This is a genomic window from Streptomyces sp. LUP47B (genome assembly GCF_001746295.1).
Taxonomy (GTDB): Bacteria; Actinomycetota; Actinomycetes; order Streptomycetales; family Streptomycetaceae; genus Streptomyces.
On record NZ_MJAH01000018.1, the window covers coordinates 57672 to 171172 of the forward strand.

The 113501-nt window shown below is 70.8% G+C and carries 114 protein-coding genes and 1 pseudogene; 72 read left to right on the forward strand and 43 right to left on the reverse strand.

All coding sequences use genetic code 11. The features are described 5' to 3' along the window. Positions 1 to 177: 177 nt before the first annotated feature. From BFN33_RS39945 to BFN33_RS39985, 9 genes are all read right to left on the reverse strand, one after another. Positions 178 to 378, reverse strand: coding sequence for a hypothetical protein (locus tag BFN33_RS39945; protein ID WP_069765115.1), 201 nt, complete (start codon positions 376 to 378; stop codon positions 178 to 180). Positions 379 to 397: 19 nt separating this feature from the next. Beyond that, the gene (locus BFN33_RS39950) at positions 398 to 1210 is read right to left on the reverse strand and encodes an NAD(P)-dependent oxidoreductase (RefSeq protein ID WP_176742594.1); all 813 of its coding nucleotides are present in this window, start codon (positions 1208 to 1210) and stop codon (positions 398 to 400) included. After that, complete coding sequence (locus BFN33_RS39955) at positions 1207 to 1863, reverse strand: DoxX family protein (RefSeq protein ID WP_079141273.1); 657 nt, start codon at positions 1861 to 1863, stop codon at positions 1207 to 1209. Before BFN33_RS39955 ends, BFN33_RS39950 begins: the two co-directional genes overlap by 4 nt. After that, positions 1860 to 2768 carry an alpha/beta hydrolase gene (locus tag BFN33_RS39960; RefSeq protein WP_069765116.1) on the reverse strand — a complete coding sequence of 303 codons (909 nt, stop codon included), beginning with the start codon at positions 2766 to 2768 and terminating at the stop codon, positions 1860 to 1862. The genes BFN33_RS39955 and BFN33_RS39960 overlap by 4 nt, the downstream gene beginning before the upstream one ends. Then, positions 2765 to 4447 carry an OB-fold domain-containing protein gene (locus tag BFN33_RS39965; RefSeq protein ID WP_069765117.1) on the reverse strand — a complete coding sequence of 561 codons (1683 nt, stop codon included), beginning with the start codon at positions 4445 to 4447 and terminating at the stop codon, positions 2765 to 2767. Before BFN33_RS39965 ends, BFN33_RS39960 begins: the two co-directional genes overlap by 4 nt. Before the next feature lie 5 nt (positions 4448 to 4452). Further along, positions 4453 to 5811, reverse strand: a complete 1359-nt coding sequence (locus BFN33_RS39970; RefSeq protein ID WP_069765118.1) for a cytochrome P450 — start codon at positions 5809 to 5811, stop codon at positions 4453 to 4455. Continuing rightward, positions 5808 to 6008: a ferredoxin gene (locus BFN33_RS39975; protein WP_069765119.1), complete on the reverse strand. Its 201-nt coding sequence runs from the start codon at positions 6006 to 6008 to the stop codon at positions 5808 to 5810. Before BFN33_RS39975 ends, BFN33_RS39970 begins: the two co-directional genes overlap by 4 nt. A 61-nt stretch (positions 6009 to 6069) precedes the next feature. Continuing rightward, positions 6070 to 6930, reverse strand: a complete 861-nt coding sequence (locus BFN33_RS39980) for a mycofactocin-coupled SDR family oxidoreductase (RefSeq protein ID WP_069765120.1) — start codon at positions 6928 to 6930, stop codon at positions 6070 to 6072. A 97-nt stretch (positions 6931 to 7027) separates the two neighbouring features. Continuing rightward, a complete protein-coding gene (locus BFN33_RS39985; RefSeq protein WP_069765121.1) occupies positions 7028 to 7561 on the reverse strand; it encodes an NAD(P)-binding domain-containing protein in 534 nt (177 codons plus the stop codon). A gap of 209 nt (positions 7562 to 7770) precedes the next feature. On the opposite strand from BFN33_RS39985, the gene BFN33_RS39990 reads away from it, so the two are divergent. From BFN33_RS39990 to BFN33_RS40045, 12 genes are all read left to right on the forward strand, one after another. Beyond that, a complete protein-coding gene (locus tag BFN33_RS39990; protein ID WP_218109068.1) occupies positions 7771 to 8532 on the forward strand; it encodes an SDR family NAD(P)-dependent oxidoreductase in 762 nt (253 codons plus the stop codon). Position 8533: 1 nt separating this feature from the next. After that, positions 8534 to 9985: an aldehyde dehydrogenase gene (locus BFN33_RS39995; protein ID WP_069765123.1), complete on the forward strand. Its 1452-nt coding sequence runs from the start codon at positions 8534 to 8536 to the stop codon at positions 9983 to 9985. 29 nt (positions 9986 to 10014) lie between these two features. Continuing rightward, positions 10015 to 10443, forward strand: a complete 429-nt coding sequence (locus tag BFN33_RS40000) for a carboxymuconolactone decarboxylase family protein (protein WP_069765221.1) — start codon at positions 10015 to 10017, stop codon at positions 10441 to 10443. Then, positions 10440 to 11339, forward strand: coding sequence for an NAD(P)-dependent oxidoreductase (locus tag BFN33_RS40005; RefSeq protein WP_069765124.1), 900 nt, complete (start codon positions 10440 to 10442; stop codon positions 11337 to 11339). Before BFN33_RS40000 ends, BFN33_RS40005 begins: the two co-directional genes overlap by 4 nt. Positions 11340 to 11428: 89 nt before the next feature. Next, positions 11429 to 12640 (forward strand): CaiB/BaiF CoA-transferase family protein, encoded by a 1212-nt coding sequence (locus BFN33_RS40010; protein WP_069765222.1) that lies wholly within the window; start codon positions 11429 to 11431, stop codon positions 12638 to 12640. Between the two features lie 101 nt (positions 12641 to 12741). Continuing rightward, positions 12742 to 14019 carry an aromatic ring-hydroxylating dioxygenase subunit alpha gene (locus tag BFN33_RS40015; RefSeq protein ID WP_069765125.1) on the forward strand — a complete coding sequence of 426 codons (1278 nt, stop codon included), beginning with the start codon at positions 12742 to 12744 and terminating at the stop codon, positions 14017 to 14019. Between the two features lie 33 nt (positions 14020 to 14052). Continuing rightward, positions 14053 to 14391 (forward strand): hypothetical protein, encoded by a 339-nt coding sequence (locus tag BFN33_RS40020; RefSeq protein WP_069765126.1) that lies wholly within the window; start codon positions 14053 to 14055, stop codon positions 14389 to 14391. A gap of 2 nt (positions 14392 to 14393) precedes the next feature. After that, on the forward strand, positions 14394 to 15638 hold the full coding sequence (locus tag BFN33_RS40025) for an amidohydrolase family protein (RefSeq protein WP_069765127.1): 1245 nt from the start codon (positions 14394 to 14396) through the stop codon (positions 15636 to 15638). A gap of 119 nt (positions 15639 to 15757) precedes the next feature. After that, a complete protein-coding gene (locus BFN33_RS40030) occupies positions 15758 to 16642 on the forward strand; it encodes a TetR/AcrR family transcriptional regulator (protein WP_069765128.1) in 885 nt (294 codons plus the stop codon). Between the two features lie 212 nt (positions 16643 to 16854). Continuing rightward, the gene (locus BFN33_RS40035; RefSeq protein ID WP_256123001.1) at positions 16855 to 18171 is read left to right on the forward strand and encodes a cytochrome P450; all 1317 of its coding nucleotides are present in this window, start codon (positions 16855 to 16857) and stop codon (positions 18169 to 18171) included. Further along, complete coding sequence (locus tag BFN33_RS40040) at positions 18168 to 18356, forward strand: ferredoxin (protein ID WP_069765130.1); 189 nt, start codon at positions 18168 to 18170, stop codon at positions 18354 to 18356. Before BFN33_RS40035 ends, BFN33_RS40040 begins: the two co-directional genes overlap by 4 nt. A gap of 49 nt (positions 18357 to 18405) precedes the next feature. Beyond that, a complete protein-coding gene (locus tag BFN33_RS40045; RefSeq protein ID WP_069765131.1) occupies positions 18406 to 18717 on the forward strand; it encodes a DUF1330 domain-containing protein in 312 nt (103 codons plus the stop codon). 60 nt (positions 18718 to 18777) lie between these two features. On the opposite strand, the gene BFN33_RS40050 is transcribed toward BFN33_RS40045, so the two are convergent. Next, on the reverse strand, positions 18778 to 19521 hold the full coding sequence (locus BFN33_RS40050; RefSeq protein ID WP_069765132.1) for an enoyl-CoA hydratase/isomerase family protein: 744 nt from the start codon (positions 19519 to 19521) through the stop codon (positions 18778 to 18780). A 204-nt stretch (positions 19522 to 19725) separates the two neighbouring features. On the opposite strand from BFN33_RS40050, the gene BFN33_RS40055 reads away from it, so the two are divergent. The 7 genes from BFN33_RS40055 to BFN33_RS40085 all read left to right on the forward strand — a co-directional run bounded on the left by BFN33_RS40055 (position 19726) and on the right by BFN33_RS40085 (position 27383). Next, positions 19726 to 21321, forward strand: a complete 1596-nt coding sequence (locus BFN33_RS40055; protein ID WP_069765133.1) for an AMP-binding protein — start codon at positions 19726 to 19728, stop codon at positions 21319 to 21321. A gap of 38 nt (positions 21322 to 21359) precedes the next feature. Next, complete coding sequence (locus tag BFN33_RS40060) at positions 21360 to 22541, forward strand: amidohydrolase family protein (RefSeq protein ID WP_069765134.1); 1182 nt, start codon at positions 21360 to 21362, stop codon at positions 22539 to 22541. Then, a complete protein-coding gene (locus tag BFN33_RS40065) occupies positions 22538 to 24016 on the forward strand; it encodes a FadD3 family acyl-CoA ligase (RefSeq protein WP_069765135.1) in 1479 nt (492 codons plus the stop codon). The genes BFN33_RS40060 and BFN33_RS40065 overlap by 4 nt, the downstream gene beginning before the upstream one ends. Further along, a complete protein-coding gene (locus tag BFN33_RS40070) occupies positions 24013 to 24282 on the forward strand; it encodes a chorismate mutase (RefSeq protein WP_069765136.1) in 270 nt (89 codons plus the stop codon). The genes BFN33_RS40065 and BFN33_RS40070 overlap by 4 nt, the downstream gene beginning before the upstream one ends. Continuing rightward, positions 24282 to 25448 carry an acyl-CoA dehydrogenase family protein gene (locus BFN33_RS40075; RefSeq protein ID WP_069765137.1) on the forward strand — a complete coding sequence of 389 codons (1167 nt, stop codon included), beginning with the start codon at positions 24282 to 24284 and terminating at the stop codon, positions 25446 to 25448. Before BFN33_RS40070 ends, BFN33_RS40075 begins: the two co-directional genes overlap by 1 nt. A gap of 104 nt (positions 25449 to 25552) precedes the next feature. Continuing rightward, on the forward strand, positions 25553 to 25879 hold the full coding sequence (locus BFN33_RS40080) for a PaaI family thioesterase (RefSeq protein WP_069765138.1): 327 nt from the start codon (positions 25553 to 25555) through the stop codon (positions 25877 to 25879). Positions 25880 to 26162: 283 nt separating this feature from the next. Further along, the gene (locus tag BFN33_RS40085) at positions 26163 to 27383 is read left to right on the forward strand and encodes an RNA-guided endonuclease TnpB family protein (protein WP_069765139.1); all 1221 of its coding nucleotides are present in this window, start codon (positions 26163 to 26165) and stop codon (positions 27381 to 27383) included. Positions 27384 to 27418: 35 nt separating this feature from the next. Here the strand turns inward: BFN33_RS40085 and BFN33_RS40090 are convergent, their stop codons facing one another. Next, entirely contained in the window at positions 27419 to 28456 is a 1038-nt protein-coding gene (locus tag BFN33_RS40090) for a ferredoxin--NADP reductase (protein WP_069765140.1), read from the reverse strand. A gap of 76 nt (positions 28457 to 28532) precedes the next feature. Here BFN33_RS40090 and BFN33_RS40095 point away from each other — a divergent pair, with 76 nt between their 5' ends. The 4 genes from BFN33_RS40095 to BFN33_RS40110 are packed head-to-tail and all read left to right on the forward strand — an operon-like array spanning position 28533 to position 32757. After that, a complete protein-coding gene (locus BFN33_RS40095; RefSeq protein ID WP_069765141.1) occupies positions 28533 to 29957 on the forward strand; it encodes a class I adenylate-forming enzyme family protein in 1425 nt (474 codons plus the stop codon). Further along, a complete protein-coding gene (locus tag BFN33_RS40100) occupies positions 29935 to 30840 on the forward strand; it encodes an acyl-CoA dehydrogenase family protein (RefSeq protein ID WP_069765142.1) in 906 nt (301 codons plus the stop codon). Before BFN33_RS40095 ends, BFN33_RS40100 begins: the two co-directional genes overlap by 23 nt. Beyond that, positions 30827 to 31924, forward strand: a complete 1098-nt coding sequence (locus tag BFN33_RS40105; RefSeq protein WP_069765143.1) for an acyl-CoA dehydrogenase family protein — start codon at positions 30827 to 30829, stop codon at positions 31922 to 31924. The genes BFN33_RS40100 and BFN33_RS40105 overlap by 14 nt, the downstream gene beginning before the upstream one ends. 53 nt (positions 31925 to 31977) lie before the next feature. Further along, the gene (locus BFN33_RS40110) at positions 31978 to 32757 is read left to right on the forward strand and encodes an enoyl-CoA hydratase/isomerase family protein (protein ID WP_218109069.1); all 780 of its coding nucleotides are present in this window, start codon (positions 31978 to 31980) and stop codon (positions 32755 to 32757) included. Positions 32758 to 33115: 358 nt separating this feature from the next. Here the strand turns inward: BFN33_RS40110 and mftD are convergent, their stop codons facing one another. The 6 genes from mftD to mftA are packed head-to-tail and all read right to left on the reverse strand — an operon-like array spanning position 33116 to position 37553. Next, positions 33116 to 34306, reverse strand: a complete 1191-nt coding sequence (gene mftD, locus BFN33_RS40115; protein ID WP_069765144.1) for a pre-mycofactocin synthase MftD — start codon at positions 34304 to 34306, stop codon at positions 33116 to 33118. A 53-nt stretch (positions 34307 to 34359) separates the two neighbouring features. Next, a complete protein-coding gene (locus BFN33_RS40120; protein ID WP_069765145.1) occupies positions 34360 to 35184 on the reverse strand; it encodes a mycofactocin-coupled SDR family oxidoreductase in 825 nt (274 codons plus the stop codon). Continuing rightward, positions 35181 to 35891 carry a mycofactocin biosynthesis peptidyl-dipeptidase MftE gene (gene mftE, locus BFN33_RS40125; protein ID WP_069765146.1) on the reverse strand — a complete coding sequence of 237 codons (711 nt, stop codon included), beginning with the start codon at positions 35889 to 35891 and terminating at the stop codon, positions 35181 to 35183. The genes BFN33_RS40120 and mftE overlap by 4 nt, the downstream gene beginning before the upstream one ends. A gap of 3 nt (positions 35892 to 35894) precedes the next feature. Beyond that, positions 35895 to 37097: a mycofactocin radical SAM maturase gene (gene mftC, locus BFN33_RS40130; RefSeq protein ID WP_069765147.1), complete on the reverse strand. Its 1203-nt coding sequence runs from the start codon at positions 37095 to 37097 to the stop codon at positions 35895 to 35897. Beyond that, positions 37094 to 37414, reverse strand: a complete 321-nt coding sequence (gene mftB / locus BFN33_RS40135) for a mycofactocin biosynthesis chaperone MftB (RefSeq protein ID WP_069765148.1) — start codon at positions 37412 to 37414, stop codon at positions 37094 to 37096. The genes mftC and mftB overlap by 4 nt, the downstream gene beginning before the upstream one ends. Continuing rightward, positions 37404 to 37553 (reverse strand): mycofactocin precursor MftA, encoded by a 150-nt coding sequence (mftA, locus tag BFN33_RS40140; RefSeq protein WP_069765149.1) that lies wholly within the window; start codon positions 37551 to 37553, stop codon positions 37404 to 37406. The genes mftB and mftA overlap by 11 nt, the downstream gene beginning before the upstream one ends. A gap of 93 nt (positions 37554 to 37646) precedes the next feature. On the opposite strand from mftA, the gene mftR reads away from it, so the two are divergent. Continuing rightward, positions 37647 to 38291 (forward strand): mycofactocin system transcriptional regulator, encoded by a 645-nt coding sequence (gene mftR / locus BFN33_RS40145; protein ID WP_069765150.1) that lies wholly within the window; start codon positions 37647 to 37649, stop codon positions 38289 to 38291. Between the two features lie 48 nt (positions 38292 to 38339). Here the strand turns inward: mftR and BFN33_RS40150 are convergent, their stop codons facing one another. After that, positions 38340 to 39107 carry an SDR family oxidoreductase gene (locus BFN33_RS40150; protein ID WP_069765151.1) on the reverse strand — a complete coding sequence of 256 codons (768 nt, stop codon included), beginning with the start codon at positions 39105 to 39107 and terminating at the stop codon, positions 38340 to 38342. A gap of 54 nt (positions 39108 to 39161) precedes the next feature. Between BFN33_RS40150 and BFN33_RS40155 the strand changes: the two genes are divergently transcribed. After that, positions 39162 to 40682 carry a class I adenylate-forming enzyme family protein gene (locus BFN33_RS40155; protein WP_176742595.1) on the forward strand — a complete coding sequence of 507 codons (1521 nt, stop codon included), beginning with the start codon at positions 39162 to 39164 and terminating at the stop codon, positions 40680 to 40682. Beyond that, on the forward strand, positions 40675 to 41814 hold the full coding sequence (locus tag BFN33_RS40160) for a thiolase family protein (RefSeq protein WP_069765152.1): 1140 nt from the start codon (positions 40675 to 40677) through the stop codon (positions 41812 to 41814). Before BFN33_RS40155 ends, BFN33_RS40160 begins: the two co-directional genes overlap by 8 nt. A 355-nt stretch (positions 41815 to 42169) precedes the next feature. Here BFN33_RS40160 and BFN33_RS40165 read toward each other — a convergent pair whose 3' ends face one another. After that, positions 42170 to 42964 carry an SDR family NAD(P)-dependent oxidoreductase gene (locus BFN33_RS40165; protein WP_069765153.1) on the reverse strand — a complete coding sequence of 265 codons (795 nt, stop codon included), beginning with the start codon at positions 42962 to 42964 and terminating at the stop codon, positions 42170 to 42172. Positions 42965 to 43057: 93 nt separating this feature from the next. Here BFN33_RS40165 and BFN33_RS40170 point away from each other — a divergent pair, with 93 nt between their 5' ends. The 4 genes from BFN33_RS40170 (at position 43058) to BFN33_RS40185 (ending at position 47010) form a co-directional block, all read left to right on the forward strand. Beyond that, positions 43058 to 43696, forward strand: coding sequence for a TetR/AcrR family transcriptional regulator (locus tag BFN33_RS40170; protein WP_069765154.1), 639 nt, complete (start codon positions 43058 to 43060; stop codon positions 43694 to 43696). Positions 43697 to 43811: 115 nt separating this feature from the next. Further along, entirely contained in the window at positions 43812 to 45140 is a 1329-nt protein-coding gene (locus BFN33_RS40175) for an acyl-CoA dehydrogenase family protein (protein ID WP_069765155.1), read from the forward strand. Then, complete coding sequence (locus BFN33_RS40180; protein WP_069765156.1) at positions 45137 to 46171, forward strand: phosphotransferase family protein; 1035 nt, start codon at positions 45137 to 45139, stop codon at positions 46169 to 46171. The genes BFN33_RS40175 and BFN33_RS40180 overlap by 4 nt, the downstream gene beginning before the upstream one ends. Positions 46172 to 46182: 11 nt before the next feature. Next, on the forward strand, positions 46183 to 47010 hold the full coding sequence (locus BFN33_RS40185) for an SDR family NAD(P)-dependent oxidoreductase (protein WP_069765157.1): 828 nt from the start codon (positions 46183 to 46185) through the stop codon (positions 47008 to 47010). 180 nt (positions 47011 to 47190) lie between these two features. On the opposite strand, the gene BFN33_RS40190 is transcribed toward BFN33_RS40185, so the two are convergent. Together BFN33_RS40190 and BFN33_RS40195 are read right to left on the reverse strand one after the other, a co-directional pair. Then, complete coding sequence (locus BFN33_RS40190; protein ID WP_069765158.1) at positions 47191 to 48003, reverse strand: acyl-CoA thioesterase II; 813 nt, start codon at positions 48001 to 48003, stop codon at positions 47191 to 47193. Between the two features lie 67 nt (positions 48004 to 48070). Then, positions 48071 to 48766 carry a TetR/AcrR family transcriptional regulator gene (locus BFN33_RS40195; protein ID WP_069765159.1) on the reverse strand — a complete coding sequence of 232 codons (696 nt, stop codon included), beginning with the start codon at positions 48764 to 48766 and terminating at the stop codon, positions 48071 to 48073. A 129-nt stretch (positions 48767 to 48895) separates the two neighbouring features. Here BFN33_RS40195 and BFN33_RS40200 point away from each other — a divergent pair, with 129 nt between their 5' ends. From BFN33_RS40200 to BFN33_RS40230, 7 genes are read left to right on the forward strand one after another with little or no spacing between them, the layout of a single operon-like run. Continuing rightward, complete coding sequence (locus BFN33_RS40200) at positions 48896 to 49930, forward strand: acyl-CoA dehydrogenase family protein (protein ID WP_069765160.1); 1035 nt, start codon at positions 48896 to 48898, stop codon at positions 49928 to 49930. Further along, complete coding sequence (locus BFN33_RS40205; RefSeq protein WP_069765161.1) at positions 49921 to 51102, forward strand: acyl-CoA dehydrogenase family protein; 1182 nt, start codon at positions 49921 to 49923, stop codon at positions 51100 to 51102. The genes BFN33_RS40200 and BFN33_RS40205 overlap by 10 nt, the downstream gene beginning before the upstream one ends. 11 nt (positions 51103 to 51113) lie before the next feature. Continuing rightward, positions 51114 to 51896, forward strand: coding sequence for an enoyl-CoA hydratase (locus BFN33_RS40210; protein ID WP_069765162.1), 783 nt, complete (start codon positions 51114 to 51116; stop codon positions 51894 to 51896). A gap of 42 nt (positions 51897 to 51938) precedes the next feature. After that, entirely contained in the window at positions 51939 to 52547 is a 609-nt protein-coding gene (locus BFN33_RS40215) for a carboxymuconolactone decarboxylase family protein (RefSeq protein WP_069765163.1), read from the forward strand. Continuing rightward, the gene (locus tag BFN33_RS40220) at positions 52544 to 53380 is read left to right on the forward strand and encodes a TauD/TfdA family dioxygenase (RefSeq protein ID WP_069765164.1); all 837 of its coding nucleotides are present in this window, start codon (positions 52544 to 52546) and stop codon (positions 53378 to 53380) included. Before BFN33_RS40215 ends, BFN33_RS40220 begins: the two co-directional genes overlap by 4 nt. Next, positions 53377 to 53961 (forward strand): nuclear transport factor 2 family protein, encoded by a 585-nt coding sequence (locus BFN33_RS40225; RefSeq protein WP_069765165.1) that lies wholly within the window; start codon positions 53377 to 53379, stop codon positions 53959 to 53961. The genes BFN33_RS40220 and BFN33_RS40225 overlap by 4 nt, the downstream gene beginning before the upstream one ends. 13 nt (positions 53962 to 53974) lie before the next feature. Continuing rightward, positions 53975 to 54904, forward strand: coding sequence for a TIGR03564 family F420-dependent LLM class oxidoreductase (locus tag BFN33_RS40230; protein WP_069765166.1), 930 nt, complete (start codon positions 53975 to 53977; stop codon positions 54902 to 54904). Positions 54905 to 54924: 20 nt separating this feature from the next. Here BFN33_RS40230 and BFN33_RS40235 read toward each other — a convergent pair whose 3' ends face one another. Then, entirely contained in the window at positions 54925 to 55989 is a 1065-nt protein-coding gene (locus BFN33_RS40235; RefSeq protein WP_069765167.1) for a dihydrodipicolinate reductase, read from the reverse strand. A 217-nt stretch (positions 55990 to 56206) separates the two neighbouring features. On the opposite strand from BFN33_RS40235, the gene BFN33_RS40240 reads away from it, so the two are divergent. The 5 genes from BFN33_RS40240 (at position 56207) to BFN33_RS54850 (ending at position 61779) form a co-directional block, all read left to right on the forward strand. Continuing rightward, on the forward strand, positions 56207 to 57592 hold the full coding sequence (locus BFN33_RS40240; protein WP_069765168.1) for an ABC transporter substrate-binding protein: 1386 nt from the start codon (positions 56207 to 56209) through the stop codon (positions 57590 to 57592). Positions 57593 to 57755: 163 nt separating this feature from the next. Continuing rightward, positions 57756 to 59873 (forward strand): ABC transporter permease, encoded by a 2118-nt coding sequence (locus BFN33_RS40245; RefSeq protein WP_069765169.1) that lies wholly within the window; start codon positions 57756 to 57758, stop codon positions 59871 to 59873. Continuing rightward, the gene (locus tag BFN33_RS40250) at positions 59851 to 60561 is read left to right on the forward strand and encodes an ABC transporter ATP-binding protein (RefSeq protein WP_069765170.1); all 711 of its coding nucleotides are present in this window, start codon (positions 59851 to 59853) and stop codon (positions 60559 to 60561) included. The genes BFN33_RS40245 and BFN33_RS40250 overlap by 23 nt, the downstream gene beginning before the upstream one ends. A gap of 4 nt (positions 60562 to 60565) precedes the next feature. Next, the gene (locus tag BFN33_RS40255) at positions 60566 to 61315 is read left to right on the forward strand and encodes an ABC transporter ATP-binding protein (protein WP_069765171.1); all 750 of its coding nucleotides are present in this window, start codon (positions 60566 to 60568) and stop codon (positions 61313 to 61315) included. Then, positions 61312 to 61779, forward strand: coding sequence for a hypothetical protein (locus BFN33_RS54850; protein ID WP_069765172.1), 468 nt, complete (start codon positions 61312 to 61314; stop codon positions 61777 to 61779). Before BFN33_RS40255 ends, BFN33_RS54850 begins: the two co-directional genes overlap by 4 nt. A gap of 47 nt (positions 61780 to 61826) precedes the next feature. On the opposite strand, the pseudogene BFN33_RS54855 reads toward BFN33_RS54850, so the two are convergent. The 3 genes and pseudogenes from BFN33_RS54855 to BFN33_RS40270 all read right to left on the reverse strand — a co-directional run. Continuing rightward, positions 61827 to 61949 (reverse strand): annotated as a pseudogene (locus BFN33_RS54855) (SDR family oxidoreductase); the annotation flags it as partial. Next, positions 61940 to 62182 carry a hypothetical protein gene (locus BFN33_RS54860; RefSeq protein ID WP_069765173.1) on the reverse strand — a complete coding sequence of 81 codons (243 nt, stop codon included), beginning with the start codon at positions 62180 to 62182 and terminating at the stop codon, positions 61940 to 61942. The gene BFN33_RS54860 and the pseudogene BFN33_RS54855, both read right to left, overlap by 10 nt. Positions 62183 to 62320: 138 nt before the next feature. Beyond that, entirely contained in the window at positions 62321 to 62926 is a 606-nt protein-coding gene (locus tag BFN33_RS40270; RefSeq protein WP_256123002.1) for a TetR/AcrR family transcriptional regulator, read from the reverse strand. Between the two features lie 152 nt (positions 62927 to 63078). Here BFN33_RS40270 and BFN33_RS40275 point away from each other — a divergent pair, with 152 nt between their 5' ends. From BFN33_RS40275 to BFN33_RS40305, 7 genes are all read left to right on the forward strand, one after another. Continuing rightward, positions 63079 to 65427: a xanthine dehydrogenase family protein molybdopterin-binding subunit gene (locus BFN33_RS40275; protein WP_069765175.1), complete on the forward strand. Its 2349-nt coding sequence runs from the start codon at positions 63079 to 63081 to the stop codon at positions 65425 to 65427. After that, positions 65424 to 66302, forward strand: coding sequence for a xanthine dehydrogenase family protein subunit M (locus tag BFN33_RS40280; protein WP_069765176.1), 879 nt, complete (start codon positions 65424 to 65426; stop codon positions 66300 to 66302). The genes BFN33_RS40275 and BFN33_RS40280 overlap by 4 nt, the downstream gene beginning before the upstream one ends. Continuing rightward, positions 66295 to 66777 carry a (2Fe-2S)-binding protein gene (locus BFN33_RS40285; RefSeq protein WP_069765177.1) on the forward strand — a complete coding sequence of 161 codons (483 nt, stop codon included), beginning with the start codon at positions 66295 to 66297 and terminating at the stop codon, positions 66775 to 66777. Before BFN33_RS40280 ends, BFN33_RS40285 begins: the two co-directional genes overlap by 8 nt. 16 nt (positions 66778 to 66793) lie before the next feature. Continuing rightward, on the forward strand, positions 66794 to 67411 hold the full coding sequence (locus BFN33_RS40290; RefSeq protein ID WP_069765178.1) for an SRPBCC family protein: 618 nt from the start codon (positions 66794 to 66796) through the stop codon (positions 67409 to 67411). Between the two features lie 62 nt (positions 67412 to 67473). Then, positions 67474 to 68310, forward strand: coding sequence for a mycofactocin-coupled SDR family oxidoreductase (locus tag BFN33_RS40295; RefSeq protein WP_069765179.1), 837 nt, complete (start codon positions 67474 to 67476; stop codon positions 68308 to 68310). Further along, complete coding sequence (locus BFN33_RS40300) at positions 68307 to 69509, forward strand: cytochrome P450 (protein ID WP_069765180.1); 1203 nt, start codon at positions 68307 to 68309, stop codon at positions 69507 to 69509. Before BFN33_RS40295 ends, BFN33_RS40300 begins: the two co-directional genes overlap by 4 nt. Before the next feature lie 33 nt (positions 69510 to 69542). Beyond that, positions 69543 to 69779 (forward strand): ferredoxin, encoded by a 237-nt coding sequence (locus tag BFN33_RS40305; protein WP_069765181.1) that lies wholly within the window; start codon positions 69543 to 69545, stop codon positions 69777 to 69779. Positions 69780 to 69917: 138 nt separating this feature from the next. Here BFN33_RS40305 and BFN33_RS40310 read toward each other — a convergent pair whose 3' ends face one another. The 8 genes from BFN33_RS40310 to BFN33_RS55290 all read right to left on the reverse strand — a co-directional run bounded on the left by BFN33_RS40310 (position 69918) and on the right by BFN33_RS55290 (position 77874). After that, the gene (locus BFN33_RS40310) at positions 69918 to 70103 is read right to left on the reverse strand and encodes a DUF1963 domain-containing protein (protein WP_069765182.1); all 186 of its coding nucleotides are present in this window, start codon (positions 70101 to 70103) and stop codon (positions 69918 to 69920) included. Positions 70104 to 70612: 509 nt separating this feature from the next. Continuing rightward, positions 70613 to 72091 carry a mycofactocin biosynthesis glycosyltransferase MftF gene (gene mftF / locus BFN33_RS40315; protein ID WP_079141277.1) on the reverse strand — a complete coding sequence of 493 codons (1479 nt, stop codon included), beginning with the start codon at positions 72089 to 72091 and terminating at the stop codon, positions 70613 to 70615. Positions 72092 to 72094: 3 nt separating this feature from the next. Continuing rightward, the gene (locus BFN33_RS40320) at positions 72095 to 73213 is read right to left on the reverse strand and encodes an XdhC family protein (protein WP_069765183.1); all 1119 of its coding nucleotides are present in this window, start codon (positions 73211 to 73213) and stop codon (positions 72095 to 72097) included. A gap of 12 nt (positions 73214 to 73225) precedes the next feature. After that, positions 73226 to 74029, reverse strand: a complete 804-nt coding sequence (locus BFN33_RS40325; protein WP_079141278.1) for a carboxymuconolactone decarboxylase family protein — start codon at positions 74027 to 74029, stop codon at positions 73226 to 73228. Positions 74030 to 74046: 17 nt separating this feature from the next. Beyond that, positions 74047 to 75510, reverse strand: coding sequence for an aldehyde dehydrogenase (locus BFN33_RS40330; RefSeq protein WP_069765184.1), 1464 nt, complete (start codon positions 75508 to 75510; stop codon positions 74047 to 74049). Between the two features lie 55 nt (positions 75511 to 75565). After that, the gene (locus tag BFN33_RS40335; protein WP_069765185.1) at positions 75566 to 76351 is read right to left on the reverse strand and encodes an SDR family oxidoreductase; all 786 of its coding nucleotides are present in this window, start codon (positions 76349 to 76351) and stop codon (positions 75566 to 75568) included. After that, positions 76348 to 77151 carry an SDR family oxidoreductase gene (locus BFN33_RS40340; RefSeq protein WP_069765186.1) on the reverse strand — a complete coding sequence of 268 codons (804 nt, stop codon included), beginning with the start codon at positions 77149 to 77151 and terminating at the stop codon, positions 76348 to 76350. Before BFN33_RS40340 ends, BFN33_RS40335 begins: the two co-directional genes overlap by 4 nt. 57 nt (positions 77152 to 77208) lie before the next feature. Then, a complete protein-coding gene (locus BFN33_RS55290) occupies positions 77209 to 77874 on the reverse strand; it encodes a TetR/AcrR family transcriptional regulator (RefSeq protein ID WP_069765187.1) in 666 nt (221 codons plus the stop codon). A gap of 159 nt (positions 77875 to 78033) precedes the next feature. On the opposite strand from BFN33_RS55290, the gene BFN33_RS53470 reads away from it, so the two are divergent. Then, entirely contained in the window at positions 78034 to 78195 is a 162-nt protein-coding gene (locus tag BFN33_RS53470; RefSeq protein ID WP_176742596.1) for a hypothetical protein, read from the forward strand. Positions 78196 to 78273: 78 nt separating this feature from the next. Here the strand turns inward: BFN33_RS53470 and BFN33_RS40350 are convergent, their stop codons facing one another. Genes BFN33_RS40350 through BFN33_RS40360 form a run of 3 tightly spaced genes read right to left on the reverse strand, consistent with a single transcriptional unit; the run spans position 78274 to position 80682 of the window. Beyond that, the gene (locus tag BFN33_RS40350) at positions 78274 to 79080 is read right to left on the reverse strand and encodes an acyl-CoA dehydrogenase family protein (RefSeq protein ID WP_069765188.1); all 807 of its coding nucleotides are present in this window, start codon (positions 79078 to 79080) and stop codon (positions 78274 to 78276) included. 7 nt (positions 79081 to 79087) lie between these two features. Continuing rightward, a complete protein-coding gene (locus BFN33_RS40355) occupies positions 79088 to 80260 on the reverse strand; it encodes an acyl-CoA dehydrogenase family protein (RefSeq protein WP_256123003.1) in 1173 nt (390 codons plus the stop codon). After that, entirely contained in the window at positions 80257 to 80682 is a 426-nt protein-coding gene (locus BFN33_RS40360) for a nuclear transport factor 2 family protein (protein ID WP_256123004.1), read from the reverse strand. Before BFN33_RS40360 ends, BFN33_RS40355 begins: the two co-directional genes overlap by 4 nt. A 232-nt stretch (positions 80683 to 80914) precedes the next feature. Between BFN33_RS40360 and BFN33_RS40365 the strand changes: the two genes are divergently transcribed. From BFN33_RS40365 to BFN33_RS40400, 8 genes are all read left to right on the forward strand, one after another. Then, positions 80915 to 81241: a hypothetical protein gene (locus BFN33_RS40365; RefSeq protein ID WP_069765189.1), complete on the forward strand. Its 327-nt coding sequence runs from the start codon at positions 80915 to 80917 to the stop codon at positions 81239 to 81241. A gap of 54 nt (positions 81242 to 81295) precedes the next feature. Then, entirely contained in the window at positions 81296 to 82594 is a 1299-nt protein-coding gene (locus tag BFN33_RS40370) for an amidohydrolase family protein (RefSeq protein ID WP_069765190.1), read from the forward strand. Between the two features lie 85 nt (positions 82595 to 82679). After that, on the forward strand, positions 82680 to 83447 hold the full coding sequence (locus tag BFN33_RS40375; protein WP_069765191.1) for an SDR family NAD(P)-dependent oxidoreductase: 768 nt from the start codon (positions 82680 to 82682) through the stop codon (positions 83445 to 83447). Then, positions 83447 to 84742 (forward strand): CaiB/BaiF CoA-transferase family protein, encoded by a 1296-nt coding sequence (locus BFN33_RS40380; protein WP_069765192.1) that lies wholly within the window; start codon positions 83447 to 83449, stop codon positions 84740 to 84742. The genes BFN33_RS40375 and BFN33_RS40380 overlap by 1 nt, the downstream gene beginning before the upstream one ends. After that, positions 84739 to 85602 (forward strand): enoyl-CoA hydratase/isomerase family protein, encoded by an 864-nt coding sequence (locus tag BFN33_RS40385; RefSeq protein WP_069765193.1) that lies wholly within the window; start codon positions 84739 to 84741, stop codon positions 85600 to 85602. Before BFN33_RS40380 ends, BFN33_RS40385 begins: the two co-directional genes overlap by 4 nt. Then, entirely contained in the window at positions 85595 to 86743 is a 1149-nt protein-coding gene (locus BFN33_RS40390; protein ID WP_069765194.1) for a thiolase family protein, read from the forward strand. Before BFN33_RS40385 ends, BFN33_RS40390 begins: the two co-directional genes overlap by 8 nt. Before the next feature lie 14 nt (positions 86744 to 86757). Further along, a complete protein-coding gene (locus BFN33_RS40395) occupies positions 86758 to 87906 on the forward strand; it encodes an acyl-CoA dehydrogenase family protein (RefSeq protein WP_069765195.1) in 1149 nt (382 codons plus the stop codon). Then, positions 87903 to 89318, forward strand: a complete 1416-nt coding sequence (locus tag BFN33_RS40400) for a CoA transferase (RefSeq protein WP_069765196.1) — start codon at positions 87903 to 87905, stop codon at positions 89316 to 89318. Before BFN33_RS40395 ends, BFN33_RS40400 begins: the two co-directional genes overlap by 4 nt. Positions 89319 to 89338: 20 nt before the next feature. Here the strand turns inward: BFN33_RS40400 and BFN33_RS40405 are convergent, their stop codons facing one another. Both BFN33_RS40405 and BFN33_RS40410 read right to left on the reverse strand, forming a co-directional pair. Continuing rightward, positions 89339 to 90754, reverse strand: a complete 1416-nt coding sequence (locus BFN33_RS40405) for an amidohydrolase family protein (RefSeq protein ID WP_069765228.1) — start codon at positions 90752 to 90754, stop codon at positions 89339 to 89341. Further along, positions 90747 to 91886 carry an enoyl-CoA hydratase/isomerase family protein gene (locus BFN33_RS40410; RefSeq protein WP_069765197.1) on the reverse strand — a complete coding sequence of 380 codons (1140 nt, stop codon included), beginning with the start codon at positions 91884 to 91886 and terminating at the stop codon, positions 90747 to 90749. The genes BFN33_RS40405 and BFN33_RS40410 overlap by 8 nt, the downstream gene beginning before the upstream one ends. Before the next feature lie 105 nt (positions 91887 to 91991). Here BFN33_RS40410 and BFN33_RS40415 point away from each other — a divergent pair, with 105 nt between their 5' ends. From BFN33_RS40415 to BFN33_RS40425, 3 genes are all read left to right on the forward strand, one after another. After that, positions 91992 to 93593 (forward strand): methylmalonyl-CoA mutase family protein, encoded by a 1602-nt coding sequence (locus tag BFN33_RS40415; protein WP_256123005.1) that lies wholly within the window; start codon positions 91992 to 91994, stop codon positions 93591 to 93593. Next, entirely contained in the window at positions 93593 to 94048 is a 456-nt protein-coding gene (locus BFN33_RS40420) for a cobalamin B12-binding domain-containing protein (protein ID WP_069765199.1), read from the forward strand. The genes BFN33_RS40415 and BFN33_RS40420 overlap by 1 nt, the downstream gene beginning before the upstream one ends. A gap of 62 nt (positions 94049 to 94110) precedes the next feature. Beyond that, positions 94111 to 95067, forward strand: a complete 957-nt coding sequence (locus BFN33_RS40425) for an LLM class F420-dependent oxidoreductase (RefSeq protein WP_069765200.1) — start codon at positions 94111 to 94113, stop codon at positions 95065 to 95067. 195 nt (positions 95068 to 95262) lie between these two features. Here BFN33_RS40425 and BFN33_RS40430 read toward each other — a convergent pair whose 3' ends face one another. Further along, positions 95263 to 95475, reverse strand: a complete 213-nt coding sequence (locus BFN33_RS40430; RefSeq protein WP_069765201.1) for an anti-sigma factor domain-containing protein — start codon at positions 95473 to 95475, stop codon at positions 95263 to 95265. Between the two features lie 36 nt (positions 95476 to 95511). Further along, positions 95512 to 96645, reverse strand: a complete 1134-nt coding sequence (locus BFN33_RS40435; RefSeq protein ID WP_069765202.1) for a glutathione-independent formaldehyde dehydrogenase — start codon at positions 96643 to 96645, stop codon at positions 95512 to 95514. Positions 96646 to 96807: 162 nt separating this feature from the next. Between BFN33_RS40435 and BFN33_RS54870 the strand changes: the two genes are divergently transcribed. Beyond that, the gene (locus BFN33_RS54870; protein WP_079072041.1) at positions 96808 to 96999 is read left to right on the forward strand and encodes a hypothetical protein; all 192 of its coding nucleotides are present in this window, start codon (positions 96808 to 96810) and stop codon (positions 96997 to 96999) included. Between the two features lie 194 nt (positions 97000 to 97193). Here BFN33_RS54870 and BFN33_RS40440 read toward each other — a convergent pair whose 3' ends face one another. Next, positions 97194 to 98162: an alpha/beta hydrolase gene (locus BFN33_RS40440; protein WP_069765203.1), complete on the reverse strand. Its 969-nt coding sequence runs from the start codon at positions 98160 to 98162 to the stop codon at positions 97194 to 97196. A 102-nt stretch (positions 98163 to 98264) separates the two neighbouring features. Continuing rightward, positions 98265 to 98582, reverse strand: a complete 318-nt coding sequence (locus BFN33_RS40445; protein ID WP_069765204.1) for a putative quinol monooxygenase — start codon at positions 98580 to 98582, stop codon at positions 98265 to 98267. A 145-nt stretch (positions 98583 to 98727) separates the two neighbouring features. Here BFN33_RS40445 and BFN33_RS40450 point away from each other — a divergent pair, with 145 nt between their 5' ends. The 9 genes from BFN33_RS40450 to pstB all read left to right on the forward strand — a co-directional run bounded on the left by BFN33_RS40450 (position 98728) and on the right by pstB (position 111748). Next, the gene (locus BFN33_RS40450; RefSeq protein WP_069765205.1) at positions 98728 to 99633 is read left to right on the forward strand and encodes an AraC family transcriptional regulator; all 906 of its coding nucleotides are present in this window, start codon (positions 98728 to 98730) and stop codon (positions 99631 to 99633) included. 158 nt (positions 99634 to 99791) lie between these two features. Then, complete coding sequence (locus BFN33_RS40455) at positions 99792 to 100541, forward strand: SDR family oxidoreductase (protein ID WP_069765206.1); 750 nt, start codon at positions 99792 to 99794, stop codon at positions 100539 to 100541. 479 nt (positions 100542 to 101020) lie between these two features. Then, positions 101021 to 101962, forward strand: coding sequence for a phosphate ABC transporter permease subunit PstC (gene pstC / locus BFN33_RS40460; RefSeq protein WP_088245491.1), 942 nt, complete (start codon positions 101021 to 101023; stop codon positions 101960 to 101962). Between the two features lies 1 nt (position 101963). Then, positions 101964 to 103469, forward strand: coding sequence for a phosphate ABC transporter permease PstA (gene pstA, locus BFN33_RS40465; RefSeq protein WP_079141279.1), 1506 nt, complete (start codon positions 101964 to 101966; stop codon positions 103467 to 103469). Continuing rightward, positions 103469 to 105151: a phosphate ABC transporter substrate-binding protein PstS gene (locus tag BFN33_RS55295; RefSeq protein ID WP_079141280.1), complete on the forward strand. Its 1683-nt coding sequence runs from the start codon at positions 103469 to 103471 to the stop codon at positions 105149 to 105151. The genes pstA and BFN33_RS55295 overlap by 1 nt, the downstream gene beginning before the upstream one ends. Beyond that, positions 105148 to 107772, forward strand: coding sequence for a hypothetical protein (locus BFN33_RS40475; protein WP_069765209.1), 2625 nt, complete (start codon positions 105148 to 105150; stop codon positions 107770 to 107772). Before BFN33_RS55295 ends, BFN33_RS40475 begins: the two co-directional genes overlap by 4 nt. Before the next feature lie 134 nt (positions 107773 to 107906). Continuing rightward, a complete protein-coding gene (locus tag BFN33_RS40480) occupies positions 107907 to 109892 on the forward strand; it encodes an Ig-like domain repeat protein (RefSeq protein WP_069765210.1) in 1986 nt (661 codons plus the stop codon). Between the two features lie 90 nt (positions 109893 to 109982). Then, on the forward strand, positions 109983 to 110873 hold the full coding sequence (locus BFN33_RS40485; RefSeq protein WP_079141281.1) for a sortase: 891 nt from the start codon (positions 109983 to 109985) through the stop codon (positions 110871 to 110873). 110 nt (positions 110874 to 110983) lie between these two features. Beyond that, positions 110984 to 111748 carry a phosphate ABC transporter ATP-binding protein PstB gene (pstB, locus tag BFN33_RS40490; protein WP_088245492.1) on the forward strand — a complete coding sequence of 255 codons (765 nt, stop codon included), beginning with the start codon at positions 110984 to 110986 and terminating at the stop codon, positions 111746 to 111748. A 209-nt stretch (positions 111749 to 111957) separates the two neighbouring features. On the opposite strand, the gene BFN33_RS40495 is transcribed toward pstB, so the two are convergent. Further along, entirely contained in the window at positions 111958 to 112392 is a 435-nt protein-coding gene (locus BFN33_RS40495; RefSeq protein ID WP_069765211.1) for a nuclear transport factor 2 family protein, read from the reverse strand. A gap of 180 nt (positions 112393 to 112572) precedes the next feature. Here BFN33_RS40495 and BFN33_RS40500 point away from each other — a divergent pair, with 180 nt between their 5' ends. After that, the gene (locus BFN33_RS40500; protein ID WP_069765212.1) at positions 112573 to 113472 is read left to right on the forward strand and encodes a helix-turn-helix transcriptional regulator; all 900 of its coding nucleotides are present in this window, start codon (positions 112573 to 112575) and stop codon (positions 113470 to 113472) included. The last annotated feature ends 29 nt before the right edge of the window (positions 113473 to 113501 follow it).

Consider the following 113501-nt stretch of genomic DNA (forward strand, 5'->3'; position numbering starts at 1 on the left):
GTTCCGCTCAGGAGCGGCTCCACGCTCCCGCCGGTCCTCGCGCCGGGCCGCCTCCGGTGAAGGGGCGGTGGCGGCGAGGCGTACGAGATCCTTGGCGGCGGCAAGTCCGTGGACGGAGCCTTCGGCGATCACACATCGGTACCCGTGCGCCCAGAAGGGCCCTGCCTTGTACGGGAATCACGCCTTGGCGCAGCTGCGGACAGGAAAGCCGTGCGGCTGTGGACGCCACGATGACGTCGCAGTTGAGAGGAGTTCGAGACCGCTGCCCGAGATGATGCCCGTCGCGGTTCCGACCGCCGGCAACGGCGTACGGCCCGCGAGCAGTCGGAGATACGCGGCCGTCCGGGCGTCGTCGCGGTCGGCCTCGGTTTCGTGCATGACGTACCGTCTTTCGATGTCAACGAGGATGTTCCATGCGGCCCAAGGCGTCGTCTGCGGCCGTGAGCGTGGCGCTTTCGACTCGCCCGACGAGCTGTGCCAGGAGCCGGACGTCCTTGCGCAGCAACGGGCCGGCGCGGCCCGCCAGCGCCGTCAGGGTGCCGCCCGCCGCGGCCACCCGCCCCAGCGCGAAGCTCGCGCCGCTGCCATGGCCGAGCACCTCCGCGAGTCGACCCGCGTCCAGGCCCAGCTCGTTCCCGAGCGCGAGCGTGTCGGCGGCCGTGGCCAAGTGCGCCGTGAACAGTGCGTTGTTGAGCAGTTTCGCCGTCTGTCCCGAACCCAGCGGACCGACATGGACCACCGGATCGCCGAACGTCTCGAACACCGGGCGGCAGAACGCGAACGTCGGATTCTGCCCGCCCACCATGACGAGGAGCCTGCCTGCCTCGGCGGCCGGTCCGCCACCGCTGACCGGTGCGTCGATCACCTCGACACCGTGCGTACGCGCCTGTTCCGCCAGGCGGCGGCAGGTGTCGGGATGCACCGTGCTGTGCACCGCGATCACCCCGCCCTTGCGGAGTCCGGCCAGTACCCCGTGCTCGCCGAGGACCACGTGCTCCACGTCGGCGTCGTCGACGACGCACACGCACACCAGGTCGCAGTCGGCGGCGAGTTCGACGGGCGATGCGGCCCTCTTCGCCGGGGTGTCCCCGAACGGTGCGAGCGTCGCCGAGCGGCGCGCCCACAACGTCGTGGGATAACCGGCGTCGATGATGCGGCGGGCCATGGGGGCGCCCTGACTGCCCAGACCGATGAATCCGACGTGCGTCACGATGGTTGCTGCCCTTCGTCCGGTGACTCTTGCGGTGTCTCGACCCGGTTCGCTGCAGGGGACTTGGCGGGCGGCGTATCGGGTGTCTCGGCGGGAGTCACATGGGGTGTCTCGGCGCGTGGCCCGTTCGGTGCCTCGCCGGCTGTCGCCTCCGGCAGCTGTGCGCCCGGCCGCCAGAAGGCCGCGAGCAGCCCCGCCGTCCCCGCCGCTCCGACCCCCGCCGCGAGCCCCCCGCCCGCCCAGCCGTCGATGTCGATCCCGGCCGCGGCGTCCAGCGACACGTCTCCGGGACCGAGCATCGCCAGCGCCACGCAGGCCACGGCGAGCACGAGTACATACTCGTATCCGTCCTTGAACACGAAGAAGCCGTTGCGGCGGTGCGCGAGCAACCCGGCGACGAGCATCACCGAGATCACGGCCGCGCCGGCCAGCGGCGTGAGCAACCCGAGCACGAGCAGGGCCCCTGCGCCCACCTCGGTGACCACGCTCAGCCAGGCCTGCAACCGCCCGTGCCGCAGCCCGAGCCCGGTGAACCAGCGGGCCGTCCCGGCGATCCTCCCGCCGCCCCGCCAGTGGTTGAGGCCATGGACGATCATCGTCACGCCGAGGACCGCCCGCAGCAACAGCACCGCCGTCGACTCGGCCCCGGTCATCGCCGTCCTTCTTCCGACTCGCGCAGCACCGCGCACTCCTCCGCGAACGACAACACCCGCAGGTGGTAGGCGCGAGCGGTGAGCCCAAGGCTCAAGTTGTGGCCCGCACCCGTCTGTTCGTGCCCGCGGGCGCGAGGCGAACCGGTGAACAGGTCCGCGAGGCGGTCGAGTTCGGCGGGCCCCGAGCGCCACACCGTCTCGTGATCACCGAGGCTCACCTGGACCGGCACCCCGACCAGGGCAGCCAGCTGAGGGAACTCGTCCACCCAGTGGCGCGCTTCCGCCTCGTACAGCGGAGACGGTCCCGCGATCGCCGCGTCGTCATACACCTCGGGGGCGTACAGTCGGCTGGGACCCCACAGCACCTCGCGCAACCCGCGCGGGCGCAGAGGCCGTCCGTAGGCGTCGCGCTCGGCCGTGTCGAGCGTGTCGATGGCGGACCGGTTGTGTTCGAGGCCGGTACCCGCGATCTCCAGGCCGATGAGGTCACGGCCGCGCTCGTCCGCGGCCATCCGCATGGCCAGTTCGCAGCCGGCCGAGTGTGCGAGCAGGAAGACTCCGGCGCCGCCGGGCCGGTGCGCGAGGAGCGCATCGAGGGCCGCGAAGCCCAGGTCCACGCGGAGCGCCGGATCGCGGACCTTGTCGGCGTACGCCTCCGAAGCTCCGTATCCGGGCCGGTCGAGCGCGATGACCGTGAACCCGAGCGCGGCGCCCAGGCGCAGCAAGGACAGGTCGGGACGGCCGGGGCAGTCGAAGTACGTCGCGGTGGTGCCGCCGCCGTGCAGGGCGAGCACCACGGCACGCGGCCGGGGCACCTCGCACACCAGCGCCGACAGGGGGATGCCGTCGGCGTCGACGACGTCCCCGTGAGGCTGCGCGGGGGACTCGGTGTCGCAAGGGGTCACGTGTCCGTCCTCAACAGGAGTACGCCGCTGGGGGTGAGGCCACCCGAACTCACCACGGCCACCCGGGCGTTCGCGATCTGCCGTGCTCCGCCGTCGCCGCGCAGCTGGGTGACCGCCTCGTGGACGAGGCCCATGCCGTGGGTGCGGCCGTGCGAAAGCTGGCCGCCGTGCGTGTTGAGCGGCAGGATCCCGTCGCGGGCGATGTTCTTGCCGCCGTCGAGGAAATCCTTCGCCTCGCCGATGCCGCAGAAACCGAGAGCCTCGATCCAGGACAGGCAGTTGAAGGTGAAGCCGTCGTAGAGCAGCGCCACGTCGACGTCCTCGGGACGCAGGTCCGTACGGGTCCACAGATGGGCCGCCTGGCCCAGGACCTGCGGCTCGTGGGTGGAGGTGGACTGGTCCCAGTCGAGGCGCTCGACGATCTGCGTACCGACCGCCTCGACGAGGACGGGCGGCTTGCGTAGCTCGCGGGCCGCGTCGACGGCGGAGACCACGACGGCGACCGCGCCGTCGCACGGCACGTCGCAGTCGTAGAGACCGAACGGGCTGGTGACGGGACGGGCGGTGAGGTAGTCGTCCATGGACATCGGTTCGCGGTACACCGCCGCAGGGTTGAGCGCGGCGTTCGCGCGCTGGTTGAGGGCGATCCAGCCGAGCGTTTCCCGGGTCGTGCCGTAACGGTGCATATGGCGCTGGGCGTTCTGCGCGAGCAGGTGCGCGGCGGAGGTGGCACCGAACGGCATCCGCCACGCGGCCGTTCCCTCCACCCTGGCGGGAAGCGCCGCCGTGAGACGGCCCTGGCGCACGAGTGCGCCGTGCGTGGCCTCCCACACCGTACGGAAACACAGCACATGCCGGGCGAGCCCGCCCGCCACCGCCAGCATCGCCGCGATCAGCGAACCGCCCGGGCCGAAGGTCTCACCACCGCCGTTGTGCCAGGTGGGGCGGATCCGAAGCGCCGATTCGAGGGCTGTCGTCCCGCCCTCCCCGAAGCCGCCAAACGGGCCGGCGCCAGGGTAGGTGGCGAGCCCGTCGATGTCGTCGAACGTCAACCCGGCGTCCGCGACCGCCTGTTCGCAGGCCTCGACGGTCAGGGCCAGCGGCGGCACCATGAGGCGGCGCCCGATCCGCGAGGCGCCGGCCCCGGTGAGCGCCGCCTGTTCCTCGAACTTGCCCACGGTCCGGACCGGAGGCCGGATGAGCCGGGCGATCTCGGCGGGGCCCGTCTCGTCGGCAGGCAGTTCGGTGGGCTCGCCCTGCTCCGGGACGGGCCGGAACAGCGGCAGCCACACATCCTCGACCTGCTCGAAGACGACCTCCATCCGCATCCCGAGCCTCAGGTCCTGCGGATCGCACTGGACCGCGTTCGTGGTCAGACGGACCCGCGGGTCCTCCTCGATCGCCACCTGCGCCACGACGTACGGGGCGGGCAGGCCCGGCAGGCCGAAGCGCTGGTTGACGGTGAAGCCGACCAGTGTGCCGTACCCCGAGACCGCCGTGACGCGGGTGTCATGACTGCGGCAGTACGAGCACACCGGCTGAGGCGGATGGACGAGTGCGGCACACGCCCCGCACTCCTGGAAGCGCAGCCGCCCGTCCGCTCCGGACGTCCAGAAGAACGCGGAGTCGTCGGTGAGTGAGGGCAGCGGACGCACGCCCGCGCCGTTCTCCTCGGGCACGGTCCTCAACCGCCCAGTTCCGCACGGGAATTGCGTCCGGTGACCGGCTCCGCGAGCCGCTGCTCGTCGCACGCCTTCTGCAGCCGTTCCAGTGTCTCGTCGAGCCCCGGACCGAGCCGCTCGCCCGGTGCGAAGGTGGCGGGCAGATGCCGCATCCCGTTGATGACCCCGATCGTCTCGTAGTGCACGGTGCCGTCCGGGTCGCATACGTAGTCGGGCATGCGGTCGAGCACGGCGAGCAGCATCCGCTTGAACACCGTCCGTGCCACGTTCGATCCGATGCAGCGGTGGATCCCGAGTCCGAAGCTGTTGTGCCGGTTGTGCTTGCGGGCCAGGTCGATGTGGTGCGGGTCGGGGAACTGGGCCGGGTCGCGGTTGGCCATCGACCAGGACAGCCACACCCGGTCGCTCTCCTTGAACTCGGTGCCCGCGAGCGCACAGTCCTGCGAGACGGTGCGGCCGTCCCCGACCGCCGGTGTGAAGAAGCGCAGGAATTCCTCGGTCGCCGGGTCGAGCAGCGTCGCGCGCTCGGCGCTGAGCCGCTCGCGTTCCTTCGGGTTCTGTGACAGCCACTCCAGCGCGTGGGCGGTCAGTGCGGTCGTCGTGTCGAAGCCGCCGCCGATCAACAGCGCGACCACCCCGATGAGTTCCATCTCGTCCGGCTTCTTGCCGTTGATCTCCGCCTTCACCAGGGCGTCGATCAGGCCCGGTCGCGGCTGCTCGCGTACGGACGCGATCTGCTGCGCGATGTCCCGCATCATCGCCATGTGCAGTTCGATGACCCGCGGCATGTCCGGGGAGTCGGGCGGCGTGTAGACGCCGGCGTGGGCGGGCTCGTTGTAGATGGTCCAGTGTTTGAGCGGAATGCCCAGCATGGCCAGCGTGAGCACCGCCGGCACGACGTTGGCCAGGTCGTCGATCAGGTCGATTCGGCCCTGCTCGATCTGCTCGTCCAGGCAGGCGCGCACCACCTCGTCGAGGAAGGGGATCCAGCGCTGGACGGCGGCGGGGGAGAGGTACGGGTTGAGGGCCTGGCGGTAGTGGCGCTGCTCGGGCGGGTCCATCTCCAGGAAGCCGCCGCGAAAGCCCCGGGCGCGCGTCGGGGCGGGAATGCTGATGCCCTGGTAGCCGGTGCCGTCGCCCGTGACGTCATGGTCGTTGGAGAGATACTCGGCCGCCCGTGCGAACTCGAACAGTTCGTTGTTGCCGCTGACCACCCAGTGCCCGCCGTGGGTGTCGGACCAGGCCACCGGACAGCGGCTCTGCATCTCCTCGGTGATCGCCTCGAACCGCTCGCGGTAGCTCGGGGCGTGGCGGTCGAAGGCGTAGACGGGCTTCTTGCGTTCCTCGCGTTCCTCGCTCATCGGTCTCCCCATACCGTGATGGCGCGCTCGGGGCAGGAGTGCGCGGCCTCGCTCGCCGGCTCCTCCTGGTCGGCCGGTACGTCCTCGTGGACGGCCGACGAGTGGCCGTCCACCTCATCGAGCCGGAACACCTTGGGCGCGACCATGGCGCACAGGGTGTGGCCCTGGCAGCGCTCGGGATCCACGCGCACCTTCACGGCCTCTCTCCTTTCGTACGGGTACATGGGAGTCGTACGGGTGCGGGGCGGGCCCGGGGGTTCAGCGGCGCCAGTCGTGCCACTTGAGGTAGCCGCCGGCGTCCACGCGCAGCTGCGTGCCGGTGATGTAGCGCGCCTCGTCGGAGGCGAGGAACAGCACCGCGTTGCTGATGTCGAGCGGCTCCACGTACGGGACGGGCATCGCCTGCTGCACCGCGAAGGAGGGCTCGGCGTCCGCCCGCGTGGGGTTCTCCAGATCCGGGCGGAACGAGCGGTACATGGGCTCGCTCTGCAGCATCGGAGTGTCGCAGTTCGTCGGGTGGACCACATTGGCCCGCTGCTTCAAGGGGGCCAGGTTGCGGGCGAGTTCGTGGATGTACTCCGACAGCGCCCGCTTGGCGAACGCGTAGCCGGCGCCGCCCGGATTCGATCCCGGCTCGGCGACGATGCCGTGGTCCATCAGGGCCGCGGTCGAGCCGGTGGCGATGACGGAGGCGCCCTCGCGCAGCTGGGGCAGGGCGGCCTGGATGGCGTTGATCGTGCCGATGAGGTCGACGTCGACGGCGTCGCACCAGGCTTGGAGCTTCGGCTCCCCGCGCAGCGGCGCGATACCGGCCTGGGCGACCACGATGTCGAGTCCGCCCAACTCGGCCACCCCGCGCTGCACGGCCTCGCGCATGTCGGCCATGCTGCGCACGTCCGACTGGAGCGCGACGACCCGGCGGCCCTGCGCCTCGACCAGGCGCACGGTCTCCTTGAGGTCGTCGGGCGCGGCCATCTTGTAGCCGACGGTCTCGTAGTCGCGGCACAGGTCCACCGCGATGATGTCGGCGCCCTCTTCGGCGAGCCGCACGGCGTGGCTGCGGCCCTGGCCGCGGGCCGCTCCGGTGATGAACGCGACCTTGCCCTCAACACGTCCCATGAGCGGTGTCCCTTTGGTGTCGTAGTGACTGCTTGCTGTGAGTCGTACGGATGGCCACGTCCAACAGGCCCGGATCGTTGCCGAACGCCAGTGCCGTTTAGTCCACCCCGAGCCGTACGGTCTCGGCGAGCGGGCCCAACTGGGCAGCGGACAGCGCGTTGTCGAGCGGACCCACGTGAAGCACCGGATCCGTGTATGCCTCCAGCGCGGGCAGTGCGTGGCCTACGGTGCCGTCCGCGCCGCCGGAGAAGAGCGTGCGGCATCCCGCCGCGATGTCGTGCGTGCTGCCGCTCAGGGGGGTCCACCACCCTGGCACCTTGGGCGGCGATCGCCTCGACCGTGGCGGGACTGCCCGCGGTGTGCACGACGACCGCGTCGGCGCCAGGGCGTCGAGCAGGGGCGTCGCGAGGCACACTTCGCGGACCTGATCGTCACTGAACACGCACGCCAGGACCGCTTCGGAGTTCTCGGCGGCCTCTCGGATGCCGCTTGGGACTCCGGGTGCGGCCCGGGCGATGCGGCTGCGCTCCGCAGGCGTGCGCCCCAGTGCCCTCACCTCGTGCCCGGTCGCCGTGAGGGGCTGCACCATCGGCAGCCCCACGCGTCCGGCACCGATGAATCCCAGGCGCACAAGAATCTCCCTTCCGGTGACGAGAATCGTAATCTCGCCGCTTGTCGACGCGGAACCCCTCGGTCATCGGATTCTTCACTGGACTCTGCGGTTGGGTTGTTTCGGGTGATCGGAGTCATTGCTGCCGACCCCAGAGAATCGTATTCTCGCAACGAGGAAGCGTTCGTACCGCCTGAGGGTCGACGCCCACGACACACCAAGGAGCCCGCGTGCACGCAGCAACTCGACACAAGGTGGCGGTCGTTACGGGCGCCGCCTCGGGGATCGGCCTGGCCGTCGCCCAGCGCCTCGCCCGCGACGGGGCTGCCGTGGCCCTGCTCGACCTCGACGCCGAAGCGGTCGAAGCGGCTGCGGCCAAGGTGCGCGCCGACGGCGGAACGGCGCTCGCGGTACGGGTGGACGTAGCCGTCCGTGCAAGCATCGACGCCGCGTACGCGCAGGTCCGCGAACAGCTCGGCCCGATCGCGATCCTCGTCAACTCGGCCGGGATCGACGGCTTCAAGCGGTTCCTGAACATCACCGCCGAGCAGTGGGAACGGATCCTCGCGGTCAACCTCACCGGCACCTTCCACTGCTGCCAGGCTGCGGTTCCCGACATGCTCGACGCCGGCTGGGGCCGGATCGTGAACATCTCCTCCTCCAGCGCCCAGGGCGGCCAGCCGCTCATGACCCACTACGTGGCGTCGAAGGCCGGCGTCATCGGCTTCACCAAGGCCCTCGCGCTCGAACTCGGCCCCGAGGGCATCACCGTCAACACCATCCCGCCCGGCTTCATCGACACCCCGATGTCGCGGCGCAGTGAGGAGAAGGGGCTGCTCGGCGACACCATCGAGAGCCACGCGGCCCGCACCCCGGTGCGACGTGCGGGTCTGCCCGAGGACATCGCGGCGGCCTGCGCGTACCTGGTGAGCGAGGAGGCGGGGTACGTCACCGGTCAGGTCATAGGCGTCAACGGCGGGCGGAACACCTGACATGAGTGCATCCGCGCCCCCGCGGGCGACGGTCCGTCACGACCACTGGATCGACGGGAAACCGCGCGGACCCTCCAGCGGCAGATACCTGCCGACACTCCGGCCGGCCACCCGCGAGCCGGGTGACGAGGTCGCGGCCGGCGGCCCCGACGACGTGGACCGCGCCGTGGCCGCGGCCCGCGCCGCGTACCGCGCGTGGGCCGCCCTGCCCGCAGCCGACCGCTCCTCGGCCCTGCACGGCGTCGCGGACGCGATCGCGGCACACACCGGCGAGCTGACCGCCCTGGAACGGGCCTGTACGGGCAAGACGGACGCTCAACTGCGTCTGGAGACCGAGATGTCGGCGGCGTACTTCCGCTACTACGCGGGGGCGCTGCACGCCCACCACGGCCGGACCATCGATCAGGGCGCGGGCGCCCTCACGTACACCCGGCTCGAACCGTACGGCGTCATCGCGGTCATCACTCCCTGGAACCTGCCGCTCAACCAGGCCTGCCGCGCGCTCGCCCCGGCCCTCGCGGCGGGCAACGCCGTGGTGGTCAAACCGTCGGAGCTGACGTCGGCCTCGACGGTGTGCCTGGCGCGGATCGCGAGCGAGGCGGGCCTGCCCGACGGGCTGCTCAACGTGGTGACCGGGACAGGCCACGAGGTGGGCACCCCGCTGGCGCTGCACCCCGAGGTGCGCCGCGTCGCGTTCACCGGCTCCGTGCCCACCGGTCGGCAGCTGGCGACCGTGGCCGCCGACCGCCTGATCCCGCTCACCCTCGAACTCGGCGGCAAGTCACCACTGGTGGTCTTCGCCGACGCCGACCTGGAGCGCGCGGCTGCCGCCGCCGTGAATGCCGTCGCCGCGAACGCCGGACAAGTGTGTTCGGCCACGACGCGGCTGCTCGTCGAGTCCTCCGTACACGACCCCTTCGTACGTGAGGTCGCCGCACGGCTCGAACGCCTCGAACCGGCAAGGGACTTCGGCCCGATCATCACCGAGGCCCAGTACGCCAAGGTCCTCGACCACTTCGACCGCGCCCGCGAGGCGGACTGCCGTCCACTGACAGGCGGCGGAGCGTACGAGGACGGGCCGCCCGCCGGCGGTCTGTACATCCGGCCGACCCTCTACGCCCACGTGCCCCGCGATCTGCCGCTCGCCCGCGAAGAGATCTTCGGACCGGTCCTCGTCACCATGCCGTTCACCGACGAGGCCCACGCACTGGCTCTGGCCGACGACACCGCGTACGGGCTGGTCGCCTCCATATGGAGCGGCGACACCGCCCGCGGACTGCGCCTCGCCGAGCGGATCCAGGCGGGCCAAGTCACCGTCAACGGCGGACCGTTGACCATCGAGACCCCCTTCGGCGGCTACAAGCAGAGCGGCTACGGCCGGGAGAAGGGTCTCGAAGCACTGCACGAGTACGCGCAGGTCAAGACGGTCAGCCTCGCGCTGGGCAGTTCATGAACCGAACCGTCACCGACCCGGGAGATCTCATGCCACAGGCTGACCAGCCCACTCCTTCGCCACCGGCGGCCCCGCTTCTGGAGGCCGCCCGAGCGTTGCGCCGGGCCATGCTCGGCGACGCGTACGTCGATGCCAACGCGGCCCCCGCGGGCACCGTCGCCGCGGATTTCCAGGACTACATCACCACCGTCGCCTGGGGCGCATGGGCCAGAGGCGGTGCGCTGAGCCCGCGCGACCGCAGCCTGCTGGTGCTCGCCATGACGGCTGCGACGGGGCGCATGGAGGAGTTCCGTCTGCACGCCTCCGTACGGGAGCGGACCGGTGTCACGGACGAGGAGCTGGACGAACTGCTCTTCCAGATCGCGGGCTACTGTGGGGCGCCCGCAGGACTGGCCGCACGGCGTGCCCTCAAAGATGTACGGGACGTGCAGGACGGGCGAGAGGCGCCCGGGGTATGAGCACGGTCGGGTTCATCGGGCTGGGCAACATGGGCGGCGCCCTCGCCGCCAACCTGGTGCAACGGGGTCACGGCGTCGTGGCGTACGACACCGCCGGAGCCGGCGGACTGCCGTCCGGCGCGGCGATGACGTCCGGTGTCGAGGAGGTGGCCCGCCGCTGCGACGTGATGGTGCTCAGCCTCCCCGACGGGGCGGCCTGCGAGAAGGTCGCTCGTGAGATCGCGACGGCCGCCGGGCGGCGCGCCACCCACGTCGTCGACACGTCCACCATCGGTGTCGCGGCCGCCCGCAGCGTCGCCGACCTGCTCGCCGAGGCCGGTGTCGGCTATGTGGACGCACCGGTCTCGGGCGGCGTAGCGGGGGCCCGCGCCCGCACCCTCATGGTCATGTACGCGGGCGGCGACGAGGCGTGCGCCCGCGTCGAGCCGGTCCTGGACGGTCTGAGCGACCGGCGCCGACGGGTGGGGGACCGCCCGGGGCTGGCGCAGGCGCTGAAGCTCGCGAACAACTTCCTCTCCGCGACCGCCCTGTGTGCGACCAGCGAGGCCGTCGCCTTCGCCTGCTCGGTCGGACTCGACATGGCCACGGTCCTCGAGGTCCTCAACACGTCGAGCGGTCGGTCGGCGGCCACCGCCGACAAATTCCCGCACCACGTGCTGACCGGGGGATATGCCTCCGGGTTCGCCAACACGCTGATGGCGAAGGACGTGGCGCTCTACCTGGAGGCCGTCACCGGTCAGGGCGGCGGGGGTGCCGGGCGGATCGGCCCGGTCACCGGCCGGGTGTGGGACGACTTCGCGACCGCCGAGCCGGGCGCCGACTTCACCCGGATCTATCCGTACACCGCACGGGCCCACCAGGAAGCTCTCCACGACAGCGCGGAGGAATGCCCATGACGACATCCGCAGCAGGCGACCGGGGCGCCGCGCAGGTGACAGAGGGCCTGGGTACCACGTCCGCGACAGACGGCGGGCACCCCCCGCCCGTGACGGACGGACCTCTCACCGGCGTGCGTGTTCTCGAACTCGGCAGCTTCGTCGCAGGACCCTTCGCGGGGCAGCTCCTCGCGGACCTCGGGGCCGAGGTCATCAAGATCGAGGCCCCCGGTGCCGGTGACCCGATGCGCCGCTGGGGAGTCCTGCTGGAGGGCCGCAGCATCTGGTGGTCGGCGCTCGCGCGCAACAAGCGTCTGGTCGCCCTCGACCTGAGGCGTCCGGAGGGCCGGGAGGCGGCCCGCCGTGTCGCTCTCACCTGCGATGTGGTCCTGGAGAACTTCACGCCCGGCCGGATGGAGGAATGGGGTCTGGGATACGAGGAGTTGAGCCGGGAGCGGCCCGCCCTGGTCATGACCCGGGTCTCCGGATTCGGCCAGACGGGGCCGCGCGCGGGCGATCCCGGCTTCGGAAGTATCGGCGAGGCGATGGGCGGACTGCGCGAACTGACCGGATCGCCCGACCGCCCGCCGGCCCGCGCCGCGCTGTCGATGGGCGACCAGCTCTCCGGAATGTTCGCTGCGTTCGGCACCCTTGCCGCGCTGCGGCAGGCCGAACGCGACGGCCGGGGCCAGGTGGTCGATGTCGCCCTGTACGAGGCGGTGTTCGCGCTGTCGGAATCCCTGATCGCCGACTACGAACTCTCCGGCCAGGTCCGTACCCGCTCGGGCGGCACCCTCCCGGGCTCGGCCCCGTCCAACGCCTACCCCACGGCCGACGGCCGTCTGATGATCGTGGCGGCCAACGCCGACCCCATCTTCGTACGTCTGGCGAAGGCCATGGAACGGCCTGAACTTGCTGACGACGAGCGCTACTCCACGCACGTGGCGCGCGGCGCGCACATGGCCGAGCTCGACGAGCTGATCGGCGCGTGGACCGGCACCCTCGACCATGGTGACCTGGACGAGCTGCTCACCGCGGCCGCCGTGCCGCACGGCTTGGTCTACCGGGCTCCGGACATGGTCACCGACCCCCAGTACCTGGCTCGGCAGATGATCCAGCGCGTCCACGACACCGACCTCGGCCGCGAGGTCGCCATGGCCGGCGTGGTGCCGCGCCTGACCCGCACGCCGGGCCGGATCCGGTGGGCGGGAGCGCAGGTGGGCGCCCACACCCGGGACGTCCTGACCGAAGTGGGCTACCGGCAGACGGAGTTGACTGCGTGGGCGCGGACCGGTGTGGTCTCCGGGCCCGGCTGCGAGTGACAGACCAGAGGTGATCGCGGAAAATGAGAACGACATTCTCTTCAGGCGGTAGCTCTGTTATCGTCGGCCTGTCGGAACGACGAGCGTGAGGACGGAACCCCATGCCGCACTTCCCCAAGCCCGAGGCGGGCAGCTGGACCGAGCACTTCAAGATCGGCACCGAGCCGCTCTCGTTCGAGGACTCGATCTCGCCGGAGTTCTACGAGCAGGAGCGTGAGGCGATCTTCAAGAAGACCTGGCTGAACGTCGGCCGGGTCGAGCAGCTGCCGAAGAAGGGCAGCTACTTCACCAAGGAGCTGGACGCCGCCGGCGCCTCGGTCATCATCGTGCGCGGCACGGACGAGGAGATCCGCGCGTTCCACAACGTCTGCCGCCACCGCGGCAACAAGCTGGTGTGGAACGACTTCCCGCGCGAGGAGACCAGCGGCACCTGCCGTCAGTTCACCTGCAAGTACCACGCCTGGCGCTACGGCCTCGACGGCAAGCTGGCCTTCGTGCAGCAGGAAGGCGAGTTCTTCGACCTCGACAAGGGCGACTACGGACTCGTCGGCGTCCAGTGCGAGGTGTGGGAGGGTTTCGTCTTCGTCAACCTCGACCCGGAGAACACCACCGAACTGCGGGACTTTCTCGGTAAGTTCGGATCCGGCATCGAGGGCTACCCGTTCGACAGGCTGACCCAGGTGCACAAGTACCGCGCCGAGATCGGCTCCAACTGGAAACTGTTCATCGACGCGTTCGCCGAGTTCTATCACGCGCCGATCCTGCACGGCGGCCAGTACATGGCCGAGGAACGCGCCAAGATCCAGAAGTACGGGTACGAGGCACTCGCGTACGACATCGACGGCCCGCACAGCATGGTCTCCTCCTGGGGAGGCATCGCGCCGCCGCTGGACCGCAAGATGGTCAAGCCCATCGAAGCGGCGCTGCACAGCGGTCTGTTCGGGCCCTGGGACGCACCGGACATCGGCGTGGCCACCGAGGACCTGCCGCCCGCGGTCAACCCGACCCGCGACAAGCGCTGGGGCATGGACTCCTTCGTCTTCTTCCCCAACTTCATGCTGCTGATCTGGCGTCCCAACTGGGTTCTCACGTACCACTACTGGCCGACCTCGTACAACACGCACATCTTCGAGGGCACCGCCTACTTCGTACCGCCGAAGAACGCTTTCGAGCGGCTGCAGCAGGAGCTGGCCGTCGTCTCCTTCAAGGAGTACGGGCTGCAGGACGGCAACACCCTCGAAGCGACCCAGACGATGCTGCAGTCCCGGGCGGCCCTCGACTTCCCGCTCAACGACCAGGAAGTACTCCTACGGCATCTGCACCACACGGCGATGCGGTACGTGAACGATCACGAGGCGAGCACGGCCGACGCGTCCTGACAGCAGCCGACGACCCCCCGGGAGACACCGATCATGGCGCAGACCTTCCCGCCCGAATTCGCCGCGCTCGAGCCCTTCGCCGACTGGGCGATCCCGACCGAGCGCGCCCGTTACGCCAAGCGCATCGCCTCCACCATGGAGGAGCTCGACGCCTTCTACAGCGTGGCGTTCCCGCTCCTGCGGGACGGCACGGCCTACCTGGAGCAGGTCGACATGACCGAGCCGGAGAATCTCTCCGAACAGGACAAGCACCTGCTGTGGGCGTTCTGCGCGCTGGTGACCGTCGCCTTCCCCGTGGAGGCCTGGCGCCAGCCGAGGGTTCCCGACTCGGGCGCCTCCAGTATCGACGCCGTCCTCGAACCGGCGGTGTAGGCATGGACCGGCCCCGCACGCCGTCGCCTCCCGTGCTCCTGCGCGCAGCCCGGCTGCTCGACATCGAGAAGGGGGAGTACGTCACCGAGGGCTCGGTCCTCGTCGAGGGTGAACGGATCACCGCGATCGGCGCCGACTCCCTGCCGGAGAACACGGTCGTACGCGACCTCGGCGATGTGACCTTGCTGCCAGGTCTGATGGACATGGAGGTGGACCTGGTCCTGGGCGGGGCCGACCACCGCAGCCCGCTCATCCCGGTCCAGGAGGACCCGGCCGTGCGGACCCTGCGCGCCGCGGCCAACGCCCGCCGGACCCTGCGCTCCGGTTTCACCACCGTCCGCAACCTCGGACTGTTCGTGCAGACCGGCGGCATCCTCCTCGACGTGGCCCTGAAGAAGGCCATCGACCTGGGGTGGGTGGAGGGCCCGCGGATCGTGCCTGCCGGGCATGCGATCACGCCCACCGGCGGCCACCTCGACCCCACCATGTTCCAGGCCCTGGCCCCGCACGTCATGCCGCTCACCGTCGAGGAGGGAATCGCCAACGGCGTCGACGAGGTCCGCAAGGCCGTCCGCTACCAGCTCAAGTACGGCGCCCGCGTCATCAAGGTCTGCGCTTCCAACGGCGTGATGTCGCACACCGGACCGGCCGGCGCCCAGCAGTACTCCGACGAGGAACTGCGCGCCATCGTGGACGAGGCCCACCGCGCTGGCGTCAAGGTCGCCGCCCACTGCATGGGTGACCGGGCCATCCGCGCCGCCCTGGACGCGGGCATCGACTGCATCGAGCACGGCTTCCTCGCGAGCGACGAGACCTTGGACCTGATGGCGGCACGGGGCACGTTCCTCGTCGCCACCACCTGCCTGACCGAGGCCATGGATCTGACGCACGCCGCTCCCGAACTGCAGGCCAAGGCCGCCGAGGTCTTTCCGCTCGCCCGCGCCACCACCTCGCGTGCCATCGCCCGAGGGGTGCGCGTGGCCCTGGGCACCGACGCTCCCGCCATCCCGCACGGCCGCGGATCGAAGGAGCTGATCGCCCTGGTGGACCGGGGGATGACGCCGCTCCAGGCGCTACGGGCGGCCACGGTCGTAGCCGCCGATCTCATCGACGCCGGGGACCGCGGACGGCTCGAACCCGGACTGCTCGCCGACATCGTGGCTGTCGCGGGTGACCCGCTCTCCGACATCGCGGTGACCGGTGACGTCCGGTTCGTGATGAAAGGCGGGCAGGTGTACCGGGACTGATGCGCGGCCCCCACCGCGAAGACAGCCCGGACATAAGGGAGAACCTAGTTTCTGCACACTGTGGGCGAGTGTACTGGTGAGGGAGAGGCGCGATCTCGCCCGTGCGCTAGGCTTGGGCCATGACCACGAGCGATCCGGCGCCGGAGCCCTTTTCCACCGAGACCACCGCCAGCTGGCGTGAGCTGGCCGTCGCGCGGTCCGTCGATCCCGCGCGGGTGCGGGCCGAGAAGCGCGTGCAGCGCTTTCTCGACGCGGCCCTCGAGCTGCTGAGCGGGGAGTCCGGCAAGGACTTCACGGTGCAGGAAGTGGTCAAGAAGTCCGGCCAGTCCCTGCGGAGTTTCTACCAGTACTTCGCCGGTAAGCACGAGCTGTTGCTCGCCCTGTTCGAGGAGTCGGTTTCCTCCACAACGGTCCGGCTGCGGGACGCGCTGGAGGAGATCGACGATCCTCTGGAGCGTCTGCACCGCTTCACCGTCGATTACTACCGGCTGTGCCGGCCGATCGCCACGGCCCCCAAGGAGCGCAGGGCGGCGACACTCGGCATGGCCGAGTTCGCCCAGCAGTTGATGACCGAGCACCCCAAGGAGGCGGCGCGCGCCTTCGGGCCCATCAACGCCCTCCTCGTCGAACTGCTCGAGGCGGCGGCCGCCTCCGGTGCCGTGCGTCAGGACCTGGACCTCCGTCGCGTCGCCGGGACGGTGCTGCAGGCGACCATGTTCAGCTCCTTCGCCGTGACCATCGGCGGCCTGCACGCCGGGGACGACACAGCCGCCGAGGCCGAGGCGCTGTGGGAGCTGCTGTTCGGCGGGCTCACGGCCGAGGGCCGCAGCGCGGTGAAGGCGCCGGCCAAGGCCACCGCGAAGAGCACGGCGCCTGCGAAGCGGGCGCCCGCGGCCAAGAAGGCCCCGGCGAAGAAGACGGCCACGACCACGAAGACCGCCGTGAAGAAGGCACCGGCCAAGAAGCCGACGACCGCGCGCACAGCCGAGCGAACGGCCGACTGACCTCGTTATCACCACGGCGCATCACATCAGCCCCGCGTGTACGCACCAGCGTCCGCGCGGGGCTTTCGCGTTGTCGGCGGCGTGCACCAGGACCGCCATGGCCGCACCAGACTGGGATTGTCATTGCCGTGTGTGAAAACGCCCTTCTCACCGCTGTCCGGTGTTGGTAACTTCCCTACCGGATAACGCCGATGAAGGGAGCCGTGCCGGCAGTGACGGACGATGAGACGGACTTCGAGGCAGTGGACTTCTTCCGCGACGAGAGCGTCGTCGCGGACCCGTACCCCTATTTCGACGCACTCCGCGCGCGCTGTCCGGTGCAGCGCGAGAGTCACCACGACGTGGTCATGGTGACCGGCTACGACGAGGCCGTACGGATCTACAACGACACCGAGGCGTTCTCCGCGTGCAACGCGGTGAGTGGGCCGTTCCCCGGATTCCCGGTGCCGCTCGAGGGCGACGACGTCGGCGGGCTCATCGAGGCGCACCGCGACGAGCTGCCGATGAGCGACCAGCTGCCGACTCTCGACCCGCCGGTGCACACCGACCACCGGGCGCTCCTCATGCGGCTGATCACGCCGAAGCGGCTGAAGGAGAACGAGGAGGCCATGTGGCGCCTCGCCGACGGCCTGCTCGACGATTTCCTGGAGGGCGAGGGCGTTGCAGTCCCGGGTGAGTTCGTCAGCGGGTTCGCCGGGCCCTTCACCTTTCTCGTCATCGCGGATCTGCTCGGCGTACCGGAAGGCGACCGGGCGGAGATCGCCGCCCTGCTGCGGCACGGTCCGGCGGGCGGCGGTATCGGCAGTACCGGAGAGGACACCCTCGACCGCAACCCGCTGGGGCATCTGTACGAGCGCGTCGCGCGCTACATCGAGGACCGGCGCCGTGCGCCGCGCGAGGACGTCCTCACGGGCCTGGCCACCGCCACCTTTCCCGACGGCAGGCTGCCCGAGGTCACGGATGTCGTGCGGGTCGCCGCGAACCTGTTCGCGGCGGGTCAGGAGACCACGGTGCGCCTGCTCGGCTCCGCACTCAAGCTCATCGCCGAACAGCCAGAGCTGCAGGCCGAGTTGAGAGAGCACCGTGACCGGGTGCCGCTCTTCGTCGAGGAGGTGCTGCGCACCGAGAGCCCGGTGAAGGGCGACTTCCGGCTCACCCGCGTACCCGTCACGGTCGGCGGCGTCGGTCTGCCCGCGGGCACCACGGTGATGCTCCTCAACAGCGCGGCGAACCGCGACCCACGCCAGTTCGACGACCCCGCTGCGTTCGATCCCGCGCGCCCCGGAGTCCGCCGCCACATCGCCTTCGGGCGCGGACCGCACACCTGCCCGGGAGCACCGCTGGCCCGCGCGGAAGCCCGGGTGGCCATCGAACGGCTCCTCGACCGCACCACCGACATCCGGCTCTCCGAGAACCATCACGGCCCCGAGGGCGCGCGCCGCTTCCACTACGTACCGACCTTCATGTTGCGCGGACTGACCAGGCTGTTCCTGGAGTTCACGCTCGCGCCCCCGCAGGAGGCCGCGTGAAGGCGAGCGTCGACGACGAGCGCTGCCGGGGCCACGGCATCTGTGAGCTCGCCTGCCCGGAGGTGTTCACCCTCACCGATGACGGCTATGCCGAGGCGCGTGAGGGCGAGCTGCCGGCCGGGACGGAGGCGGGCGTGAAGATGGCGGCCGGGTCCTGCCCCGAGCGCGCCATCACGGTGACCTGACGGTCCGCCTGTAATTCCCTTACCTTCCCCCGTACCAAGAGAGGTCCGTATGCCCAAGGGCTATGTCATCGTCACTGAGGCCATCAAGGACCAGGCCGGCATGGAGGCCTACGGCCGCGCGGCTGCGCCGTCCATGGCCGAGGCGGGCGCACGCGTCCTCGCGGTCGACGCGAGCCCGCAGGTCCTGGAGGGCCAGTGGCACGAAGGGCGCACCGTTCTCCTGGAGTTCCCTTCCGTGGAGGCTGCCCAGGCCTGGTACGAGTCCGCCGCGTATGCCGAGGCGAAAGTGCTGCGGCTGGCCGCGGCCGACTGCAACGGCGTGCTGCTCGCGGGGTTCGAGATGCCGCCGCGCCAGGGCTGACCCTGCCGCGTCGCCCTGCCCCCGCGCATGGTCCCCGGCCAGGGCGATGGCGTGCCGCGCTCAGGGGCGGCGGCGCAGCACCTGTTCCGCGGCCTCCCAGTGCTCGTCCGCCACCCACAGCTCGGCGAACGCGTCCACGGCCTCCTGGGCGGAGACTCCGCGGACCACGCGCTTGATGCTCGCCGCGGGACGGTTGGCCAGCGAGGCCGCCAACTGACGCCAGCTGTCGGCGAATTCGGCTCGCGGTAGCACCAAGTCGACGAGCCCCAGCCGCTCGGCCTCGCCCACATCCAGGATCCGCCCCGTCCCGGCCAGCAGCAGCGCTCGTCCCGGCCCGACGAGCGTCGCCAGCCGTTCCGCGCCGCCCCACGCCGGCATGATCTCCAGGCTGACCTGGTTGAACCCGATCCGTATGCCCTCCGCGGCCACCCGGATGTCGGCCGCCACCGCGATCTCGGCGCCGCCGCCGAGGGCGTGCCCGTTGAGCGCGGCGATCACCGGTGCGGGGAAGTCCGCGATCCGATCGCAGACGTCGCGCATCCGCCGGGCCATCTCGGCGGCCTCCTCATGAGTGCGCAGGGCCGCGAGCTCCTTGAGGTCGCCGCCGGAGACGAACGCGCGGTCTCCCGCCCCCGTGATGACCAGCGCCCGCGCCCCTTGTGCTGCATCCAGGGTCTTCTCCAACTCGCCCATGGTGTCCAGGGAGATGGCGTTGCGGGCGTGCGGGCGGTTGATGGTGACGACCGCGACCGCGCCGTACAGCTCCAGCTCGACCGTCGCGACCGCGCCGTCCAGCTCGACCATGCGGAACCTCCGTACCTGTGGCGTCGAGGATATTGGCATTCTCAGTAAGCGGAAATAGCATATCCGGCGCCGGGGCGGACCGGTCCAGGGGAAGATCCGACCGCCTGGGCCACGCGGGCGGCGCCCTGCCCGCACTCCCGCACCGCCCGCCCATCGTGACCCGGCCCGAGATCCGGCCGCCAAGTCGTCAGGGGAGCGTTCGCCATGCCTGCCACGGTGCCGTCAGAGCTGTCGTACACCTTCCGTGAGATCCCGCCGGAGCTGGTCGCCCGCTACGAGGCGGAGGGCTGGTGGACCCGCGACACCATCGGCGACCTCCTGAGTCGAGGGCTCGCCTTCGCTCCCGACGTCGCCTTCCGCGTGCATTCGCAAGTCCGGCCGTACGAGGGCACGTTCGCCGAAGTCGAGCGTGTCGCGCGGAGGTTGGCGGCGGGGCTGCGCGCTCGGGGAGTCCTCCCCGGCGACCGGATCGTGCTGCAGCTACCGAACTGGATGGAGACCGCGGCCGTTTTCTGGGCCTCCGCGTTCCTGGGTGCCGTCGTGGTCCCCGTCGTCCACTTCTACGGGCGCAAGGAACTGAGCTACATCCTCGACGCCACCCGCCCCAAGGTCTTCGTGACCGCCGAGAAGTTCCGCCATCTGAGCTTCGACCCGGAGGTCTGCACGGACGTGCCCGTCGTGGGTGTGGTGGGGCGTGACTTCGACGACCTGCTGTCCGGCGAACCCCTGACGGGCACCGCCCCCGTGGACCCGGACGCGCCCGCACTGATCGCCTTCACCTCGGGAACCACCCGTGATCCCAAGGGGGTTGTCCACAGCCACCGCACGCTCGGCTTCGAGACGCGACAGCTGGCCGACCTGTATCCGGCCGACCGCGGCGACCAGCTGACCGCCGCACCCCTCGGGCACTTCATCGGCATGATCAACGCGCTGCTCATCCAGGTGCTCGACGGAATGCCGGTCAACATGACCGACGTCTGGGACCCGGGGCAGGCGCTGCGCCTGATCCGCGAGGAAGGACTCGCGGTCGGCGGGGGAGCCGCGTACTACATGTCGAGCCTGCTCGACCACCCGGACTTCACCGCCGCCGACGCCGCCCGCCTGCCTTACGCGGGCCTTGGCGGCGCCGCGGTCCCCTCACCCCTCACCACGCGCCTGGAGGCCCTCGGCATCACGGTGTTCCGCTCGTACGGATCCACCGAACACCCCTCGGCCACCGCCACCCGGGTCAGCGCGCCGGCCGCCAAGCGTCTGCACACGGACGGCGATCCGATGCCGGGTGTGGAGGTGCGCCTGGCCGACGACGGGGAGATCCTCACCCGCGGCCCCGACCTCTGCCTCGGGTACACCGACCCGGACCTGACGGCGGCCGTGTTCGACGCGGAGGGCTGGTACCGCACCGGCGACATCGGCGTGATCGACGACGACGGCTACCTCACCATCGTCGACCGCAAGGCGGATGTCATCATCCGCGGTGGCGAGAACATCAGCGCCGTCGAGGTCGAGGAAGTGCTCCTCGGCCTCGCGGCCGTCGCCGAAACCGCCGTCGTCGCCGCGCCCGACGCACGCCTGGGCGAGCACGCCGCCGCGTTCGTGCGCCTGCGCCCCGGCCATGCGCCCCCTTCACTCGACGAGGTGCGCGCTCACCTCCAACGTGCCGGTCTGGCACGGCAGAAGTGGCCCGAGGAACTGCACGCCGTCGAGGAGTTCCCGCGCACGGCGAGCGGCAAGGTCAAGAAGTTCGTGCTCCGCGGCGAACTCTCGGCGAAGGCGCGCGCGGACATTGCGGCGGAAGGTTGATGAGAATAGCATTCTCGTAATCAGTGAAGGAGGATCTCATGCCCTCGCGCGAGCTGCCGTATCCGCTCTTCGACGCGGACAACCACCTCTACGAGACCGAGGAGGCCCTCACCAAGCACCTGCCCGAGCAGTACGCGGGGGCGATCCGGTACGTCCAGGTCGACGGCCGGACGAAGATCGCCGTCCGGGGTCAGATCAGCGAGTACATCCCCAACCCCACCTTCGAGGTCGTCGCGCGGCCCGGTGCCATGGAGGAGTACTTCAAGGTCGGCAACCCCACCGGCAAGACCCGCCGCGAGATATTCGGCGAACCCATGCGTGCGATCCCGGCCTTCCGCGAACCCGGCCCGCGCCTGGAGCTGATGGACGAACTCGGCATCCAGCGCAGCCTGATGTTCCCGACCCTCGCGAGCCTGATCGAGGAGCGGATGAAGGACGACCCGGAGCTGATCCACACGGTCATCCACGCGCTCAACCAGTGGCTGCACGAGACCTGGTCCTTCAACTACGAGGACCGCATCTTCACCGTCCCGGTCATCACACTCCCGATCGTCGACAAGGCGATCGAGGAGCTGGAATGGGTGGTGGAGCGAGGTGCCCGGGCCATCCTGGTCCGTCCCGCGCCCGTGCCCGGCCCCGGCGGCATCACCCGCTCGTTCGCCCTGCCGGAGTTCGACCCGTTCTGGGAGCGGGTGGTCCACCACGACCTGCTCGTCACCCTGCACTCCTCCGACAGCGGCTACTCGGACTATGCCAACGACTGGGAGGGCAACCAACGGGAGTTCCTGCCCTTCAAGCCCAACGCCTTCCGGCAGATCAACGAGTGGCGGCCGATCGAGGACGCCGTCTCGTCCCTGATCTGCCACGGCGCGCTGAGCCGCTTCCCGGCGCTCAAGGTCGCCGTCATCGAGAACGGCGCGTCCTGGGTCGAACCGCTGCTCGACCGCCTGGCCGACGTGTACAAGAAGATGCCGCACGAGTTCCCGGAGAACCCGGTCGACGTCTTCAAGCGCCACATCCACATCAGCCCCTTCTGGGAGGAGGACATGGCCGCGCTCGGCGACCTCATCGGCATCGAGCGGGTCCTGTTCGGGTCCGACTACCCGCACCCGGAGGGCCTCGCCGACCCGGTGACCTACGTCGACCACCTGGCGAAGCTGAGCGACGAGGACAAGGCCAAGGTCATGGGCGGCAACCTGGCCCGCCTGCTCGGCGTATGAACACCGCGAGCGCGGCGGGATGGGCGAGGTGGGGCACCATCCCGCGGATGGCGCTCAGCGCCGCCGAACGCTTCGGTGACGCCGAGGCGGTCGTGGACGGCTCCACGCGCCTGACCTTCACCGAGCTCGCCGAGCGCATCCGCGGGGCCGCCGGGGCGTATGCCTCGGCGGGCATCGGCAAGGGCGACCGCGTGGCCGTCTGGGCGCCCAACTCGGCCGCGTGGATCGTGGCCGCGCTCGGTGCGGTCACCGCGGGCGGCGTCCTGGTGCCGGTCAACACCCGGCTGCAGGAGCAGGAGGCCGCCGACATCATCGGGCGCAGCGGAGCGAAGCTCGTTCTTGTCCAACAGGGCTTTCTCGGGCGCGAGTTCACCGCGCCGGACGGCATCCCGGTGATCGACCTCCGCTCGGACTTCCTGGCGAGCGGATCGCCGTACGACCGCGCATCCCGTCCCGATGACATCGCCGACGTCATCTACACCTCCGGCACCACGGGCCGCCCCAAGGGCGTGCTGATGACGCACCGGCAGACGCTGCGCCTGTACGAGGAGTGGTGCCACCTCGCCGATCTGCGCGAGGGCGACCGGTATCTGGTCGTCAACCCGTTCTTCCACACGTTCGGCTACAAGGCCGGCATCATCGCCTCGCTGATCCGCGGCGCCACGATCCTCCCCGTGCCGGTCTTCGACATGGACCGGGTGGTGGAGCTGGTCCAGCGGGAGAAGATCACGATGCTGCCCGGGCCGCCGACCCTCTACCACTCGCTCCTCGAAGCGGTCGGCAAAGGAAACGACTTGTCCTCGCTGCGGGCCGCCGTGACGGGAGCCGCCGACATTCCCGTGGAGCTCATCCGGCGCGTGGGTACGCAGCTGCCCTTCCGGTCGATCATGACCGGGTACGGGCTGACCGAGGCCGGGACCGTCACCGCCTCACGCCCCGGCGACTCCTTCGAGTCCATCGCCACCACCGTCGGCGCCCCGTGCGACGGCGTCGAAGTGCGCATCGCCGAGGACTGCGAGGTCCTGGTGCGCGGCTACAGCGTCATGCAGGGCTACCTCGACGACCCGGCGGCCACCGCCGAGGCCGTCGACGCCGACGGCTGGCTGCACACCGGCGACCTCGGCACGCTCGACGCGGACGGACGGCTGCGGATCGTCGGCCGCAAGAAGGACATGTTCATCGTCGGCGGATTCAACGCCTACCCGGCCGAGATCGAAGGCTTCCTCCTCGAGCATCCCGCGGTCGCGCAGGCCGCTGTCATCGGGGTGCCGGACGAGCGCCTCGGCCAGGTGGGCAAGGCGTTCGTCGTCACGCGTTCCCCCGTATCGCAGGAGGACCTGCTCACCTGGAGCCGGGGGCGGATGGCCGGGTACAAGGTGCCCAGATCCGTTGAGTTCCGGACCGAGCTGCCGTTGAACGGGACCGGGAAGGTCATGAAGGACCAACTGCACATCGCCAAGGGAGGACCGCAGTGACGACACACGTGGTCGGGACGACCGGGCGCGGCAATGCCTGCGCCGAGCTCGCCGCTCTCGACGACCAGATCATCGCGCTGCTCGCCCGGCGCCGCGAGCTCGCCCAGGCACTGCCCATGCCCCCGGGCCCGCGCGCCGTCGACCCCGGCTACACCGGCGCCGTACGCGACACGACCCTGCGCTATGTCGACGGGCTCGGCAGCGGAGGCGAACTCGTGGCCCGGTCCGTGCTCGTGCTGTGCCATCCGGACGGCGAGCGGGACTGATGGACTTCGAACTCGGCGAACAGCAACGGGACATCCAGGCGGCCGTCCGCGATCTGGCCCGCACCTACGCTCCGGACTACTGGGCGGACCGCGACGAACACGGCGAATTTCCCTGGGAGTTCTACGACGCCTTCGCCAAGGCCGGCTGGCTCGGCATCGCCGTCCCCGAGGAGTACGGGGGCGGCGGACTCGGCGTCCTGGAGGCCTCACTGCTCCTGGAGGAGGTCGCGGCATCGGGCGCCGGCATGAACGGCTGCTCCACGATGCACCTGACCATCTTCGGCCTCAACGTCCTGGCCAAGCACGGCAGCGAGGCACTCCGCCGTGCCGTACTGCCGCACGCGGCCACGGGCGAACTGCATGTGTGCTTCGGCGTCACGGAACCCGATGCGGGCACCGACACCACTCGCATCTCCACCTTCGCGCGCCGCGAAGGCGACCACTACATCGTCCACGGCCGCAAGGTGTGGATCACCAAGGCGGGCGACTCACAGAAGATGGTGCTGCTCGCCCGTACGACCCCGCGCGATGAGGTGGCCAAGCCCACCCACGGCCTGTCGGTGTTCCTCGCGGACGTCGACCGCAACGCCATGGACATCCGGCCCATCCCGAAGATGGGCCGCAACGCCGTGGCGTCGAACGAGATCGTGATCGACGGTCTGAAGGTGCCGGTCAGCGCACGGATCGGCGAGGAAGGGCAGGGATTCAGGTATCTCCTTGACGGCCTCAACCCCGAACGGATCCTCCTCGCCCACGAGGCCCTGGGCCTCGGCCGGGCCGCCCTCGACGCGGCGACCCGTTACGCGAGCGAACGGATCGTCTTCGAGCGGCCGATCGGCCAGAACCAGGGCATCGCCTTCCCGCTGGCCGAGGCCCTGACCCGCCTCGACGCGGCCCGGCTCATGGCCCGCAACGCCGCCTGGCGCTACGACCGAGGCCTGGACTGCGGACGCGAGGCCAACATGGCCAAGTTCCTGTGCGCGGACGCCGGCTTCCAGGCCGCGGACCGTGCCGTGCAGACGCTGGGCGGCATGGGATACGCCCGCGAATACCACGTCGAGCGCTACTTCCGGGAGTCCCGGCTGCTGCGCCTCGCGCCCGTGAGCCAGGAGATGGTGCTCAACTACGTGTCCCAGCACGTGATGGGGCTGCCCCGGTCGTACTGAGGGTCAGGCCCGGACTCGCATCTGTCGCCGGTGTCCATCTGCCACCGGCGTCAATGACTCTCGGGGCAATCGACCACGGAGTCGGTCCCGGCCACCGTGGTGTCATGGCCTGGGACCCAACCCGCCCCGCCGACTTCCTGGCCGCCATGCCGTTCGCCAACGGACTGGGAATCGACATCACGGGGGCGACCGTCGAGCGCGCGAGCGGCACCCTGTCCTGGTCCTCCGACCAGTGCACGTCCGGCGCGCCGCTCCCCGGCGGTGTGCTGATGACTCTCGCGGACACGGTCGGCGCCGTGTGCGCCTACCTGAATCTGCCGCAGGGTGCCGACACTTCGACCGTCGAGTTGAGGCAGTGGCCCGCCCTCTGCACATCGGGCGATCCTTCATCGTCGTACAGACCGATGTGTTCGAGGTGGCGCACGCGCTGACGCCCGGGCGACGTTCACCTCTTGCGAGGAGGCCCCGGCGTTCACGCCGGGGAGGAATTGCATCCGAGGGGGCGCGACGCGGAGCGTCGCTGCATCCGGTTCAGGGCGCGGAGCGCCCGTACCGCTGCCGACATCACCGAGGTGATGCGAACGCGTGTGCCTGTGATCGCTGGTGGGGGTGGTGGTTGCGGGATGGGGGTGCGTTTGTGCGGCTGTCGTACGTATGGCCCTTCGGAAGGTAGGGGACGGCACGGGGTTCCGGCCGGAGCCATGAGGGGGCGAGATGGCGGAGGCGAAGGCGGCTGCGGAGGCCGGGCATGCCCGATACACCTACCGGCTGCGCGTGTCGGCCACAGCCCGCACCGCCCTGGCGGCGGAGTGGGGCCGATGCCGCTGGGTGTGGAACGAATGTGCTGCCAAGTCCACGGCCGTACACCTGCACAACAAGGCCACCGGCCAGAAGGCCACGTGCGGCCCGGCTCAGCTCGACCGGATGCTGACCGAGGCCCGTGCCCGTACGCCGTGGCTGCGTGCGGGCTCGTCGGTTGTCCAGCAGCAGGTCATCCGTGACTTCGGCCGTTCCCGCGCCAAGGCGCACAAGGACATCCAAGAGCGCCTGCCGATGGCGCGCCGGGCCGGGATGCCCACGTACATGAAGAAGCACGAAGCGCTGCCGACGCTCAACTACACGCGGCGCGGTTTCCGGTTGAAGGACGGCCGGCTGCATCTGGCGGGCGGCATCGTCGTGGCGGTGGTGTGGTCGCGGGAACTGCCGGCTGAGCCGTCCTCGGTGCGCGTGTACCAGGACAGTCTCGGGCACTGGTACGGCTCGTTCGTCGTACCCGCCCAGGTCCAGCCCCTGCCGCAGACCGGCCACACGGTCGGCGTCGACTGGGGCGTGAAGGAGACCGCGACCACCACGTCCGACGCGCACGACCTGCCGCACGCCGAGTACGGCAAGAAGGCTCAGACCAGGCTGACGCGGTACGACCGGATGATGGCCCGCCGCAAGCCGAAGAAGGGACAACCGGCATCGAAGGCCTACCGCGAGGCGAAGAGACTGCGGGCGAAGGCGTACAAGAAGGTCGCCAGGCAGCGTGCGGACACCGGCCGCAAGTGGGCCAAGAAGGTGGTCCGCGACCACGACGCCATCGCGGTCGAGGACTTCCGTCCGAAGTTCCTGGCCAAGACGACGATGGCCCGCAAGGCCGCGGACGCCGCCATCGGCGCCACCAAGGCCGCTCTGATCGAGATGGGTCGCAAGCACGGGCGGGACATCCGCCTGGTCCATCCCGCGCACACCACGATGGACTGCGCGCATTGTGATGCGAGAGCCAAGCATCGCCTGCCGCTGGGTGAGCGCACCTACACCTGCACCGCGTGCGGAGCCGTGTCCCCACGGGACAAGAACTCCGCCCGCGTGATGCTCGTCCGGGCTGGTCTCAACCCGGCTGGTGCTGATGGCGCAAGACCTCCTGGAGCGCAGCTCCAGGAGGCAGCCTGAGCCAGGAATCCCCTTCCCATCAGGGAGGGGAGGATTCAATCGTACTCGACCGTCACCGACGGCGTTTCGGGTACCCCCTGGCAGGTGAGCACATAGCCCTCCGCCACCTCGTCGTCCTCCAGTACGTCATTCACTCGCATGCGCACCGACCCTTCGGTGACCTTTGCCATGCACGTGGCACAGTTTCCGGCCTCGCAGGAGAACGGTGGGGTCAGGCCCGCTCGGCGGGCGGTCTGCAGCAGCGTCTCGCCGGGGTGGGCGGGCACCGCGACCCGTTGGTTGCCCAGACGGATCGATATGGTCCCCGGCGCCGCGGCCGTCGGAGCGGGCGGGGCGGGCGGGGTGGCCGTCGCGGTCGGAGCGGCGGCAGGAGCTGCCGCGCCGAACCGTTCGCTGAACAACTTTCCGCCGCCCGGAAGCGCCGACTCGACGAGTTCCATGAAGGGCTCGGGGCCGCACACGTACACGTCCGCGTCCCCGTCCGCACCCACGAACTCCTTGACCCGGGCCTGATCCAACAGGCCCTGATCCGCGTCCAGATGACGTACGACTGTGAGCCTTCCAGGATAGCGCAGCACCAGCTCGTCGAGGGCCGAGGCGAAGATCATCGCGGACCGCGTACGGTCGGCGCACAGCAGCCTGACTTTGCGCCGCGTACCGGCGAGTGCGCTCTTGGCCAGCGAGAACACGGGCGTGAGGCCGCTGCCGCCGGCGAATCCGAGCAGCGGAACCTCGGTCTCGCGCAGGCAGAACCGCCCCCGGGGCTGGGTGAGTTCGAGCTTGTCGCCTTCGCGTGCGTGGTCGCGCAGCCAGTTCGAGACCTTGCCGCCCGGCACCCGCTTCACCGTGGTCATCAGCTCGCCGTCCGTCTCCGGCGCACTCGACATCGAGTACGAGCGCAGCAGGTGCCGCCCGTCCACCCGCACGCGGAACGTGCAGAACTGCCCTGCGCGGTAGGAGAAATCGCCACTGTGCGGACGGAGCGTGTACGTGGTGGTGTCGGCGGTTTCCCGGACGATCCGGGTGATCGTCGCGCGGTGGAAGGCAGCAGGCGCGGGCGAGGGGGTCGGCACGGGCGGCCTCCTTCTGGTATGAAAGTTCTATCTCTTCGAGAATAACGTTCTCGCAGTCGAGATGGGAGCCTCTCACATGCAGACGTCCGGCGCGCAGGATGAGGCGGCCCTGGCCTTCGAGGAGGAGACGTACAGCCGCGGCCGGCTCGAGTCCCTCGCCGGCTCACTCGCCGCGACCCTGGTACGCCGAGGGGTGCGCGCGGGGGAGCGGGTGGCACTCATGTCCTCGAACCGGCCGGAGTTCGTGGTGGCCGTCCATGCCGTGTGGAAGGCGGGAGCCGCGGTCGTCCTCATCAGCCCGGCGTGGAAGAGGACCGAGGTCGAGCATGTCCTGGCGGTCACCCGCCCCGCCGACGCGCTCGGCGACCAGCAGGTGCTCGCCGACCTGATGCCCATGCTGCACCTGGACGAGGTGACCCTTACCGGTGACGGCGCGGGGACGTTCTCCCCGCCCGATCCAGCAGCCGATGCCATCCTCGTCTTCAGCTCGGGCACGACCGGACTGCCGAAGGCCGTACGCCACACCCATGCGTCGTTCGCCGCGGCGACAAGGCACTGGACGGACGCCCTCCAACTCACCGGGCAGGACCGCCTCCAGGTGACCACCCCGCCCTCGCACATCCTCGGCCTGCTCAACATCGAGACGGCGCTCGCCGCCGGTGCATGGGTGCGGCTGCATCGCCGCTTCGATCTGAACCGGGTCCTCGAACGGATCGAGAAGGACCGGATCACCGTCGAGATGGCCGTCGCGCCGATCGTCCTGGCCATGGCGAGGCACCCGGACCTGGAGTCTTACGACCTGTCCTCGCTGCGGTTCATCATGTGGGGCGCGACACCCGTGACGGCCGGCATAGCCGAGGAGGTCACCCGCCGTACGGGGGTCGGCTGGGTGCCCGCCTACGGGGCGAGCGAACTGCCCGTCATCGCCTGCAATCCCCTTCAGGGCGCGCGGCTCGACAGCGTGGGGCGGGCGGTGCCCGGCGTGCGGGTGCGGGTCACCGACCTGGAGACGGGACGCGTCCTCGGGGTCGGCGAGACCGGCGAGATCGAGCTCAAATCGCCGTCCCTGATGGCGGGTTACCTGCCCGCCGAAGCGACCCGCGAGGCCTTCCGGGGCGGCTGGTACCGCACCGGTGACGTCGGGCGCGTCGACGCCGACGGCTGGCTGTACCTCACGGACCGCTCCAAGGAGATGATCAAAGTCCAAGGCTTCCAGGTTGCGCCGGCCGAGGTCGAAGGCGTGCTCCTCGGCCATCAGGCCGTGGCCGACTGCGCCGTCTACGGCGTATCCGGCGATGAGGGTTCGGAGTCCGTGATCGCCGCCGTCTCCACGCGCGCACCGGTGACGCAGGGCGACCTGATCGCCTACGTCGGCGAACGCCTGGCCACCTACAAACGGCCGCACGAGGTCGTGTTCGTGGACGAGATACCCCGCCTTCCGTCAGGGAAGGTCCTGCGCCGAGTGCTGAGGGAGCGTCATGGACGCACGGCTGACCAGTGAGCAGCAGTGGCTGAGGGAGGCGGCCGAGAAGCTGTCCGCGGACCTCGGACCGGGCTCGGTCCTCGACCTGGACGGCGAAGCGCGCCTCGCCCGCCTGGAGAAGGCCGTCGCCGACACGGGCTGGCGCCGGCTGCGCTCCGACGGCGCCTCCGGAGTCGAAGTCGCCCTGGTCGCCGAGGAGTTCGGGCGCGGCCTGATCGACGTGCCGTATCTCGGTCCGGTGCTCGCGGACGAACTGCTCCCGGCCGCCGTGGAGGACCGCACCGCCTGGACGCTCGCGGTGCACGGCGAGGCCGTTGACGCGCGTGGCATGCGACGCGCGGTCGAGCTGCGGGACACCATCCCCTTCGCAGGGACTTTGGGGGACGCCGTACGCACCGCTGATCTCACGCGCTCGCACAGCGAACTTGTGGGCGCACCGGAGCCGCTGCCCGCGCTCACTGAAGAGCGAGCCGCCCGCTTCCACGCCCTCGCACTCGTCGCGACCTCCGCCGACCTGCTCGGAGCCGCCCGCGGAGCACACGCGCTGGCCTGCGAATACGCCAAGATCCGCGAACAGTACGGACAGGCCGTCGGCTCCTACCAGGCCGTGTCGCACCCGCTCGCCGAGGGCCTCGCCCTGATCGAGGGCTCCACCAGCGTGCTGCGGTACGCGGCCTGGACCGTAGACGCGACCGGCCCGGAGGAGGCGCTGCGATCCGCCCGTGTCGCGAAGGTCTACTGCGCACGCGCCGCGCGCACCGTGTGCGAGACCGCGATCCAGGTGCACGGCGGCATCGGCAATACCTGGGAGTGCCTGGCCCATGTGTATCTGCGGCGCGTGCTCACGTCGAGCGAGCTGTTCCCCGTACGCCTGGAGGAGATCGACCTTGGACTATCGTGACGCACCCGAAGAGGCCGCGTTCCGCGGCCGGTTGTGGACCTGGCTGGCGGACAACGCTGCGAGGTTCCCCGCCTCGGGCTCCGGCGAGGACTACTGGGCACGGCAGGGCGACTGGCACCAGGCCCTGTACGCCGCCGGGTTCTTCGGCCTCACCTGGCCGCGCGCGTACGGCGGCCACGAGCTGCCCCCGGTGTACGACGTGATCCTCGACGAGGAACTCGCCCGCGCCGGAGCCCGCCCGCGCCCCAGCCTCGGCTATCTCGTCCAGGGCCTGGGGCGGCACGGCAGCGAGGAGCTGCGCCGCCGGTTCCTGCCCGGCATGATCGACGGAACGGAACGCTGGTGCCAGGGCTTCAGCGAACCCGGAGCAGGCTCCGACCTCGCCTCCCTCACCACCACGGCCACACGCGAGGGCGACACGTACCTCCTCAACGGCCACAAGATCTGGACCAGCTACTCGGACGTCGCCGACTGGTGCCTGATGCTGGCTCGCACCGATCCGGACGTGCCGCGCCACAAGGGCATCTCGGCGTTCGTCGTCGACATGCACCAAGAAGGCATCCAGCAGCGGCCATTGAAGATGGTCAACGGGGTCACGAGCGAATTCGGACAGCTCGTCATCGACGGCGCGCGAGTCCCCGCGGACCGCATGGTCGGCGCCCCCGGTGAAGGTTGGGCCCTCGCCATGACTGTGGTCGGCCATGAGCGCGAACCTGCCGAACTCGGCTTCACCGCCCGCTACGGCAAGCTCGTGCGCGACCTCGCCCGGCGCGCACCGGAGGCCGAACCGTCCGACGAACTGCGCTGGGCGGCCGTCCAGGCCGAGATGCTCCGGCTCCACCTGCGCCGCCGCCTGTCCGAACGACTCGACGGCGTTCACCACGGACCCGAGGGCTCCCTCGACAAACTCCTGATGACCTGGGTCGAACAGGATGTCGGCCACGCCGCGCTCGCCGTCGGCGGCACCCGCGACCCGGAGCTGTTCGCCGAGTACCTCTACAGCCGCTCCCAGAGCGTCATGGGCGGCACCTCGCAGATCCAGAAGAACATCATCGCCCGCCGGATCCTGGGACTCGGGGGCTGACATGGCCGGCGTGGCCTGGAGGGTGACATGACCTGTTGGACCCGGAGGTTGACATGACCGGCCCGCTGTACGACCTGCCGCCAGAGATCGACGTACGCCCCGAAGGCCCGCTGCGTGTGATCACCCTCAACAGGCCCGACGCCCTCAATGCCGTCAACGATGCCCTGCACACCGGACTCGCCCGACTGTGGCCGCGGTTGAGCGAGGACCACGAGGCGCGCGCCGCCGTGCTCACCGGCAGCGGACGCGCGTTCTCCGCCGGCGGCGACCTCACCTACCTGGACCAGCTGAGCAAGGACCCCGAACTGCGCACGCGCACCATCGCCCACGGCCGCGACCTCGTCCTCGGCATGGCGCGCTGCCGCGTCCCGGTGGTCGCCGCCGTCAACGGCCCCGCGGTCGGGCTCGGGTGCAGCCTGATCGCGCTCAGCGACATCGCCTACATCCACGAGAACGCCTACCTGGCCGACCCGCACGTCCAGATCGGACTGGTCGCCGCCGACGGCGGCCCGCTCACCTGGCCGCTGCACACGAGCCTGATGTTCGCCAAGGAGTACGCCCTCACCGGCGCCCGGATCCGCGCCGACAAGGCCGTCGCCCTAGGCCTCGCGAACCACGTCAGCGCGGACCCGCTCACCGACGCCCTCGACTGCGCCAAGCGCATCGCGGGCCTGCCGCGGCAGGCAGTCGAGGCCACGAAGCGGCTGCTCAACCTGCACCTGGAACGCGCGGTCCTGGCCACCCTCGACTTCGCGACCACCGCCGAGTACCAGTCCTTCCAGACCGAGGACTTCCGGCAGACGCTCGCCGGGCTCCTGGCGAAGGACGCCTGAGCGGGGCACATCGCATGCGAGCTGAGCAGCATGCTGCGAACGGCATGCGAGCTGCGCCCACCCCGCGGCTACCCCAACTAGCCTCGGTTGGCGGTGCGTTGGCCGAGACCGCCGGTGCGCGGGCGGCGATCGCCCACGGGCGGTGGCAAAGCGGACGACGTCTCGGGATGCGTCCCCTTCCTCGCCTCACGCCTGTCCTCGTACGTCCCCGGCACGACCCTGCACCCCGACGGCGGGACGTACGCGTCGTCGGGGTGGTTCAACTGGCCACTGGCCGGGGCAGGGCTGGGCGAACCACGTCCCGGCGGGCCTGCTCGAGCGGGACGAGGCGCAGGGCTGAGGGGCGGAGCACCGCTGGTCACTGCTCTGCGCCGAGCCTGCGCACAAACCCCTCCGGTACGAGCACATCGTCGGGCCCGAGTTCCCGTACCGACGCGCGCCCGAGCCCGAGCAGCGCCGAGTCGACGCCGGAGCGCAGGATGTCGAGCACGTTCTCCACGCCGGCCTGACCGTTCGCCGCGAGGCCCCACAGATACGCGCGGCCGATCATCACCGCCCGCGCGCCGAGCGCGAGCGCCTTGACCACGTCGGCGCCGCGCCGCACACCCCCGTCGAGCACGATCTCCACCTCGTCGCCGACCGCTTCGGCCACCGCCGGCAGAGCGCGGATCGCGGCAGGGGTGCCGTCGAGGTTGTTGCCGCCGTGGTTGGAGACGGACAGGGCGGTGACGCCCGCGTCGACGGCGCGCTTGGCGTCGTCGATCCGGGCGATGCCCTTGAGCAGGAAGGGGGCGTCCCACTGCTTGACCAGCCAGGCCACGTCCTCCCAGGTCGGCGGCGGGGTCTGCATCCACTCGCCGTACGCGCCGAAGAAACCCGGCACTTCGGCGCCCGGGCCCTGCGTCATGTTCGGCACGGACAGTTCCGGCAGCCGGCGGGCCTTCGCGTAGGCGGCCAGCCAGCGTGGGCGGGTGAGGGCCTGGGGCGCGTACCGGATCATCGTGCGTACGTCGATCCGCTCGGGGATCGCCGGGCTGCCCCAGTCGCGGCCCTGCGAGAACGACCAGTCCAGGGTGAGGATCAGGCCCGCCGCACCGGCGGCGCGGGCGCGCTCCACGCGGTGCAGGATCTGCTCGCGGGTGCCGGACCAGTAGATCTGGAAGAACGTCCGCGGGTTCGCCGCCACCACGTCCTCGACGGGCTGCGATGCGAACGAGCTCAGCCCGAGCGCCGTGCCGCGAGCCGCCGCCGCGCGGGCGACGGCCAGCTCCCCGTCGGGGTGCACGGCCTGGACTCCCGTGGGCGAGCAGATGATCGGCAGGGCGAGCTCCTGTCCCATGACCGTGGTCGTGAGATCGCGCTGCGCGGCGAGGCCCGCCACGTGCGGGGCGAAGCCCAGGTCCCCGAAGGCCGCCTGGTTGTCCTTGAGGGTGAGGCCGCCTTCAGAGCCTCCTATCAGCGCGCCGTACACGGCGGGCGGCAGCCTGCGCCGGGCGCGTCGCTGCGCCTCGGCGACCGTCTCGAACCAGGGGTTGCCGAGCAGGGCCATGAGGATCCCTTTCTAAGCATGCAGGGTGTGCGGGGGTGGGAGATGACCGGTTCTCAGAGGGCGAGCCCCGCGTCGACCGGGACGACTGCCCCGGTCATGCCGCTGCTGCCGGGCCCGGCGAGGAACGCGAGGACCTCGGCGACTTCGGCCGGCTCGAGCAGCCGGCCCATGGGTTGCTGGGCGGCGAACGCCTCACGGTCCGGCAGGTCGTACAAGCGAGCGCTTTCGGTGAGGATCGGAGTGGCCGTGGAACCCGGGCTGACGGCGTTGGCGGTCACGCCGGTGCCGCCCAACTCCACGCCCAGGGCACGGATCAGACCCGCCACGCCGGCCTTGGCCGCGCAGTAGGCGGCCAGCATCGGCAGACCTCGCGTGGCCGCGGCCGACGCCACCGCGAGGAAGCGGCCCTGCCGGGGCTCGGGTCTGCGCAGCAGCGCGGGCAGCGCGGCCCGGGCGAGGTTCAGGACGCCGCCCAGGTCGATGTCGAGCACCGCCTGTTCCTCCGCCGGCGGCACCTCCCACAGCGGCACGCCGCCCGCGATGACACCCGCGCAGGCGATCGCCGCGTCCAGGCCGCCCCAGTACGTCTCGGCCTGGGACACGGCCTCGGCCAGAGCCGCGGGATCACGTACGTCGGCGACGAAGGGCCGCACGCGTGCGGGTGCGCCCGCCCGCGCCACCACCGCGTCGAGTTCCGCCTTGGTGGCCATCGGATACGGCAGATCCGGGTCGTCGCAGGCCAGATCGACCGCGAGTACGCTCCAGCCGCGGGCGGCGAGCGCCGCCACCGTGGCGGCGCCGATCCCGCGGCCGGCTCCGGTGACGAGTGCGACGCGGGGCCTCGTACCCGTATCGCTCGTTTTGTGTGTCCGGTTCACGGCGCCACCGCCTGCCGCCCGGCGCGCCAGTGCGAGACCTGAGCGACGAGTTCGTCGGTCAACTCCCGCAGCAGCGCTGTGCCTTCAGCCGCGCCGGCACCTGTCGGATCGCCCAGAACCCCGTTCTCGCTCGCCGCGCGCACGCCTCCCGCCCGCAGCGTCGGCATCAGCTCCGCCAACGGACGGGTGTTGCCCGCGACGGCCTCACGCATCCGCAAGCGGCCTGGGCGCAGGGCGAGTTGCAGCGACGTCTCCGTGCGCCCGGCGTGTGCGTCACCGCCGCGCCATGACGGCAGGAAGACGGTGACATCACGCGATTCGGCCCGCAATCGGGCCACGGCCCGGCCCACCGGTTCGGCGTTGCCGCCGTGCGCCGAGACAAGCAGCACGTGCTCGAAGGTGTCGGTGGCGCTGCGAACCAGCTCGACCAGGAGCAGTTCGAGCGCCTCCTGCCCGATGGACAGCGTTCCGGGGAACCCCGCGTGCTCGCCGCTGGAGCCGTAGGGGACGCAAGGCGCCACCAGCACGTCATCCCGCGCCCGAGCCAGGCGTTCGCACAGGGCGAGCGCGATATCCGTGTCCGTCGACAGCGGCAGATGCGGGCCGTGCTGTTCGGTGGATCCGACCGGCACGGCAAGCAGAGCGCCCTCGTCGACGTGCCGCTGCACCTCGGGCCAGGTCAGGTCCGACAGCCGCCGTCCGGACATGACTCACGGCTCCGGTACGAACCCGGCGAGCGGGCTCTCGTCACAGGCCCGGTCGGGGGCGCTCAGCCGCTCGGGGCGACGGCCGATCGTCACCGGGACCGGACGCGAACGGTGCGAATGGTCCTGGGAAGGGCGGGGTGCCGTGCCCACCGCGCTCGCCAGCGCCACCTGCCCCTGCCCCTTGACGCACTCGGGATCCGGCCCGTCAAGGGGCAGCCCCGTGAAGAACTTCGCCGCCATACAGCCGCCGCGGCAGGAGTCGTACGCGGAGCAGGACGTGCACGCCCCGCCGGACTGTGGGCTGCGCAGTTCCTCGAACAACTCGGAGTGCTGCCAGACCTGTTGGAAGCCGCCGGGAGAGCGGACGTTGCCCGCGAGGAAGTTCTCGTGGATCGCGAACGGGCAGGCGTACACGTCGCCGACCGGATCGATCAGGCACACCACGCGGCCCGCCCCGCACAGGTTCAGGCCGGGCAGGGCCCCGTCGCCGTAGCCGGAAAGGTGGAAGAACGAGTCCCCGGTGAGCACCGACTCGCCGTGGCTCAGCAGCCACTCGTACAGCTCGCGCTGCTGCTCCGGCAGCGGGTGCAGCTCGCCCCAGGTGTCCGCGCCACGGCCCGCGGGCCGCAGCCGGGTGATGCGCAACTGGGCGCCGTACCGGTCGGCCAACTCCTCGAACGCGTCCAGCTGGCCGATGTTGTGACGGGTCATCACCACCGACAGCTTGAAGCCCCCGAATCCGGCGTCGCGGAGGTTGGTCATCGCACGCAGCGCGGTGTCGTACGAACCGGACCCGCGCACCGCGTCATTGACCTCGGCGGTGGCCCCGTCGAGCGAGATCTGCACGTCGATGTAGTCGCTCGCTGCGAGCCGGCGGGCGGCCTCGGGGGTGATCCTGACGCCGTTGGTGGAGAACTTGACGCCGACGTGGTGCCGCGTCGCGTAGTCGATCAGCTCGAAGAAGTCAGGGCGCACGGTCGGCTCTCCGCCGCCGATGTTGACGTAGAAGACCTGCATCCGCTCCAGCTCGTCGATCACCGCTTTGCACTCGGCGGTGGTCAGCTCGCGCGGGTCGCGGCGTCCGGAGCTGGACAGGCAGTGCACACACGCCAGGTTGCAGGCGTAGGTCAGCTCCCAGGTCAGACAGATCGGGGCCGCGAGACCGTCCTCGAAGTGCTCGATGAGGGACGCCGATGCGAGGCTCATGCGGGGGACCTCCCTTCGCTGCGGGGGCAGATCATGTCCGAGGCCGCCAGGCCGTCCAAGGCACGGGCGAACAGCGGCAGGTCCTGCTCTCTCACTCCCGCGGCGAGACAGGCCGAGCGGGCGCTGATCTCCTGGTCGAGTGCGCGGAGCACGTCGAGCAGAGTGCGGTTCTTCAGGAAGGAGAGCCGCCGCGTCCCGAAGTGGTAGAGCAGCGCGCCGAACCGCTCGGGACGGATGGCCGCCCGGGGGTGCAGCCGCCAGGGGGCGTCGAGGTCGAAGGCGGGGCCTTTGCCGGCGCCCGCCAGGTCAGTAGACACCGCACATGCCGTCGATCGAGATCTCTTCGACCAGGACGTCCTCGGCCAGGGCTTCGGTGTCCCCGGCGGCTGCGGGGCCTGCCGGTTCGGTCTGTGCGGGGCGCTCGTCGCGGGTGAGCGTCTCGGGTTCGTAGGCCATGTCCGTGCTCCTCAGGAGGATGCGCGCAGTCTTTTTGGCACACTGTGACGAATGCTCGGAACCGTAACGTCACCCTGTGACATAATCAATACGGTGGAGCGAAGTCGCGGCAGGGAAGCAGCAGTTGGCGCCGACGGGGAGAGGCCCCGTGGGCGTCCGCGCGGCACCAGCGCACGCGCCCTCGACCTGATCGCGCTGCGCCTGTTCAGCGAACGCGGCTTCGACCGGGTCACGGTCGACGACATCGCCGCCGAGGCGGGCGTGACCCGGCGCACGTTCTTCCGCTACTTCGAGTCCAAGGCGGCCGTCCTGTGGCACGGCTGGGACACCGAAGTGGCCCGGCTGCAGCGGGCGTTGGACCGGATCGATGACGAGGTCCCGCTGATGCGGGCGGTGCGGCAGGCCGTCGTGGACGCCAACCGCACGCGCGGCGGCGACCCCGCCGAACTGCGCACCCGCATGACGCTGCTGACCGCCTCCGAGGCGCTGATGGCCAGTGCGGCTCCGCACTACGAGGCGTGGGGCCGGGCGATCAGCGAGTACGCCGCGCGCCGGCTCGGCGTACCGGCCGACGCGCTCATACCGCTGGCCGTGGGCCGTACCACTGTGGCCGCCTGCCGCGCCGCGTACGACTGCTGGCTGGCGGAACCGGAGAGCGACCTGACGGCCTGGCTCGACGAGGCGCTCGGGGCGCTGGGGGATGGGTTCGCCGCCCATGAGGGTGGAACCCAGAGCTAGTTGCCCCCTTGCTTCCATGTCCGAGCCGGGCAGTATGGCCTGTCCGGCCTACTTGGGCGGGAAGCGCAGCGCCCCGTCCAGCCGGATCACCTCGCCGTTGAGGTAGTCGTTCTCGGCGATCTGCTGCACCAACTGGGCGTACTCGGCCGGGCGGCCCATCCGCCTCGGATGCGGGACCTGCGGTCCCCAGTACGCCTCCAGCTTGTCGCCTGCCTGCCCGTACGCGGGTGTGAGGAACGTGCCGGGAGCCACGGTGACGACACGGACGCCCAGCGGGGACAGGTCGCGGGCCGCGACCAAGGTCATGGCGACGACGCCACCTTTCGCGGCGGCGTAAGGGAGTTGGCCGATCTGCCCCTCGTACGCGGCGATGGACGCGGTGTTGACGATGACGCCGCGCCCCGACTGTCCGTCCTGCGGTTCCTGGCGCGCGATCACGGCGGCGGCGAGCCGCATCACGTTGAAGACGCCGGTCAGGTAGATGTCGACGGTGCGGCGGAAGCCGTCCAGGTCGAGTGGGGTGCCGTCCTTGCCGACCAGGCGGCCGCCGGAGGCCGGGCCGCCGTGCGCGTCGACCGAGATGCGCAGTTCTCCCAGTGCCTCGGCCTCGGCCAGTGCTGACTGCACGTCCGCCTCACTGGTCGCGTCGGTGCGTATGTACCGCACCCCCAGCTCCTGTTCGAGGGCCTTGCCCTTCTCGTCGGCGAGGTCGGCCACGACGACTTTGGCGCCCGCTTCGTGCAGCCGTCGGACGGTGGCTTCACCAAGGCCGCCCGCACCACCCACCACGACCGCGGAACTCCCGCTGATGCGCATACGTGCTCCCCACTCTTGAAAGTGCGGCTCTTGAATCGCGAGAATATCACTCTCATGAATATCACCATGATCATCGAAATGGCGGCTTCGGCCGACGCTGAGCGGCCTGCGGTGACGGCGGACGGCCGCACCCTGACCGCCGGACAACTCCTGGAGCAGGCGCGCCGCGCGGCCGGCCGCTTCCGGGGCAGGCCGGCCGTTCTCTACCGCGGTGTCAACCAACTGGCCTATCCCGTGGCGCTGTTCGGTGCGGCGCTGGCAGGCGTGCCGTTCGTCCCGCTCAACTACCGTCTGGGTCACGAGCAGTTGGCGGAGATCGAAAGTCGGCATCCGGGCGCCTTGCTGCTGAGCTCCGAAGACCTCGTCACGCTCACCGCGCCATCCGAGAACGAGGTTTCCGACATCGCCCAGGAACCCGAGTGGGACCCGGACGCGGTGGCGGTCATCCTCTACACCAGCGGCACGAGCGCGGCACCCAAGGCGGCGCTGCTACGCCACCGGCATCTGCTTGCGTACATCCTCGGCACCCAGGAGTTCGGGTCGGCCGAGCCGGGCGACGCCGCGCTGGTCGCGGTCCCGCCGTACCACGTGGCAGGCCTGACCAACCTGCTCTCGAACCTCTACACCGGCCGCCGGGTCGTCTACCTGTCCGGCTTCGACGCGGGTAAGTGGCTGGCCACCGTACGCCGCGAAGGCGTCACCCACGCCATGCTCGTGCCGACCATGCTCGCCCGCGTCGTCGAGGCCGTGGAGGGTTCCGACGCGGGCACGCCGACACTGAGGCACCTCGCGTACGGGGGTGCGCGCACCCCGCGCGCCGTTGTGGAGCGGGCCCTCGCGCTCTTCCCGGAGACCGGTTTCGTCAACGCGTACGGGCTGACCGAGACCGCCTCGTCCGTCGCGGTTCTCGGCCCCGACGACCACCGCGCGGCCCTCGCCGCCGCCGACCCCTCCGTACGCGAACGGCTGTCGTCGGTGGGACGCGCTCTGCCTGGCGTCGAGATCGAGATCCGTGACAGTGCGGGAAAGGTGCTCGGCCCCGGGGTGACCGGGCTCGTGCACGTGCGCGGGGAGCAGATCTCCGGCGAGTACCAGGGGCGCAGCGCGCTTGATGAGGGTGGCTGGTTCCCGACGCGGGACCGGGGACGACTCGACGCCGACGGCTATCTGTTCATCGAGGGGCGCGCCGACGACACCATCATCCGGGGCGGCGAGAACATCGCGCCCGAGGAGATCGAGGACGTGCTGCTCGCCCACCCCGGGATCAACGAGGCGGCGGTGATCGGTGTCCCGGACGAGGAGTGGGGCCAGCGGATCGTCGCCTTCGTGGTCGGCGAGGGCGAGCCCGATGTCCTGCGAGGCTGGGTGCGCGAGCGGCTGCGTACCTCCAAGACGCCCGACAAGATCGTCTTCCGCCCCGGACTGCCGCGCACCGACACCGGAAAACTGCTGCGCCGCGTGCTGGTCGCGGAGTTCACCGAGTCGGAGAGCGCCCCTCCCGCCGACCCTGCAGAGCCGGCCGAAGCCCCCGCTCAGCCGGGCGACCACCCAGACCGAGAGGCCACCCATGCCTGAAGCCGTCATCGTCCGTGCGCTGCGCACCCCCATCGGTACCGCGGGCAAGGGCGCCTTGCGGGACACCAGCGCCTACGACCTCGCGGACCACATCGTGTCCGCCGCGGCGAAGGGCCTCGACCCGGCCGGCGTCGACGACGTGGTTCTCGGGGAGGGCCTGTACGGCGGCGGGGTCATCGCCCGGCACGCCGCGCTGACCGCCGGCCTGACCTCGATACCCGGAGCGGCCGTCAACCGGCACTGCGCGGCGGGTCTCGCCGCCGTCGAACACGCCGCCGCGTCCATCCGGTCCGGCATGGACGAACTGGTCATCGCGGGAGGCGTCAACTCGTCTTCGACGGGGCCCCGTTCGCGGCGCCGCACGGACGGCGAGTGGAGCGACTGGTATCCGCCGACCCACCCCGACCGGCCGGACGCGCCCAACTTCGACATGTCGTACACCATCGGCTGGAACACGGCTGTCGCCGAGAAGATCAGCCGCGAGGACATGGACGCCTGGGCCCTGCGCTCGCACCGGAACGCCGTTCGCGCCATCGACGAGGGGCGTTTCGAGGCCGAGACAGTACCGATCGGGACGCCGCACGGACTGTTCTCGGTCGATGAACACCCCCGCCGGGACACCTCGTTGGAGAAACTCGCCGCGCTCAAGCCGCTGCACCCGGAGATCGAAGGCTTCAGCATCACCGCAGGCAACGCCTGCGGCGGCAACGACGCGGCCGCGGCCCTCGTCGTCGCGAGCGACCGCCTGGGCCTGCCCGCACTCGCCACGGTGCGCGCGTGGGCTTCCGTGGGTGTCGACCCCGCCGAGACCGGCATGGCTCCCGCCCTGGCCATCCCCAAATCCCTGGCCAGGGCAGGGCTTTCCCTCGATGACGTCGACCTCTTCGAGATCAACGAGGCCTTCGCGTCGATGTGCGTGGCCGTCGTACGCCGCCTCGCCCTCGACCCCGACCGGGTCAACGTCAACGGCAGCGGCATCTCCCTGGGCCACCCGGTGGCCGCCACCGGCGCCCGGATGCTGGTGACGCTGGTGCATGAACTGCGGCGCCGGGGTGGGGGAGTGGGCGTCACCGCCATGTGCGCGGGCGGGGGAATGGCGTCGGCGATGGTGGTCGAGGTGGCGGGGCGGTGAGCCCGGGTTGAATACGGACTGCGGCGGGCGGTCCGCTTCCCCCGAAGGGGACCCGCGCCACCGATGTCGCGGGCGGCGCGCTGCTCGCTCCGGACTGCAATGGGGTGAACGGGCTCAGCGGCGCCGGCGGCGGCACGTACCGCCTGGGACCTCGCGGGGCGGCTCCCTCCGCCGGTCCTGGAACCGATGTCGCCGCTGTCTCGGACGGCTGCGTGAGCGTCTCCGCACTGACGGACGACGATGACGTCGATGCGCGAACGTCGGTGTGGCTGGGGAAGTCGGTGCGCGGATCGCGATGAGGCACCACGCCTCGTCACGCACCACGGCAAAGGGCGGGGGATGCCCCGAAGGACTCTCAGGGCATTCCCCCGTCGACCCGCAACATCGCCCCCGTCGTGTACGAGGCGGCGTCCGACATCAGGTACAGGGCGGCGCCGACGACCTCGCGGGGGTCGCCGATGCGCTGTAGCGCGTGGTCGCGGACGCCGTCCGCGAGCGCCTCGGGGTCGTCCTGCCAGCGGCGGGTGGCCCAGGTGGCGAACGGCCCGCACATCAGGGTGTTGACGCGGACCGTCGGTCCGAACGCGTGCGCCAGGCCCTCCGTCATCGCGTTGAGTCCCGCCTTCGCCGCCGCGTACGGCACGATCGGGGCGCGCGGGCGCAGTGAGCCGGTGGAGCTGACATTGACGATGGCTCCGCCGCCCGCCGCGGCCATCCGCTGCCCGGTGAGCACGGAGAGGCGGAACGGCCCCTTGAGGTTCAGGGCGACGACGGCGTCGAACATCTTCTCCGTCACCTCGCCCAAGTCCTCGTACACCGGCGACATTCCGGCGTTGTTGACCAGCACGTCCAGGCGGCCGAAGCGCTCGTGCACCGCGTCCACGAGCCCCGGCAGCTGGTCCCAGCGGCCCATGTGGACCGCGTACGGCAGGGCGGCGCGGCCCGTCTCCTTCTCGATCTCACTTGCCGTGGTCAGGCACGCCTCATATGTCCGCGAGGCGATCACGACGTCCGCGCCGCAGCGGGCCGCCCCGAACGCCATCTCCCGTCCCAGCCCGCGGCTGCCGCCCGTGACCACGACCACGCGGCCGCTGAGGTCGAACAGGCCGTCTGCGTATCCCCCGCGTCCCGCGTGTGCCCTGTGTCCCATGTGCGTCGCACCCCCGATGACAGGTCCGGCAAGTGCATGCGAAATTAGCATTCTCGCAATGAAGAATGAAACTCTTGCGCAGGAGGTAGAGCGTTGACTCCGACCGATCCCCACCGGCCGTCGCTCGCCGAACGGGCCGTGAGCCGCCGGATGGCAGGTGCCGAACAGAGCGCCCGCGCCGAGGTGGACGCCCTGCTCGACGCCGGGCTGAAGCTGATGACCGAGGGTGCGCCACGTGCGCCTCGCGTCGCCGACATCGTGGCTGCCGCGGGGCTCTCCAACGATGCCTTCTACCGCGCGTTCTCCGGCCGGGACGCCCTGATGGAGGCGATCGTCGAGCGTGGCGCGCGCGAACTCGCCGGACAGGTCAGGCGCCGGATGGAACGGGCCGTGGGTGACAGCGCCGAGGACCGGCTGCGGGCCGGCATCGCCGCCGTCGTACGGCAGGCCGCCGACCCGCGACTCGCGGCGGGCGTGCGGGCGGTCCTCGCTGCCGCCGTCACCCCGGTGCCGCACGCGGGGCACGCCATGGTGGTCCTGGTGGACGGCCTGGGTTCGCTCTTCGCCGGCCCGGCACGAGAGTTGGGGGCCGCCGACTCGGTCCGCGCCGGGCGGACGATCGCCGGGGCGGCCGTCGCCGCGCTGCAGCACTGGCTGTTGTCCGGCCACGCGCCGGACGAGGCGGATGTCGAGCAGCTGAAGCGCTTCCTGGTGGCAGGGGCCCGCTCCTGATCGAGGGGGTCGGCAGGCTGCTCCGCAGCGGCATCAAGAATACTGTTCCTGGACGCGAGAATGTCGTTCTGCTAGCGTCCGAACAACGTTCTGTCGCCCTGAAGGGGACCGCCACATGTGGGACTTCAGCACCGACGCCGCGTTCCAGGCCCGCCTCGACTGGGCCGACACCTTCGTACGGGATGAGGTCGAGCCGCTCGACGTCCTCTTCCCGGGCAACGCGGAACCGTACGACCGCTCCAGCCGCGTCTACCTCGACGCCGTCCGCCCGCTCCAGCGCCAGGTGCGCGAACAGGGCCTGTGGGCCGCCCACCTGCCGCCCGAACTCGGCGGCATGGGCATGGGACAGGTCCAACTGGCCCTGCTGAACGAGATTCTGGGCCGCTCCTCCTGGGCCCCGATGGTCTTCGGCACCCAGGCCCCCGACTCCGGCAACGCCGAGATCCTCGCCCACTACGGCACCGATGAGCAGCGCAAGGAATTCCTCGAACCGCTCCTCGACGGACGGATCGTCTCCACCTTCGCCATGACCGAGCCGACCGGCGGCGCCGACCCAGGGGGCTTCACCTGCCGGGCGGTACGCGACGGCGACGAGTGGGTGATCGACGGTGAGAAGTGGTTCGCCTCCAACTACCCGCACGCCGCGTTCGTCATCGCCATGGTCATCACCGACCCGGAGGTGCCGGTCCACCAGGGCTCCTCGATGTTCGTCATTCCGGCGGGCACCGGCGGCATGGAGATGGTGCGCGGCACCGGACTCGCGGGCGAACCGCTCGGGGAAGGGGTGCACGCGTACCTGCGCTTCACCGGCTGCCGCGTGCCCGCCGAGAACCTCCTGGGCGAGCCGGGCAGCGGGTTCGCCATCGCCCAGACCCGCCTCGGCGGCGGACGCCTGCACCATGCGATGCGCTCCGTCGGACAGTGCCGGCGCGCGCTCGACATGATGGGGGAGCGGATCGCCGGCCGCCGCACCCGCGGCCGCCCGCTCGCCGACCAGCAGGCGGTGCGGCACGCGTTCGCGGACAGCTGGATCCAGCTGGAGCAGTTCCGCCTCCAAGTCCTGCACGCCGCCTGGCAAGCGGACCGGGCCGCCCGCAGCGGCTCGCCGGAGGACGCCCGTACGGCACGCCTGCACATCTCCGCCGTCAAGGTGGCCACCCCGAAGACGCTCGTCGACATCACCTACCGGGCCATGCACCTGCACGGGGCGCTCGGCGTCTCCAACGAACTGCCGCTGGCCCGGATGTGGCAGGCAGGACCGGTGCTCGGTATCGCCGACGGTCCGACCGAGGCGCACAAGGACGTCGTGGCCCGCATGCTGCTCAAGGGCGTGGAACCGCCCGAGGACCGGCTGTTCGGTTCCGCGCACCTGCCCGCCCGACTGGCCGCTGCCCGTGAGAAGTACGCGGATCTGCTTCAGCCCGAGGAAGCGGGCGCCCGATGACCGACACCCTCGCACTCCTCAACACTTGGCCGGGCCTCACGGACCTGCCCGGCGACGGTCCGGTGATCGAGCTGTCGCCGCTCGCCGGCGGAGCGCAGAACATCCTCTCCCTCGTCCGCCGCGCCGACGGCACCGAGCTCGTCCTCCGCCTGCCGGGCCGCCACCTCGAGGACCGTGCCGCCGACGCCTTCCGTCGCGAGAGCGGCGCGCTCGCGGCGCTCGCGGACACGGACGTACCGCACCCGCGCCAGTACGCGTTCAGCCTCGACCAGGACTCACCGCTCGGCGGCCCCTTCTCCATCCTGGAGAAGATCGACGGGTTCACCCCGCAGGGCCGGTTCCCCGGCCGTTATGCCGAGGACGCCGACTGGCGCCGCCGCGCCGCCTTCGCCCTGGTCGACGGGGCGGCGAAGCTCGCCTCGGTCGACCCGTACGCGGTGGGCGCCGACCAGCTCGGCCGCCCCGACGGGTGGGTGGAGCGCCAGCCGGCCCGGTACCTGCGGATGCTGCACGGCTACCGTCGCAGCGCCGCCTACCGGGAGACCGAGTCCCCGCACGTCGACGCGGTGGCCGAGTGGCTGACGGGGCACACCCCGAAGCAGGGCCGGACCGCCATCGTCCACGGCGATCTGCAGTTCGCCAACGTGATGCTGTCGCACGACGCCCCGAGCCTGGCGGCGGTCGTCGACTGGGAGATGGCCTCCCTCGGCGACCCGCTGCTCGACCTCGCCTGGATCCTCACCGCCTGGCGGGAGGAAGGCGATCCCCCCGGCGCCGAGCCCTACCTCACCCCCTGGGACGGCATGCCGTCGCGCGCCGAACTCCTCGCGTACTACGCCGAGTCCACCGGCCGCGACACCTCCGCCTTCCGCTGGTTCGAGGTCCTCGCCTGCTTCCGGCTCGCCGCTCTCCTCGAAGGCAGCTGGTACGCCGCCGTGGAGGGCCGCCGGGACCGGGCGACCGGCGAGGCGATGCACTCGTACGCCGAGTGGCTGTGGGCCAAAGCGCGGCTCGAGATGGCACGGGACTGAGGGGGGCGAAGGTGCGCATCGAGAACTGGCAGGTCGCGGTGGTCACCGGCGGGGCCAGCGGCATCGGCTACGGCCTCGCCGAGGAACTGGCGGCGCGCGGGGTACGGCTGGTGATCGCCGACATCCGCGAGGACGGACTGGCCGCGGCGTGCGAAGCGCTCCGCGAGGCCGGGGCGGAGGTCACCGCCGTCGTGACCGACGTGAGCGACGCGGCGGCGGTCGCACGGCTCGCCGACCGGTCGATGAGCGCGTACGGGCGGGTGGACCTGGTGTGCAACAACGCCGGAGTCGTCTGTCCGGGCGCACCGATGTGGCAGCAGGACGACCACACCTGGCAGCGAATGATCGGCGTCAAACTGCTCGGCGTCGTCCATGGGGTACGTGCCTTCGCGCCTTTGCTGATCGAGCAGGGGGCCGGTCACTTCCTCAACACCGCCTCTGCCGGCGGCCTCGCACCGCTGCCCGGTCGCACCCCGTACGCCGGCACCATGCACGCGGTCGTCGGCCTGACCGAGACGCTCGACGCGGAACTGAAACAGGTGGCGCCGACGCTGGGCGCGACGGTGGTCTGCCCGGGTCTTGTGGACACCCCGCTCGGGCAGAACTCCGCAGCTCTCGGCGCCATCCCGATGCCCAGCGGAACCGCCTCGATGCGCGACCTCGCCCCGGACGGCATCCTCAGCCCACGCGAGGTCGCAGCGGCGGCACTGCACGCGGTGGAGGCCAACCGAGTGCACACGGCGCCGGGCACCGGTGTCGCGGCTCGCGCGCGGACACGCGTCGATGCCTTGCTGGCCGACATCGAGGCGGAGGAGAAGGCTTCGAGGATCGGGCCTTGAAGCGCACGAAGCACGCGCCGCCGGCGGCGGGCGCATCCGCCGACATGCCTCGGTCGAGTCCGTACGGGCGGCCTGGACCGCCTCGACATGCGCCTCGGCCCACGTCTGTGTGGCCGGTTCCTGAGCGGGAGTAAAGCAGGCCCCCGCCGAGGTCGCGACGACGTCGGCGGGGCCTGCCCGTCAGGGTGAGTGCGGAAGGCGCAACAGCGCGTCCTGTGCGTAGGACGCCACGAGGGAGCCGTCCGTGGTGAAGACGTCGCCTCGCCCGTGGCAGCGGCCGTGGGCGAGGAGCGGCGCGTGCTGGCGCAGCAGGAGCCAGTCGTCGACGCGGACCGGGCGGTGGAACCACACGGTGTGCGAGGTGACGGCCGAGGTGAACGCCTTGCCGGCGTCCTGCTGGCCGATGCCGTCGACCGTGCGCAGTGCGGTGCCGATCAGGGTCAGGTCGGTGACGTACGCGAGCAGCGAGGGGCCGAGGTCCGCCTCCACATGGGGGGTGCGCATCCACAGGTCCAGCTCGGCAGGCGCCACGCCTGGGGAGTCGAGGTCGGCGCTCGCCCGGGTCTCCCAGGGCAACAGTTCGAACTCCACGCGATGTTCCGGCCCGAGGACCACCGGCACGGGCGCCGTGAACTGTTGCTCCATGCCGGGCTCCACCCGGTGCAGGGACACGGCCGCGGTGGCGATGACGCCCGCGCTCTGGCGCGCGGTGAGGGACCACGTGGCGAAGGTGTTGCCCTCCTGGACGCGGACCGCCTCGTAGTGGACGGGCTCGTCGCTCCGGCCTGCGCGCGGGAAGAGCACATGCAGGGACTTCACGGCCTTGTCCGGACCGAGCCGCTGGGCGGCCCGGACGAACTGGGCCAGGAGCTGGCCGCCGAACAGGCGGTGATAAGCAAGCCGCTGGTTGGTGCCTTCGAAGACCGGTGCGGCGGCGTGCGGCAGAGGGCGCAGGTCGAGGCAGGCGAGAAGGTCGCTCCACAGATCCGACATGCGGCGAGTGTAGGGGAGCTGCGCGAAGATGAGAATGCCGTTCTCGCCGTTGGGTGGGCGTGGTGCTTCAGGTCCTCGTTCCGAAGCCGCCGGAGCAGAACGCCCACACTTCGTCGGCGTCGAGCGGCCGGGGCGCGGGGCCGTCCGGATTGACGCCGATGGCCGACTGCGACAGGAACATGGTCGTCTGCATCAGCATCGCCGCCGCGCGCCGGGGTCGCATGCCGGAACGCAGCCCGCCGGCCGCGTCGACCCCTTCCATCAGTGCGGCCAGGATTCCCAGCACCGGAGCGTGCGCGAGCCGTACCTCGTCGGGGTGCGTGAGCAGTAGCTGCGGGGCGAACTCGCTGAACAGGGGGTGCAGGTCACCGGGGCCCGGGCGGCACATGGCGAACAGCAGCCGGGTGGCCGCCTCCAGGCGGGCCACGGGCGCTTCGGCGGCTCCGGGCCCCGAAGTGGCCGCGCGCAATGCGTCGCCGGTCCGGCGCAGAGCGTCCTCGAAAAGGGCGAGCAGCAGTTCGTGCTTGCCGTCGAAGTGCTGGTAGAAGCTGCGCAGCGACTGGCCCGAGCGGTCGACCACCTCCTGCACCGTGAAGTCCGTGGTGCCCTTGTCGGCCATGAGCTCCTGAGCCGCGTCCAGGAAACGCTGCACCCGCTGCTCGGCGCGCTGTTTGGCCACCCGGGTGGAGCGCTCGACCGCGCGCTGCTTCCACGTCGGTTCGCTGTCCGCCGGGCCCGTGTCGAGGGAGATCTCCGGTTTCATGACGGGAGGCTACCCCGCTCTGCGATGATGAGACTATTACTTTCCCATCGAGAGAACGTTATTATCACCCTTGTCGGAGCGGCCCGCCGGGCTCGGTCGTTCACGGGACATCCGGACCAGGAGGCGACGATGCTCTTCGAGTTCGACGATGACCAGCGGATGTGGCAGAAGTCCGTCCGCGAGGTCCTCGCCAAGGAGTGCACGCCGGCGCTGGTGCGCGCTGTCGTCGACGCGGACGGTGACCACGAGCCCCTGTGGCACACGTACGCGGACCTCGGCTGGACCGAACTCGTGGATCCGGCACAGATGGTGGAACTCGCCATCGTGCTGGAGGAGTTGGGCCGCGCGACCGACCCGACGCCCTATCTCGCCACGCTCACCCAGTTCGCCCCCCTCGTTCCCGTAGGCCTGATCGCCCCCCGGGAGTCGGGCGCCGCGGTCGTCAAGGGCGTGCGGGCCCGGCGTGAGGGCCGGGTCTGGTTCCTCGACGGCCGCGTCCTCCATGTCCTCGACGGCGACCGGGCGGACTGGTTCGCCGTGGTCGCCGATGAGGGAGTCTTCCTCGTGTCCGCCGACGAGGTGCGGGCCGTACGGACACCGGCGCTGGATCCGGTCCTGCACCTCGCGGACGTGACCTTCTCGCAGGTGCGCGTCACCCAGGAGGCCCGGGTCGGTGCCGAGCCCCCACCGCACGCCCACGACGTGGGCCTCACTGCCATGGCCGTCACCATGGTCGGCGCGTGCCGCCGCGTGCTCGACCTGGTACTCGAACACGCCCGAACAAGGTGCCAGTTCGGCGCACCCATCGGCTCCTTCCAGGCCGTACAGCACAAAGCCGCCGACATGCATGTGGCGATCGAGCGAGCCCACGCACTCGCCTACCACGCCGCACTGACCATCGCAGCCGACGACCCGGACCGGCCGCTCGCGGCGGCCATGGCGAAGGCGGCGGCGGGCGAGTGCCAGGCGCTCGTCTTCCGGCACGGCATCCAGCTGTTCGGCGCGATGGGCTTCACCTGGGAGAACGACCTGCAGTTCGCGCTCAAGCGGGCCAAGGCGGGGGAGCTGATGCTCGGAGGTGCGGCGGCGCACCGGGCCCGAATCGCCGAACTCATCACCTCGAATCATCGCGACGCGGGAGGCACAGGCGCATCATGCAGCTGACCTTCGACGCCGAAGTGGAGGCGTTCCGGACCGAGTTCACGGCCTTCCTCGACACGCATCTGCCCGCCGAGGCGGATACGGCCGAGCGTTCGCACTCCACCGCGGACGTCCCCGTATGGGCCCGGCGCTGGCAGCGGCTGCTCTTCGACGAGGGCTGGCTGCTGCCCGGGAATCCGCCGGAGTTCGGCGGCCGGAACGCGACACTGATGCAGAGTTACGTGCACCTGGAGGAGCTCTCCCGGCGCCGCATCTATCACAGCTTCAACCCTCAGGGCCTCGGCATCATCGCCGCCTCCCTGCTCACCTTCGGCTCCGACGAGCAGAAGCGGCGCTGGGCCGTGCCGATCCTGCGCGCGGAGATGACCGCGGCCCTGGGAATGAGTGAACCGGGAGCAGGCAGCGATCTCGCCTCCCTGAGCACCAGGGCCGAACTCGCAGCAGACGAAAGCCAGTTCGTCGTCAACGGGCAGAAGGTGTGGACGTCCGGCGCCCACGACGCCGACCTGCTGCTCACCTTCGTCCGCACCGACCCCGACGCGCCCAAGCACAAGGGGATCAGCTGCCTTGTCATCCCCACCGACACCCCCGGCGTGACCCGACGCCCCTTCGGCTCCCTCACCGCCCCCGACGACCTCGACTTCAACGAGGTCTACTTCGACGACGTCCGCGTCCCGGCACAGAACCTCGTCGGCCCGCTGAACGAGGGCTGGCGCGTCGCGGGCGGCTCGCTCGGGCATGAACGCACCCTGCTCTGGCTCAGCTTCAGCGACCGCATGGACGAACTCCTGCGGGACTTCCGCCCGCTCACCGACCTCGACAAGGACTGGTACGCCACCCTCGCGATGGACGCCCAGGCCCTGCGGCTGCTCGGCCTGCGGGCCCTGGCGCGCGCCGCCCGCGGCGATCAGGACGTACCGGCTCTGTCCGTACTGAAGCTGCTCGGCTCGGAGGCGGTGCAGAAGGCCGCCGAACGCGCCCTCGAAGCGGCAGGACCGGACGGTCTCGCGCACCCCGCCACCACCGCCCCCGACGCGTACATGCACTGGGAGGACTTCGCCGGCAGCTGGTTCCAGCGCTACGCCCGCACCTTCGCCGGCACCATCGCCGGCGGCACCTCCGAGATCCAGCGCACCATCGTCGCCGAGCGCGTGCTCGGCCTGCCCCGAGGTTGAGGAGCCGATACGTGAACATCCTGTACGAGGTGAAGGACCGCATCGCGACCCTCACCCTCAACCGCCCCGAGGTGGCCAACGCACAGAACGCCGAACTGCTCGACGAACTCGACGCCGCCTGGACCCGGGCCGCCGAGGACGACGAGGTGGCGGTGATCGTCGTACGCGCCGAGGGCAAGCACTTCTCCGCCGGGCACGACCTCAACGACCGCTGGCCCTCGCCGGACGAGATCACCCTGGAGTGGATCTACAGCGCCGAGAGCCGCCGCTATCTCGACTACACACTGCGCTGGCGCAATGTGCCCAAGCCCTCCATCGCCGCGGTGCAGGGCCGCTGCATCGCGGGCGGTCTGATGCTCTGCTGGCCCTGCGACCTGATCGTGGCGGCCGAGGACGCGCTGTTCTCGGACCCGGTGGTCACGATGGGGATCGGCGGCGTCGAGTACCACGGCCACACGTGGGAGCTGGGTCCGCGCAAGGCCAAGGAGATCCTGTTCACCGGGCGTCCGATGACCGCCGAGGAGGCGGAACGGATCGGCATGGTGAACAAGGTCGTGCCGCGCGATCAACTGGACACGGAGACACGGGAGCTGGCCGAGCGGATCGCCGCGATGCCGTCGTTCGGGCTGCGGCAGGCCAAGCGGGCCGTGAACCAGACGCTCGACGTGCAGGGCTTCCATGCCGCCGTCCAGTCCGTCTTCGACATCCACCAGACCGGACACGGAAACGCGTTGAGCGTCACCGGATACCCGATTCTCGCTCGGCTCGAGGAAATGAAGCAGAAGCTGCGCTGAGAACCGGACCGGTCCCCGTACGCCCGCGAAGGAGCCCCACCCGTGCCCCGCATCGAACCCCTGCCCGTCCGTTCCTGGCCCCCCGAGATGCGCGCCGCCCTCGCCTCCCTGACCCCGCCGAACCCGCGCCACCCCGCGCCCGTCTCCGAGGGACGCCCCAAGGCCCTGAACGTGCTCGGCACTTACGCGCACCACCCCGAACTCGCCCACGCCTTCCTCACGTTCAACGGCCACATCATGCGCGCCACCACGCTCACCCCGCGCCAGCGCGAGCTCCTGGTCCTGCGCGTATCGGCACTGCGTGACTGCGCCTACGAGTGGTCCCAGCACGTCGTCCAGGCCGGAGACGTGGGCCTGACCGCGGAGGAGGTGCACCGCATCGGCCTCGGCCCCGACGAACCCGGCTGGCCTCCGCACGACGCCGCCCTGCTGCGCGCGGCCGACGAACTCGTCGTGGACGGTGCGATCGGAGAGAAGACCTGGGGCGAACTCGGTTCGACCCTCGGCACGCAGCAGTTGATCGACCTCATCTTCACCGTCGGCGCGTACGAGACGATCGCCTACCTCATGCGGTCCTTCGCCCTGGATCTGGACGACGACCTGCCCACCACAGCCATCCCGCACGCTCCCCGCAGCCCGGAGGAAACGTGACCGTCGCCTTCACCCCCATCGCCCCCGAGATCGGCGCGCAGACCACCGGTCTGTCCGGCACCCGTCTCCTCGAACCCGACGCGGTGGCCGCGCTGCGTACCGCCCTGGCCGAACGCGGCGTGGTCGTCTGTCGCGGAGCCGATCTGAGCGACGCCGAATTCTCCGCGCTGGGGCGGCAGTTGGGTGAGGCCGTCGTTCCGCCGATGGGCGGTGACGCGGCCCATCCGGAGATCGACACCATCACCCTCGATCCGGCCAAGAGCCAACTGGCCGAGGTGCGCCGCGGCACCTTCTTCTGGCACATCGACGGCACCCGCGACGAGACCCCGCAGAAGGCCACCGTCCTGCTCGCCCGGCAGGTCGCCGACGAGGGCGGCGACACCGAGTTCGCCACCACCTACGCCGCCTGGCGGGCCCTGCCCGACGACGAGCGCAAGCAGCTGGCGGACCTGCGGGTGGTGCACAGCTTCACCGCCGCTCAGCTCCTGGTGAACCCCGATCCCTCGCCGAAGGAGCGAGCCGCCTGGGACCGGATCCCCAGCCGCGAGCACCCCCTGCTGTGGACGCACCGCGACGGCCGCACGTCGCTCCTGATCGGCGCCACGGCCGAGCGGATCGTCGGCATGGCCGAGAAGGAGAGCCGTGAACTCCTCGACCGCCTTCTCGGCTACGCGACCCAAGAGCGCTTCACCCTGCGCCACAGCTGGCGCCCCGGCGACCTCGTGCTCTGGGACAACACCGGCCTGCTGCACCGTGCCCTGCCCTACGAGCCGGCCTCGCTGCGACTACTGCGGCGCATCACCTTCGCGGGCGAGGAGCCGGTGACGGCATGAGCGGCGACGAGGAGCTCCTGGCGCGGCTCGAGCGCCAGGTCCGATACTTGAACGACCGGCAGGAGATCCTGGACTGCGTCGCCCGGCACGCGCGCGGACACGACCGGTTCGACGCCGATCTGCTCACGGCCGCCTACCACCAGGACGGTGTCGACGAGCACGGTGCCACGGTCAACTTCGGGCCCGCGTACGCACAGTGGGCCAACATGATCCACGCCAAGTCGGCCGAGCTGCACACCCACAACATCACCACGCACCTCTGCGAGATCGACGAGGACGGTGACACGGCGCACTGCGAGAGCTACGTGCTTGTGGGACTCCTGTCGCACGACGGCAGGACCGCGCAGTTGATGAGTGGCCGCTACCTCGACCGCCTGGAGCGCCGCGACGGCACCTGGCGCATCGCCGTGCGCCGCTGCACGGTCGACCTCGCGCTGTCCGCCGACGCGTCCGTCCTGCGTACGCCCTTCTTCAGGGAGCAAGGCTTCGTCAAAGGCACCCGCGACCACGACGACCTGTCCTACCGCAGACCGCTGACCGCCGAGGACGACCCGGGACAGACACCGGTGACACGATGGTGAAGGGGGCACGGCCATGCGGATCGGTCTGACCGGAGGCGCCGCCACCGTTGACGGCGTCGTGCGCCAGGCCGAGGAAGCGGAACGTGACGGCTTCCACGCGCTGTGGTACGCCAGCGCTGTGGCGGGCGACCCGCTGGCCGCCATGGCGGTCGCCGGGCGCGCCACCACCGGCATCGAGCTCGGCACGGCGGTCGTCCAGACCTACCCCTGCCACCCGGTCCTGCAGGCGGGCCGCGCGGTCTCCGTCCGGTACGCCATGGGCAGGCCGGGCTTCACGCTCGGCATCGGCCCGTCGCACCGCCCGTACGTGGAGGGGGAGCTCGGCCTGTCGTACGACGGGGCGGGGGCGGCCACCGAGGAGTATCTGCGCATCCTCACGGCGCTGCTGCGCGGCGAGCGGGCCGACGTCACCGGCGAGCACTGGTCCGCGCACACCTCGGCGCCGCCCTCGCTGCCCGCCGGGGGTGTGCCGGTCCTGCTCGCGGCGCTCGGCCCGCGGCTGCTGCGCGTGGCGGGAGAGTGCGCGGACGGAGTGGTGCTGTGGATGGCCACGGCCGAGGCCATCGACGCCCATGTCGCGCCGCGCCTGCACAAAGCGGCGACGGCCGCGGGCCGCCCGTCCTCGCGCATCGTCGCCGGGCTTCCGGTGGCCGTGCACGATGACCTTGACGAGGCGCGCACCGCAGCGGCGGCCACGGCGGTGGCTTACGACGGCCTGCCCAATTACCGCCGGATCCTGGAGATCGGCGGCAAGGCGTCACCGGCCGAGGCGGCTGTGATCGGTGACGAGGATTCCGTACGAGGACAGTTGGCCTCCCTGGCCGACGCGGGCGCGACCGACCTGTGGGCACACATCGTGCCCGTCGGCCACGACCGCGACAGCCGCCGGGCCTCGGCCCACCGCACCAGAGGTCTGCTCTCGGATTTGGCCGCGGGCGGCTGAACGGCCGGCGCGCTGACGGATCAGGTGAGGCCAGGGCCGGTCAGCAGCGGCACGATCTGTGGCAGATCCGCCGTGGTCCGTATGCCCGCCGGTGCCTCGCACACCCACGGCACCGCGTTGACCGCGCGGTTGGCGGTGTACGAGGGGTAGGTGGCGGCCGCGTTCTCGGCGGCCACGGGGAAGCGGATGGTCACGTCGAGCGGGGCGTCGCCGTCGACCGTCAGGCGCCAGCCCGTGTCCCGTAGGTCCCACGACCGGTCGAGGTCGGTGGTGCAGTACCAGGTGGCCCGGAACTGGAGGACGGGCTGTCCGCGGGTCAGCCAGGCGATCGTGATCCGCTGCGCCGCGACCGTGCCCGCCTCCAGAATCCCTGCGGCGATCGAGGTGCGCTCCCGTGCGTACGCGAACTCGCCCTGGACCTCGGTTTGTTCGACAGGTAGCCCGAGGGTGTCGGCCACCAGGCGCAACGACGGTCCGAAGCTCGCGCGCAACGACGCGAGCCGCTGCTCGTCGAACGTCCCCTCGCGGCCGCCGAACCCCATCACCTCGAAGAGCAGCCCGGGGGAGTCGCGCCGCGACAGGTCGGCGAACTCCTCGATGAGCAGCCCGTCGAGGCGCCGTTGCAGCGACGCGAGGACGAACGGCAGCGCCTCCGTGACGAAGCCGGGGCTGCTGCCGGTGCTGTGGATGCTGGCGCCGCCCTCGTCGCAGGCAGCCTCGACGCTGCGACGCAGCGGCTCCTCCATCGCGTCCGGGTAGTGGAAGTCGGTGCGTGTGGCGACGATGTTGATCCCCGCCGCGAGCAACGTGCACACGGCGTCCGGGTCCAGCTCTCGCGGTGTGTACAGCACGCAGTCCGGCTTCAGCGCGAGTACGTCGTCCAGATCGGTGGTGGCGCGCACTCCGAGCGGCGCGAGGCCGCACAACTCGCCGGCGTCGCGACCGGACTTGGCGGCGCTGTGCACGAGGACGCCGACGACATCGAGGCGGGGGTGCTCAACCGCCGCGCGCAGGGTGCGGCTCCCGATGTTCCCGGTCGCCCACTGCACCACGCGGTACGCGGCCGTGCTCTTCGGTTCGCTCATGATGAGAACGGTACTCTCAATGATGGAGAACGGTAATACTGCAGGCGTCCGGGGCGCCTCGCGACCGATGTACAACCGTCGGAACTCACCTCAGGTTCTCGTGTGCGACTAGTTGCCTTACCTAATTCGAGAATGTAGTTTCCGTCGCGGCTGACCCCTCGTGCCATCCGGCCGTGCTCCATCGGACACCGGCGTCCGATTCCCCGAGGAGGACCCCTTGAGAAGGTTGCTCATAGGCGTGGTCACCGTGGTCGCGGTGCTGCTCGCCGGCTGTTCCACCCGCTCGGGCTCGACCGGCAGTGATCCCGAGGAGACCCGCGACGCCACCCAGAACGCACCGTCGGCCCAAGGCGCCGACTTCGGCACCCTGAAGGACGTGTGCGGCAAGGGCGATGCCAAGCCCGGCACCGCCCAGGGCGTGACCGACAAGGAGATCAAGGTCGGCGTCTTCACCGACATGGGCTTCAACAAGAACTCCGAAATGCCCGACGCGGCCAAGGCGTTCACCTCCTGGTGCAACGAACTGGGCGGCATCAACGGCCGCAAGCTCGTCCCCGTCATCCACGACGCGAAGCTCATGGAAGTCCGCCAGCGCATGCAGCAGGCATGCAAGGAGGACTTCGCCCTGGTCGGCGGCAGCGCCGCCCTCGACGGCATGGCCGTCAAAGACCGCCTCGCCTGTCTGCTCCCCGCCTTCCCCGCCCAGTCGTCCCTCGCCCCCGGCATCGGTTCCGACCTGCAGGTGATGTCCGCCGGACCGTACTCGGCGTACTTTCAGTACGGCGGGTTCTACAACTGGCTGCTGAAGGAGAGGTTCCCCTCCTCGGCCCAGGACGTCGGCATCATCTCCGGCGACAGCCCGGTGACCAAGGTCATCGGAGCGCAGTTCGAGGAGTCCATCGCCACGCTCGGCGGCAAGGTCTCCTACTCAGACCTCTACCCGACCGCCGGAGTCGCCGACTGGACTCCGTACGCCCAGGCCATCAAGAACAAGAAGGTCAAGGGCCTCGTCTTCCTGGGGCAGTTCGACCAGCTCGCCAAGTTGGAGCAGGCGCTGACCAGCATCGACTACGCCCCCGACTGGATCGACTCCAACAGCAACTCGTACAACCGGAACTTCGTCGATCTGGCCGGCTCGGCACTCGGGACCCAGCACAACTACGCGGAGCTGTTCGCCACGCACCCGCTGGAGACGGGCTCCGACAGCGAGGCCATCAAGCAGGTCAAGGCACTCTTCGAGAAGTACGCTCCGGGCAAGCCCGTCACCTACCCCGCGCTGCGGGCCTTCTCCGCCTGGCTGCTCTTCGCCGTCGCGGCCCGCGACTGCGCGGAGCTCACGCGCAGGTGCGTCTACGACAACGCGCTGAAGCAGACCGAATGGACCGCCGGCGGCATCCAGGCCCCGTTCGACGTGAGCAAACAGGACGTCCCGTCCAAGTGCTACACGATCGTCGAGGCCACGCCCGGGGGATGGAAGCCCGCCGACTTCAAGCCGGACAACGGTCCCTACCGCTGTGACGCGCCCGTCGTGAAGTACAAGGGCCACTACGGCGCGCCGGCGCGGCTCGCCGATGTCGGCAAGTCGATGGACGACCTGAAGTGACCGGCCTACGGCGCCACTGGACCTGGCTCGTACACCCGTACTGGCCGCTGGTCATCCGCGTGGCGCCGCCGAGCAGGCGCCCCGCCCGCTGGGATCTGCGAAGAGGAGACTCCGTGACACCGACACCTTCACCGCCGGGTGCCCGGACTCGGACGGGCGCGTGATGGAACAGTTCCTCACCTTCGGTGTGGTCGGCCTGACGACGGCCGCGATCTACGCGGTCGTCGGCAGCGGCCTGGTCCTCACCTACACCACCGCCGGAGTCTTCAACTTCGCGCACGGCGCATCCGGCATGCTCTCCGCGTTCGCCTACTGGCAGCTCGCGTTCGGCTGGGGCTGGCCGGTACCCCTCGCTCTGGCCGTCGTCCTGCTCGTCCTGGCGCCCGCCTTCGGCCTGTTCGTCGAGCGGGTCCTGATGCGACCGGTGCAGGCGCTGGGCGAGGCGGAGCGCCTGGTGATGACGGTTGCCCTGCTCACCGGGGCGATCGCACTGGCCCGCTGGGTCTGGGACCCCAACACCGCACGGCCGCTGCGCCCGTTCTTCGCGGACGAACCCGCCATCAAGCTGGGCCTCGCCGTGATCACCAGGCACCAGCTGCTCACCCTGGCCGTGGCCGCACTGGTCGCCGTCGGTCTGTGGCTGCTCCTCAACCGCACCCGCGCCGGTACCGAGATGCGCGCCTGCGTCGACGACCGCGCGCTCGCCTCCCTGGCCGGCGCCTCCCCGCAGCGTGCCGGCCGCCTGGCCTGGATCCTCAGCACCCAACTCGCCGCCCTCGGCGGCATCCTGATCGCCCCGACCGTCGCCCTCGACGCCGCGCAGCTGTCGCTCCTCATCGTCAGCGCGTACACCGCCGCGGTCTTCGGCCGGCTGCGCAGCCTCCCGCTCACCTTCTTCGGGGCACTGGTCGTCGGCTGCCTGGAGAGCTATCTGACGGGCTACCTGCCGCAGAACGACTACCTCCCCGGCCTGCGGCTCGCCGCCCCCGCCCTGCTGCTCTTCCTCGCGCTCCTGCTGTTCCCGCACCGCCGGCTGCGCGGCCGCGACCGGCGCCTGGTCCGTGTGCCGCTGCCGACAGCGCGCGGCAGTGGCGTCTTCGCGGCGAGCGTCGTGCTGTTCGCGGTGTTCCTGGTGACCGTCCTGGACGACGAGGGCCTCATCTCGTACGGGCCGATCTTCTCGCTCGGCATCGTCGCTCTCTCCTACGTGCCGCTCGCCGGGTACGCGGGCCAGATCTCCCTCTGTCAGCTGAGCATCGCGGGGATCGGGGCCGTGGTGTGGGGACACCTGGGAGCACAGGGGCAGTTGTGGGCGCTGCCCGTCGCCGTCCTCGTCGCCGGCCTCGTCGGGGCGCTGATCGCCATACCGGCACTGCGCCTGTCCGGCATCTATCTGGCCCTCGGCACCGCCGCCTTCGCCGTGATCCTCGACCGCTGGGTGTTCACCCTCCCGTCGTTCGAGATCCTCGGCGTCCGTGTAGCGCTGTTCGACCAAGGGTCCGTGGAAGTGGCGGGACCGAACGTGTTCGGGTGGCGCCTCGATTCGGACACCGAACTCCTGCTGCTCGCCGCCGTGTTCCTCGCGCTTGCTTCCCTGGCCGTGGCGTGGCTGCGGCGCGGCAGCTTCGGCCGGAGCCTGATCGCGCTGCGCGACAGCGAAGCCGCGTACGCCACCCTCGGCGGGCGTCCGCTCGCCTCGAAAGTTCTGGTGTTCGCCCTGTCCGCGGCGATCGCCGGTCTCGGTGGCGCGCTCTACGGGATGCAGCAACGCACCGTCACCGCCGAGCAGTTCAACCTCGTCGCCAACCTGCCCATCTTCCTGGTCGCGGTGATCGGCGGCCTCGGCGCGGTCGGCACCGGACTGTTCACAGGCATCGCCTTCGTGGCGCCGCCGCATCTGCTCGGCCACTTCGGGGACTGGGCGCAGGACGTCTCCACGCTCATGATCGCCCTGGCCGGAATGGGGCTCGCACACAATCCGGGTGGCATCGCCCCGCGCTTCCGGGCCGAGTGGACACCGCTCGCGCGCGACCGGCTGCTCCTGCCGGTCACCGGTGGCGTACTCGCCGTGCTCTGGGCCCTGTACGCGAGCGACCTGATCGGCGGCGCGTTGTTCCTGCTCACCGCCGTGGCGGCCGGCACCGCGCTGCGCATCCGCGCCACCGCACGGCTCGAGGGCCCACGGCCCGTGCCCGACCCCGTGGAGTGGTGGGGCCTGCGCCGACCGTGGCGGACCGAGGACCGGGAGGTGATCGCGCGTGGCCTTGCTGGAAGCAAGTGACGTGACCGTCGCGTTCGGCGGGAAACGGGCGCTCGACGGCGCGGGATTCGCCGCCGAGGCGGGCCGGATAACCGGGCTCATCGGGCCCAACGGGGCCGGCAAATCAACCCTGTTCGACGTCGTCTCCGGACTGCGCCGACCCCAGACGGGCCAGGTCCGCCTCGACGGCCGGAACATCACCCGGCGCACCCCGGCGCAGCGGGCCCGAAATGGCATGGCCCGCACCTTCCAGCGCCTCGAACTCTTCGGTCGGCTCAGCGTCCGCGACAATCTGCGCGTCGCGGCCGAAATCGGCCCCCGACGCCGGGATGCCGATCGCATCGCCGACCAGATCCTGGAACGCATAGGCCTCACCGCGGACGCCGCCACCCTCTCCGACGCCCTGCCCACCGGGGCCGCGCGGCTCCTCGAAGTCGGCCGGGCGCTGGTCGGCCGGCCGCGGGTGCTGCTCCTCGACGAACCGGCCGCGGGCCAGGACACCGAGGAGACCCGGCGCTTCGCGTCGCTGCTGCGCGAAGTCGCGGGCGAGGGGCGCGCCGTGGTCCTCGTCGAGCACGACATGAGCCTCGTGATGAGCGTCTGCGACGAGATGTACGTACTCGACCTCGGCAAAGTCGTCGCGCACGGCACGCCCGAGGAAATACAGCAGGACCAGACAGTCCTCGCGGCCTACCTCGGGGAGGCGTAAGCACATGTCCGAGAACCCTGCCTTGCGCCCAGCAGCACACGGCCCCCGGCCCCCGCTGCTCGAACTACGCGGCATCCAGGCGTCCTACGACCGCATCACCGTCCTGCACGGCGTGGACCTCACCGTCGCCGCCGGCCAGGTGGTGGCGCTGCTCGGCCCGAACGGTGCCGGCAAGACCACGACGCTCAACGTCGCCGCCGGGGCGCACCATCCCTCGGCGGGCACCCTGCACCTCGGCGGCCGCGACGCCACCGGCGCGCGACCGCGCGACCTCGCCCGGGCCGGCGTCTGCCTCATCCCGGAGGGCCGGGGCATCTTCCCCAACCTCTCCGTACGCGACAACCTCCGCATGATGACCTTCAGCGGGCGCGGCCTGGCGGAGATCGAGGAGCTCGCCTACAGCCGTTTCCCGATCCTCGGCGAACGCGCCCGGCAAGCCGCGGGCACCCTGTCCGGCGGGCAGCAGCAGATGCTCGCGCTTGCCCGCGGCCTGGCCACTGACCCAGCCGTCCTGCTCCTCGACGAACTGTCCATGGGCCTTGCGCCGGTAGTGGTCGCCGAGTTGTACGAGCACGTCGCCGAACTGGCCCGCCAGGGCGTGGCAGTGCTCGTAGTCGAGCAGTTCGCCGCCGCCGTGCTGAAGATCGCCGACCATGCGGCCGTCCTCGTACGCGGCCGCATCCAGTGGCAGGGCCACCCCGACAGCTCCCTGCACGCCGAACTGTCCTCCTACTACCTGGGGAGCGCGGCATGACGCCGACCACCGAGACCACGACAGGACCGCACACCCTCACGCGCGCAGACCAGCCCCAAGTCCCCACCCGCGCCGAACGGTTCGCCCGCGACCTGACCGCCATGAAGATCCCCGACCCAGCCGCCGCACGCCACACCCTGTGGCTGCGCATCGGAGGGCTGCTGCTCCTGGCCGGCCTGGTCCTCGGCGCGCTGACCTACCCTCTCGCCCATGCGAGCGAGGATCCACTGGCCCAACGCGACGCCCTGGCCATCGGCCTGACCGCAGTGGTGTGCGCGGTGGTGGGCGGGGTGCTGTACCTGCGCTACTCGCTCACCGGCTTCCTGCGCTTCTGGCTGGCGCGTCAGGCGTACGACCTCTCCGAACTGGGTGACCGGCTCGCACCTGCCGCCCAGCCGGAGCCCCCCGACTCGGTCGTCCCGGCACCCGAAGCCGACGCGCCCAACGGGGCAGGCCCCCGCTGAGAGCGACCCTGCCCGCTTGACGTACGGGGCGGTGAGGTCGTGCCGCCATCCGCGCGGAGGGTGCTGCCGGTCATGGACGTCGACAGGTCGCTGACGCAGAAGCAGGTGACGCGGGCGATGTCGTCCGGGGTGCCGATGCGCCGGGCCGGGCTGGTCGTCATCAGCGGCATGGCATCGGGTTCGACGGGGCGACGTGGAGGTGCTCGCGGAAGGACTCGACGATCTGACGGGGCTGGAGCGTCAGGTTCCAGGTACCGGGGCGGAGCTGTACGGCGCCGGTGAACCCACGCCATGCCACGGCGAACGTGAGCCGGTCCGCCGAGGCCCGCACCGTACGGCCCGCGCCGCTCCTGCCGGCGGACTTCGACTTCTCGGGCCTGGTGCGCCCGAAGGCGTCCGGCACACCGCAGGTGCGCGACGCGGCGGAGATAGTGACCGACCACTCCCAACTGACCCCCCAAGGTGGCGGCGCACGAACCGCGGCGACGCCGGCGGGGGCTCGGCCGCCGCAGGCCCTCGAGTGCAGAGAGCTGACTGAGCCTCACCCCTCGGCGGCCCGCGCGGGGTCGCCCTCGTAGTCGCGGAGCACCTGCTCCACGAAGGCGAGGGCCTCCTCGTGCCCGGTCGTCATGCCCAGGGCCCGCTCCATCATCAGGTTGCGGCCGACAGCGTTGGTGAGCACGAGCAGCACGGCCGGGGACATCCCGGCCGGCAGCTGGGTGCCCGCCTGTTCGAGGCCGCGTGTGAGGGCTTCGAGCTGGACTTCGCGATAGCGCTCCGAGATCGCGGCCAGCTCGGCGCGGATGTCCTTGCGGTGGTTGGCGAGGGCCGCGAACTCCGTGGTCAGGGCGTTGCCCGGATGGCTGCTGAGCCGCCACAGCGCCCGCAGTGGCTGCGGTCCGCTCAGCAGTCGCTCGGCGCGCTCCAGCTCCTTGTCCGCCCGCCGTCGCAGCATGGCGAGGAACAGGTCGTCGAGCGTTCGGAAGTAGTAGAGGACCAGGGCCGGTGCCACCTCGGCCTCGCGTGCAACGCGCCGTACGCCGACGGCCGCGTACCCCTCCTCCAGCATCAGGCGCTGTGCGGTGTCGAGCAGCAGCAGACGCGTCTTGGAGTTCTCGGCACCCATCCGGCGAGGCGTGGCAGTCATGCCCGTCATTGTGCTTGACGCCCTCGATCGGCGGGTGTTAAACAGTCGTTCAGCACCTAGGTTGAACACTCGTTCAGCACATGAGTACGGCACATGAGTTCGGCCCCTGAGTTCAGCTCCTGAGTTCCGCACGTGAACGGAGGAACGGACCGATGGCACCAACCGGGCGCGCCGCCGCATACGCCGGCACCCGCACCCCCCGCGTCGAGGACGCGCGACTCCTGACCGGCACGGGCACCTACGTCGATGACGTCGTACGCCCCGGCATGCTCCATGTGTGCTTCGTGCGCAGCCCGATGGCGCGCGCTCGCATCCTCGGCATCGATGCCTCGGAGGCCCGCGAACTCCCCGGCGTGCACGCCGTGTTCGTCGCAGCCGACCTCAACCCCGGCGTCCACGAGCAGTGGTACACGCTCAACGGACGCGACGACCCGGACACCCCGCGTCCGCCGCTCGCCGAGGGCGAGGTGCGCTTCGTCGGCGACCCGGTCGCGATGATCGTGGCCGACGACCGCTACCTCGCGGAGGACGCCGCGGAGTTGGTGATCGTCGACTACGACCCGCTCGTGCCGGTCGTCGACTACGCGACAGCCCTCGACTCTCCGGAGTCCGTGCACGCGGAGCATCCCGGCAACCTCGTCGGTCAGCTCGGCGGACGCCCGATGGCCGACCTCGATCCCGTCTTCGCGAGCGCGCCGCACGTCGTCGGCCAGACCCTGTACCAGCAGTCGCACGGTCCGGTCCCGATGGAGACCCGCGGGATCGTCGCCGAATGGGCCGCGGCCGGCGGGGAGATGAGCATCTGGGCCTCCACCCAGTCCCCGCACGAGGTACGGTCCTTCTGCGCGCGGCTGCTCGGCATCGCCGAACACCGGGTGCGGGTCGTGATGCGGGACACCGGCGGCGGCTTCGGGCAGAAGGTCCTGCCGCAGCGCGAGGACATGTGCGTGATGCTCGCGGCCCGCAAGCTGCCCGCCGCGCTCAAGTGGATCGAGGACCGCCAGGAGCACCTCCTCGCGGCAGGCCAGGCGCGCCACGAACACGGGGAGGCGCGCATCGCCCTCGACGAGGACGGCCGCATCCTGGCCGCGACGCTCGACCACGTCCAGGACGCCGGCGCCTACCCCACGCCGTCCCCCGTGCAGAGCGGCATCGCGGTCGGGATGCTCTTCCCCGGCCCGTACCGCATCCCGGAAGGCACGTTCTCGTCGCGCTTCGTCTACTCCAACACCAGCGGCCGCGTCGCCTACCGCGGCCCGTGGCAGTACGAGTCCATGGCCCGCGAAACGCTCCTGGACACCGCCGCCCGCCAACTCGGTCTCGACCCGGTGGAGTTACGCCGCCGGAACATGCTCACCCGCGACGAGCTGCCCACGGCGAACTTCAACGGGATGCCGTACGACCACATCTCCCCGCGGGAGACCTTCGAGCAGGCCCTGCAGATGCTCGACTACGAGGCCTTCCGCAAGGAGCAGGAACAGGCACGGCAACAGGGCCGCTACCTCGGCGTAGGAACGTGCACCTACGTCGAACCGACCGCCGGCGCCACGCCGTTCCACGCCACCGAGGGGGCGACGATCCGCGTCGAGCCCTCCGGCAAGGTCAATGTCTACGTCGCCGGCGGGTCCTGCGGCAACAGCCTGGAGACCACGGTCGTCCAGCTCACCGCCGACGCGCTCGGCGTCGCCATCGAGGACGTCAGCACCGTGCAGGGCGACACGGCCATCACACCGTACGGAGCCGGCACCGGCGGCAGCCGCTCGGGGCCCATGACGGCGGGGGCCATCGAGGAGACGGCCGCGGCGCTGCGGGAGCGCATCCGGGCCATCGCGGCGCACCGGCTGCAAGTACCGCCGGCGGACGTCGAGTTCGAGCGAGGGCAGGCGGCAGCCAAGGGCACGGACGGGTCACTGTCCCTCGCGGAGATTGCCGACATCGCGTACTACCAGGTGCACGCCCTGCCGCCCGGAGTGCCCGCCGGGCTCGAAGCGAGCGGGCGCTACCACACCCCGCACCTGATGATCTGGGCCAACGCCACCCACGTCTGCACCTGCGAGGTCGACGTGGTCACCGGAGAGGTGAAACTCCTGCGGTACATCGTCAGCGAGGACTGCGGCCCGATGATCAACCCCAGTGTGGTGGAGGGCCAGATCCACGGCGGCACCGTTCAGGGCATCGGCGGCGCGCTCTACGAGGAGCTCGCCTATGACACGGACGGCAACCCCGTGTCGACCACGTTCATGGACTATCTGATGCCCACGGCCACCGAGGTGCCGGTCATCGAAGTGGGCCATGTCGAGACGCCGAGCCCCGGGCCCGGGGGCTACAAGGGGGTCGGCGAGGGCGGCGCGATCGGCTCCGCGCCCGCCGTCGTCAACGCGGTCGCCGACGCGCTCGCCCCGCTCGGCGTACGGATCGAGCGACTGCCGCTGACCCCCGCCTCGATCGTGGGACTCATCGACAGACAGCGGCAGGGGCAGGCGCAGGGGGCCCGGTCATGAAGCCGGCGCCCTTCAGGTACCACGCCCCCGAGACTCCCGGCGAGGTCGTCGGTCTGCTGGGGGAGTGGGGGGACGAGGCGAAGGTCATCGCGGGAGGGCAGAGCCTCGTCCCCATGCTGGCCCTGCGCCTGGCGTCCTTCGGCCACCTCGTCGACCTGCGCCGCCTCGACGAACTGCGCGGGATCGAGCGCCGGGACGACGACACCGTGTGGGTCGGGGCGGCCACCACTCAGGCCGCCGTGCAGCGGTCGGAGGAGGTGCGCGCCGCGGTTCCACTCCTTGCCCGTGCCACCCCGTTGATCGGTCACTTCCAGATTCGCAGCCGGGGCACCGTCGGCGGCTCGCTGGCGCACGCCGATGCCGCGGCCGAGTATCCGGCGGTGGCCCTGACCTTGGACGCCGAGCTGGAAGCGATGTCGCCGCGTGGCCGGCGCACCATCCCGGCGGCGAACTTCCTCAACGGTGTCTGGACCACGGCCCTCGCCGAGGACGAGCTGCTCACCGGTGTCAGGTTCCCGGTGTGGAGCGGGCGGTGCGGGTTCGCCGTCGAGGAGTTCGCCCGCAGGCGCGGGGACTTCGCCATCGCCGGTGCCACGGTCGCCCTCCGCGTTGACCCTGCGGGCCGTCTCGACCGGTGCGCCATCAGCCTGTTCGGGCTCGGCCCGACCGCGCGACGGGCCACAGTCGCCGAGACCGCTCAGCTGGGCACGGACCCGCTGGGGACGGACGCCGAGGACATCGGCCGGCTCGCGACCGAAGACCTCGACTCCGTCCCCTCCGATCTGCACGGATCGGCCCCCTACCGCATCCGCGTGGGCGCCGCGATGGTCGCCCGCGCCTGGCACGGCGCCGTACAGGAGGCACTCCATGACTGACGCCGAGACCATCGAGATCGACATACGGGTCAACGGCGCCGGCCGCCGGGCGGCCGTCGCGCCCCGGCTCACCCTCGCCGACTTCCTGCGCGTCACCTGCTCCCTTACCGGAACCCACCTCGGCTGCGAGCACGGCGTCTGCGGCGCGTGCACCGTGCTGCTCGACGGCGAACCCGTCCGCGCCTGCCTGGTGTTCGCCGTGCAGGCCGACGGCGGCGAGGTGACCACCGTCGAGGGTCTCGCGGGGCCGGACGGCGAGCTGTCCAAGGTGCAGGCTGCGTTTACGGAGCATCACGGGTTGCAGTGCGGTTTCTGCACCCCCGGATTCGTCGTCTCGGTGACCGCGTTCCTGGCGGAGAACCCCAAACCCACCGACGAGGAGATCCGCGAGGCACTCACCGGGAACCTGTGCCGCTGCACCGGCTACCAGGGGATCGTCAACGCCGTCCGGGCCGCGGCACCGGACATGGCATGACGGGGGAGGAGGCGCTGTGAAGCTGGAGAACGCCCTCGGCATCCCCGTCGCCGTCGACGACGCCTGGCATGTCCTGCTCGACGTCGAGCGCGTCGCGCCCTGTGTGCCCGGTGCGACGCTCACCGCGAGCGACGGCGACGAACACCGCGGCCGGATCAAAGTGAAGCTGGGCCCCATCGCGCTCACTTACAGCGGCACGGTCACCTTCATCGAGCGCGACGAGCAGGCGAAGGTCGTCGTCCTGGAGGCACGCGGTCGCGAGGCGCGCGGCAACGGCACCGCGAAGGCCCTCGTCACCTGCCGCCTCAGCGACGCCGGTGGTGGCCGTACCACCGTGCACGTGGAGACCGACCTCAGCATCACCGGAAAGCCGGCCCAGTTCGGCCGTGGCACCCTCGCCGAGGTGTCCGGCGCCCTCATGGAACGGTTCGCCGAGAACCTCGCCGCCGAACTCGCGGTCAACTCACCCGAACCGGCCGGGCATTCACCCGCTCCGGCGCACTCCGCCGCACCACTGGACCTGATCGAGGCCACCGGGGCCACGGCTCTCAAGCGGATGGCGCCGCTCGTTGCCGCGGCCTTGCTGATCCTCACGCTCGGCCGCCTGCGCGCCCGGCGCCGCCACGCCGCGTAACGCCAAGGCACACCAGCCGCACGTCCTTCACCCGAGCACGTCCACCCAGAAACGAGGTTCCCATGCCCGGACGCGTAGAAGGAAAGGTCGCCTTCATCACCGGCGCGGCGCGAGGACAGGGCCGCAGCCATGCGATCCGTCTCGCCGAAGAAGGCGCCGACATCATCGCGATCGACGTCTGCAAGCAGCTCGACGGCGTCAAGTTCCCCATGTCGACGCCTGAGGATCTCGACGAGACGGTCAACCAGGTGCAGAAGCTGGGGCGGCGCATCCACGCCGTGCAGGCGGACGTACGCGACCACGACGCGCTCAAGGCCGCCGTCGATGAGGGCGTCGCCCAGTTCGGCAGGCTCGACATCGTCTGTGCCAACGCGGGCCTCGGCAGCGACGGCGCCCGCCTGGACGCCATGGACGAGAAGACCTGGCGCGACATGATCGACGTCAACCTGACCGGCGTCTGGCTGACCGCCAAGGTCGCCATCCCGCACATCATTGCCGGCGGACGCGGCGGCTCGATCATCCTGACCAGCTCCGTCGGCGGCCTGCGCGGGCACGCCAACATCGGTCACTACATCGCCGCCAAGCACGGCGTCGTGGGCCTGATGCGCACCCTTGCCTGGGAGCTCGGCGAGCACGGCATCCGGGTCAACTCCATCCACCCCTCCCAGGTCAACACACCGATGGTCATGCACGAGGACACGTACCGGATGTTCCGTCCGGACCTGGAGAACCCCACGGTCGACGACTTCGCCGCCGTCTCGCAGAGCATGCACCTGCTGCCCACCCCCTGGGTCGAGCCGCGCGACATCAGCGGCGCCGTGCTCTACCTCGCCTCGGACGACGGGCGCTTCGTCACCGGGACCACCACCGTCATCGACGCGGGAGCCATGCTGAAATGACCGTCGCCGACGCCACCACCGAGCCCGTCTACTGGGACCCCTTCGACGCGGCCCTGGCCCGCGACCCGTATCTCGTCTACGCACGCCTGCGCGAAGAGGCCCCGCTCTACTACAACGAGCGGCACGCCTTCTACGCGGTCAGCCGCTACGCCGACTGCCAACGCGGCCTCGCCGACTGGCAGACGTACTCCTCTGCGCGCGGCGACATCCTGGAGATCATTCAGGCGGACATCGAACTGCCGCCGGGCACCCTGATCTTCGAGGACCCGCCCGTCCACGACATCCACCGGCGCCTGCTCGCCCGCGTCTTCACTCCACGCCGTATCGCCCAACTCGAACCGAAGATCCGGGCGTACTGCGAGCGCGTTCTCGAACCGGTCACCGGAGTCGACCGCTTCGACCTCGTGGCGGCCGTCGGCGCCGAGATGCCGATGCGGGTGATCGGGATGCTCCTCGGCATCCCCGAGGCCGACCAGGTGCGCTACCGGGACCGTACCGACGCGACCCTGGAGACCGGGGACGGCGGTCGCATCGACTCCGGCGAGATCCTCAACGCCGAGGGATTCCAGGACTACATCGACTGGCGCAAGAAGCACCCGTCCGACGACCTCATGACCGAGCTGATGACCGCCGAGTTCGAGGACGAGAACGGCACCCGGCGCACTCTCACCGACGAGGAAGTCCTCACGTACTGCACCGTGGTCGCGGGCGCGGGCAATGAGACGACCGGCCGGCTGATCGGCTGGTTCGGCGCGCTGATGGCCCGCTACCCCGAGGCCCGCCGGGAGTTGGTGGCCGAGCCCGCCCTCATCCCCAACGCCGTCGAGGAGATCCTGCGCTTCGAGCCCACAGGACCGTTCACAGCCCGGTACGTGACCCGGGACGTGGAGCTGCACGGCTCCACTGTTCCGGCCGGCAGCGCCATCCTCTTCATCCAGGCCGCCGCCAACCGCGACCCGGACCGCTTCCCCGACCCGGATGTCTTCGACATCCACCGGGTGTCGCAGCACATGTCGTTCGGCGTCGGCGCGCACTACTGCCTGGGCGCCGCACTCGCCCGCCTGGAGGGAAAGGTGGCGGCCGAGGAGATCCTGCGGCGCTTTCCCGCCTGGGACGTCGACTGGGAGGGCGCGGAGCTCGCCCAGACCTCGACCGTACGGGGCTGGAAGACACTGCCGCTCGTCATCCAGAAGCCCTGAGGAGGAAACGGAGTTGAGGAGGGGAGCCAGCTCGTGACCGAGCACTGGAGAGTCAGGGTCGACCCGCGCATGTGCGTCCGTACGGGGCTGTGCGCGGCCTCCGCGCCGCAGGAGTTCCAGCTCGACGAGAGGACCGGGCAGGGCCGCGCCACCGCCGAGGTCCTGTCGGCATCGGAAGAGGTCCTCGAGGTCGCCGAGTCCTGCCCCATCGAGGCCATCTCGATCACGGACGCGGAGTCCGGGAAGGCGGTCTTTCCGCCTGACGACTGAGGAAACCAGGGCGGCTGCGAGGCGTGGTGCTTCGTGCCGCCCTGGTTTGATCAAGCCCCTGGCGGACCATCGTCGCTGCCGAGGATTGGGCGCAAACGAGAAGCGGCGCACGAGGTGAGCGACCTGCTCAGAGCCGGCTCACCTGCACTGCATGGTCAGCCGGACCTGGCCGAAGCGGTGGGCGGCGAGTTCCTCGGGGCGGACGAGCCAGTAGAGCGCACCCACGCCGCCCCACGCGTGCATGCTGCCGCATGCCCCACTCGTGACCCCGTACTCGACCGGGCCCTGAATGGGGACGGCGTGGCCCCCGACCTGGTGGCCCATCCCGTGCGCAGGCGGCCGAAGGCACGGACGAACGGCTTGAGCTCGGCCGGGGTTTCACAGGGGTGGTCCGGCCAGTCCCGGCCGTCGCCGAGCAGGGCCTGCCGGGCCTGTGGGAGCAGCAGGTCGGGGACACTTTGCTCCGTCTCGGCGGTGAGGTCCACGCGGGGTTACGGTTTTAGGTCCGGGGGTGCCGGCGTCGGGAGCACCGGGGTGTTCTGCGGCAGGTACAGGACCTGGGCGCCGACCCCGGAAGCTGCGGGTTACCACCGAGAGAGGCCACGGCCTGCTCGCCGTCCATGGCCCGACGAAGGCGCACGCACGGGCGCAGGAGCGCTGTCCGGCGCAGGGCGAGTTCGCCGGCAAGGTGCCGGGCAGCCGGCCGTGATTACTGCTCATCGGTTGTGAGGACCACTATCCCCCGCACCACTGACAACCCTGACACCGCGGCATCCGTCGAGTCCGGCCGTTGCCTGCCCAGCGGCGCCCGGGCCCCACGTGGGGAGGCGCGGCTACACGGCTCGTGAGTCCTTGGCGCGCCTCGCGGCGGACCGGCGCACAAAGGGCAGGCTCAGCTTCGGCAGTAGCGGCGCGAGGGCGCGATGGCGCCAGGCCGAGGCCGTCACGCCCGTGCCGTACGCCAGGTCGTCCAGGCAGCGCAGGGCCGTCCAGCGCACGGGGTCCAGGGGCGGCCGGCGCGCCACCCACTCCGCGAGGACCGGGGCGAGCATGGCCGCCGTGGCCGCCCGGGCGGTGCGGCTGCTGGGCGCCGCGCACAGGCACAGCAGGCCCACGGGCCACCACTCGCGGCGCAGGGCGAGTCCGAGCGCCATGGAGTCTGCGAGCAGGCCCTGCGCCACCACGGATGCGCTCAGTTCCGTCGCGGCGGGGGTGCCCGACAGATGGCGACGAAGGAGCGCCGCGGACGTGAGCGTGCTGAGCGCCGCGGCGCCCGGGCGGCCATGGGTCAGGAGGCCGAGCGTCAGCAGATTCCACGCGGACGGGCGGGCCGGTGCGACCCGGCCGGGGTGGCGCTCGGCCAGTGCGGCCGCCGAAGTCCCGTACTCGTGACGGCGTTTGAGCGCCTCTCGCCATGCGAGCCGGGGCGTGTGCAGGACGAGGGCGCGCGGCTGGTAGCGCACGTGCAGCCCATGGTCGTGCAGCCGCCAGACGAAGTCGACGTCCTCGCCGAGCCGCAGCTCCTCGTCGAACGTGACCTTGGACAGGACGTCCGTGCGTACGACCAGTGTGGCCGTGGGCACGAAGCCGACCCGTGCGCCGGGGCGCACCACGGCCTGCTCACCGCCCAGGTCGAGTGCGGAACGCGCGGCCTCGTAGCGGGCGAGCAGACCCTTCGGGGGATACGGAACATCCGGCAGGATCCGCGGTGCGACGGCCGCGACCTGAGGATCGTCGAAGGCCGGGACGAGCAGGTCGAGCCAGCCCTCCTCGGGGCGGCAGTCCGAGTCGACGAACGCGATGAGTGGCGTGGTCGTGAGTGCGGCGCCGGTGGTACGCGCCGCCGCGGGCCCTCGGTTGACCGCGTGCCGGACCAGACGGGTCCCGTGCGCCTCGGCGGTCGCCCGCACGGCCTCGGGATCCGGTGAGCAGTCGTCGACGACGATCACCTCCAGACCGGGCAACGCGTCCAGGCAGCGGGACAGTTCGGCTGTGCGTCCGTATGCGGGGACGATCACGGTGACCGGGTGGGGTCCGCCGCGCGTCGGGGGCACGGGGTGGGCGAGGCCGCGGTCGAGCAGCTGCCGGGCCAGGGCGCGCCCCACCGTCGTGTCCGGTGTCAGGCCGTGCCGGCCCGCCCGCCGGAGGGCGGCGAGCTGGGGCAGCGCGGCCGCCTTGATGCGCGCGACGCCCCAGGGTGAGCCGCCGGTCACCACCCGGCCGCCGCCGTAGAAGGACGCGGCGCGGTCCAGTGCGATCGGCAGACCGGGCGGGGACAGCGGTCGACTGTTCGACGCAGTGGATGACGCCATCCTTCAACTCCCCTGCCTTTCAACGCGCTTGGATCCAGCGGACTGGTGCGTCCCCCAGGGCGGGTACGGAGCGTGGTGCAAGGGCCCGTCCGTGTCCCGGAGCGGCAGCCCGCCACCGCCCCGCCGCACCGCGACGATCTCCGCCCCGATGGCCACCGCGGTCTCCTCGGGCGTACGTCCCCCCAGGTCCAGGCCGATCGGCGAACGCAGCCGGGCGAGTTCCCGCTCGGTGAGGCCCGCCTCGCGCAGCCGGTCGAGCCGCTCGTGATGCGTGCGCCGGGAGCCCATCACCCCCACGTACGCGACCGGCAGCCGCAGCGCCACTTCGAGCAACGGCACGTCGAACTTGGCGTCGTGGGTGAGGACCACGACGACCGTGCGGCCATCGACCGGTGTGCGGGCGAGGAAACGGTGCGGCCAGTCGACCACCACCTGATCCGCGTCCGGGAAGCGCGCCGGCGTGGCGAACACCGAGCGGGCGTCGCAGACCGTGACCTCGTATCCGAGGAAAGCGCCCAACGACGCGACCGCCCCGGCGTGGTCCGTCGCACCGAACACGAGGAGCCGTGGACGCGGAGCGTACGAGGCGATGAACACCTCCGTACCCGGGCGGCAGCGCACCGTGCGGATGCCGCTCGCCGCGACGTCCAGCATGGCGCGCGCCTCGGCGGCGATCAGGGCGTCCACCTCCGCCGCCCCCGTGGATCCGCGGACCTGCTCGGGGCCGACGGCCAGGATCGCGCCGCTGCCGTCGAGGAGTTGCGCCACGGCGACGGATGTCCAGTCGGCCACGGCACCGAGCACGGCGGACGGCGGCTGCGGCTGCACGCACACCTCGATCGTGCCGCCGCAGCTCAGGCCCACCGCGAACGCCGTGTCGGCCGAGTAACCAAAGCTCTCCCGCATGGCCGCGCCCGTCGAGAGCACCTCCTGGCACAGCTCGTGGACGGTGCCCTCGACGCACCCGCCGGACACGCTCCCGAGCACCTCCCCGGTCTCGGACACCGCCATGGTGGCGCCCGGTGCGCGGGGCGCGCTGCCGCTCGTCGAGACGACGGTCGCCAGGGCGAAGCGGGTGCCCGCCCGGTCCCAGGCCGTGAGCCGCGCGGCGATCTCACGCATGGCCGTGACGCGTCACGCGGGCCGCCCGGCCCACGCCGCCTCCACCGAGTCCGCGAGCGCATCGCCTTTCGCGAAGCCGTAGTAGGCCGCGAACTGCAGGACGATCTCGTCCATCTCCTCCTTGGTGATGTCGCCGGAGTGCAGGGCCGCCGCGACATGCGTGCGCAGGGGAACGGGTGAGTCGTCGAGCGCGACGCTGGCGACCGTGATGATCCGGCGCTCCCTGCGGGTGAGACCGGGGCGCTGCCAGACATGGCCGAACACGAAGTTCAGGATGCCGGCGTGCCGGTAGGGCGAATTGACCGGTGGCGCGGGCGTGCGGTTCACGTCGATGAACTCCTCCACGCCGCGCGCGATGCGCTTCTCCATGTCGCCCGGTCCGAGCGTGAGGTTGTCCAGCTCGGGCCAGGCAGGAGCGGGTTCACCGCGTTCGCGGTGGATGCGGTCCCATTGGCGTGCGATGGCGCCCTCCAGATGGGAGGCCTTGGGCCAGCCGCAGTACACCGCGAAGTGCAGGACGAGTTCGAGCATCTCGTCGAGCGAGATGTCCCCGCTCGCGAGCGCCGCGTGCACCTGCTCCTCGATCGGCTCCGGCGCGTCGGCGGCCGCCACACAGGTGAGTGTGACAAAGCGCCGGTCCCGCCGGCTCAGACCCGGACGCGACCACACCTGCCCGTACAGGAAGTCACGGGACGCACGGCCGAACGGCGTCTGTGGGGAAGGGACTTCAGCCGATCCGAGAACCTCGGCCGCGGTCTGCTCCCCACGGCCCTCTTGTGCCGATGCATCCACCGACATCTCCGACGATACGTCCATCAGGACTCCCTGACTCCCTAGGCGCGAATGAAGACGTTCTTGGTCTGCAGGAACTCGTACAGCCCTTCCTTGCCGCCCTCACGGCCGTGACCGCTCTGCTTGTACCCGCCGAACGGAGCCCCCGGCGGTTGCCCTGACGGCCCGTTGACATGCACCGTGCCTGCTTGCAGCTGCGGCACGATGCGCTGCACCCGCGCCACGTCGTGGGTGAACAGGACCGCGCCGAGGCCGTACGGGGTGGAGTTGGCCAGCTCGACGGCCTGCTCCTCCGTGTCGAACGGGATGATCGACAGCACCGGGCCGAACACCTCGTGCACGGCGACCTCGCTGCCCGGGTCCACATCGGCGAGCACGGTCGGCTCGACGAAGAAACCCCCCTGCACCTGCGGCGGGAGCGACGCCTTGTCGACGGCGTGACCGCCGGCGACGAGCCGGCTGTCGGCCGCCGCCTTCTCGATCACACCGAGGATCCTCTCCCGCGCCTGAGCACCGGCCACCGGACCCAGCGCCGTCGTCGGTGCGAACGGATCCCCGACGGTCAGGGCCTTCGCGGCAACCCCCGCGGCCTCGACGACCCGCTCGTACACCTCGCGGTGGACCAGCATCCGGGTGGTGAGGTTGCAGCCCTGACCGGACAGGTTGAAGCAGGAGCGGACGGTCTCCGTGACGGCCGCGTCGATGTCGGCGTCGGGGAAGACCACACTCGCCGTCTTCCCGCCGAGTTCGAGCAGCACCGGCTTGAGGGTGTGACGGGCGGAGTCGAGGATCTTCTTGGCGGTCGGTATGCCGCCGGTGAAGGAGATCATGCCGACGTCCGGATGACGCACGAGGTGCTCACCGGCCTCGGGACCACCGGGCAGGAGGTGCAGCACACCGGGCGGCAGCCCGGCCTCCAGCGCGATCTCCGCGAACTTCGCCACCGTGAAGGGCGCGAGATCGGGCGACTTGACGACCACACAGTTCCCGGCGGCGAGCGCCGGGGCGATCTTCATCCCGACCGACATGATCGGGCCGTTCCAGGTGAGGATGATCCCCACGACGCCGTACGGCTCCGGGACGGTGTAGTCGAGGCCCGGGGCCATGACCGGACTCGGCGGGATCGTCGCCCCCTCGATCTTGTCCGCCCAGCCGGCGTAGTACCCGAACCAGCCGGAGCACAGATACGCGAGCGCCGACGACACGGCGATGGGCACGCCGAGTTCGAGCGTGGTGAGGCGGCCGAGTTCGGCCACGCGGGCGAGCATCAGCTCTTCGATGCGCTGCAGGATGCGGCGGCGCTTGTCCGGGGACATGGCCCGCCACTGGGGATACGCGTCCTTCGCGGCGGCTACGGCCGCGTCGACCTCCTGCGGGCCGCACGACAGCACGGAGCCGTTGACGCGCGCCGTCGCCGGATTGACATGGTCGATCGTGCCGATGGATGTCTTCTCGAGCCAGCTGCCGTTCACCAGCGGCCCGGTGACGCCGAGTTCGTCGCTCAAGGTGTGTGCCCCTCTCCTCCTACGAAACCGTCTACGGAACCGTCGTGAACCCGGCTCACAGCCGGGTGACCCAGCCACCGTCGACGCTGATGGTCTGTCCGTTGATCCACACGCCGGCGTCCGAGGCGAGCAGCAGGAGAGTGCCGAGCAGGTCGTCGGCCGGCGCGGATTTCTTGCCCGGGATGGCCGAGGCGAGCGCGGCGCGCGCCGGGTGGTCGGCGGGCAGGCTCTTGAAGCCGGGCTCGTTCTCCACGAGTCCCGGCGCGATGGCGTTGACGTTGATGCCGTGCGGACCGAGTGAACGGGCAAGCCCGACCGTGACGTTGACGAGCGCGAGCTTGCTCACCCCGTAGATCCCGCCGCCCATGAACGCGCCGGCCGACACCTGGTTGATGATCCGCCCGCCGCCGCGCTCGACCATCGAGGCCTTGACCGCCTTCGCGCACACGATGGCGCCGAACACGTTGACCCGCATGACGCGCTCGAACCACTCGCCCGGCAGGTCGAGGAGGTCGACCTGGGGTATGTCGGCCATCAGCGCGGCGTTGTTGACGAGGATGTCGATCCCGCCGAAGGCGTCGACGGCCTGCTGTGCCATCTCCGCCGCGGAGTCCCGGTCGGTGATGTCCACCCGTACGCCGAGCGCGTGCAGCCCGTCGGCGGACAGGGACTTGGCGGCCCGTTCGGCGCCCTCGGCGTCGAGGTCCGCGAGGACGACCCGCGCCCCGGCCTCTGCGAGGGCGCGGGCGTAGACCTGGCCGATGGCGCCGGCGCCGCCGGTGATCAAGGCGACCTTGCCGTCCAGGCTCATCCGGTCGAGGGTGCTGCTCGGTGCGTTCATGTGGCGTCCTTGATCAGTCGGGACAGGTAGAGGTCGACGTCGGCTCCGAGTTCGCGCAGTTCCTCGGCGGCTTCGGGAGCGGTGAGGATGAGGAACCGGTCCTCGCTGACGCCGTCGGCGACAAGTTCGCCGACCGACTCGGCGTCCAAAACAGGGAATTGGGGTCCCTTGGGGGGTGCCGGCTCCCCGTAGAAGGTGATCTGCTCGACGATGTTGGTGGCCACTCCGGCCGGGCACAGGCAGGAGACACCGATGCCGCGCGGCCGCAGGGAGAGCGCGAGGGCCTGGGAGAGTCCGACGACGGCGTGCTTCGTCGCCGTGTACGGAAGACGGTCGTGTCCGTAGGGCAACAGGCCTGCCGTGGAGGCGGTGTTGACCACGTGTCCGGACCCCTGCTCCAGGAGCGGCGGCAGGAACACGAGGTTGCTGCGTACGACGCTCAGCAGGTTCACGTCGATGACGCGCTGCCACGCTTCGAGCGGGATGTCCTCGACGGGGCCGACGGCCAGGATGCCGACGTTGTTCATCACCAGGTCGACCTGCCCGAACCGCTCCAGTGCGAGGTCCCTTACGGCACGCAGGTCGTCGAGGCTGGTGACATCGCACGCGGCGGCGACAGCACGCGCACCGTCCGGCCCCAGCTCGGCCAGCTCGGCGGCGACCGTCTTTGCCCGTGCGGCGTCGAGGTCGGTGACCACTACCCGCGCGCCCCGGCGGGCGAAGGCATGCGCGGCGGCCCGCCCGATCCCGCTGCCCGCGCCGGTCACGACCGTCACGGCGTCCCGTAGCTCCATCGTCATCCAACTCCTTCTGATGTACGGGCGGTTGGGTGGAACTGGGTGAAGTGGTGCGAGGGCCTAGGGGTGGACGGGTAGCGCGATCTCACGCGCCCCGGCCGCCGCCAGGGCCGACGCGGTGACCGAGGACACCGGCGCCTGCAGGAACCCGACCAGGCCGTCGAGGAGATCGCCGACGTGGACGGCGTACGGCAGTACCTCCTCGTCACGGGCCCGGCTCTGCTCGCGCTCGGCCCCGGCGTACACGCTGAACGCCATCGCGTGGGCGATGCGGTGGCCGCGCAGCGGCTCCGGCAGGTGCGGCAGCAGCGCCCCGGCCCGCTCGCGGAAGACGTGCGTCGGCGCGAGCAGTTCGGGTGCGAGCCGGTCGAGGACGTCCCGCCGGCCGTGCTGCTGGAGTTTCGCCACGAAGCTGAGGTAGTGGCTGCCCTCCCGTTCGCCCTGTTCGAGCACCGGGACGATGTGGCACTCCACCCAGGTGCGCAGATCCTGCGGACGCCGGCCGGCGATCAGGGCGGCGCGGCGTTCGTTGAGATCCCGTAGGCGGTATTCGAAGATCGCCTGGATCAGGCGCTCCTTCGAGCCGAAGTGGTACTGCACCGCCGTGTTGTTGCCGTTGTGGGCGGCCGCGCTGATCTGTCGCAGGGAGGCCCCGTCGAGGCCGCGCTCGGCGAAAAGACGCTCCGCGGCCAGCAGGATCCGCTCCTTCACGGAAAGTTGCACCACGACACCACCCGTGCGAGAGGGTTGTTGCGTGCTGTGAGAATGACATTTCCGTACGACGAGAATCGAAGCATGGGGGATGGGTGAAGTCAACCGCCTTAAAGCGCGCGGAAATGTGGTCGTCGTGAGCGGTGCGCTGCACTCGGGCCCGACATCCCGGCGGTGACCGTGCCGTACAACACCGACGCCGACATCGGGGTGCCGACGCAGGGCAAGCCGGTGAGCGTCCCGGACGGCGAGCGGTGTGTACGGGACGACAGCTCGGGCGGTGCGGCGTACAACGTGTACCGTGCGAAGGCAGGGGCCTGTCGCTTCAACGCCTGAGCGGGGCGGGCCGCGCGGGTCGTCCTTGCACACGGGCGATCCGAGTGGCTCCCGGCAATGGGGCGATCGGCGAGATTCTCACAGCTGCGCGATCCGCGTGGCCCTGCCTTCGCTTCGGATCCTGGCGCCCGCCTCGCGGGTCAGCTCCCGTGCGCTGCCGAGCAGTCCGTCCAGCGCGTACGCCCGCCGTACGTGCCGGTGCAGGGCGTGCTCGGCGGTGAAGCCGATGCCGCCGAGGACCTGCTGGCAATGGCGGGCGGCGGCCAGGGCCGCGCGGCCCGCGGCGGCCTTGGCGAGCAGGGAGCTCAGGTCGCCGTGGTCGTCGTCCGCCACGGTCAGAGCCGCTTCGGCGCCCTCGATCGCGATCAGGGTTTCCGCCAGACGGTGGCGTACGGCCTGGAAGGAGGCGATCGGGCGACCGAACTGCGCTCGGTGCACGGCGTGTTGACGGGCCAGGGCGAGCATCGCGCGGGCCGTCCCGGTCAGCCACCAGGCCAGGGCTCGGCGGCCCGCGGCGAGAGGCGGCGCGTCGGTCCCTGTGGGGGTGAGACGCCAGGGCAGCTCCTGGTCCAGTGCATCGGCGGGCGTGAGATCGGTGCCGCGCTCCCAGACCACCTGGGAACCGCCGGCGTAGGGAAGGGGCACGCTGCCGCCCAGCGGGCGGCCCGCCTCGTGGAGCACCACGTCGTTGAGCACGGAGGCGTGCGCGCCCGTCTCGCCGAGCAGACGGAAGACCAGCGGAACCGTCTCATACGGCAGTTCGGTGAGCATGTCCCGCCAGTCCATGCCGTCGAGTGCGGCATCCAGGGCCGCGCCCGTGTGGTCGGTCATCGTCTTGCGCAGGGCCTCGGCGAGCAGGTCCAACTCGGTTGTGGCAGTGCTCATCCCGGGTTCACTCCTTGCCGAGGTCGAGCAGCCGCCGGGCGACGATGTTGCGCTGCACCTCGGCGGTGCCGCCGTAGATGGTGGCGGCGCGCGAGTACAGGAACTCGGTGCGCCAGGTGTCGTCCGCGTCCGTGAGCTCGACGGTACCCGGGAGCAAGTCCCGTGCGGTGTCGAACAGTTGCTGTTCGGCGGTGGCAAGAAGGACCTTGTCGACCGAGGTCTCCGGACCGAGCGCCGCACCTCCCGCGAGCCGCCGCTGCGTGGCGTGGGACCGGCAGCGCGTGGTGTGCAGGGCCAGATAGGCCTCGCCGACGGCCGCGTCGTCGGGGGTGCGGCACTCCTCGATGAGACGGTCCAGGCGCGTGTACAGGTGGGCGATGCGGTGCCAGAAGCAGGTGGAACGCTCGTGCGGCAGCAGGTCCATCGCCAGGCGCCAGCCGTCGCCCGGCCGGCCGAGCATCCGTGCGCCGGGCACCACCACTTCGTCGAAGAAGACCTCGGCGAACTCGTCGACGCCGTGCATCGTGCGGAGGGGACGGACCGTGATGCCCGGGGAGTCCATGTCGACGAAGAAGGCGGTGATGCCGCCGTGGCCGGGCTCTCCCGTCCGCGTGAGCAGTACGCATCGGGCGGCGTACTGGGCGAGGCTCGTCCACACCTTCTGGCCGGAGACCACCCAGTCGTCGCCGAGCGGCCGGGCGCGGGTGGCGAGCGAGGCGAGATCGCTGCCGGAGCCCGGTTCGGAGAAGCCCTGACACCACTGCTCGCGGCCGCTGAGCAGCAACGGGACCATTTGGGCGGCCAGTTGGGGCGAGGCGTACGAGATCATCGTCGGGGCGAGCACTTCGACCATGGAGTAGATGCCGGGCTCCGCGAGGCCGCGGGTGGCCACCTCCTCGCCGAGCACGGCCCGCAGGACGGCGGGTCCGCCGAGCCCGCCGACGGACGCGGGCCAGCCGTGGCGCATCCAGTCGGCCTCGTACAACGCCCTTCGCACGCGGGCCAGTTGAGCCACCTGGGCGTCCAGGGAGCGGTCGGAGGGATCCGGTGTCAGGTCGTGTGCGTCGAGCCAAGCGGTCAGGTCGGCGCGGAACTGAGCGGTCGTGCGCTCCTCGGCGGCCGTGTGGATCTCCGCGGCCGTCCGGCGCTGTTCGGTCGCGCGGCTTTCGCGGGCGTTCACGCGCCCGCCGGGTCGAACGCGTGCGGACGCCCGGAGTCGTGGGCGCCGCTGCGGCGGATGAAGGTCATCGCGCGGGTGCGCAGCCGCCAGCCGCGTTCCGTGCGCCGGTAGGTGTCGTTGTAGTAGCCGATGCGCAACTCGTGGGTGGCGTGATCGACGAAGCAGAGCGGCTGGGTGCCCGTGGCGCTGTCCCCGGCCGGCTCCACCAGTGCGGTGCCGGTGAGGAACAGCCCCTTGGGTGCGGCGGCGACCAGCGCGGGGAAGTCGGAGAGCGGGTAGGTTTCGCCGAAGGCGCTGTACGTCCCGTCCTCGGTGAACACCTCGAGCAGGCCGTCGATATCACCCTGGGTGATCGTCACCGCGTAGCGGGCCAGGAGCTGGTGGATCTCCATGAGGTCGTCGGTCTGGCGGGGTGAGGTCACCTGTTCGCTCCGTTCTCGAACGTGAGAATGCTGTTCTCGGCGGTCCTCTTCAGGGTTCCACGTGGGTGGTGTGGCGTCAACGCGCAAACCGGGGGCCGAGTCGGGTGTGCGTGGCGGAAACGCCCGGCGTATCGCGCAATGTTGCGTCCGAATGGTTGATTCGCGGATGAGGAGAAGATAGTTTCCGTTTGCTGAGAGGGGAATCCTGTCCGGCAGGGGAAGGGAAGTCGGCATGACGTCACCGGCCCTGGGGCTGCGCCCCGGAGCGCAACTGGCCAGCACCGTCTGCGGTACCCGTGTGGTCGTGGTGAAGGCGCAGGCCGACGCCCGTCCGCGGCTCACCTGCGGAGGTGAGCCGATGGTGCCGGCGGCCGAAGCGGCGGCCGCGGCCACAGCCGCGCCCGCGACCCAGAACGCCGGCACTCTCATCGGCAAGCGCTATGTCGACGCCGCCGGCTCCCTGGAGCTGCTGTGCACCGCCGCGGGCAGGGGGCCGCTCGCCTGCGACGGCACGGTGATGGAGATCAAGGCGGCCAAGCCGCTGCCCGCGTCCGACTGAGCCCGCCCCGTACACCTTCGTACTCATGCGTATGCACGCGCTTGGAGGCCCGTCATGCACCGGGACGACATGATCCTGATCAGCGTCGACGACCACATCATCGAGCCGCCCGACATGTTCGTGAACCACCTGCCGAAGAAGTACCGCGACGACGCCCCGCGCCTGGTGCACCGGGACGACGGCACCGACGTGTGGACCTTCCGCGACACGGTCATCCCGAACGCCGCGCTCAACGCGGTGGCCGGGCGGCCGAAGGAGGAGTACGGCATGGAGCCGCAGGGTCTCGACGAGATCCGGCCCGGCTGTTACGACGTGCAGGAACGCATCAAGGACATGAACGCGGGCGGCATGCTCGCCTCGATGAACTTCCCCTCGTTCCCCGGCTTCGCAGCCCGCCTGTTCGCCACCGAGGACCCCGATTTCTCCCTCGCCCTGGTGCGCGCGTACAACGACTGGCACATCGACGAGTGGTGCGGCGCCTACCCTGGCCGCTTCATCCCGATGGCGCTGCCGGCGATCTGGGACGCGGAGCTGTGCGCGGCCGAGGTGCGGAGGGTCGCCGCCAAGGGCTGCCACTCGCTCACCTTCACCGAGAACCCGGCCGCCCTCGGGTATCCCAGTTTCCACGACCCGTACTGGAACCCGTTGTGGAAGGCCCTCGTCGACACCGACACCGTGATGTCCGTGCACATCGGCTCCTCGGGCCGGCTCACCATCCCGGCCGCCGACTCCCCGCCGGACGTGATGATCACGCTGCAGCCGATGAACATCGTCACCGCCGCGGCCGACCTGCTCTGGTCCAAGCCCGTCAAGGACTACCCGGACCTGAAGATCGCACTGTCCGAGGGCGGCACCGGATGGATCCCGTACTTCCTCGAGCGTGTCGACCGGACGTTCGAGATGCACTCCACCTGGACGTTGCAGGACTTCGGCGGAAAGCTGCCGAGCGAGGTCTTCCGCGAGCACTTCCTGACCTGCTTCATCAGCGACCCGCTGGGCGTGCGGCTGCGGCACGACATCGGCATCGACAACATCTGCTGGGAGGCCGACTACCCGCACAGCGACTCCATGTGGCCCGGCGCGCCCGAGGAGCTGGGCGGGGTCATGGAGGCCTGTCAGGTGCCGGACGACGAGATCAACAAGATGACGTACGCGAACGCCATGCGCTGGTTCTCCTTCGACCCCTTCTCGCATGTGCCGCGCGAGCAGGCGACGGTGGGTGCGCTGCGGGCGGCGGCGGCCGGGCACGACGTGAGCGTCCAGTCGCGCAGCCACCGGGTCGTCGCGCCCGCCGAGAAGCTCGCCGGGTACCGGGAGCGGGCGCAGCGGGCGGTCGCCGCCGCGTCGAAGTAGCCCGATCGGCTCACACGCCGTCGACCGGCCGATCGGCCAGCAGCCCGTCGTAGCACTTTCCTCGCCGCACCCAGGAGGTCGCACCGTGGCGGACGCCGCCAACCCCTTTGCCCTCACCGGCCGTTCAGCTCTCGTCACCGGCGCCGCGGCGGGCATCGGAGCCGCCGTGGCGCAGGCACTCGCCCGGGCCGGCGCCACCGTGCTGGTCACGGACCTCGACGGCGTGGCGGCCGAGGCGAGGGCCGAGAGGATCCGCGCCGGAGGCGGAAAGGCGGAGAGCGCGGTTCTCGACGTACGGGACCGGGCAGCCGCCGACGCCGCCTGCGCGCGGGCCGCCCAACTCGCCGACGGCCGGCTCCACATCCTCGTGAACAACGCCGGTGTCACCGCGCCGGCCATGTTCGCGGACCTCACCGAGGACAGCGTCACGCGGCTCGTCGACATCCATGTGATGGGCGCGTTCCGGTGCGCGCAGGCCGCGCTGCCGTTCCTGCCCGTGGGCGGTGGCGGACGCGTCATCAACGTGACCTCGTCCGCCGGGCTCACCGGCACGCTCGGCCAGGTCAACTACTCGGCCGCGAAGGCCGGGATCATCGGGATGACCAAGTCGCTCGCCCGCGAGCTGGCGCGGAAGCAGATCACGGTCAACGCCGTGGCACCGCTGGCCGCCACGCCGATGACGGAAACCATCCGCACGCACGAGAAGTTCGCCGGGCCCATGCTCGCCCGAATCCCCATGGGCCGGTGGGCCGAGCCGGAGGAAGTCGCCCCGGCCTTCGTCTTCCTCGCCTCCGACGCCGCGTCGTTCGTCACCGGGCAGGTCCTGCCTGTCGACGGCGGCCTGGTGATCTGATGCCCGGAACCGGGAGGCGGGGACAGGGAGGGCGGGGACCGCTTGCGGACGTCACCGTCGTCGCTCTGGAACAGGCGGTCTCCGCCCCCATGTGCACCCGCACGCTCGCCGACCTCGGGGCCCGTGTCATCAAGGTCGAGAACCCGCGCGGCGGTGACTTCGCCCGTCACTACGACGACGTGGTGGGCGGACTCGGCGCGCATTTCGTGTGGGCCAACCGAGGCAAGGAGTCGGTCACCCTCGACCTGAAGACCGAGCCGGGCCTGGACCTGTTGCACCGGCTGCTCGGCCGGGCCGACGTCCTGGTCTCCAACCTCACCCCGGGCACCACGGCCCGTCTCGGTGTGGCGCCCGGCGACCTCGCCGCCCGCCATCCCGGCGTCATCGGTGTGGAGATCGACGGCTACGGCCCCGGCGGCCCGCTCTCCCACAAACGCGCGTACGACCTTCTCGTCCAGGCCGAGTCCGGCGCCTGCTCGATCACCGGGCATCCCGGCGCCCCCGCGAAGCCGGGACCGCCGGTCGCCGACACCACGACCGGCCTGTACGCGGCGCTGAGCATCGTGGCGCTGCTGTACGAGGGGCGCGGATCCGGGCTCGACGGGGAACGGGGGCCCGGGCTCGACGGGGCACGCGGAGCCGGCTGTGACCCCGCGCCTTCGGTGGCCGTCAGCCTCTTCGACACGATGACCGAGCTCATGGGCTACGCGCTCACGTACACCCGGCACTCGGGCCTGGAACCCGACCCGCTCGGCATGAGTTCCCCGGCCGTCGCGCCGTACGGGGCGTACCGCACCGCCGACGGCCAGACCGTCGTCCTCGGCACGACCAACGACCGTGAGTGGCAGCGTCTGGCCACGGAGTTGATCCAGCGGCCCGACCTCGCCGCCGACGACCGCTTCCGAACCAACACCGGCCGGTGCGCCCACCGTGAACTCCTCGACAAGGAGATCGCAGTCTGGTGCGCCCGCCACGACCTGAGCACGGTCCAGGACCGCGCCGACCGGGCCGGTATAGGCAACTCCCGCTACAACACCCCGAGTTACGTCAACGCCCACCCGCAGCTCGCCGCCCGCGACCGCTGGCGCGGCGTGGCCACCCCGGCGGGCGAGATCCCGGCGTTGCTGCCGCCACCGGTCATCTCCGGCTACGAGGCGCGGATGGGCGCGGTACCGGGACTCGGCGAGCACACGGAGTCGGTGCTCGGCGAACTCGGCCTGAGTGCGGGGGAGATCGCCGCGCTGCGGGAGGCCGGGGTGATCGGGGGAGCCCCCGAGGTCAGGGGGCCTGCGTGACGGCGTACGAGGCCCGGAACGGAACCACCCCCGTTCTGCTGACCCACGACACCCCCGAGGGCATCCGCACCCTCACCCTCAACCGCCCGCACCGCAAGAACGCCCTGGACACCGTCCTCTGGTCCGCGCTGCACGACGCGCTCGTGGCGGTCGGCGAGGACCGGTCCGTAGGGGCCCTGGTGCTCACGGGTGCCGGGGGAGCGTTCTGTTCGGGCGCCGATCTCAGCAGCGCCCGTCCCGACACCCACCCCCTGCACCGGATGCGGACCCTGACCGATGTGGCGTTGCTGCTGCACGATTTGCCTGTGCCCACCATCGCCAAGGTCACCGGGGTCGCCGTCGGAGCGGGCTGGAACCTCGCTCTCGGCTGCGACCTCGTCGTGGCCTCTCCGGGTGCCCGGTTCTCGCAGATCTTCGCGCGGCGCGGCCTCTCCCTCGACCTCGGCGGCTCCTGGCTGCTGCCCCGGCACGTCGGATTGCAGCAGGCCAAGCGGCTCGCGCTGCTCGCGGAGACGATAGACGCGGAAGAGGCCCATGCCCTGGGGCTCGTGACGTGGGTGGTGCCCGAGGAGGAGATCGACGGCTACGTCGAGGAGCTCGCCGTCCGCCTCGCCCAGGGACCCGCGATCGCACTCGCCCAGAGCAAGGCCCTACTCAACGAGGGCATGGGCCACACCTTGCGCGAGGCCCTCTCCGCGGAGGCACGCGCGCAGGCGGTCAACTTCGCGACGGCGGACGCCCCCGAGGCCTACGCGGCCTTCGCCGAGAAACGCGCACCTGTCTTCACGGGGGCCTGGGCCGTACCCGCGTCCGCCGTCGCGCCCGTCACCAAGTCAACGGAGGAAGCCCGCGATGCCTGAAGCAGTGATCGTCGAGGCGGTCCGCACCCCCGCGGGCAAGCGGGGCGGAGGCCTGTCCGCCGTCCACGCCGCCGACCTCTCCGCCGTGGTCCTGGGCGCACTCGTCGACCGCACCGGTATCGATCCGGCCGTGGTGGACGACGTGGTGTGGGGCTGCGTGGGACAGATCGGCGACCAGTCGGCCAACATCGCCCGCTATTCGGTCCTTGCGGCGGGGTGGCCCGAGTCCGTGCCCGGCACCACGGTCAACCGTGCGTGCGGCTCCAGTCAGCAGGCTCTGGACTTCGCCGTGCAGGCCGTCCTGTCCGGGCAGATGGACGTGGTCGTCGCCGGCGGCGTGGAGGTCATGAGCCGGGTGCCGCTGGGCGCCGCGAGGGCGGGTGGGCAGCCGTACGGCCCGCAAGTACTGGCCCGCTACGACGGATTCGACTTCAACCAAGGTGTATCCGCGGAGAAGATCGCGCAGAAGTGGGGCATCACGCGTGCCCAGGCCGATGAGTTCGCCGCCCTGTCGCATGCGCGTGCCGCGACCGCGCAGGACGCCGGCGCGTTCGACCGCCAGATCGTCCCGGTGGCCGCGCAGGGCGCGACGGTGAGCGCGGACGAAGGCGTACGCCGCACCACCAGCGTCGAAAAGCTCGCCTCCCTCAGGCCGTCCTTCAGCGAGGGCGGCCTGATTCACGCGGGCAACGCCTCCCAGATCTCGGACGGCGCGGCTGCACTCCTGGTGACGACACCGGACAAGGCCCGTGAGCTGGGCCTGACCCCGTTGGTCCGGTACCGGGCGGGTGCGGTCGTCGGCGCCGACCCCGTACTGATGCTCACCGGTCCGATCCCCGCCACGGAGAAGGTGCTCCGCAAGGCGGGCCTCGCCCTCACCGACATCGGGGTGTACGAGGTGAACGAGGCCTTCGCGCCCGTACCTCTCGCCTGGCTCGCCGAGACCGGCGCCGACCCCCGCCTGCTCAATCCGCTCGGCGGCGCCATCGCCCTGGGCCATCCGCTCGGCGCATCCGGCGCCGTGTTGATGACCCGGATGATCCACCACATGCGCGAGAACGGCATCCGCTACGGACTGCAGACCATGTGCGAAGGCGGCGGCACCGCCAACGCCACCGTCGTCGAACTCGCCGCCCACTGAAGGGGACCGGAACCATGCGCCGCGACCTCTTCACCCCCGACCACGAAGCGTTCCGCGAACTTGCCCGCGACTTCATCGCCAAGGAGGTCGTCCCGCACTACTCCGACTGGGAGAAGGCCGGGCAGCTGCCGCGCGAGGTGTTCCACAAGCTCGGCTCACTGGGGCTGCTCGGCTTCGCGATCCCCGAGGAATGCGGGGGAGGGGGCGTCGCCGACTACCGCTACAACGTGGTGCTCCAGGAGGAGGCCGCCCGTGTCCTGGTGACGCTGGGCACCGTACGCACCCAACTCGACGTCATCCTCCCGTACTTCCTCGCGTACGCGAACCACGAACAGCGCGAGCGCTGGTTCCCGGGCCTGGCCACCGGAAGTCTCCTCACCGCCATCGCCATGACCGAACCCGGCACCGGCTCCGACCTTGCCGGCATCCGCACCACCGCCGTACGCGACGCAGACCACTACCTCGTCAACGGTGCCAAGACCTTCATCACGGGCGGTCTCCTCGCCGACCTGGTGATCGTCGTGGCACGTACGTCGACCGACCCCGACGACCGGCGGGCCGGCCTCACCCTGCTCGTCGTCGAGGACGGCATGCCCGGCTTCACCCGCGGCCGCACCCTGGAGAAGATCGGCATCAAAGCGCAGGACACCGTCGAGCTGGCCTTCGGCGACGTCCGCGTGCCCGTGGCGAACCGGCTGGGCGAAGAGGGCGCCGCATTCGGCTACCTCGGCCACAACCTGCCTCAGGAGCGCCTCACGGTCGCCGTCGGTTCGGTCGCACAAGCCGCCGCCGCCCTGGAGACGACCATCGCCTACGTCAAGGAACGCACGGCCTTCGGGAAGCCGGTCGCGTCCTTCCAGAACACGAAGTTCGAACTCGCCGCCGTGGCCACGGAGATCGAGGCCGCCCAGGCGATGCTCGACCGGGCTGTCCTCGCCCTGGTCGCGGGTGACCTGTCCGGTCCGGACGCGGCGAAGACGAAGCTGTTCTGCACCGAGGTGCAGGCGCGGGCGGTCGACCGGTGCCTCCAACTCTTCGGCGGATACGGCTATATGCAGGAGCAGGCGATTGCCCGGCTGTACACCGACGCCCGGATCACGCGGATCTACGGGGGTACCAGCGAGGTCATGAAGGTGATCGTCGCGAAGTCGCTGGGGCTGTGAACGACCACACGCGGGCCGGCGGCGACGGGCCGTCGACCGTACGGCGCTGGCTGGCCACGATCGACGACGCACCCGGGCCGCCGGCCCCGACCCGTCCGACGATATCGCCCCGTCCGTCGACCCTGGCCGCTCCGCCGATCCCGACCGGGACGGTCGACTGCCCCTGCCGGGACTGGGCCGCGTCCGGCGCCATGTCCCTGACCGGTCACGCCTCCGGCCCGCCCGTGCTCTCCCCGGCGAGCGCCGTCCCGTTGCTGCGGGCCGCCGCTTGCGCACTCCAGCCTCTGGGAGCCGCCCTCGCCCACCCGGTCCGTGTGGACCCCCTGGCCCTGCTCACCGGGCGCGCGGGCGCACTGGGGCTGACCCGGCACGGTCGCCTGTCCGCGGGTGGGGCGACCCGGCTGCTGCGGGCGGCGGACGGATGGTGCGTTGTCTCCCTCAGCCGCGCCGACGACCTCGAACTGCTCCCGGCACTCCTGGGACGCACCGACGTGGACGACTCCTGGCGAGCACTCACCCGGGCCGTGCGGCGCATGCCGGCGGGGGACCTCGCGGAGCGCGCCCAGATGCTCGGTATCCCGGCCGCGGGGCTCCCGCCCGCACCATCGGTCCCTCCAACTCCCTGGCAGGTCAAACGTATAGCGCCCTCGGCAGGCCCGGTGCCCGGCCGCCGCCCACTGGTCGTCGACCTCTCCTCGCTCTGGGCCGGACCCTTGTGTGCAGACCTGCTGCACCAGGCCGGTGCGCGCGTGATCAAGGTGGAGAGCACCCGTCGCCCCGACGGCACGCGGAACGGCAAGCGCCTCTTCTACGACTGGCTGCACGCCGGGCACGAAAGCGTCGCCGTCGACTTCACCACCCGCGAGGGCCGCACCGCCCTGGCGGCCCTGATCGACGCCGCCGACGTGGTCATCGAGGCCTCCCGCCCACGCGCACTGCAGCAGCTGGGGGTGGCCCCGGAACAACGGAAACACCGCCCGGGCAAGGTCTGGCTCGCCATCACCGGTTACGGCCGTGCCCACCCCGACCGGGTGGCTTTCGGGGACGACGCCGCAGTGGCGGGCGGCCTCGTCGGCTGGACGGGCGGCGAGCCGGTGTTCTGCGCCGACGCCGTCGCCGACCCGCTCACCGGTCTTGTGGCTGGGCTCGGAGCACTCGCCTCCCTCGCGGCCGGTGGCGGTCACCTGATCGACGTGGCGATGAGGGAGGTCGTCGCGGCCTTCACCGGCGGCCCACCGCCGGCGGCTCACTCACTGCACGGCGACAACGGTGCCTGGAGCGTCCACTGCCCACGGCTGCGGCAGACACACGCCGTATGGTCACCGCTGCCACCTCGACCACGGGGGACTGCGCCGGAGTTGGGGGCGGACACCGTGAGGGTCCTTGACGAGGTGGCGGCGTCACGCCGGTGAACGGTGAGCGCAGGACCACGTCAACGCGGGGGCACGGGGCCGTACACCGCCCGGCCTCCGACATATGTGGCCCGCACCAGAGCCGGGTCCAGGTGACGCAGGGCCTCATCGAGGGGTACGTGCAGCAGGACGAGATCGGCGCGCGCCCCCGTGGTGAGTCGGCGAGGCGGGCCGCCGGGGTCGCAGGGACGGGACAGCATGCCGCGCAGCACCCGTGCCGGTGAAGTCCGTTCGCCCGGTGCCAGGACTCGTCCTGAGGGTGTCGTCCGGTCCCTGGCCGCTCGCAGACAGGCCCACGGATCAGGATCGCCGTACGGGGCGTCGCTGCCGGGGGCCGTGGTGACGCCGGCGCGCAGCAGGCTTCCGTATCGCCAAAGGTCGCCGTGTTCCGCGGGCGGGGTGCGTTCCAGGTAGGCGTCGCCCCGCCGGGTGATGAACGTCGGTTGTGTGATCACGCGCAGCCGGCGTGCGGCGAGTTCGCGGACGGCCGCGGTATCCGCGAGGGCGCAGTGCTCGATGCGGTCGCCGGCGTGATGTCCGGCTTCGTCGAGTGCGGCGAGTGTGAGGGCGAGCGCGGCGGGCGTCACGCAGTGCACGGCGACGGGGCGGCGCGCGGCATGGGATGCGGATATCTCCCTTACGAGGGCGGCGAGTTCCGGCAGCTCATGGTCGGCGACCACCAGCTTGCGGGCGCCGAGCCGCAGCCGTGGGTGGCTGACAGCTGTAGGTCGGTGCGCGGCCAAGGACGTGACGTACTGGGGCAGCTCGCCCCGGTGCAGTGCACCGGCCAGTACGGGCACGGCGGCTGAATCGGGGGTCGCGTCCGTGACGTGGGTGATCCCGAAGGCGGCCAGCCGGGCGCCGATGGCGGTGAGGGAGGGCGGACGGGCGCCGATGCGTTCGCGCAGCCAGCCGTCCACACGCCAGAGCCGTCCCGTCGCACGGCCGGAGCCGTCCCGCTCGACCCCGGGTGGCGCGGCGGCCGAGTCGGCGCCGAGGCGTTGCAGAGCTGCGGAGTTGACCACCCACAGGGCGCCCGAACGGTGCTGCACCCGCACTGGCCGCCCGGCGGCCCAGGTGTCGAGAATCTCCCTGTCCAGTGGGCCGTGTGCGCCGTCGTCGTAGCCAGTCGCTCGGATCCAGCCGTCCGGACCGGGGGCCGCGCCGCGGATTGTCGGGCCGAGTGTGGGGGCCGTTCGGCCCGACAGATCGACGGACGCGGCCTGCGCGGCCATCGCGGTCAGATGCAGATGGTGATCGGCGAGGCCCGGGAGCAGGGCGCCATCGCCGCCGTCCACCACGTTCTCACCCGGTGCGGCCCGCAGGCGGGGCGCGAGGGCGACGATGCGCCCGCCCCGTACGCGGCAGTCGCCCTGGTGACCGGGCGCCACTTCCACGGATCGGAAAAGGACGGAGCCGCCCGGGAGTTCAGCCATGCGGCGCACCGTGGACCATCCGGCTTACTCGTACTGTGGCCGCGTCGAGCCCCGCCACCTCGTCCACCAATCCCCACCGCAATGCCGTCCCCGCGCCGATTTCCTGCCCGGTCAGCATCAGCCACGCCGCCCGCCACCGGCCCACCCGGCGGGTGACGCTGACCGTGCCTCCGGCTCCTGGAATCAGCCCCATCGACAGCTCGGGGAGGCGGAAGCGCGTACCGGCCGCCGCCGTCACCAGGCCCGCGAACGCGGCGAGTTCGAGGCCCGCACCGATCACGGGCCCGTGCACCCGCACCCGGACCCGGTCGCGCACCGCGTCCAGGAGGCGCCACGGCGCACGATCGAGCCGGACGACGTACGCCGCCACGGGGTCGCGAGCGGAGCCGAACTCGGCCAGATCGCCGCCGCTGCAGAACGCCGGCCCCGCGCCCTGGAGTTCGACCCGCTCGATGCCGGCATCCCACACCGCCGCTTCCAACGCCGCGTACAACTCCTCGCGCATCAGGGTCGACAGCGCGTTGCGCCGCTCCGCATGGTCCAGCTCGATCGTGAGCACTCCGCCGTCGCGCGTCGCCCGTACGAGTGGCCGCACCGGAGCGGCGGGGCGCGGAGCCGGGCGCTCGGCGATCCAACGCGCGAACTCAGGTCCGCCGAGCAGCATGGAGTACACGGCGGCCTCCGCCGCGAGACCCCGCACCGTGTCGAGGCAGGCCGTCTGCCGCAGCAGGTGCCCGAGGGCCAGGGCCGCCCCGAGCCGGTGCGCGACAGCCTCCTCGAGCTGGTCGTGCGCCTCCCCGACGTGCGCAACCGGTACCAACTCCGGACGTTCGGCGACGACATCGGGCCCGGCCAAGGTCAGGGTCAGGGCGTCGAGCAGCGGGGCGAGGCGCTGCGGCGGCGTGTGCCGGGCCACGCCGACGACCATCGGCAGCATCCCCCGTACAGCCGTGGCGCACCGGGCGATCTCCGTGTCACCGGCGGCGTGCCACCGATCGAGATCCAGAAGGTGCAGCACCCGACCTGGCACTCCCTCCGGGCCCGGCAGCAGACCGGCGTCGGCGGCGGCCACCCGTGCCGCTGACAGGGTCGTGCCCTCCCAGTCGAGGAAACCTGCGTTCTCCCAGTTCATCCGGCAAGGGTAGAGCGAGTGCTGAGGCCGCCGACAGCCCTCTGCGTGAAGCTGTCACTCGCTGATCTGTTCTCTTATTCTCGATAACGGTATTGGCATTCTCGTATGTCGCAAGTAACGTATCCACCGATGGACGCCTCCTCGCACACCTTGTCGGGCATCCCGCTCAAGCCGGTCTACGGACCGCAGGACCGTGGTGCCGAGCCGCCCCCGCCGGGCAGCTATCCCTTCACCCGCGGCAATTACGCGACCGGTTACCGGGGCCGCCTGTGGACTCTGCGCCAGTACTCGGGATTCGGCACCGCCGAAGAGTCCAACCGGCGTTATCGCTACCTCCTCGACCAGGGAGGCACCGGTCTGTCCGTGGCCCTGGACCTGCCCACCCAGTGCGGATACGACTCCGACGACCCCGAGGTGGCCGAGGAAGTGGGCCGGGTCGGTGTCGCCGTCGACACCCTCGCGGACGCCGAGGTGCTCTTCGACGGGATACCGCTCGACCGGATCAGCACCAGCTTCACGATCAACGGCACCGCCGCGATCCTCCTCGCCTTCTACGTGGCGGCGGCAGAACGCAAGGGCGTGCCGCGGGAGAAGCTCACCGGCACCATCCAGAACGACATTCTCAAGGAGTACGCCTCGCGCGGCACCTGGATCTGGCCCGCAGATCCGTCCCTGCGCCTGATCGCGGACACCATCGAGTTCTGCGCCGCCGAGGTGCCGAGATTCAACGCGATCTCGGTCGCCGGAGCGCACTTCCGCGACGCGGGAGCCAACGCTGTGCAGGAAATGGCGTTCACGCTGGCCGACGGCGTCACGTACTGCGACACGGTCCTCGCGCGCGGCCGGATGACCATCGACCAGTTCGCGCCGCAGGTCTCCTTCTTCTTCTACACGCACGGCGACTTCTTCGAGGAGATCGCCAAGTACCGCGCCGGACGCAGACGTTGGGCCACGATCGTGCGCGAGCGCTACGGGGCGGAAAGCGACAAGGCCGCGATGTTCCGCTTCGGCTGCGTGGCGGGAGGAGCCTCCCTGTACGCGCCGCAGGCCCGCAACAACACCGTGCGCGTCGCCTACGAGGCGCTCGCTTCCGTGCTCGGCGGCGTGCAGTCGATGTTCACGGCGGCCTGGGACGAGCCGTTCGCCCTGCCCAGCGAGGAGTCGGCCACCCTGGCCCTACGCACCCAGCAGATCCTCGCCCACGAGACCGGTGTCACGCGCGTCGCCGACCCGCTCGGCGGCTCGTACTTCGTCGAAGCCCTCACCGACGCCACCGAGGACCGCATCGTCGAGATCATGGACGACCTCGACGCCCACGGCGGCATGGTCCGCGCCATCGAGGACGGCTATCTGCAAGGCCTCATCGCGGACGAGGCGTACCGCATCCACCAGGCGACCGAGTCGGGCGAGCGGCCGGTCGTGGGCGTCAACCGTTTCGTCTCCGACGAACCCGCGCCGGAAATCGCCACCTACGAACTCGACGCCAAGGGGCGCCAATTGCAGCTCGACCGGCTCGCCAGGGTCAAGACGGAACGCGACCCCTCCGCCGTACGGGGCTCACTCGCCGCGCTGGCCCGCGCTGCCGAAGGGACGGACAACCTCATGCCCCTGCTCGTCGACTGTGCCCTCGCGTACTGCACCGTCGGAGAGATGGTGACCGCGCTGAAGGACGTGTGGGGCGAGTTCCGGCAGCCGGTGGTGTACTGATGGCCGGCGCCCGCATCCTCGTCGCCAAACCCGGACTCGACGGACACGACCGAGGGGCGAAGATCGTCGCCCGTGCGCTGCGCGACGCAGGCTTCGAGGTCATCTTCACCGGCATCCGTCAGCGCATCGACGACATCGTCGCCACCGCGGTCCAGGAGGACGTTGCGGTGATCGGACTGAGCATCCTGTCCGGCGCCCATCTGGCCCTGACCCGCCGCACGGTGCAAGCACTGCGTGCCGCGGGCGCCGAGGACATCGCGGTCGTCGTGGGCGGCACCGTCCCGGCGGGCGACGTACCCCGGCTCCTTGACGCGGGGGCGGCCGCGGTGTTCCCGACGGGCGTGCCACTGGACGAACTCGTCCACAAGATGCGCAAGTTGGCAGCCCAGGCGGACGCGGCGGCTCTGGGCCTCGGGGGTGCCGCGTCACCCGCCCCGTCCGACCGGGCCGTGTGAGCCGCCCCCTGCGCGCGGCACAGGTCCGCGGCGACGGCTCCGAACCAGCAGGAGGACATACCGTGCGCACAGGCGTGATGATCGGCCCCGAGCGCGGTGACAGCGCCCGCAAAGCCGCCCGGATGCTCGACGATGTCGCGTGGGCCGAAGCGGCGGGACTCGACACGGTGTGGGTCCCGCAGATCCCCACCGACTTCGACGCGCTGACCGCTGTGACCCTCATGGGCACGCGTACCACCCGGATCGAATTGGGCACCGCTGTGGTGCCGTTGCAGGCACAGCACCCGATCGCCCTGGCCCGCCAGGCGCTTTCCGCCCACGCGGCCACCGGCGGCCGGCTCGCCCTTGGCGTCGGCCCCTCGCACCACTGGGTGATCCGCGACATGCTCGGCCTGCCGTACGAGAAGCCTGCCGGCCTCACCCGCGACTACCTCGACGTCCTCGACGCGGCACGCGCGGCCCCCGGTCCGGTCGACGTCGAGAACCCCACCTTCAACGTCCACAACCCGCTCGACTTCGGGCCGGTGACCCCACTGCCCGTCCTCGTCGCCGCACTGGGGCCGGTCATGCTGCGTCTCGCCGGCGAACGCGCGGACGGCACAGTCCTCTGGATGGCCGACGAGCGCGCCATCGCCGACCACGTCGTTCCCCGCATCACGAAGGCCGCCGAAGCCGCCGGCCGCCCCGCCCCGCGTATCGTGGCCGGTGTCCCCGTCTGTCTGTGCGAGCCCTCGCGGGTCGACGAAGCCCGCGAGCGCGCGAACCGCATTCTCGGCGAGGCCGAGATTTCCCCCAACTACCAGCGCCTTCTCGAGCAGGGCGAGGCCCGCGACATCGGCGACCTGTGCGCGGTGGGCGACGAGAAGGCGATTCTGTCCCGTCTGCGCCGCTTCGCCGACGCGGGCGCCACCGACCTCTCGGTGCGCCTGCTTCCGATCGGGGACAACCGCGAGGAACTGATTGCCTCCAAGCACCGGACCCGCGAACTGATCGCGACGCTCGCCGCGGAGATTCGCTGAGAGGACATCCTCCTGCCTTGGACGGTCACCTCCGGCTGGGCCCGGCTGACGTAGAGCACGACAGTCTCTTCCGTGTGCGGCGTAAGCAGGCCCTGCCCCGACCTGTCCTGCTCCGGGCCGCTCCAGATCGCCGCGAGGCTTGATCGCCGTCCCCTGCAGGAGGCCGACTGGGCGGAGGTCGCCCGAGGGGGCCGCCTACCAGAGTTCGTAGATCTTGTCTGCGCTCAGAGCGGGCAGGTCCGCGGCTACGAAGGCGGCCCGGTCGGCGGCGCGGGAGACGATGACGGCAGCGGAGGCGCCGTCGGCCAGTTCCGCGGTGTGCAGGGTGGCATCGGGTGCGGGCAGCACGCCGGCCAGTTCGTTCTCCTCTCGCCGCCTGGCCTGCAGTGTCTTCAGGCACGACGTCACCGCATCCGTGCGCGAGGCTGGCGCCGATCCGCAGTGCTACGGGTGCAGCACCACCTTCGTGAAGCCCTCGATCCGCTTGTCGAACTTGTTGTAGGCCGACGATGCCTGGTCCAGGGGAAGTTCGTGGGAGACGACGAAACTGGGCTTCGCCCTGCCATCGATGATCATGTCTCGCAGGAACCGGTTGTAACGCTTCACGTTGCACTGGCCCGTACCCATCCGCAGGCCCTTCTCGAAGAGCCTGCCGATCGCGACGAGGAGCATGCCTTGCTTGGCCTGCTCGTCCGGGCCTCCAGGATCGGACGGGACATAGAGTCCGGGCACGCCGAGCGCTCCGGTGGGTCGGACGGTGCGGATTAGCGAGTTCAGAACGGTCGCCGGTTCCTCGTTGTCAGTCCCCTGCGCCGTCGCCTGGTAGCCGACGGCGTCCACGCCCTTGTCCGTGCCGATACCGTCGGTCTGCTCCTCGATCTGCTCGACCGGGTCACCCTCGGCGAAGTTGATCGGGATTGCGCCGATTTCCTCGGCCTTCTGTAGGCGCTCGGGGACTCGGTCCACGACGAACACCTTTCTCGCGCCGCGCAGCAGGGCCGAGTAGGCGGCCATGAGTCCAACTGGACCAGCGCCGTACACCGCGACACTCTCGCCCGGTCGGACCTGCGCGAGTTCACAACCGTGATAGCCAGTGGGAAAGATGTCAGCGAGCAGGATGAAATCGGTCTCGTGCTCGTTTCCCTGAGGAAGCTTCAGGCAGTTGAAGTCAGCGTACGGAACGCGTATGTACTCTGCCTGGCCGCCCTTCCAGGGCCCCATGGCCACATAGCCGTAAGCGCCGCCTGCGAAACCGGGATTGACGGTGATGCAGAATCCGGTATATCCCTCGACGCAGTTCATGCAGAAACCGCAGGCGACATTGAAGGGCATGACCACGCGGTCGCCCTCCTTGAGCGTGGTGACGCCCTGTCCGAGGTCTTCGATTACTCCCATGTTCTCGTGGCCGAAGACGATGCCGGGCTCCGCAGCAGTGCGGCCCTCGTACATGTGTAGATCGGAGCCACATATCGCGGTGGAGGTAACCCGTACGATCACGTCGTTCGGGTGCTGGATGGTGGGCTTTTCAACATCTTCGACCGCAACAGTGAACGGTCCCTTGTAAACGACGGCCTTCATGGCTGTCACCTCTGATCGAGATGGAAATTTCCGGCCCCGCTTGACCCCTTCTCCGCGTGACCCATCTCTCATGCTTCTCCGGCCTACGCGATTGGGCAAGTCGGTAATCTCAAGGTGAAAAACTGCTCGTGCCGCGCGAGGAATGGAGAGGAGGGGCGAGAAGTGTCAGCACAGCGACTGGGAACCCTGCTTGTCCCCGTGCCAGGTCTGTCCGGCACAATCTATCCGCCAGGAACGACCGTCACGGTCCGTGGTCGAGGCGCGACTGTCGATGCCTTCGTCAACGGCGACTGGCTTCCTCTGTCATGGTGGGAGTTCTCCGACGGTCTCCGCGAGGACATCGCCGACCGCTGACATCTCCTGCGCGCCGTTCGTACCTCGCATCGATGTAGTGCGACCACTCCATGTCGCTGAGGCGGCGCTGACTCGCACCTTCCATATCTTCGTCGTCCACGATCCACGGCCGAGAACTCACCCCCGTCGAACAGCTGAATCGTCACATCGGTCATGCGGCACGAGGGCAATTCAGTGAGATCGCGTTACGAGCTCTATGCGGCGGGGTCCGTGCGCAGGACTCGGGCGAGCCAGTCGGTGCGGGTTCGGCGGGACGTGGTCGAGATGTGTGCCTGCGGGTACAGAGCGTCGAATCCGTGGAAGCCGCCCGCCCAGACGTGGAGTTCGGCCTGGCCGCCGGCCGTCCAGATGCGGGTGGCGTAGTCGGTGTCCTCGTCGCGGAAGACTTCGGCGGAGCCGGTGTCGATGTAGGTGGTGGGAAGGCCTGCGAGGTCGTCGGCCAGGGCCGGGGAGACGTATGCGGGTACCTCGCCGTCTGTGAGGTCGCCCAGGAGGCAGCGCCATCCGAAGTCGTTCATCTCGCGGGTCCAGACGCCGGGCTCGTTCGAGTACTGGAGGCTGGAGGCGGTGGTGTTGCGGTGGTCGAGCATGGGGCCGATCAGGACTTGGGCGGCGATCGTCGGGGTGCCGAGGTCGCGGGCGAGCAGGGTGACGCCGGCGGCGAGGCCGCCGCCCGCGCTGGCGCCTGCGACGATGATCCGGGCGGGGTCGATGCCCAGTTCTGCGGCGTGTTCGGCAATCCAGAGCAGTCCCTGGTAGCAGTCGTCGACCGGGATCATGCCTGAGGCCTCGGGCGCGAGCCGGTAGTCGACGGAGACGACGACGGCGCCGAACGCGTCGAGCCACTCGAGTGGGATGTCGATCTGTGAGAAGCGGTCGCCCATGATCATCCCGCCGCCGTGGATCCAGTAGACGCAGGGTGCGGTGGTGGTGCGATCGGTGTTCGCGGGGCTGAAGACGGACAAGGGGATAGTGGTGCCGTCCGGACTCGCAGCGGTGACCTCGCGCCGGTGGATCGCGCGACCTTCGAGGAGGGGTTCGACGGGCATCGAGGAGAAGGGGCGTACCTGCGCCAGCACTTCGGGGCTGAGCTGGGACATCAGCGGCATGTCGGCCAGTAGTTCACGCAGTTCGGGGTCGAGGGCGGGTCGTGCTGTAGCCATCGGCGTTGCCTTTCGTGGGTGGTGGCGGGACGGTCGGGCGAGGAGGGCGCCCCTCGGCGGGCACCGAAGCGGCAGCGGCTGGGGTGCGGGGAGTTCGGCGGTTCAGAAGGCGGCTTTGCCACGGACCGGGACGTAGTCGGTGTACTGCGACTCCTTGGCCAGCAGTCCCTCGATCTGCGTCACGATGGCCTGGGCGGCCTCGCCGGCGAAGATCCGGTGGTGGTCCTCCTCGCTGGTCCAGCCCTCGGTGACGTGGACGACGTCGGGGGCGGACGTGGACCGGGAGACGAGGTAGACGACGCAGTGTTCGCTCGCGCCGGGGCTGCCCTCGTCCAGGCCGGTCAGCAGCAGGTCGACCAGCCGGTCGCCCATGCCGGGCCTGGCGGTCAGGGCGGCGTTGAATCCGTACTGGGCAATCATCGAAGACCTTCTTCTGCGTTGATGGAGTGGGCTGATTCCATTCAAACGGCTTGACCAGCGGAAACGTTAGAACGATGCTCGCTGGCACTTGCACAATCCTCGCGACTAAGGGAGCCGGAACGGCGAATGGTGCTGCAATGGACGCATGCACCTCGATGAGCTCCGCACCCTGCTGGACCGGCATGCCCGCCCGGACTGGACCACGGCCATCGACGGCGTCCTGATCTCGAAGGTCGACCGGTCCGATCCGCCGGCGCCCTCCATGTCCGGCACGGTGCTCGCCGTCATCGCCCAGGGCGCCAAACGCCTCGCGCTGGGAGACCGGGTCTACGAGTACGGCGCCGGGCAGTACCTGGTCGCATCCGTCGACCTGCCCGTCACCGGGCAGTTCACCCGGGCCGACCCCGAGCGGCCCGCCCTCGGCTTCGGACTCACGCTGGAACCGTCCGCCGTCGCCGAACTGCTGCTGCAGGCCGGTCCCGGCGACACCCCCCGCGCCGGCGCGGGCGCGCCGTCAGGGATCGTCGTCAGCGACGCTGAGCCCGCGCTGCTCGACGCGGTGGTCCGGCTGCTGCGCCTGCTCGACGAACCCCGCGACCGTGCCGTACTGGCCCCGCTGGTCAAACGCGAGATCCTGTGGCGCCTGATCACCGGCGAGCAGGGCGCGTCGGTGCGCCAGCTCGGTCTCGCCGACAGCGGCCTCAGCCATGTCTCCCGGGCCGTCCGCTGGATCCGCGAGCATTACGCCGAGCCCTTCCGGGTCGAGGACGTGGCACGCCTGTCCGGCATGAGCGTCTCGGCGTTCTACCGCAACTTTCAGGCGGTGACCGCCATGAGCCCCATCCAGTTCCAGAAGCAGATCCGGCTCCAGGAGGCCCGGTTGCTGCTCGCCACCCATCCGGGAGACGTCACCGGGGTCGGCCAGCGTGTCGGCTACGACAACCCGTCGCAGTTCAGCCGCGAGTACCGCCGTCAGTTCGGCGCACCCCCGAGCCGGGCCGCGGTCCGCCTGCGGGACACCGCACGCACCCCCGCGGGCGTCCTGCCCTGAACGGGTTGGCGCCTGATGAGGAGGATCGTGCAAGAGGAAGCGAGGATAGTTCTACTGTCTCCGCAGGTCAGAGCGATTCAATGGGAGCAACAGCTCTTCCGTGAAGCAGGAAAGTGCCTGCCCGTCGGCGGATCCCACCTCATCGCAAAGGCCACAGCATGAAGACAGTTCTGATCACTGGTGCCTCCTCCGGATACGGGCGGGCAACTGCTCTTTACTTCCACTCGCAGGGGTGGAACGTCATCGCCACGATGCGCACGCCGCGTGTCGGCATCCTGCCCGAGTCGGACCGGCTCCGCGTCGTCGCGCTCGACGTGACCGTGCCCGAGACCATCACCGCCGCGTTCGAGGCGGCCGGGCCCATCGACGTCCTGGTCAACAACGCGGGTGTCCCATCGATCGGCGTGTTCGAGGGCACTCCCATGGCCCGTGTGCGGGAGGTCTTCGAAACCAACACGTTCGGCGTGATGGCGACGACGCAGGCGGTACTGCCCCAGTTCCGCGAGCGCGGCTCCGGCGTGGTGGTCAACGTGACCTCCAGCGTGGTGCTGGGCCACATGCCGCTCTCGGCCGTCTACAAGGCGAGCAAGATGGCCATCGAGGGGTTCACCGCCTCTCTCGCGCTCGAGCTCGCGCCCTTCGGCGTGCAGGCGAAGACGGTCCAGCCGGGCGCCTGCCTGACGACGAACTTCGCGGCCAACGCGACGAACGGCGTCTCACTGGACGAACTGGTCCCGGCGCCCTACGCACCGTGGGCGAACAAGGCCATGGGCGACTTCACGGGCCAGGACCTGTTCACCAAGGAGAGCGACGTCGCCGAGACGGTGTGGCGAGCCGCGCACGACACGACCGGCCAGCTGCGATTCCCGGCCGGTCCCGACGCGGTCTGGCTCGCTCAGGCGAAGTGACCACCATGCCTCGTTGATGCGTCGTCGTGTGTAGGTCCGTCCGCCGTGGCGAAGAGGTGCTTTACGGCGTGGTGTCAAGCGGCCGTGGACGGCAGTCAATGCGAACTGCCGGCCCGGTCGGCGGAACAGCCGGCAGTCGCCCATTCACAGGCTGGCTCAACCGCCGACTGCGAGGACTTTGATCCGTGGTGGACTCGGCCTTCATCCCTCGGGCGACGGGAATGAGACACAGGGTCTCGCTCCCGCCCGCACCCACTCCACAGCTACCCCACGAAAAAGTCGTCGACTGTTCATGCCGCGTCCAGCATTCGACGGGTTGGCTCGACAAGATCCAGCCATTGACTCTCCCTGCGTGCCTCGATCATGAAGTCGCACGGAGAGTCCTTCTTTGGGGGTTCGCAGTGGTGTCCGCAGTGGAGTTTCCCGGCGAACCGGAGTCTGACAGACCGGTTCCGCGGCGGCCGTACGCGGCACGGGGTTTGGGCGACAGGATCTTCCGGTACCAGCTGACGGCCACGGGCATCGCGGTCCTCGCCATCATGGCGGCCGTTGGACTGTTCCTGCTCCTGAGGGCCGGTCAGGCGCTGCGTGCCAAAGGCCTCGGCTTCCTGACGACCGCTGCCTGGCAGCCGGATGTGCACAACTTCGGCATCGCGGCCGTACTCACCGGCACCCTGCTGATCGCCGCCGTGGCGGTGACGATCTCCGTGCCGCTGGCGGTCGCCACCGCGTTGTTCATCTCCGACGTGGCCCCGCGCAGGCTGCGCCGCACCCTCATCACCATGGTCGACCTGATGGCGGCCGTCCCCTCGGTGGTGTACGGACTCTGGGGCCTCTTCTTCCTCCAGCAGCACGTGATCGGGCTGTCGCGCTGGCTGTCCACCTGGCTTGGCTGGATCCCGCTGTTCGCCGTCGACGGCACCCGGCCCGGTGATCCCCTCGCCTCGGACAGCGTCTACACCGCCTCCACGTTCGTCGCCGGGATCGTCGTCGCGCTGATGGTCGCACCGATCCAGTGCTCGGTCATGCGGGAAGTCTTCGCACAGGCCCCGGCGGGCGAGCGCGAGGGCGCCTACGCTCTCGGCGCCACGCGGTGGGGCATGATCCGCGCGGTCGTCCTGCCGTACGGCAAGGGGGGCATCATCGGCGGCACGATGCTGGGGCTCGGCCGGGCGCTCGGCGAGACGATCGCCGTCTACCTGATCATCTCGCCGGTCTTCGCCATCCAGCCGCACATCCTGCAGACCGGCTCGAACTCGGTCTCCTCCCTCATCGCCCTGCACTACGGCGACGCCTCCACGTTCGGCATGTCGGCGCTGATGGCTGCCGGTCTGGCGCTGTTCCTGCTCACCCTGGCGGTCAACTTCACCGCCTCCACCGTCGTGGCCCGCTCCCGGTCCGGCGCGCAGAGCGAGGCATGAGATGACTGTCGTAGAAGAAGTAGAAGAAGTAGAAGAAGTAGAAGAAGCAGTAGCGGACCGCGCGGCCGCGCCCGCCCCGGTGTCCGAAGCCGTCCCCGCCGCCCAACTCCCTGACCAGTGGCGTCGAATCGGCGGCCCCACCCGCTCGGGGGTGCTGTCCCTGTTCGGCGCCGCCGCGTCCGGACTGTGCGTCGCGGTGCTGCTGTTCGGGCAGATCGCGCCGTTCTCCGGCGGCCTGGGCTTCGCCGTCACCGCGTACGGTGCCTTCCTCATCGTGTACGCCGTCCTGACCGGTCTGGAGGAGAACGGCCAGGCGGTGCGCGACCGTGTGATGACGGTGATCCTGTGGACCGCGGCCGGCCTGCTCTTCAGCGCGCTGGCACTCGTCGTCGGCTTCACCGCGTTGCGTGGCCGGGAAGCGCTGCCGCACGGCAACTTCTTCACTCAGGACATGCAGGCCGCGGGCCCGCTGGACCCGCTCACCCACGGCGGCATCGCGCACGCGATGCTCGGCACGCTGATCATGATCGCCATCGCGCTCGCCATCACCGTCCCGCTCGGCCTGGCCTGCGCGGTGTACCTCAACCAGATTCCCGGCCGCTTCTCACGCTTCGTACGGACCATCGTCGAGGCGATGACCGCACTGCCGTCGATCGTGGCGGGGCTCATGGTGTACGCCACCTGGATCCTCGGCCTCGGGCTGCAGAAGTCGGGCCTCGCGGCGGGCTTCGCGATCAGTGTGATGATGCTGCCGATCGTGATCCGGGCGTCCGACGTGGTTCTGCGCCTGGTGCCCGGCAGTCTGACCGAGGCCGCGGAGGCCCTCGGAGCCCCGCGCTGGCGGACGGTGTGGCACGTGGTCCTGCCGACGGCGCGCTCCGGCCTCGCCACCGCGGTCATCCTCGGCACGGCGCGCGGCATCGGCGAGACCTCACCCGTGCTGCTCACCGCCGGCTTCACGGCCGCCCTCAACGCCGACCCGACCAGCGGCCCGATGGTCTCCCTGCCTCTGGCCGTCTTCAACTTCGTCAAGTCGCCGGAGCCCACGATGATCGCCCGTGGCTTCGGCGCCGCGTCGGTCCTGATGGCCCTGGTCCTGATCCTCTTCGCGATCGCCCGGGTCATCGGCGGTCACGGCCCCGGCCACCAGAGCCGCCGCCAGTCCCGCCGAACAGCCCGAGCCTCCCGCCGGGACGCGGCCCGCTTCGCGGAGTCGCACGCTCCGGGGCTGTCCCTGTTCGAAACCGAACCGCACAGCGCTCCCGAGCCCGATCCGACGACGGCCCCCGACAGGGAAGCCGTCCCGAACACCGCACCCGAGCCGGTGAGAGAGCTCTCCGGCCCCGGACTCGCCGACCGGTCGAGCGCGGGCGCGACCGCCGACGACGAGACGACACCTCCGCAGCCACCCGCACCTGACCAGGCATCCCGCACGGACGGCAGTGGCGGGCACCCCGCCCCGGCCACCGGCGGGGCGCCCCAGCCCGTCACAGGAGAGAGCGACTGATGCTCAGCCACCTCAGGACCAGCCTGCACCGGCTGGGCATCCTGGCCGCGTTGCTCGGCGTCCTCGCCGGGACAGGGGCCGGTCCCGCCGCAGCCGACAGTTACACACCGATCGCCGGGGCCGGGTCCACCTGGGCGGAGAACGCCGTCGACGAGTGGCGCCGGGCCGTCAACCAGTACGGGATGCGGATCTCCTACGCCGGTACCGGATCGTCCGACGGCCGCCGCCAGTTCCTCAGCGGCACGGTCGACTTCGCGGTGTCGGACATCCCGTTCCAGACCCACCCGACCGACGGCAGCGCGGCGGAGCGGCCGGCCTCCGGGTCGTACGCCTACATGCCGATCGTGGCCGGCGGCACGGTGTTCATGTACCACCTGACCGTCAACGGCAAGCGGGTCACCAACCTTCGCCTCTCCGGTGACGTGGTCACCAGGATCTTCACCGGGGCCGTGAAGACGTGGGACGACCCCGTCATCAAGGCCGACAACCCCGGGCTCCAGCTTCCGCACCGCACCATCGTGCCCGTGGTCCGCTCCGACGGCTCCGGTTCCACCGCCCAGTTCACGATGTGGATGGCCAACCAGCACAAGTCGCTGTGGCAGGCGTACTGCGCCAAGGTCGGCCGCTCGGGGGCGTGCGGACAGACCTCGTACTACCCGACGGTCTCCGGCATGATCGCCCAGTCCGGCGACCTGGGCGTGGCGGGTTACGTCGCCCAGAACTACGGCGAGGGCGCGATCGGTTACGTCAACTACTCCTACGCCCTCAACGCGCACTATCCCGTCGCCAAGGTCCTCAACCACGCCGGCTACTACACCGAGCCGACCCCGCAGAACGTGGCGGTGTCGCTGCTCAAGGCGAGGATCAACACGGACAAGAGCTCGCCGGACTACCTCACCCAGCAACTCGACGGCGTCTACCGCGACAGCGACCGGCGCAACTACCCGCTGTCCAGCTACTCGTACATGGTCCTGCCGCTGAAGGTGCAGGGCACCTTCACCGAGGCCAAGGGCAAGACGCTCGGCGCGTTCGCCTACTACTTCATGTGCCAGGGCCAGCAGCAGGCGCCCGACCTGGGCTACTCGCCGCTGCCGATCAACCTGGTGCAGGCGGGCTTCGACCAGATCCGCCGGATCCCGGGCGTGCGGGCCCAGAACATCAACATCAGCAAGTGCAACAACCCGACCTTCACCACCGACGGCCACAACAGGCTCGCCGAGACCGCGCCGTACCCGAAGGCGTGCGACAAGAAGGGCGCAGCGCCCTGTTCGACGGGCAGCGGGGGCGCCAAGTCGGCCGGTTCGAACGGCGGTTCCGGGGGCACGTCCGGCGGTTCGGCCGGTGGCGGGTCCGGTACGTCCGGTGGTTCCACCGGCGGCGGCACGGCGACCGGCGGGGCCGGCTCCGGCACGCAAGCGTCCGTCGATCCCGACACCGGGCAGACATTGAGCCCCGGTGGCGCATCAGGCGGCACGTCCGTCGGCGCTTCGGGCGGCGATACGACCGCCGAGGGCACGATCGCCCTGGCGCAGCCGGTCGCGGTCGCGGGGCGCACCGGCTGGACGGGTACGCAGACGCTGATGCTGCTCGCCGCGTTCCTGGTGCTCGGGCTGATCCTGCTGCCCACCGTGGTGTCCCGCCTCCTGTCCGGCAGGCGTTCCTCGGACGGAGAGTCGCGATGAAGTCCATGCGCCGGGTTCTGGCCCGTCTGGTCGCCGGCGCAGCCGTGGGCGCTCTGGCCGGTCTCGCGGTGGCCCAGGCCGCACCGTCCGCGACGGCCGCGGCTTCCTCCTCCGTCACCGTCTCCGGGCGGGGAGAGTTCAAGGACATGAGGTTCACGGTCGATCAGACCACTCACCTCACCAGTCAGGCGGTGACCGTCTCCTGGACCGGAGGCACCCCGACCACCTTCGCGGGCACCTTGTTCAACACCGACTTCGTGCAGATCATGCAGTGCTGGGGCGACGACGACGGCACGGTCCCGGCCAACCCCGGCCCCTCGCGCACCCAGTGCCAGTACGGCGCCTCCCCGACCACCGACCGGGGCAGCTGGCCCGGCAACGACTACGACGACACCCGCCGCGTCTTCTACAGCGCCGACCCCACCAACTACGGCCAGGACAACCGCTACGGGGCGGGCAATCCCAACGCCCCCGGCGAGGTCCCCTTCAAGCCGGTCAGCGGTGCCACCGTCACCACCAACACCCAGAACAACCCCTACTTCAACCGCAACACCACCAACGAGGTCGACTTCGCCCGCACCGGCGCCGACGGCACCGGCCAGGAGTTCTTCGAGGTGCAGACCGCCAACGAGGCACCTCATCTGGGCTGCGGCCTCCCGGTCACGGCGGGCGGCACGACAAGGCCGCGCGGGTGCTGGCTGGTCATCGTCCCCCAGGGCCACCTCGACCTCGACGGCAAGCCGTACGCGGACCAGAGCCAGGTCAGCGCCGGCTCCCCGGTCTCCTCCACCAACTGGGCGAACCGGATCGCGATCCCGCTGGGCTTCAACCCGGTCGGCACCAACTGCGCCCTGGGCTCCGCCGAACGCCCCACCACCGGCAGCGAGTTGGCGGCCGACGCCATGACGAGCTGGCAGGCTGCGCTGTGCCCGTCCGGCAGGGTCTACGGCTACACCGAGCTCGGTGAGCCCGACGCCCGCGCCCGACTCACCAACGACGGCTCCTCCGGCCTCGCCTTCACCACCCGCGCGCTGGGTGCCGACGAGGGCACCACCGCTCCCTCGGGCAGCACGTCGTACGCCCCGGTCGCCCTGTCGGGAACCGTCATCGGCTTCACCATCGAACGCAGACCCCGGGCCGGGGCACCCGACGCGGTGGCGAGACTCGCCGGTACGAAAGTCGAGTCCATCGATCTCACCCCCCGTCTGGTCGCCAAGCTGCTCACCGAGTCCTACCGCAACTCCCCCTGGGGAGCCGTGCTCAGCGGCACGGCCGCCAAGGGCTACGGCTGGGCGAAGAACAACCCGGCCGGCCTTGCGACCGATCCCGAGTTCATCGCGCTGAACCCGCAGTTCGCGTACCTGTCGGTCGCCGAGACCCCGGCCACCGACACCGACCTGCTCACCTCGCTGGGCCACTCCGACTCGGCCCGCGCGCTGTGGCAGTGGGTCCTGTCCGACAAGGACGCCCGGCAGTTCCTCGCCGGGGTGTCCGACGACTGGGGCATGCGGGTCAACCCGTACTACGCCACCAACGCGGACCTGAACCCGACCGGCGCGGCCTTCGATCCGTCCCGCACGGACGACTTCCCGAAGAGCGACCCCTGGTGCACGATCCCGCCGGGCACCGGTGCCACCCAGAAGCAGTGCATGATCGACTTTCATCCGTACGTCGACGACATGCACTCCGGCGCACTGCACACCCGCCGCGCGGACGGCCTGTGGAAGTCGACCTGGGACCCGCTGGCCAGCCCGCCCGCATACAAGAGCCCGGGCCCGCAGACCGTCGGCTCGCGCTTCCTCATCACCGTCACCGACGCGGCCTCGGCCAGCCGGTACGGCCTCCAGACAGCCCGGCTGCGCAACGCGGCCGGCCGGTACACCGCGCCCAGCGCCGGCTCACTGACCGCCGACGCCGCGAGCGCCTCCGGCAAGGGCCTCGCCGAGATCACTCCCACCGGGGCGAAGGCGAAGACCGCCTACCCGCTGGCCCAGCTGGTCTACGCGGCCGCCCGCCCCGCCGACCTCGACGCGGCCGCCCGCAAGGACTACGCGGCCCTGCTGCGATACGCGGCCGGCGACGGTCAGATCACCGGCGCCGACCCGGGCCGGCTGCCCACCGGCTACGCCCCGCTGCCGGAGAAACTGCGGGCCCGCGCCACGGCCGCCGCGCACGCCCTGGTGGCCTACAAGGGCGGCAAGTCCAGCGGCGGCGGCTCGTCGAACAGTTCGTCCGCAGGTGGTGGTTCGGGCGGCTCCTCGGACAGTTCGTCCGCCGGAGGCGACGCGGGAGGTTCCTCGGGCGGTGACTCGACCGTCGGCGGCACTGGCGCGGCGGCAGGGGGTGCCAGTGCCTCACCCGCCGCCTCGGCGTCGTACGACGGAGGCGACGCTGTGCACACCACCGCCCTGGGCACGACACCCGCCGACCCCGCGAACGCCCTGCGCTACGCCGTCCCGGTGGGCGCCGCCCTCGGTGCGGCGGCCGCGGCGGGCGCGCCCTTCGCGGGCGGCAGCCGGCTGCGTCTGCCCCTGCGGGTGCCGCTCCCGGGCGGCCGCACGGTGACCGTCGTACCGGCCCTCGCCCTGCCGGAACGGCTGCGCAAGCTGCTGCGGCCCTGAGCGCCGGCCCCAGCCGGCGGCGCTTCCCACAGACGGCCGCCCGCCCCGAAGGACAGTCGGGGCGGGCGGCCCGTACCACCCTGCCAGATCACTCTGCTCTCCACCTCACGCACGCTCTCATCAGGAGACTCTCGATGCGCAGAACGCGCTCCACGGCGACCCTGGTCGCCGCCGCAGTGGTCGCCGGCGGCATGGCTCTCGCGAGCCCGGCATACGCCGACCCCACCCCCGCGGGGACCTTCCGCCAGCTGGTCGGCGTGGGCTCCGACACCACTCAGGACGTGCTGAACGCCCTGGCCGGCGACACCGTCAACGGCACGAGCTACGCCGGCACCGCCGTGAAGTCGACGTCCGGTGCGGGCATCGCCTCCTACGACGCGATCGGCACCGCCACCGTCCAGACCCGCCCGGCCGGCCCCACCTTCACCCGCCCCAACGGCTCCGGCAACGGCCGCGCCGCGCTCAGCATGTCGCTGACCGGCGACAAGTTCCCCAACTCCGCCGGCGTGGCCATCCCGGGCCAGGTCGACTTCGCCCGTTCCTCCAGCGGCCCCAGCGTGTCCGGCACGGCCCTCACCTACATCCCGTTCGCGCGGGACGCGGTCGGCATCGCGGTCCGCGGCTCCGGCCTGGACTCGCTGACGGCCGACCAGCTGCACGACGTCTACGCCGCCGGCAGCACCCACCAGATCAACGGGCAGACCGTGCACCCGGTCCTCCCGCAGAGCGGCTCCGGCACCCGCAAGTTCTTCCTCGCGGCGATCGGCCTGAACGAGAACACCGTCGACACCAGCCTGCCGACCGTCCAGGAGAACCAGGCGAACGCCGCCCTCACCCAGGACGGCACACTCGTCCCGTTCTCCGTGGGCAGCTGGATCGCGCAGAACAACGGAATCGCCCCCGACTACAGCGACACCGCAGTCGCCGCCGGCGCGCACCTGGCCGGCGTCAAGCTGCCCGGCGACACCGGGGGCGTCACCAGCCCGGTCACCACCGTCGACGGCGAACTCGCCCCGGTCTCCCACTACTACGAGAACTCCACGTTCGGCCGCGACGTCTACAACGTCGTCCCGAGCCGGGCGATCGACACGAGCGGCATCTTCTTCGACAAGGACCTCTACGACGTCTTCGTCACCAGCGGCACCCACGAGGCGGCCCTGGCCTCGGACAACGCCGAGAAGGTCATCGCGGACTTCGGTTTCCTGAACGAGGCGTACAACGGCTCCGTCAACCTGGCCAAGCACGCCAAGGTCGGCGGCCTGGAGATCTCGGGCCTGGACACCAGCACGCCCGCCGCACCCACCCTCAAGGCCACCCGGGGCGACGCGAGCCTCAAGCTGAACTGGACGGCGCCCAGCCCCGCCCCCGCCCAGGCCGTCACCGACTACCGCGTCACCCTCAAGGACGCGGACGGCGCCCTCGTCGCCACCAAGGACCTCCCGGCGTCCACCACGACGTACTCCTTCACCGGACTCGCCCTCGGCACCTACACCGCCGAGGTCACCGCCGCCAACCTCAACGGCCCGGGCACGGCGGCCATCTGGACCGGCGCGGTCAAGTACACCAGCAGCACCAAGGCGACGACGGCGACGACCGCCTACGGCAAGACCCCGAAGGTCACCGTCACCGTCACCGACTCGCACGCGGTCGCCCCCGGCGGCAAGGTCACGGTGAAGGAGGGCGCCACCATCCTCGGCACCGGCAACCTGGACGCCTCCGGCAAGGTCACCATCGGCCTGTCGAACCACCTCAAGGTCGCCACGCACACCCTGACCGTGTCCTACGGCGGCAGCGCCAAGCTGTACGGGTCCTCGGCAACGGCCACCCTGAAGATCACCAAGGCGACGCCGTCGGTCGCGACCACCGCGCCGACGTCCATCAGCCACACCGCCCACGCCAAGGTCACCGTCAAGGTCACCGCGCCCGGCACCACGCCCACCGGCACCGTGCGGATCTACGAGGGCACCAGAGTGATCGCCACCGCCACCCTCAGCGGCGGCAAGGTGACCATCACCCTCCCCAAGCTCCCCAAGGGACGCCACACCCTGCACGCCTCCTACGCGGGCTCCTCGACGGTGAACGCCAGGAACGGCGCCGCCTTCACCATCAAGTCCACCTGACCCCCGATACCGGCGGCCGGGGAGAGAGCTGAGGCAGTGTCTCCCCGGCCGACCGGCCGCCACGACCATCTGAGAAGGAGGCGGGCCGCCGTGACGGTCGCCGTACCCCTGACGCTTCCGCGCGTCCGCAGCGTCACCGCCGTCCGCCACCTCGCCCGAGGCGGCCTGCTCGCCCTCGCCGCCCTGCTACTCGGCATCACCGCACAACTGCTGGTGGTCAGCGCCGCCCAGGAACGCTCCGCACAGCACGCCGCGTTCGACGAACTGCGCAACCAACTCGCCCTGGGCACCGCCCCGGTGGCCCAGGCCGACCAACAGGGCCGGCTGCTCGCCCCCGGCACACCGGTCGGACTGGTCGACGTACCCAGCCTGAACATGAGCCAGGTCGTCCTCGAGGGCACCGACTCGGCCGTCCTCACCGACGGCCCCGGCCACCGCCGCGACACCCCGCTGCCCGGACAGGCCGGCACCAGCGTCCTGATGGGCCGCGCCGCCGCCTACGGAGGCCCCTTCGGCCGACTCGCCTCGCTCACCACGGGCGACACGTTCTCCGTGACCACCGGCCAGGGCAAGGCGACGTACCGGGTCAGCGACATACGACGGGCCGGCGACCCCGCACCCGCACCGCTCGCCTCCGGGAAAGGACGGCTCGTCCTGGTCACCTCCACCGGACCCCGCTTCGCCCCCTCCGGTGTCCTGCGCGTCGACGCCGACCTGATCTCCGCGCCCTTCCAGACGCCCGCGGCGGTCATCCGCTCCGGCACGCTCCCGGACTCCGAGGAACCCCTGGCCCGACCCTCCGGAGTGCCATGGCCGCTGGTCATGTGGCTCCAGGCGCTCCTCCTGACCGCCATCGCCGCCGTAGGGGCCTGGCACCGGTGGGGCCGCCATCAGACCTGGATCGTGTTCGCCCCGGTCGTCGCCGTCCTGGGCCTCCAGGTCGCCACCCGCACCACCGAACTCCTGCCCAACCTGCTGTGACCGCTTCCCGTGAGGTGTCCGACGTGACCGAAGTAGCCGAGCCCCTGACCGACACGGTCGCCCTGCCGCCCGTCTCCCCGACGACCGGCCCCGCGACCGTCCCCGCCACCCTGGAGGCCCGCTCCGTGTCGGCCTGGTTCGGCACCCACCAGGTGCTCAGCCGGGTGTCGCTGACGATGCCCGCCGGCCGGGTGACCGCTCTCATCGGCCCCTCGGGCTGCGGCAAGTCGACGTTCCTGCGCACCCTGAACCGCATGCACGAGCTGATCCCGGCCGCACGGTTCGGCGGCGAGGTCCTCTTCGAGGGCGAGGACGTCTACGACCCGACCTGGCGGCTCACGGACGCCCGGCGGCGGATCGGCATGGTCTTCCAGAAGCCGAACCCGTTCCCCGCCATGTCGATCTACGACAACGTGATCGCGGGCCTGCGCCTGACGGGAACACGCGCGAACCGGCACCAGAAAGACGCCCTGGTCGAGGAGTCCCTGTCCCGGGCCGGACTGTGGAAGGAAGTCAGGGACCGCCTCCGCCAGCCCGGCGGCGCACTCTCCGGCGGCCAGCAGCAGCGCCTGTGCATAGCCCGCGCGCTGGCCGTACGGCCCCGGGTGCTGCTGATGGACGAACCGTGCTCGGCGCTCGACCCCACCTCCACACGCCGGGTGGAGGAGACGATCCAGGAACTGGCCGGGGCGGTGACGGTCGTGATCGTCACCCACAACATGCAGCAGGCCGCCCGCGTCTCCCAGCAGTGCGCCTTCTTCCTCGCCGAGGAAGGCACCCCCGGAGGCATCGTCGAGGCAGGCCCCACCGACAGCATCTTCGGCTCCCCGAAGGACACGCGGACGGCGGACTATGTGGCGGGCCGCTTCGGCTGAGAAGCGGTATCACATCCTCCTTTTCGCAGGTCACAAGGCACGAAGGGTGGCAGTGATCCCGCTGGCCGTTCGGTTGGGCGTCGACGGCGAGCTCCGAACGGCAGCAGCAGCGCGCTGGTCCTCATGCGCTTGCAAGAATGACCGTCGGCGCCTCGCTCTGGCGGCGGGACATGAGCGGGCATCACTGGAAGACCCGACGAGCGACGTGGTCAGCGGGTGCCCGCCTCGGCGCGCGTATAGAACGCGGCGAGTTCGTGGGGGTTCTTGGTGAAGACGTCGATCTTGCGGACCATGCCGTCCTCGACCTGGTGGATCTCGACCATGGTCAGCGGGAACCTCTCACCGGTGGTGTGGGCTGTGAGCGTTCCGGTAAGCGTTCCGACGACGCCGGCCGGGCCCTCGAAAACCTCGGCATCGGTGATGGCGACGTCGGCGTAGCCCATCATCGCGCCGAGGATCGACTGCACGAACACCTCGCGGCCCTGGTGCACGCCGCCGTAGGGGAGTTGGCTCGGCTCATCGACGATCACCTGGGGGGCGAGCTTGGCCAGCACACCCGGCACATCGCCCTTGCCCAACGCGTCATACAGCCCTCGCACGACATCAGCGGGGCTCTCCGTCACCGTCTCGATCCGGTTGCTCATCTGGTGTCTCCTGTCAGAGTTCAGCTGCTGCAGACCGGGGCTCGCGTCCTCGCACCGGTCGGCCCCGGGGGATCGGGGCACGCACCATGCAACGCGAGACGGCCGTGACGGGGGAGTCCCTGCTGTGAGGGGTACTGGCAGAGTCCCTCACCTGTCGCGCGGCCTGCCTACCCTGGCCTCATGGACACCCCGGACGCAGTCAGCGCATTCCTCCGCTCCCGACGCGACAAGATCACTCCAGAGCAGGCCGGTCTGCCGACGTACGGTCAGCGCCGGGTGCCCGGACTGCGCCGGGGAGAGGTCGCCGCACTCGCCGGCGTGAGCGTCGAGTACTACACGCGCCTGGAGCGCGGCAACCTCCAAGGGGTTTCCGACAGTGTGCTCGACGCCCTCGCACACGCCCTGCGGCTCGACGACACCGAGCGCATGTACCTGTACGACCTCGCCCGCGCTGCCGGACCGGCGCCGGGGGCGCGGGCACCGAGGCGGGAAAGCCGACCGACGGTGCGGCCGAGCGTGGCGCGGATCGTCGAGGGCATGCCGGAGCTGCCGGCGTACGTGATGAACAACCGCCTCGACGCGCTGGCCGCCAACCCGTTGGGCCGGGCCCTGTACTCGGAGATGTATGCCGACCCGACATGCGGGGCGAACGTCGCCCGGTTCGCGTTCTTCAACTCCGCAGCCAGGCGGTTCTACACCGACTGGGAGCGCATGGCCCGCTTCGCCGTGGGCGCGCTGCGCATCGAGGCGGGGAAAAACCCCTACGACCGGGAGCTGTCGAACCTGATCGGTGAACTGTCCACCCGCAGCGACGCCTTCCGCGTGATGTGGGGCTCGCACGACGTGCATGTCTTCCGCGACAGCACCAAACGCCTCAACCATCCGCTCGTCGGCGAACTGGAACTCGATCAGGAGACCATGAGCCTGCCGGACGCAAGCGGCCTGAGCGTCGTCGTCTACAGCGCGCCCCCCAAAACCGCCGCGGAGGACGGCCTGAAGCTACTCGCCAGTTGGTCCGCCACGACCGGACAGGAGCAGAACGCACAACCCATGGGCAACCCGCCGCCCCAGCAGGCCTGACGGGGCCGGTCCCGGTTCCCGGTCACTAC

Coding starts and splice junctions, on each gene's coding strand:
- BFN33_RS39945 (WP_069765115.1), bottom strand. CDS start 378: ATGCACGAAACCGAGGCCGACCGCGACGACGCCCGGACGGCCGCGTAT.
- BFN33_RS39955 (WP_079141273.1), bottom strand. CDS start 1,863: ATGACCGGGGCCGAGTCGACGGCGGTGCTGTTGCTGCGGGCGGTCCTC.
- BFN33_RS39970 (WP_069765118.1), bottom strand. CDS start 5,811: ATGAGCGAGGAACGCGAGGAACGCAAGAAGCCCGTCTACGCCTTCGAC.
- BFN33_RS39980 (WP_069765120.1), bottom strand. CDS start 6,930: ATGGGACGTGTTGAGGGCAAGGTCGCGTTCATCACCGGAGCGGCCCGC.
- BFN33_RS39995 (WP_069765123.1), top strand. CDS start 8,534: ATGAGTGCATCCGCGCCCCCGCGGGCGACGGTCCGTCACGACCACTGG.
- BFN33_RS40000 (WP_069765221.1), top strand. CDS start 10,015: ATGCCACAGGCTGACCAGCCCACTCCTTCGCCACCGGCGGCCCCGCTT.
- BFN33_RS40005 (WP_069765124.1), top strand. CDS start 10,440: ATGAGCACGGTCGGGTTCATCGGGCTGGGCAACATGGGCGGCGCCCTC.
- BFN33_RS40015 (WP_069765125.1), top strand. CDS start 12,742: ATGCCGCACTTCCCCAAGCCCGAGGCGGGCAGCTGGACCGAGCACTTC.
- BFN33_RS40020 (WP_069765126.1), top strand. CDS start 14,053: ATGGCGCAGACCTTCCCGCCCGAATTCGCCGCGCTCGAGCCCTTCGCC.
- BFN33_RS40025 (WP_069765127.1), top strand. CDS start 14,394: ATGGACCGGCCCCGCACGCCGTCGCCTCCCGTGCTCCTGCGCGCAGCC.
- BFN33_RS40030 (WP_069765128.1), top strand. CDS start 15,758: ATGACCACGAGCGATCCGGCGCCGGAGCCCTTTTCCACCGAGACCACC.
- BFN33_RS40045 (WP_069765131.1), top strand. CDS start 18,406: ATGCCCAAGGGCTATGTCATCGTCACTGAGGCCATCAAGGACCAGGCC.
- BFN33_RS40050 (WP_069765132.1), bottom strand. CDS start 19,521: ATGGTCGAGCTGGACGGCGCGGTCGCGACGGTCGAGCTGGAGCTGTAC.
- BFN33_RS40055 (WP_069765133.1), top strand. CDS start 19,726: ATGCCTGCCACGGTGCCGTCAGAGCTGTCGTACACCTTCCGTGAGATC.
- BFN33_RS40060 (WP_069765134.1), top strand. CDS start 21,360: ATGCCCTCGCGCGAGCTGCCGTATCCGCTCTTCGACGCGGACAACCAC.
- BFN33_RS40065 (WP_069765135.1), top strand. CDS start 22,538: ATGAACACCGCGAGCGCGGCGGGATGGGCGAGGTGGGGCACCATCCCG.
- BFN33_RS40075 (WP_069765137.1), top strand. CDS start 24,282: ATGGACTTCGAACTCGGCGAACAGCAACGGGACATCCAGGCGGCCGTC.
- BFN33_RS40080 (WP_069765138.1), top strand. CDS start 25,553: ATGGCCTGGGACCCAACCCGCCCCGCCGACTTCCTGGCCGCCATGCCG.
- BFN33_RS40085 (WP_069765139.1), top strand. CDS start 26,163: ATGGCGGAGGCGAAGGCGGCTGCGGAGGCCGGGCATGCCCGATACACC.
- BFN33_RS40095 (WP_069765141.1), top strand. CDS start 28,533: ATGCAGACGTCCGGCGCGCAGGATGAGGCGGCCCTGGCCTTCGAGGAG.
- BFN33_RS40100 (WP_069765142.1), top strand. CDS start 29,935: ATGGACGCACGGCTGACCAGTGAGCAGCAGTGGCTGAGGGAGGCGGCC.
- BFN33_RS40110 (WP_218109069.1), top strand. CDS start 31,978: ATGACCGGCCCGCTGTACGACCTGCCGCCAGAGATCGACGTACGCCCC.
- mftD (WP_069765144.1), bottom strand. CDS start 34,306: ATGGCCCTGCTCGGCAACCCCTGGTTCGAGACGGTCGCCGAGGCGCAG.
- mftE (WP_069765146.1), bottom strand. CDS start 35,891: ATGTCCGGACGGCGGCTGTCGGACCTGACCTGGCCCGAGGTGCAGCGG.
- mftC (WP_069765147.1), bottom strand. CDS start 37,097: ATGAGCCTCGCATCGGCGTCCCTCATCGAGCACTTCGAGGACGGTCTC.
- mftA (WP_069765149.1), bottom strand. CDS start 37,553: ATGGCCTACGAACCCGAGACGCTCACCCGCGACGAGCGCCCCGCACAG.
- BFN33_RS40150 (WP_069765151.1), bottom strand. CDS start 39,107: ATGCGCATCAGCGGGAGTTCCGCGGTCGTGGTGGGTGGTGCGGGCGGC.
- BFN33_RS40155 (WP_176742595.1), top strand. CDS start 39,162: ATGAATATCACCATGATCATCGAAATGGCGGCTTCGGCCGACGCTGAG.
- BFN33_RS40160 (WP_069765152.1), top strand. CDS start 40,675: ATGCCTGAAGCCGTCATCGTCCGTGCGCTGCGCACCCCCATCGGTACC.
- BFN33_RS40165 (WP_069765153.1), bottom strand. CDS start 42,964: ATGGGACACAGGGCACACGCGGGACGCGGGGGATACGCAGACGGCCTG.
- BFN33_RS40175 (WP_069765155.1), top strand. CDS start 43,812: ATGTGGGACTTCAGCACCGACGCCGCGTTCCAGGCCCGCCTCGACTGG.
- BFN33_RS40180 (WP_069765156.1), top strand. CDS start 45,137: ATGACCGACACCCTCGCACTCCTCAACACTTGGCCGGGCCTCACGGAC.
- BFN33_RS40190 (WP_069765158.1), bottom strand. CDS start 48,003: ATGTCGGATCTGTGGAGCGACCTTCTCGCCTGCCTCGACCTGCGCCCT.
- BFN33_RS40195 (WP_069765159.1), bottom strand. CDS start 48,766: ATGAAACCGGAGATCTCCCTCGACACGGGCCCGGCGGACAGCGAACCG.
- BFN33_RS40200 (WP_069765160.1), top strand. CDS start 48,896: ATGCTCTTCGAGTTCGACGATGACCAGCGGATGTGGCAGAAGTCCGTC.
- BFN33_RS40205 (WP_069765161.1), top strand. CDS start 49,921: ATGCAGCTGACCTTCGACGCCGAAGTGGAGGCGTTCCGGACCGAGTTC.
- BFN33_RS40225 (WP_069765165.1), top strand. CDS start 53,377: ATGAGCGGCGACGAGGAGCTCCTGGCGCGGCTCGAGCGCCAGGTCCGA.
- BFN33_RS40230 (WP_069765166.1), top strand. CDS start 53,975: ATGCGGATCGGTCTGACCGGAGGCGCCGCCACCGTTGACGGCGTCGTG.
- BFN33_RS40235 (WP_069765167.1), bottom strand. CDS start 55,989: ATGAGCGAACCGAAGAGCACGGCCGCGTACCGCGTGGTGCAGTGGGCG.
- BFN33_RS40245 (WP_069765169.1), top strand. CDS start 57,756: ATGGAACAGTTCCTCACCTTCGGTGTGGTCGGCCTGACGACGGCCGCG.
- BFN33_RS40255 (WP_069765171.1), top strand. CDS start 60,566: ATGTCCGAGAACCCTGCCTTGCGCCCAGCAGCACACGGCCCCCGGCCC.
- BFN33_RS54850 (WP_069765172.1), top strand. CDS start 61,312: ATGACGCCGACCACCGAGACCACGACAGGACCGCACACCCTCACGCGC.
- BFN33_RS40270 (WP_256123002.1), bottom strand. CDS start 62,926: ATGACTGCCACGCCTCGCCGGATGGGTGCCGAGAACTCCAAGACGCGT.
- BFN33_RS40275 (WP_069765175.1), top strand. CDS start 63,079: ATGGCACCAACCGGGCGCGCCGCCGCATACGCCGGCACCCGCACCCCC.
- BFN33_RS40280 (WP_069765176.1), top strand. CDS start 65,424: ATGAAGCCGGCGCCCTTCAGGTACCACGCCCCCGAGACTCCCGGCGAG.
- BFN33_RS40285 (WP_069765177.1), top strand. CDS start 66,295: ATGACTGACGCCGAGACCATCGAGATCGACATACGGGTCAACGGCGCC.
- BFN33_RS40295 (WP_069765179.1), top strand. CDS start 67,474: ATGCCCGGACGCGTAGAAGGAAAGGTCGCCTTCATCACCGGCGCGGCG.
- BFN33_RS40300 (WP_069765180.1), top strand. CDS start 68,307: ATGACCGTCGCCGACGCCACCACCGAGCCCGTCTACTGGGACCCCTTC.
- BFN33_RS40310 (WP_069765182.1), bottom strand. CDS start 70,103: ATGGGCCACCAGGTCGGGGGCCACGCCGTCCCCATTCAGGGCCCGGTC.
- mftF (WP_079141277.1), bottom strand. CDS start 72,091: ATGGCGTCATCCACTGCGTCGAACAGTCGACCGCTGTCCCCGCCCGGT.
- BFN33_RS40320 (WP_069765183.1), bottom strand. CDS start 73,213: ATGCGTGAGATCGCCGCGCGGCTCACGGCCTGGGACCGGGCGGGCACC.
- BFN33_RS40325 (WP_079141278.1), bottom strand. CDS start 74,029: ATGGACGTATCGTCGGAGATGTCGGTGGATGCATCGGCACAAGAGGGC.
- BFN33_RS40335 (WP_069765185.1), bottom strand. CDS start 76,351: ATGAACGCACCGAGCAGCACCCTCGACCGGATGAGCCTGGACGGCAAG.
- BFN33_RS40340 (WP_069765186.1), bottom strand. CDS start 77,151: ATGACGATGGAGCTACGGGACGCCGTGACGGTCGTGACCGGCGCGGGC.
- BFN33_RS40350 (WP_069765188.1), bottom strand. CDS start 79,080: ATGAGCACTGCCACAACCGAGTTGGACCTGCTCGCCGAGGCCCTGCGC.
- BFN33_RS40365 (WP_069765189.1), top strand. CDS start 80,915: ATGACGTCACCGGCCCTGGGGCTGCGCCCCGGAGCGCAACTGGCCAGC.
- BFN33_RS40370 (WP_069765190.1), top strand. CDS start 81,296: ATGCACCGGGACGACATGATCCTGATCAGCGTCGACGACCACATCATC.
- BFN33_RS40380 (WP_069765192.1), top strand. CDS start 83,447: ATGCCCGGAACCGGGAGGCGGGGACAGGGAGGGCGGGGACCGCTTGCG.
- BFN33_RS40390 (WP_069765194.1), top strand. CDS start 85,595: ATGCCTGAAGCAGTGATCGTCGAGGCGGTCCGCACCCCCGCGGGCAAG.
- BFN33_RS40395 (WP_069765195.1), top strand. CDS start 86,758: ATGCGCCGCGACCTCTTCACCCCCGACCACGAAGCGTTCCGCGAACTT.
- BFN33_RS40405 (WP_069765228.1), bottom strand. CDS start 90,754: ATGGCTGAACTCCCGGGCGGCTCCGTCCTTTTCCGATCCGTGGAAGTG.
- BFN33_RS40410 (WP_069765197.1), bottom strand. CDS start 91,886: ATGAACTGGGAGAACGCAGGTTTCCTCGACTGGGAGGGCACGACCCTG.
- BFN33_RS40415 (WP_256123005.1), top strand. CDS start 91,992: ATGTCGCAAGTAACGTATCCACCGATGGACGCCTCCTCGCACACCTTG.
- BFN33_RS40420 (WP_069765199.1), top strand. CDS start 93,593: ATGGCCGGCGCCCGCATCCTCGTCGCCAAACCCGGACTCGACGGACAC.
- BFN33_RS40435 (WP_069765202.1), bottom strand. CDS start 96,645: ATGAAGGCCGTCGTTTACAAGGGACCGTTCACTGTTGCGGTCGAAGAT.
- BFN33_RS40440 (WP_069765203.1), bottom strand. CDS start 98,162: ATGGCTACAGCACGACCCGCCCTCGACCCCGAACTGCGTGAACTACTG.
- BFN33_RS40445 (WP_069765204.1), bottom strand. CDS start 98,582: ATGATTGCCCAGTACGGATTCAACGCCGCCCTGACCGCCAGGCCCGGC.
- BFN33_RS40450 (WP_069765205.1), top strand. CDS start 98,728: ATGCACCTCGATGAGCTCCGCACCCTGCTGGACCGGCATGCCCGCCCG.
- BFN33_RS40455 (WP_069765206.1), top strand. CDS start 99,792: ATGAAGACAGTTCTGATCACTGGTGCCTCCTCCGGATACGGGCGGGCA.
- pstA (WP_079141279.1), top strand. CDS start 101,964: ATGACTGTCGTAGAAGAAGTAGAAGAAGTAGAAGAAGTAGAAGAAGCA.
- BFN33_RS55295 (WP_079141280.1), top strand. CDS start 103,469: ATGCTCAGCCACCTCAGGACCAGCCTGCACCGGCTGGGCATCCTGGCC.
- BFN33_RS40475 (WP_069765209.1), top strand. CDS start 105,148: ATGAAGTCCATGCGCCGGGTTCTGGCCCGTCTGGTCGCCGGCGCAGCC.
- BFN33_RS40480 (WP_069765210.1), top strand. CDS start 107,907: ATGCGCAGAACGCGCTCCACGGCGACCCTGGTCGCCGCCGCAGTGGTC.
- BFN33_RS40495 (WP_069765211.1), bottom strand. CDS start 112,392: ATGAGCAACCGGATCGAGACGGTGACGGAGAGCCCCGCTGATGTCGTG.
- BFN33_RS40500 (WP_069765212.1), top strand. CDS start 112,573: ATGGACACCCCGGACGCAGTCAGCGCATTCCTCCGCTCCCGACGCGAC.